The following is a 91480-nucleotide window of genomic DNA, read 5'->3' on the forward strand; positions in this document are numbered from 1 at the left end:
ATAGTAACGTGCCTCCTAAGATGAAAATAATCATCTTTATCTATTATTTATATTAAGTATAATAAATATACTCCATAAACAACAAACGTGCAAGATAATTGTTTTAATCCAAAGAAAAAAGGCTAAGACATTTATTTGTCCCAGCCTCAAATGAATTTCTAAATATTTAATTATCCGAAGTACACATCTTGATAATCTTCATTTTTTTCTAATACGTCTTTCGCAAATGGGCAAGATGCGATGATTTTTAAATTGTTTTCACGCGCATGTTGAACCACCGCATCTACTAATTTAGTGCCTAAACCTTGGCCGCCTAACTCATCAGACACGCCAGTGTGGTCAATGTCGATTTCATTATTATCAACTTGTTTGTAAGTAATTACTGCTTGAGGATTGTTTTCATCGTCACCAACGTAAAACTTGTTATTACCTTGTTTAATTTCTTCAGCCATGTTACGTCACTCCTTTAATAAAGTCATAGTAATATGTATCACTTTTCCAGAAAAACAAAACATTCGATAAATAAATTTTAGAATATAAAGATTATACAAATTGTTATAAACAGAGATATTGCTTTTTTTAAACAGAACCGATATAGTTGAGAACGAAATTATTACGTTTTGGAGGGGTTTAGTTGTTTTTGAAAAGGGCGTCCGTACTGATCCTCATTATGAGCTTAAGTATCGCTTTATCAGCTTGTAGCACGACACACAGTACGCATACAAAAGAGAAAGTTACAACCAAAAATAAAATCAACATCTATACGACTGTATTCGCATTCAAAAGCTTTACGCAACAAATTGGCGGTAAATACGTCAACGTGGATACGATTTATCCTCCAGGCGCGGACACGCATACGTATGAACCAAGTCAACGCGACATGATTAATATCGCTAAAAGTGATTTATTTATCTATTCAAGTGATGATTTAGATCCAGTTGCAGCAAAGATTACGAAATCAATGAACAATGATGACATGAAATTAGCGGTGGCAGATGGGCTTAGTCATAAAGACTTATTAACAGAAGACGATGACCATGATGAACATGAACATCACCATGCTGAAGCGGGGCATGATCCTCACGTATGGTTAGATCCAGTATTAGATAAAAAATTTGCTAAGAAGATTAAAGATGATTTAGTGAAACGAGATCCATCACATAAAGCGTATTATGAACATAATTTTCAAAAGTTAAACCAAGATTTAACACAGTTGGATAAAGAATTAACACAAATAACGACGCATCCTAAACGTGATAAAGTAGTGATTTCTCATGATTCATTAGGCTATTTAGCACATCGCTATCACTTTGAACAAGAAGGCGTTAGTGGCATGAATAACGAAGAGCCAAGTCAGAAAGATATTCTTGCGATGATTAAACAAATTGATCAAACACATCAACCTTACATCTTATATGAGCAAAATATTACGTCTAAAATCACAGATGTCATTCGCGATGAAACTAAAGCCAAACCAGTAAGTTTCAACAACTTATCCGTCTTAACAAAAGAACAAGCCAACGACGACACATTAACCTTCCAATCCATCATGAAGAAAAACATCAAAGCCCTAGACAAAGCATTGAATGAATAACTCATTATTAAATAACCCCCTTATCCCAGGTTATGGAATAAGGGGGTTATCTTATAATATTAAGACCATCTAATATAACTTACTGTTGTATTATAGTATTCCTCAAAGCCATGAATACCATCGGCACCACCTAAACCAGATTCTCTCCAGCCAGCATGATAACCATTGATAACTTCTTCCGCTTCACAATTCGCATACACTTCACCGAATTTAAGGCGTTCTGTCGCTTCCATCACTTCTTTTAAATTCTCAGAGAAGATATATGAAGATAAACCAGCATTTGTATCGTTCGCCGCGTCAATCACTTCGTCAAAGTCATTATAAGTTGTCACCGCAAGCACAGGACCAAAGATTTCTTCTTTAAACGCACTATCGCTAGTTTTCACATTATCGATAATCGTAGGTTCATAGAAGAAACCAGCACGGTCCATTTTATGGCCACCTAACACAAGGTTAGCACCATTCTTAACCGCTTCTTGTACTTTCTCATCAATGCTATCTAATTGTTTCTGATTAATAATCGCACCGTAATCTGTATTGTCATCAAATGGATCGCCCACTTGAAGTTGACTCATGCGTTCTTTAGCTTTAGTGATAAAGTCATCATGCACATCTTCATGCACGAAGATACGTTCAGGGCATGTGCATACTTGGCCCGCATTATTAATACGCGCTGTCACGATATATTCCACTGCTTTATCTAAGTCAGCATACGGTGTCACTAAGACTGGCGCATTACCGCCTAACTCAAGATTAACTTTCTTCACAGTATCCGCAGCATTTTTATAAACGGCTTTACCAGCAGCCATACTACCTGTTAATGACACTAATTGAATATCCTTATGCGTCGCAAGTTGCGTACCTACAGTGTCACCAGTACCAGGTACGATTTGAATTAAACCAGCTGGGATTGTTGATGCACGGAATAATTCCGCTAATTTCAATGTTAATAATGTTGTTTCCTCACTTGGTTTAATGACTACAGAACAACCAGTCACCACTGCCGGAATGACTTTACGCATTAATACCATGATTGGCGCATTCCATGGCACAATGCCGGCTGTAACCCCAATTGGTTTCTTCGTTAATTGAATATTTTCATTCGCCACACTGTTTTGTAGCACTTCGCCTTTATTGCTCATACTTAAGCTCGCCATATAGTCGATATATTGCACCGCTTTATCAATTTCTCCCTCAGCTTGCGCAAGCGTCTTACCTTGCTCCTCGACATATAACTTCGCTAACTCATCCTTATTTTGTTCCAATAAAGGAATCAATAATTTTACATGTTCCGCACGAGTTGGCGCAGGCACACGTTCCCATTCACGTTGCGCATGTTTCGATTTCTCAATCGCCTCATTTACTTCTTCTTCCGTCGCAAACGTAATTGTATCAATTTTTTCGCCCGTTGCAGGATTAATTACATCCATCGTCTCATTTGACTTACTCTCTACAAATTCATTATTAATAAATAGTTGATTGGTCATTTAAGACACCTCCAACCATAGTATTCCCCGAAATTCTTTTTTTATTCTTTTTTGAAAAGTCAGAGAAACATACGAGCTATCTGAAACTTCATTTTCAAGAACAAAAAACGCCACAAAAAAGCAAGAATAGAAAGTGAGAAACGGCACATAATTATGCACCAATAATGGACAAAAACATTCAAATTGACGATGAACAACAGAAAGTGTATAATTTATCTCCAAATCGAAATGAAATTCTAGAATGTGAGGTGAGGAAATGGACCGCACAAATGCTTCATTAAAAGCATTTATAGGACTACATAGGGCATTGGATGCGTTAGAGAAAGTAGTTAAACAAGATGTTCAAAATTACGGACTAAACGTCACAGAATTTGCCGTCTTGGAATTACTTTACAATAAAGGCCCACAACCAATTCAACGCATCAGAGATAGAGTACTTATCGCTAGTAGTAGTATTTCTTATGTGGTGAGTCAACTTGAAGTGAAAGGTTGGATTACGCGTGATAAAGACCCTAATGATCAACGTGTTTATCATGCAACTTTGACTGACAAAGGACAACAATTCATGGCGAAAATCTTCCCTCAACATGCTACAACACTGACACATGCTTTCTCAGAATTAACAGAAGAGGAACTGATTACGCTTCAACACGCATGTAGGAAATTAAGTAATCAAATAGCAGAAGTTTAGACATAACATAAAAGGTTCTCATTGGTACGCAAATTGTACCCGTGAGAACCTTTCGTATTATTGATGTCTTGAAGATGTAAATTGAATAAAGCCTCGATACATAATTGGGATGAGGAGTATGAAACCGAACAAGCCCATGATTGGGAAGACTTTTCCGATTAAAGAAATGAAACCGATAAACGTACATATAAACGTAACGATGGCCATTGCGATAATCAGCACGAAATAGCCTTTGGAAAAGGGCTCCGTAAAACGAGAAGCGAAGGCATACATTAACCCAACGACCGTATTATAAATTACCAAAATCATAATAATCGACATTATTGTTCCTAATAATGGAGAAATTTGACGTGCCAATAATAGGGTAGGGAGCGCGACGGATTGAATGTGCTCAAACTCAGTGATTAAGCCTAAATTAATCATCAATAGTAAGAACGTAATGATGATGCCACCTAATAAACCGCCCCAAAGCGCCGATTGACGATGTTTCAAACGACCACCCATGACACTTAAGAAACTAAACGCAGCCGCAATTTGGAGACTGGCATAATTTAAACCATCAAACCACCAACCAAGCGATAACCCGTGACGATGTTCAGCGTAATCATTGGCAGCAGTGAAGTTTAAATGTCCCGTCATAAAGTAATAAATTGCGATAATTGTCACTACAATAACTAAGAAAGGCGTCACTCCACCTAACACAGCGATTAAACGGTCGAAATTTAAAAATAACGTCACTAGAATAAGAAGCACTAACAGTAGGGAACTTATCCAGAAAGGTAAGCCGAAGCTTTCATGTATAGTCGATGCACCACCAGCCGTCATAATAATCGCCAATGAAAATAAAAATATAGTAAGAATAATATCAAATAAACGTGCCATCCAAGAAGGTAAATAAAACCGTATCGACTCAGAATGGTTATGCGACTTTATGCGATAACCTGTTTGTAAAACAAAAATCCCGCCTAACGTCACGACGATACCCGTAATAAGGATTCCTGGAATACTATAGCTACCATTACTTGTGAAAAATTGAAAAACCTCTTGTCCTGTCGCGAAACCAGCACCTACAACAACACCAACAAACGCAAACGCGACCATAATCGTCTCTTTAAAATACTGCACTTTCTAAAAAATCCTTTCAAACTTTAAAAATATTAATAAAAAACAATTATATATTTTAACGAAATTTCACAGAAAAATAAATACTAAAGTTTACATGAAACGTACACTGTCTTCACAGAAAAGTCATGTAAAAAAGTGAAATACAATAGTAATGCAGTCTTAAAGAAAGTTTGATAGTATAACACAGTATTAAGTAAAAACTAGGAAATGAATTTTTTAATCGAGGAAGGTGTAGGTATGTCTTTAGATTTACCTGTCATGCTCATCATTGTGCTATTTTTAGCGCTAGGTATCTTTAGCCAATGGTTAGCGACACGTATCAAATGGCCTTCAATCGTCGTCATGTCGATTGTAGGATTATTAGTAGGGCCAATACTAGGACTAGCAAATCCTCAACACACGTTGGGATCGGATGTATTTAGTCCTATTGTTTCATTAGCCGTAGCAATTATTTTATTTGAAGGAAGTAGTAACTTAGATTTCCGTGAATTAAAAGGAATTTCTAAAGCAATTATTCGTATTATTACGATAGGCGCTGCAATTTCATGGATTTTAGGTGCAATTGCCTTAAACAGAATTTTAGATTTCCCATTATCTGTATCAGTCGTAATGGGTGGACTATTCTTAATTACCGGACCAACAGTGATTCAGCCACTGCTCAAACAAGCGAAAGTGCGCAAGAGCGTGGATTCCATCCTACGTTGGGAAAGTATTATTTTAGACCCGATTGGTCCAATTTTAGCTTTAACCGCATTCTATATTTACCAAATCATTGAACAAGGTTTCGGTTTACAAGTTATTTTTCTATTTATCTTGAAAATTGTCATCACAGCCGCAATCGGATTTGGCGCATCATTCATATTCAATTGGTTTATCCAACGCGATATGATTCCACAAAACTTAATGCCATCTATTCAACTCGTCTTCATCTTGTTGGTATTTAGTATATGTGACCAAATCTTACAAGAATCAGGCTTATTAGCCGTAACCATCTTTGGTTTAATGATGGCACGTTACAAACGTCATGACTTAATTTTCAAAGAGTCAGATCATTTCGTTGAAAATGCTTCATCCATATTAGTTTCAACCGTGTTTATTCTGATTACATCATCATTAACATCAACGGTATTAATGGATGTCTTATCATGGCAATTACTTGTCTTTGCGATAGTGATGATTATTATCGTGCGTCCAGTTTCAGTACTACTATCAACGATTGGTACTGAAATCACGAAAAAAGAACGCTTACTTGTGGGAATGATGGCACCACGAGGCATCGTCGTTCTAACAGTAGCTCAATTCTTTGGCGGCTTATTTATGAATGACCATGTCAAAATGGCAAGTTATATTACACCAGTAACATTCGGTTTAGTATTTATTACCGTAGTGATTTACGGCTTTAGTTTCACACCAATCAGTAAATTACTCGGTTTAGCAAGTACAGAACCACCAGGTGTCATTATTGTAGGTGAGAGTGAATTCTCTTTCCATTTAGGTAGCAAACTTCGTGAACATGACATTCCAGTAATGGTCTTTAACTTATTTGAGAACACATCAACGAAAGCAGAAGAATACGGCTTTGAAATATTCAAAGGCAACTTACTTTCAAGTAGTGACCGTATCTATGCAGATCTAATTCGTTACAATAAATGTTTACTCATGACGAAATCATTTATCTTCAATAGTTTAGCCTTTAACGAATTAGTACCAGAGTTCGGTTTGAATAATGTCAGCATGATGCCTGTATCATTTACCGACGAACAGGCTAGAAATAATCTCAATGGTCCATTACGTAACCATATTTTATTTGATGAAAATCATAGCCCAAGATGGTTCGACAATACCATTGTGAATAAAAATATTGTGGAAGTACATGCAGAAGAATATGACAACATTACAGATAACGACATGATTATTTATCATATTGATGATAATAAAGTAGTTTCGTTTAATAAGAGTAGTAAGCCACTACCTCAATATGACCACGGTACCTACGGCATATTGAGAGACGTGTATTAAGAAAAATAGGCTCTAAGATAGATTGACACTCACTTAAGTTGCTACGCGTTCCTGGGATGCCGTCTCAGCCTGTAGTCTTCGACTGGCACTGCTCCCCTAGGAGTCTTCGCAACTACGTTTCGTTATCTATCTTAGAACACCTTATACAAGTACACTCGTAGCTCATTTTAGAATTTCTTACATATTTATTAATATCAAAAAGTATACTTTGTAAAGTATTCATAAATATGTATTATGTATTGAACTATATATTTAATTAATATTGATAATATAAAACTAAACCAAACAAATAAGACTGGCGAAGATATTATTCTTTGCCAGTCTTTTTCGCTATCGATAATAATGATATTTAAAGTTATTTATTTAGTCGGTAAAGTATATACTAATAAAATTGAATAGATGTACTTATATGTGTAAGTAATACTAAATATAAATAACGAATGGCGTTGTGTGACGCCCGAGGGAACAGTACAAGTTGAAGACCTTAGAAATCCCCACAGATTTATCTGTGAGGAATTTCTGGCTGAAACTGTACCCTGGGCAAGCATCACAACAGAATGAGTGAAAGTTTATTTGGATATTACTTCAAATATCTATCGTGCATTAATAATTTTAGAATGCGGATTTGTTCTAACATTTCTTTACCTTCGTTAGTATCCTTAATCTTCTTACGTTGTAATTCTTCATCCACTACACGACGCACTGATAATTCATCTGCACCATCTGAAAGTACTTTATCTCTCGCATCAAAATGTTGATGTGCCACCAATTGCATACCAAATGAATTATAAAGCAACGTATATCCCGCAATACCTGTCGTCTTCTGATACGCTTTAGAGAAACCACCATCAATAACAATCATCTTGCCATCAGCTTTGATAGGATCCTCACCATCAATCTCTTTAACAGGCGTATGTCCATTAATAATACGTCCCTCATCTGGATTTAAGCCAAAGTCTTTCAACATCTTACGAATCATATCTACATCTTCACGTAAATAATAATATGGGTTTTTAGGCTCTTTGTGAGACGCTTTATCTTCAATAAAGTAACGTTCGAATGTTGTCATCGCTCTTTTTCCGAAAAGTGAACTATATTTACCTGTCCATAAATACCATACTAAATCAGTTGAAAGGTCATCCGTCATGTCTTTGTTGTCATACGCTAAACGTACATGTTTTTCAAAGACATCAAGTAAGTCACGACCTTTATGTAATTCGCCTTCAATTTCAAACGATTCCATTTCTCCATTTTCATCGACAGGAATACATCCATGAATAAGAAGGTTGCCATTGTAAGGTAGGTAAAGTTTACCTTTTTGCATTAAGAATGCCATATGGCGTTTTAATTTCTCAGATTGTTGGAAAGAAAGTAACAATTTATTGATGACTTCTTCTTCTTCAGGTAATAATTTGCCTGGGTCTTTTGGATCAACTGTACTAAAGCACGTGTCTTTTAAAGGATATGTTTTGCCGTAAATTGTAATTTCGTTCGTATCATAGTTGACCTTTTCAAGAACTAAACGATCGTCCATTTCAAAGCTTGGACGGCGTTTAATAATAGGCATTTCCAATTTGAATTGAATCATCGCGATGGCTTGATGAATCTTAGTGATTTGGTCCTCTTCAAGTTTAGATAAGCCAGCAGGATTGTCGGGACGTTTCTTCGGTTTGAAGGCAGGGTTGTCGCCGTTATAATGTTCTTCAGCTAGTGTGAGTAGAGGTCGTAAATTAATACCATAAGCGTCTTCAATAATATCTAAATTGTCGTAGCGCGCACAGATACGTAGGAGGTTAGCGAGACACACTTTAGAGCCCGCATAGGCACCAATCCATAATACGTCGTGGTTACCCCATTGAATATCGACAGAATGATAATCGATTAAAGTGTCCATAATTTTATCTGGTTGTGGGCCACGATCGTAGATATCACCAACAACGTGAAGGTGGTTTACGACAAGGCGTTGTACTGTGTAAGACAATCCAATGATTAAATCGTCTGATTGTTCAAGCTCAATAATTTGATTAACGAGTGTTTCGTAGTAAGATTTCTTATTATTAAATTCGTTACTTTTATAAAGGAGTTCTTCCACGATATATGTAAATTCTTCAGGTAAGGCTTTACGTAACTTAGAACGTGTATATTTTGAAGAACAGTAAGTAATAAGTTCGATTAAACGTTCGATTGTCGTGATATACCAAATGTTTAATTTACCTTTAGAATCGAAGTTGTTTTTCACAAGTTTTAATTTTTCTTCTGGATAGTAAACGAGGGCAGCTAGGTCATCAATTTCTCTTTGAGATAATTTATCTGTGAAGATGTCATTGATTTTAGCGCGCACGTTACCTGAACCATTGCGTAGCACGTGTTGGAATGATTCATATTCACCATGTAAGTCGCTCACAAAGTGTTCTGTGCCTTTAGGTAATTCTAGAATAGACTCTAAATTGATGATTTCTGTAGCAAGTTTTTCTGGACTATCGTATTGTTGAGACAATAAATCTAAGTATTTCTTTCTTAATTCACTTTCAGTCGTTTGCGTCATTTATTTTTTCACTCCTGTGTGGGATTGTCGTTTGTTTTTTAAAAGGATAACAAATATAAAACCGCTTACATAAATTATCTTTAAAAAGCTTCACTTTTTCAATGGTGATGCTTAAATTGTCGAAATTAAAATACGAAAAACCCCTCCATGCTAGATGAAGGGGTAAAAAACTTAACGCGTACGTTTTCTGTTTTTAATGAAGATAACATATAGTAAGTACAAGATGGCTAAGAAGATAATGACATACATGATGTAAGAATAAGTGTGTAATCCAGCCATTAATGCGTCAAAGCTGTCACTTAGTAAACGGCCTAATAAAATAAGCGCAAAGTTCCAAATCGTTGTACCTAATAATGATAAGACTGTAAATGTAACTACATTCATTTTATTGATACCGGCAGGAATGGTAATCAATACACGTAAAACTGGGATGAAGCGGCATAATAACACAGCCCAAGCACCATAGCGTTTAAACCAATCGTTGGCGCGCTTGACGTCTTTACCTTTCAACTTGAACCATTTCCCGTGCTTATCAACAAAGCGATAAATGCTTTCTTCTCTGATTAAACGACAAATATAATACAAAATTAATAAGCCAATTAATGAGGCTATCGTTGAAATAAGGAATAGAAGCGGGATAGATAAGCCAGATTTAACTGACATTAATCCAGCAAACGTTAAAATAATTTCAGAAGGGACAACAGGCAACACATTCTCTAACAAGATAAGAATAAATATGGCTGCGTAGCCCCATTTACTTATAAAGTCGGTAATTAATTGTTCCATTTATAATAAAGAACTCCTTTGATTTTAAGCATTAAACTATAATAAAAAATTCATAGTAAATTCATTATAATAAAATTTACTATGAATTGCTTGTATAAACCTAAAAGGTCATTATTTTAGAGCTTTTAAGTAGCGATGATACAGTTGATTTGCTTCTTCATCATCTTCGATACCATAGACATTCATGCGTCCATCTCTAAACAAGGTAATTTCATAATCTTTATCTTGAATGAGTTTCGCAAATGAAGTCGATTTCACCATATCACCTGGGAAATGTTCCGCATGTTCGAAGACAGCGGGTTGGTATCTAAAGAGATACGTTTTACCACACAGACTTTCAATGTGTTGTTGTTGCTTCGTTTCTAATAATTCGTAATGTTGTTGTTCACAAACCTCACAGGCGCTGTCTTTCAAGATATCGACATTCATGGCTTTGAAGTTAATGTCGAACGCTTCAATCGTAAGTAATTTTTTGGAAAAGCCTTTTCCAGATAAATAACGAATGGCTTCGGATACTTCATAACTTGCCACTTGGGTAATGACAGGAGGTAAGACGCCATTAATGGCACAACTTTCGCCAGTAGAAGGCATACGTTTTAATAAACATTTTAAGCAAGGGCCCTCATAGTCGATGCCATAGACAGAACCTTTACTACCAACTGCAGCGCCATACACCCATGGAATATGGTGTTTATGACATACTTCATTAATAAGGTAGCGAATTTTAAAATGGTCCATACCGTCAATGACAATGTCAGGATCCACATTATTCAGAATATCCTCTATATTAGTAGAATCAATTTCTTGATAAAATGCTTGAACCTCAACATTGGAATTAATATGCGCCAATTTTTCTTTAACGGCGTGTACTTTAGGCACCATGTTTGAGGCGTCATCTTCTGTGTACAATGCTTGGCGATGTAGATTGGATTCTTCCACAATATCCATATCAACAATGGCCAAGTGATGGGCACCCATGCGGGCTAATAGCTCTGCCACATGGCTGCCTAATGCACCGGCACCAAGTATTAAAATCTTTGCATTCGATAGGGCGTGTTGCCCATTTTTACCAAAAGCATGAAAACGCATTTGACGATTGTAGCGTTGCATTATAAGAATCCTAATCCTTCAGTTGGGCTTGATGCTTGTGCAGTATATTTCACTGGAATTCGGCCAGCTTCATAAGATAAACGACCAGCTTCAATACCTAATTTCATCGCTTCTGCCATCTTAACAGGGTCTTTCGCACCTGAAACTGCTGTGTTTAATAAGATTCCGTCAGCACCTAATTCCATTGCGTGACAAGCATCTTTAGCTGAGCCAATACCAGCATCCACGATAACTGGAACGTTAGCATTTTTAATGATATAGCTAAGGTTTAATTGGTTGTTAATACCGCGGCCTGTACCGATTGGAGAAGCAAGTGGCATAACGGCATGTACACCTAATTCTTCTAAACGTTTTGCTAAAACTACGTCATTAGAAATGTAAGGACATACGATATAGCCTCTCTCTAACAACACTTTACAAGCTTCGTATGTTTCAAAAGGATCAGGTAATAATGTTTCGTCATCACCGATAACTTCTACTTTAATCATGTCACATACGCCGGCATGTTTCGCGATTTCTGCGATACGAATAGCTTCTTCAGCTGTTTTAGCACCAGCAGTATTTGGGAATGTGATGAAATCTTTTAAATTAATATTCGCAAGTGGGTTAGGTAAGTTTTTATCATATAAGTTCATACGTCTTACTGCGAATGTAAGCACATTTGTTTCTGACGCTTTAATCGCTTGCGTTTGGATGTCCTCATTTTCAAATTTACCAGTACCTAATAATAAACGAGATTGTAATTCTAATGATCCGATTTTAAACATTTTATCCGCCTCCAACAAATTCTAATAATTCTAATTGATCATCTTCACGTACAGTGTGATTATCATATTCTTCTTGTTTAATTAATGTTTTATTATGCTCGACAATGACACGTTCAGGGTCTAATTCAAGTGAGTGAAGCACTTGAGTAATCGACTGTTCTGCGTCGAATGTGAACGCATCACCATTAATGATACACTTCATTATTTGACCTCCTTGAAACATTAAATGACTCGTAATTGCGTGGTTTAACGCCAGTGAATAGCCAGTTTGCGATATCTCGGCCTATGACAGGTGAAAGTAAAATACCGTTACGGTAATGACCAGAAATGACGTATAAACCATCGTCTATGCGGTCCATGATAGGCAATTCGCCATCCGTATAAGGACGCACGCCAGACCATTGTTTAATAACCTTACCTTGGGCTAATTCGGGAATACGTTCATTCGCATATTGATGCAACCATGAAACGCCTTGGTCGGTATTGCCGACAGAGTAATTGTCGAACTCACTTGTTGCACCGATAAGGAAACGATTTGGCTGTTTCGGCACGATATAGCAACCATTCGTCATAAAGACCGTTTCTTTTAAATCTAAGTCGTCATGTTCAACTAACAATACTTCACCTTTAACACCAACTACCTCGCGTGGAAGTTGGTAGTGTTCTAATAATTTAGAACTCCAAGCACCGCAAGCCACAATCACTTTCTTAGCATGTAATTGACCATTTGATGTAGATACCTCGTAATAGCCGTTTTGGTGTTCAATACTGAGCACTTCAGTTTGGTAATAACGATGTATATTGCGTTGTTGTAGTGATTTAAAGAGTGCTTTCGTATAATGATTGGCATTGATTTGCCCATCATTTGGAATATAGATGGCCATTTCACTTGATGTAACATGACCATGTGTTAAATCAATTAAATCCTCATCAGATAATTCCACTACACTTGGGTCCATGGAACTTAAGAATTCGTATTGTTGTCTTAAACTTTCAATATCCTTAGGGCGATTTGCCACTTTAATTAATCCCGATGATTGATATTGAATATCGATTCCTGTTTCATTTTCCAATGCTTCGCACAGTTCTGGGAAAAGTGAGCGCGATTCGAGCGCGAGTCTAAATAAATCCGTATCTTCAGTAAATTCATTTTGTGCACCTAGCATACCGCCTGCTTTATAAGAAGCATGTTTACCAGGAACATCTCTGTCGACAATAGCGACATCCATTTGTGATTGACTTAAATGTCGTGCAATAGACATACCAATCACACCTGAGCCAATAATAAGAACATCATGCATCTTTCAACCACTCCTTTCGTAACTGTTCGATTTGTTGTAAAGATGCGTTCATAAAGAAAGAAATTGCACATATACCAGCAAACCCTTTAGGTAATTGGTGAATCGTTTCTTTCGTGATGCCACCAATAGCATAAATAGGTATTGGCAAACGCAAAACGTCATTGACCTCGTCTTGTGAACGTGGTTGTTGATTGGGTTTAGACGGCGTTTTGAAAATGTGGCCATAAAACACATAATCAAGACCATGTTCATAAGCTTGTTCCACAGATTGCTTGGAATGGGTCGACATACTGACTTCGACATTTGGATGTAGTTGTTTATAGTCGAAAGCAGCTGTATCCATCTCACGACAATGTAAGCGCGAAAGACTTAATGATTCCAGTAACTCTGTGTCACTGTGAATGATTACTTTCTCTTTTGGAAAGCCGGCATCTAAAAGTCGAGTGATGAAGTGAAATAACGCTTCACGTGACATAGGGGTACGAAAGAGTAGCCCGTCTATGCCTTTAGCTATAGCTAAGAAATGCTTTGAATCTTCGTCTGTTAAATCTTTGTAAGTCGTTATTGCAATAAATATATGCCTCACCCCTTGAACAATAAAAAAACGCTATCACCCTCGTAGGGAAATAGCGTTTAGCTCAACTTTATGATATCCTTTGCGCCACTTTCCTACGCCAGTACAAACTGGATCAGGTTCCAGGAATTATAAAGTCCGTTCTTTACTCTCAGCCTTAAACAAAGGCACTTCCAGTGGATGATGAATCATTATTCATTTATAAAATATTTAATAGCGTTTCAGTTCAATTTCATTTTACAGCTTTTCCGAATAGAGTTCAAATCTTAATCCAAACTAAATATCGCACGACCTTTTTCAGAGAATAAAAGAATAATACAAACAAGCACAATTTAATAAAAAAGTATTAAAAATATATTGTAAACGTTTACACAAAGTGATATTATATTTAAAAATAAGTAATCAATATTGAAATGACAGGGATGAAAGGCGGTCGAAAAACCGAAGAAAACTGCGTAATCATTTAGTACGGCAACACTTATTTAGAATCAACAAATATAAATGAAAGTAGGACAGGAACATGGGTCAAGGACAAAGAAAGAGTAATGTGCGTTGGATGTTCGCACTATTGTTTTTTATTATAGGAGTTATCGCATATATGGATAGATCGAATATCTCATATATTGCACCACAAATGATGAAAGATTTACATATGGACAAGCAACAGTTTGGTCTGTTAGCTTCATTCTTCTCACTAGGTTATGCGTTAATGCAAGTACCTTCAGGGATGTTAGCAGAGAAGTTTGGTCCACGTAAGATGATCACAGTCGCATTAGTATGGTGGAGTGCTTTTACAATCTTTACAGGAATGATTAAACATCACGGTTTATTATTCTTAGTACGTTTCTTATTTGGTATTGGGGAAGCGCCAATGTATCCATCTAATGCTGTATTTAACTCAACTTGGTTCTCTAAAGATGAGAAGGGAAGGGCATCAAGTGCATTACTTGCAGGTTCATATTTCGGACCAGTATTAGCGCCAATTATTACTATCGCCATTGTAAATGCGTTTAACTGGCAAGCAGTATTCTATATCTTCGGGGCAGTAGGTATCTTAATCGCGATTCTATGGGGAATTATCGCGAAAGACTTACCAGAACATCATCGTATGGTCAACGAAGCGGAAAAAAGATATATTGTGGAGAACCGTGATTTAGTTCAAACAAGTAAATCACTGCCACCTTGGAATCAATTCTTCCGTCGCTTTAGTTTCTATGCGATTGCAGGACAATACTTTGTAGTTCAATTTATCATTGCTTTATTCTTAATTTGGTTACCAACATATTTAACTGAACAATATCACGTAGAATTTAAACACATGACAATCAGTTCATTACCATGGTTTATCATGTTTATCTTAATTCTATCTGCAGGTGCCATTTCAGATAAAATCTTACATAGTGGTCAATCACGCTTTGTCGCTAGAGGTGTTATCGCCATTGTTGGCTTTATCGTATTTGCGGTATCTATCTTCTTCGCAGTACACACTGAGAGCTTATACATCACTATCTTCTGGTTATCACTTGGTTTAGGTGGTATGGGTATCTCAATGGGTATGAGCTGGGCAGCAGCGAATGACATCGGACGTAACTTCGCCGGTACCGTTTCAGGTTGGATGAACTTATGGGGTAACCTTGGTGCCTTAGTTAGTCCATTCTTAGCAGGTGCATTAGTAACTTCATTAGGTTGGTCAATGACATTCCAACTACTAATCGTACCAGCAGTCATTGCAGTGATTTTATGGTTCTTTGTTTCACCAGACAAACCGCTTATTCAAGATGAACGCAAAGAATTAAAATAATCATGTTCATTTTCAAAAGCAAATAATTATTTAATACTGAAGTAGATGTGATACAACTAAAGCAACAACAATATTGAAGGTGATTAAATGATTATTATCAATGCCAAACTTAAAGTAAAGGAAGAAAACCGTGATGAATACTTAGAACTAATGCGTAAACTCGTTGAAAGTTCTAGTCAAGAACCGGGTAATACGTTCTATCATCACTATGAAGATGTGAAAGAACGCAACACGTTCGTCGTGGTTGAGAATTATAAAGATGAAGAAGCAGTACAAGCGCACAACCATTCAGACCACTTCAGAGCATTCAGTGAAAATGTTGGCAAATACATTTCAGAAGAACCTGTTATCGACGTAGCAGAAACAAAATAATATAACTTTAGACCTTGGCTAGTGATCTTCACTAGCCAAGGTCTTTCTTTTTATAATCATGCTACCGATGAGCAAACTTAAAAAGTGTTATCATAGATATGTATGCTTTATAGAAAGGAAAGATAATATTGGGAAATGTATTTCAGTCTCTTATACAATTCGATAAAGCCAAAATTGACTTTATGAAAGGGATTCGCCAAGGCTTATTAATGATTATCCCAGCATTAATTGGTTATTTTCTTGGCAATTTTAGTTTCGGCTTACTTGTATCAACAGGGGCATTAGCACATATATACGTCTTTCAAGGACCACCCCGTTCTCAACTTAGAATGGTTATTTTATGTTCTATTTCATTTGCGATTTGTATGATGCTCGGTACCTTAACCGTAGCACAACCACTTCTTTATGGTTTCTTATTACTTGTTGTCACAGTGGTACCATTTTATATCTTTAGTGCCTTGAAGATTGCTGGACCATCTTCTACATTCTTCTTAGTCACATTTTGTTTACCTAGTAACTTACCTGTAGCGCCTGAACAAGCGTTATATCGTGGGTTTGCTATTTTAATCGGTGGTGCATTAGCGACACTTGTTGTGATTATTATGATCTTCTTCCGTAAACAACGCGTTGAAGACCGCGCAATTACAGCTGACTTCACAATGATTAACAAACTAATGCAAAATTATAATGATCCAGAGAAATTCAAAGAAATCTCACAATCAGCCGTGACACAATTCAAAACATCAGATGAACTATTAATCACAGCTACTGCTGGCGCTAAAACGAAACTTAACCAACGTTTCCAACGCTTACTGTTACTACATACGTCAGCACAAGGGATTTACTCTGAATTACTAGAACTGCATGAGAAAGATATCCGTCCACTTCCAAAAGAACTTATTGAAATGATGGAAGTGACTACGCGTAATGCATATCGTCGTAGTAACCAACGAGAAAGTTGGACGAAAGAAGTTCATGTTAACGAAGATTTTGATAATCTCATGCAACATATTTTAAAAATTGATGAAATCGCAAACTTAGATTCTCATCGTATAGAACACGAAGCTCAAGTGAGAAAGCCACTTTACAGCCAACGTATTCTACACAACTTAACATTAGATTCTATCGTCTTCCGTAACACACTGATTTATATCATTATTATGGCCGTTGCGATATTTATTTCATTAGCCTTTGATATTCAAAAATCATATTGGATTCCATTAACGGCTCATACCGTGATGTTAGGAATGACGACACGACGCATGCTAGACAGAGCTATGGCACGTGGGCTAGGTACAATTATCGGCACATTAGTCTTATCAGTAATCTTATATTTCCATCCACACCTCGTAGTAGCCGTTATTATAATGGGACTTGCTGCTATGATGACAGAAGCTTTCGTTGGTTCAAACTACGCATTTGCCGTTATTTTCATCACAATACAAGTTATCTTGCTTAACGGTTTGGCATCACAGAATCTATCAATTTCGATTGCATACACACGTATCTTTGACGTATTAATTGGTATTGCGATTGCAGTGGTCGGTATCTTAATCCTTAACCGCCAAACGTCTTCAGCTATCCTACCACGTACAATTGCTGAAGTAGTACGTAAAGAAGCGGCTATCTTCCATTATTTATTCTCTGAAAATGGATACCAAGATACGGAACGCGAAAAACACGAAAGTCTAACATTATCAGTAAAAATGAGCAACATGACTCAAATTTATAATTCAGCAAATGGAGAACTCTTCTCTAATAAAGAAGCATTACGCTACTACTATCCAACCATCTTCGCATTAGAAGAAATTAACTTCATGTTAATGAGAGCGATGCAAGATAAACATCGTCAACGCATTTCTGATGCACAAATGGGAGAATTCCTAACAACATTTGAAAACGTAGCTAAACACTTTGAACTACAAGGTAGTTTAGACATTAAACATCTGAATGACTTACCTCAATATAACTACATCAAATCAGCCATGATGAAATTACAAGCGAACTGTGTCGCTGCACGTAAAAACGTTGATGAACTACAAGAACATGCACCAGCTTAAAAGATGATTTGAAGTTTCTCTCCAGACTTAAGGGTTTCATTTTCAAAAAGAGTGGTAAAGCTTACTAAATGAACGAATAACAATTATAGGAGCGTGACACTATGCCTTGGACAATGGACGATTACCCAAATACTTGGAAGAACATGGACGAATTAGAACGTAAAAAAGCGATTGATATTGGTAACGCAATGTTAAAAGACGGTTATAAAGAAGGCGACTTAATTCCGATTGCGACAAAACAAGCTGAAGAGTGGTACAAAAATGCTAGTAAAGATGAACTTGATGAGTTGAAAAACAAGCATATTACACAACATCAAAAAGATGACTCAGCCAATCCGGAATTAAACGAAGAAAACGTGCATGTGTATTATGAGGATGACGAATGGAAAGTGAAAACAGAAGGCGCAAAACAAGCGTCTGACTCATTCGATAATAAAGAAGATGCGAAAAAACGTGCACAAGAAATCGCCGACAACCGCAACACTAAAGTCATCGAACACAAAAAAGATGAATAATATTTAACTCACAAATCCCAAACAAGCCAAACCACTTGTTTGGGATTTTTTGGGAGTGGGACAGAAATTAAAATAATTTCGTCGTCCCACCCCGGCAAGGATGACTAGGTTTGAAAAAGCTGAGTTAAGCACATTTTCAAATCAGTCAGCTACTGCCAAATGGTTCTAAAATGGATTTTGCATTCCGCTTAAGTTGAGACGCTTGCCTAGGGGGCTGGGTCGAGCCTTGGTCTCGACACTCATCCTGCTCCCTCAGGCGTCGCTCAACTACGCTCCATTGTCCATTTTAGTACTATTTATATAAGGGCGTGAGGGTATAAGTGCATTAAATTATTGTTCCTTCAAGCGTCACACAACTACATTTTGATATGCTTCTTCAGAATTTTTTACATATGTAAGTAAGGGTGTGTTAGATAGATAACGAAGCGTAGTTGCGAGACTCCTAGTGGAAAAGAAAGTGTCGAGTGACTACAGGCACGAGCCTTTCCCACAGGAAAGGGAGCAACTTAAGCAAGTGAATATCTATTTGTAGACAGTTAGTTTCTCGGTCTAATTACCTAGGTTAAATGAGGTGGTTATTGGTTTTAGTTCATTTTGTAATTCGATATAATGGAAGGTAAGGGAACAAGGGGGCAACCGCTATGTACGTAGAAAGAAAACCGTCATTATATATCGAAGAATTACGAAGTGAATTCAAAGATAGTTTAAATCATTTCAAAGATGGCGACGAAGCATTTGATCGATTAATTGGTTTTGTTGAACTAGACCATTTATATTCATCTGCTTTAAAAGAAATAAGTACAAAATTAGATATTCTAGACGATAACTTTAACCACATGTATAAACATAATCCAATTCATCACATGGAACGCCGTGTTAAAGAAATGAATAGCTTAGTTAAAAAGTTACAACGCAAAAACTTACCTGTAAGTGCAGAAAGCGCAAAAGAGAATATTTTAGATATTGCTGGTATTCGTGTCGTATGTAATTACTTAGAAGATATTTATGTCATTGAAAAGATGTTATTAAAACAAGAAGACGTTAAACTTATAAAACGTAAAGACTATATTAAACAACCAAAAGAAAATGGTTATCGCAGTTTACATCTTGTCGTTTCCATCCCAGTCTTTTTAGCTGATCGTGTAGAAGTCACACCAGTTGAAATACAAATTCGTACGATTGGAATGGATATGTGGGCAAGTTTAGAACATAAAATTCGCTATAAAAATAATACAAATACAGAAGATTATAAAGATAGATTGAAAGAATGTGCGCTTGAACTTACAGATATCGAAGCAAAAATGCAAGCTATTCATTCAGAAATATCGGATAGAGAAATGAAGTAAGGGGTTCAAATTGAACCCCTTTTAATTATGTCCTAGAATAGATAAATTTGTGATAGAATAATTTATTAGTACTATTTTAAATTTTGAGGTTGATTATGGATAAACGAAATTTTAAGACACAAATTTATCAATTAAAAAATTATGAAAATGAACAGAGCGAAGTGGCATATGCAGGGAATATGGATACAGATAAGACAATTGTATTTCTACATGGCGCATTAATGACATATCGCATTATGACTTTATTTGAGCCTTATTTTAGAGATTATAAAATGGTATTTATCAATTGTCCTAGTCGTGGTAAAAGTTCAAAAATTGAACGTGACCATCATAATTTAGATGATTATACTGAACGCATAGAAGATGTGCTAGAACAAATTGTAGAAGAACATAACATAGAGAAAATGATGATTATTGGCTACTCTATGGGTGGTATGATTGGTACGCGTTTATTAAAATTTAACAAACTTCCAATTTCGCACCTCGTCTATTTAAGTAGCGCAGCGAAGATTTCACCTAATGCGAGTATGGTGTTACGTTTATTTACAAAGAATAGGAAACGTGAACATTTGAAAGATGAACTTGTTGCTATTAAAAACTTGCCACAATTCATTTTAAAGAAAACAGTGTATGCGCGAAAAGAAAATGGTGTGAGTATCTTGTCATTTGTAGCACCATTCAAGACAATTATCACCGATCTTATTTATACAGTGAAAGCCGATTATATGCCTGATATTGAAGCGATTAAACAGTTTCCTAAATTACTGTTTATCGCAGGTGAGGATGATGACGTCATACCTTACACAGATTCACAAGCGACGATGGAAGAATTTAAGAAATTTGGTGGCGAAACAGTAGGTATACTTTATCCTGGCATTGGTCACATTGACTTTCCAGCCGTTCTAGAGAAGCTACCTAATGGTACAGAAGGGATTATCGACCACATTAAAGACTGGATTGAATCTTAATAAGACAGAGGGCAGACTGCTTGTTATAATTTTTTTGAAAATGTCTTGCTCATGACGTAGCGTCATTAGCTATGTTAGAGCTAGGAGGTGAAGGCTATGTCACATTATTCAATTGGAGAACTTGCCAAACAAAGTGGCATCACAATCAGAACATTACAATACTATGATCGCAAAGGATTATTAACAGCTGAACGTCATCACGATTCTAATCGACGTTATTATACAGAAACACAACTACATCAACTCCAACTGATATTAATCTTGAAAAAATTCGGCTGTACATTAGACGAAATTAAAACATTGCTTTATGAAGATAATGACTTACAAACGTTGAAAATGATCCTTCAACTTCATAAAGAAACTATTCAACAAGATATGCAACAACAATCTGAGACGCTTAAGCACATCAATTCAGTACAACAATATATTTCAGAACAATCAAGTTCTTCAATCAATCACTTAACTGACATAGACAATGTTATGAAAAAATCAGAAAAACTTAACTCAGTAAAAGGTAAAATTTGGCTTAGCGCAGGGGTAATAGGTATCGTTCAATATTCAGGATTGGTATTTAGCTTATTAAGAAGCTCAGCGAAACCATTTGTAGCAGTTTTACCAATTCTTGTAACTTATGCAGTAGGACTAATAGCGTTCTATTTCAAAAATATTTCATTCCTTTGTCCAAACTGCCAACATGTCTTTAAACCATCATTAAAATCATTCATCTTAGCAAGACACACAGCCAAAACACGTAAACTCCAATGCCCAAAATGTCATGAAACTCATTATTGCATTGAAGTAGCAAATGACGATAAATAAGGTTTTTACCGCATCCTAGCTTTAAATAAGCTAGGGTATTTTATTTTTGAATGAAAAAGAAAGCGCTTGCAAAAACTAGAACAGTATATTAACATACTTGTATACAAGTTGAAGTAAAGTAGTAATTAGAGGTGAATGTTGTGAACCAAGGATATCCAGAACAATGGCTTGGAGGTATGACGAAAGGGGAAGGCGTGGCTGCTGAAATTCGCTTACAAATTGTAAACGGCGAAATTGAAAGTGACACGTTACTTACTGAGAATCAAATCGCAAAACAATTTGATGTCAGTCGTTCTCCTGTACGCGATGCCTTCAAATTATTACAGACTGATCAATTAATACATCTCGAACGCATGGGTGCGAAAGTACTTCCATTTGGCGAACAAGAAAAGAAAGAATTATATGATTTAAGACTTATGCTCGAGTCGTTCGCATTTTCAAAGATGAGGTATATTGATCGTACGTCTGTAGTAAAAGAAATGCGCAAGCACCTTGAAATGATGAAAGTCTCAGTACAATTTGAAGATGCCGAAGCCTTTACGCAACATGACTTGCAATTTCATGAAGCAACGATTAAAGCTTCAAATCATCAATATTTACAAACGTTCTGGAATCATTTGAAACCGGTCATCGAATCTTTAGTCTTACTGTCAATGAGAGAACGCATGGCACATAACAAAGAGGACTTTGAACGTATTCACAGCAATCACGAAGTATTTATTGAAGCAATCGAGCACCACGACTCAGATAAATTAAGAGAAGCGTTTCACTTAAACTTCGATGACGTGGGGAAAGATATCGAAAGTTTCTGGTTACGCTAAATAGAAGGAAAGAAGGAATACTATGAAATACATGATTGGCGTTGATATTGGTACCACAAGTACGAAATCAGTGTTATATGACGAGAATGGACAATTTATTATGAAACATAATATCGGCTACCCATTACATACGCCAAACGTAGATGTTTCAGAAGAGAACCCAGACGAGCTATTTGACGCAGTCTTAATGACAGTGAAATATGTTGTGCGAGAAGCGGGTGTTAAGAAAGAAGACATTAAACTGATTTCTTTCAGTGCACAAATGCATAGCTTAGTCGCTCTAGATGCGCAACATTCAAGATTAACAGAAAGTATCACTTGGGCAGATAATCGCGCTAGTAAATATGCTGAACGCATCACTCAAGAACATAACGGTCATGAAATTTATCAACGCACAGGCACGCCAATTCATCCTATGTCACCCTTATCTAAAATCTTCTGGATGAAACATGAACAACCTGAGGTTTATAACCAAACGGCTATGTTCGCTGACATTAAAACATATATCTTCTATCAACTCTTTGAACAATATGTCATCGATTATTCAATGGCCTCAGCGACAGGCATGTTTAATTTGGAAAAGTTAGATTGGGATGAAGAAGCCCTTAACTTATTAGGAATTTCACGAGATCAATTACCTAAACTTGTACCAACTACGCATATCTTAACAGGTATGAAAAAACGTTATGCCACATTAATGGGCATTGATGAAAATACCCCAATCGTAGTAGGCGCAAGCGATGGCGTACTCTCAAATCTTGGCGTTAACAGCTATAAAAAAGGGGAAGTTGCCGTCACGATCGGTACATCAGGTGCCATTCGCACAGTCATTAATAAACCACGTACCGACTATAAAGGTCGTATCTTCTGTTACGTGTTAGACGAAGACCACTATGTTATTGGTGGACCAGTTAATAACGGAGGCGTGATCCTCAGATGGTTACGAGATGAACTCTTAGCAAGCGAAGTTGAAACAGCCAAACGCTTAGGCGTAGATCCATACGACGTTCTTACAAAAATCGCAAGTCGTGTTAAACCAGGCGCAGAAGGTTTAATCTTCCATCCTTATTTAGCCGGCGAACGCGCACCGCTTTGGAACGCAGATGCACGCGGTTCATTCTTTGGCTTAACACTATCGCACCAGAAAGAACATATGATTCGTGCCGCGCTAGAAGGTGTGCTTTACAACCTTTACACGGTATACCTTGCACTAGTTGAAGTGATGAACGAAACACCTAGCACGATTAAAGCGACAGGCGGTTTCGCGAAGAGTGAAGTATGGCGCCAAATGATGGCAGACATCTTTGATACTGATCTTATCGTGCCAGAAAGCTATGAAAGTTCTTGCCTTGGTGCATGTGTCTTAGGTCTCAAAGCATTAGGAGAAATTGAAGACTTTTCTATTATTGAAAAGATGGTAGGAACAACTAACGCACATAAACCGAACCAAGAAACCGTTAAAGTATATCAACAATTAGTATCAATCTTTATTAACCTTAGTCGATCATTAGAAGAACGCTACGCAGAAATTGCAGATTTCCAACGCAAGCATATGGACTAAACATTACATCATAATATAGACACACAAAGGGAGGACTTACAATGTTTGGAGAGATTTGGCCACTTATTAGCGTGGTTATTGGGATTCTACTACTCTTATCATTAATCATTTTCTTAAAATTAAATACATTTATTTCATTAATCATTACATCAGTCGTTACAGCTATTCTTTTAGGAATGCCATTAAATAAAGTCATGAGTACGATTGAAACCGGTATGGGAAGTACGCTCGGTCATATCGCACTTATCTTTGGACTTGGTGCCATTCTAGGTAAATTACTAGCAGATGGCGGAGGCGCAAACCGCATTGCAGACACATTAATCGCTAAATTCGGACAAAAACACGTTCAATGGGCAATGCTAGTCGCAGCCTTTATCGTCGGTATCGCACTATTCTTCGAAGTGGGCTTAGTACTATTAATTCCATTAGTATTCACTATCGCCAAACGTGCGAAAGTATCACCACTGAAACTTGGATTACCAATGGTGACAGCCTTATCAGTAACACACGGCTTCTTACCACCACATCCAGGACCAGTAGTCATCGCTAAAGAATTAAAAGCCAACATAGGACAAGTATTATTATTCGGTATCATTATCGCTATTCCAGTCACTATCATTGCTGGACCAATCTTCAATAAAGTAGCACAAAAAATTATCCCTTCAGCTTATACACGTGAAGGCGATATTTCAGCTTTAGGCACACAAAAAGAATTCAAAGACTCTGAAATGCCAGGATTCGGCTTAAGTATCTTTACAGCCATCTTACCGGTCATCTTAATGTTAATTTCAACCATCGTTCAATTAATCACTGGCCATCAAGAAGCTAAAAACGTATTTGAACAGATCATTTACTTCATTGGTACAGCTGGCACAGCAATGTTGATTTCAGTTATCTTTGCCATCTTCTCAATGGGCTTACATCGCGGTAGAAAAATGGACGACATCATGAAATCAGTCACAGATGCTATTTACCCAATCGGCATGATGATCCTCATCATCGGCGGTGGCGGTACATTCAAACAAGTACTTATCGACGGTGGCGTAGGCGATACAATTGCGAAAATGTTCGAAGGTTCAACAATGTCACCAATCTTACTTGCATGGATAGTTGCAGCTGTATTACGTATCGCATTAGGCTCAGCAACCGTGGCAGCCATCTCAACAACAGGTATCGTCTTACCATTATTACAACACTCAGACGTCAACGTCGCACTCGTCGTACTCGCAATTGGCGCAGGAAGCGTTATCCTATCACACGTAAACGACGCAGGCTTCTGGATGTTCAGAGAATACTTCGGCCTAACAATCAAAGAAACATTCCTAACATGGTCACTACTCGAAACCATCATCTCAGTATCAGGAATTATCTTCATCCTATTCATAAGCTTATTTGTATAAGAAACATTCATAAAAACACTCACCACACAAAGTGAGTGTTTTTTATAGTGAAGTTTATAATCAAAACATACAAACATAAATGGCACTACTGGAGTAGCTCCTGTACCACCCATACTCAAATTAATAGGCTATTGCTAGGAAAGAATTACAAAGAATGATAAACTAACAAATGATATAAAAGACAGAATGTGCAAAGGAGTTACTTGAGTTTGAAACAGATTAAAAAAGCTATCATACCTGCCGCTGGTTTAGGAACGAGATTTTTACCAGCAACTAAAGCGATGCCTAAGGAAATGCTTCCTATCTTAGACAAACCAACAATTCAATACATAGTGGAAGAAGCCTCTCGCGCAGGAATTGAAGATATTATTATAGTAACTGGTAAACATAAACGTGCGATTGAAGACCACTTCGATAATCAAAAAGAATTAGAAATGGTACTTGAAGAAAAAGGAAAAACAGACCTACTTGAAAAAGTTCAATATTCAACAGATTTAGCTAACATTTTTTATGTGCGCCAAAAGGAACAAAAAGGATTAGGACATGCTATTTATACTGCACGTCAATTTATCGGCGACGAGCCATTTGCGGTACTTCTAGGCGATGACATTGTAGAATCAGACGAACCCGCTATTAAACAACTAATGAACGTATATGAAGAAACAGGGCACTCAGTGATTGGTGTTCAAGAAGTGCCAGAGAACGTTACGCATCGTTATGGTATTATTGATCCTTTAGAAAAAGAAGGCCGTCGCTACGAAGTTAAACAATTTGTTGAGAAACCAGCTCAAGGCACAGCACCATCAAACCTAGCAATCATGGGACGTTATATCTTAACACCAGAAATCTTTGAGTACCTTAAAACACAAAAAGAAGGCGCCGGCAACGAAATTCAATTAACCGATGCTATTGAGCGTATGAACAACGATATCCAAGTCTACGCTTACGACTTTGATGGCGATCGCTTCGACGTAGGAGAAAAACTCGGCTTCGTCAAAACAACTATCGAATACGCCCTAAAAGACCCAAAAATGAAAGACGAACTCATCCACTTCATTAAAGAACTAGGACTATAAATAACAATTTAATACATCAAGAAAGCCTAAGACTTTTAAAATAACATTAAAGGTCTTAGGCTTTTTTGCTAAAAAGGTGCATAAAAATAGCTCATCTTATAGCGGATTAAGATGAGCACTTAATAAAATAAGCTGTTTGTAGAAAACATATGTTTTGAGTTGACCCTCAAAATATGTTGCTTAGTTTTTCCACCTAGTGAACTTTCCAAAAACTATAGGTGTATTTTTATACTTTTATTTTACTATGATAATATTATTAATGCAAATTCAAATAAAATAAAAGACCCATCTCATTTTCCGCTAAGATGAGCCTTTAGGGAGTTAATACCTATGCATCTATCCCACTAAAATATAAATCCTTCACTTCATATTAGATCGAAATCTAATATACATAAATTATAATATATAAAAATTAATTAAAATACCCCACACAATAGCAATTCCTTGACCAAAAATATCACTTTTTAAACTTTTTCAATAATTAACGTATTATTGATGAAAAAAATGAATTTGATAAAATTAAAGTATTAACTAGTAAAGGGTGCTTATAATGAAAAAAATTATAAATGTTGTGGGTGCAATTATTTTTAATGAAGATAAAGTATTATGTGCTCAACGTAGTGAAAATATGAGTCTTCCATTAATGTGGGAATTCCCTGGAGGTAAAATTGAAAAAGGAGAAACAGAAAAAGAAGCCTTAATTAGAGAAATCAAAGAAGAAATGAAATGTAATTTAAGTGTGGAAGATAAAGTAACTACTACCGAACACGAATATGAATTTGGAATTGTTAGATTAACAACCTATAAATGTAAACTAAATAATGAACTTCCTACTTTGACTGAACATAAAGCAATTAAATGGTTGCCATTAGATGAATTAAAAACATTGGAATGGGCCCCAGCTGATGTACCAGCAGTAGATATAATTATAGGAGAAGCAAAATAATGGAAGAAAAAGTACTTTCAAACCTTCAACAATCTTTAAATAAAGGATTTATAGATAAAAATATCACACATGAAGGAAATATGAATCCTAAATTACTTAATAATAGTAAAAATCAAAATATACTTTCATCAATAATTAGTGAATTAGATAAATGTATTAGTTTTTATATATCTGTAGCTTTTATTACAGAAAGTGGTTTAGCTAGTTTAAAAGCTGTATTGAGTGACTTAAACGATCGAGGAGTAAAAGGCAGAATTATTACTTCTAATTATTTAGGATTTAACACGCCTAAAATGTATAAAGAATTACTGAAACTTGAAAATGTAGAGGTACGTTTAACTGATATATCAGGGTTCCACGCTAAGGGATATATTTTTGAGCATGAAAACTACTCTTCAATGATTATCGGAAGTTCAAATTTAACTTCAACAGCATTAAAAATTAATTATGAACATAATGTTATGTTATCTACTCATAAAAATGGTGATTTGATTTATAATGTAAAAAATCAATTTGAGGATCTTTGGGAAAATAGCGTTCCATTGAATGTTGATTGGATAAAGGAATATGAAGAGAGTTTTGAATCAAAAATATATAGAGACTTTTTAGAATTAAATAAAGAACATAATAAAAGACTTGAAAAGTTTACTAATTCAAATGAAATAAAACCAAATTTAATGCAAGAAGAAGCCTTAATGGGTTTAAAAAAACTTAGGGAAGCTGATGAACATAAAGGGTTAGTTATTTCAGCTACAGGAACAGGGAAAACGATATTATGTGCTTTAGATGTCAGAAACTATGCTCCCAAAAAGTTTTTATTTATAGTTCATAATGAAGGTATTTTGAAAAAAGCAAAGGAAGAATTTAAAAAGGTTTTACCACACGAAAATGAAGAAGATTTCGGCCTTTATACAGGAAATGAAAAAAATTCTAATGCAAAATACATTTTCGCAACTATTCAAACATTATCGAAAGAAGATAATTATAATTCATTCCGTAAAGATGAATTTGATTACATAGTATTTGATGAAGCACATAGAACAGCTGCAAGAACTTATCAAACCATATTTAATTATTTCACACCTGATTTTATGTTAGGAATGACAGCTACACCAGAAAGAACAGATGAAGGCAATATTTTTGAACTATTTGATAATAATGTAGCATATGAAATTAGGTTACCTAAGGCTCTAGAAAGTGATATATTATGTCCTTTCCATTATTTTGGAGTAACAGATTATGTACATAATGGTGTTGAAAAAAATGAGTTATCAGATTTAAAAGAATTAGTCGCGGAGGAAAGAATAGATCATATTATCAATAAAACAAATTATTATGGTTATTCAGGCGAGGAGTTAAAAGGCTTAATTTTTGTGAGTAGAAAAGAAGAAGCCATAGAAATAGCTCAAAAATTAACTTTAAGAGGTCTTCCAAGTAAATCTTTAATAGGCACAGATAGCCAAAATAAAAGATTAAAAATCATTGGAGAATTAGTGGACGGTTCCATTAATTATATAGTAGTTGTTGATTTATTTAATGAAGGTATTGATATTCCAGAAGTTAATCAAATTGTTATGTTAAGAAGCACCCAATCTAGCATAATATTTATCCAACAATTGGGTAGAGGACTTAGAAAAAGCTCTAATAAAGAATTTGTTACGATTATTGATTTTATAGGAAATTACAAAAATAACTATCTTATTCCAATTGCTCTTTCAGATAATCAATCGCAAAATAAAGATGATTATCGTAGATTTATGACTAATCCTAATCAATTAGAAGGAGTATCGACTATAAATTTTGAAGAAATTGCTAAAAAGAAAATCTATGAAGCGATTGATAAAGCAACACTAAATAGTATGCAGATCATTAAAGAAGCATTTAAAAAGGTAAAAGAAAGAATTGGTAAAACACCAATGCTTATAGATTTTATTGAACAAAATTCTATAGATCCAAAAGTTATACTATCAAAAAATGAATTTGGAAATTATTATTTATTTTTAAGAAAATATGATTATACTAATCAACAATTTAGTGAAGATGCAATTAAAAATTTAACATTCTTATCACGTGAAATTTTGCCAGGGCTAAAAAGATCAGATTACTTAGTATTAGAAAAAATAATTGAGGGAGATAAAACTTTTGACCAATTATGTGCTCAATTAGAATTTATTAATAAAGAAGATATCAATACTTCTTTAAAAATTTTGTCACTAAGTTACTTTGGTAAAAATGAACAAGCAAGATATGGAAATCCAATAATAGAGTATAATAATATTATTTCTTTAAGTAAGACATTTAAAAGTTATCTTGGAAATAAAGATTATCAAGATTATGTCGATGATATTATTGCAGTCGCAAAATATTATAATAATAAGTTTCAAGAAAGTGGAAATAATTTAATTTTATATAATCAATATTCCAGATTAGATTTTCTCAAATTAGTAAATTGGTGAAATGATGAAAAAAATATGAGTAATAATATTTACGGATATAGAGTATTAGACAATTTTATTCCTGTATTTATAACTTATAAAAAGTCTGAAGATATTGATGATAATATTAAATATGAGGATCATTTTTTAAGTCAAGATGAATTAGCTTGGGTTTCAAGAGCTAATGCTTCATTAAAAAGTAATGAAATTCAAGATATAATACATCATAAAGAAAAGAATAAAAATATTTATATCTTTGTGAAGAAAAGCGACGCTGAAGGAACATTACACTATTATCTAGGAGAAGCAGAGTATATTGAAGGCACTGCTAAAGAAGAAAGTAGAAATATTGGCGATAGAGTAGTAACTATGAATTTGGCTATGAAATCTTCAATAAGAGACGATATATATAGATATATTGTAGAAGAATAGTTTTTTAACTAAAGATTAGCACTTTGATTTATTTAAAAGACATCAAAGTGCTTTTTTTATTTTTTAAAATGGATGAGTGAAGCGTTGTTGGGCGACTCCTAGGGAAACAGTGACGTCAGAAGACCTTAGAATGACCCATAGATTTATCTATGAGGTCATTCTGGCTGAGACGGCATCCCTGGAAAGTGCCACAACAAAAGTGAAGCGATAAATCCATTTAAAAAATATATAAATTTCTCTCTTTAACTAAATACTATAAACATAAAAAAGTTTAGAAGGTTTTATTTTCAAAAAAATGAACTATTTGTGAAAAGTATCACAAAATGCTTTAAAAATTTTTAAAAGGGTGTATTATTAAGAATGTAAGGAATGAGTAATAATTAATGGGAGTGATACTAATGAGAAAAGTAATTGAAGAAGTTATCTTTTCTGATGAAGGCAGTTATGAAATTTATTTAAAAACTGGCGTTAATCAAGGAATGATCGGTGATATTAAAGATGGCTACTTAACAATCGATTCTATTCCATACATTGATGCCGAACGCCTTTATTACTACGGACTCGAACGTAAATCATTAGTCACAAACTAACACCAAAATTGAATGACCTCCTATACATTCATACAGACTATGCCCTCGGGTGAGCAAACGGGGGCATAAACATAAATATACCCCTAATCATTCTGGAATAATGTGTTGAAAGCCCGTGTCTTACCAAGTGAGACACGGGCTTCTATTTTAAAACGATTTAAAATTGTTCTTTGAAATTCTTCTTAACTTCATTATAATCGTACACTTGATTGTATAACTTGGCTTTAATGCCATCTTCACTTGCAAATGGCATTCTCACATTTGGAATACGATCAAGTCGTAAATTAAATTCTCTTTCTTGACGTGTACGTTGCTTCACTGACATGTCTAACCATTCTTCTTCTGTAAATAATTCTTCAAAGCGGAATGAAAAACTTGTTCTACTTTTTTCAGCACGTAACGATTGAATACGTTCTTCAAAATTCATGGAATTTCCTCCTATCTATATGCCCAATACTTTGCCACATATTAACTTTATTACGTTTTTATGTTTTTTACAATTACTCGCGTGATTTTCTCTGAGAATTTTCAAAAATAATGGTATAAGTGGGTTTAGGATTTAAAAATTTAGGAAAGGTAATCAATGAAACTAGAAAAAAGGGTGACGTAAACATGACAGAATTAAAAGAACGTGTGGCAATTGTGACAGGTGCGAGCAGTGGGATTGGCGCAACTATCGCTAAAACACTTGCGAAAGAAGGCGTAAAAGTCGTATTAGCTGGACGTAGTGATGAGAAACTACAAGAAGTGGCTAAAGATATGAACGAAGGCGACTTCCTAATCACACCAACGAATGTGAAATTTAAAGATGAAGTAGACGCTTTAGTGGAAAATGCGATCGCAAAATTCGGCAAAGTAGATTTCTACGTGAACTGTGCCGGCATCAATACTTCAGCGCGTATTACGAAATATGATTTAGACGAATGGGAAGCGATGATTGATACAAATATCAAAGGTTTATTATATGGCGTGCATGCCGTATTACCTAAATTCGAAGAACAAGGTTCAGGACATCTTGTGAACTTAGCTTCAGTTTCAGCCACTGAAGTGTCTAAAGAAAGCACATTATATAGTGCGACTAAGTCAGCTGCATTAATGATATTTAATGGTTTAGAGAAAGAGCTTGCACGTACAGGTATCAAAACGACAAGTATTCATCCTGGCATGGTAGCAACGCCTATGACAGAGAATACGGACTTTGGTGGACGTAAGAAACTTGATCCTGAAAACATTGCAGACGCTGTGGTTTATGCTTTAACACAGCCTGACCATGTGAACGTGAACGAAATTACCGTACGACCTGTTTAATATAATACGATGTGAAGAGGGGAGCGGAATAGAAATTAGAATAATTTCGTCTTTTCACCCTGACAAGGATGACTAGATTTGAAAAAAGCTTAATTTAAATGCAATTTCAAATCAGTCAACTACTGCCATCGTGTAAATTTGACTGAGACATTTGATAGTTGTCTTAGTCTTTTTTTATGTACTGAAGGTAATGTGTTGAAATGATACACTCAAAGTTAAGAAGAGTAATACAAATGTATGCAAATTCATTTTAATATATAATTATTTTATATTACTTAAATAAGGATGGGGTATTATGTCTAAGAAAGCTTTTGTTTCTTATGCAAGAACAAATGATGAACATATGCGAAGAATAGTAGAAATAAGCACATTATTAATGAAAGATCATGGCATAGAAGTTCTATTAGATGTGTGGGATTGTAAAGAGGGCGATGATTTACATTACTATATGGAACGGATGGTTAATGATGATTCTGTTGATTATGTATTAATTTTTAGTGATTCAAATTATTGTAATAAAGCTAATGGTAGAGAAGGAGGAGTAGGAACTGAAAGTACTATAATTACCTCACAAATATATGATAAACAAAATGATAGTAAATTTATACCAATCTTTTTTGAATTACTTGAGGAGGGTAAGCCTTCTTTACCCACTTTTTGTACCACGAGATATGCGATAGATATGACAAACGAAGATTTAGATATTGAAAAGGCTGAAGAAATTGGCAGAAGAATAAATGATAAACCAAAATTTGCAAAACCTAAATTAGGTAAAGTTCCAGATTATGATAATGAAGATTTCGATTTAAAAAAAGTATTTAAAAAACTCGAAAACTCAAAAGACTATAACGAAAGAAAAAATTTTGAAGAAGCTCTAAATACTATATATGACTTTTTAATTGACTTTGAAAAAGATGGAAATGAATATAACCAAGAAGAATTGCTTAAAATGAAAACGATATTAGAATATTGGAAACAAATTATTGAATATGCAATAAGCAAGGAGAAATTTTATTTCAGGGAGTTGATTATTGAACATTATAATAAATGTTTAAAAGATGTAGAAAATGATTATAAAAATCCAATGATAAAAATATTTAATTATTTTTCATTTTTACTGTTAGTAAAGGAATTATTAACTTATGATGATAGTGAATTTTTAAAGGACATTTTATTTCAAAAATATACATATTTAAGGAAAGAATATCATTTTAATATTTTGAGCTCATATCCTCATAATTTAGTTATAAGTTCCAATTATAATATAGAAAATTTGAAAAAACATTTATTAACACTTTATTTTGATGAAAAAGAGATTCCAAAAATTGAAGAAACTGATGTTATTCTGTATACTGCAAGCTTATTTATTATTCCTGGAAGTAATATGTATAATGTTTGGCATGGTAGTTTATTATATGAAAAGTGGCCTATTAAATTAATGGATAGAAACAATACTCTTGTAAATAGATTTAAAAATAAAGAAATTTTTGAAAGATATTCTTTTCTATTTGATGGTTCAAAAGATAGTTTAATAGATAAAATTGAACATAATAATTCTTTGGATAATCTTCCTACAATACTTAATTTAGTAAATAAAAATGAACTTTGTAGCTATTAATTCAAAATAAGAAAGTTGAAGTTCATTTTTAAAGAAGGAGTGGCTGAGATGGAACAACGTCTTTATGAGTTATTGGATTTATTGGTGCGATTTAATACGGAGAGTCCGCCGGGGCGTAATACGGATCCGTTGCAGGATGAGATTGAGCAGTTGTTTCGTGATTTAGGTTTCGAGATTCAGCGTGAGCGTCTGTATGATAATGATAGTGTGATTGTGGCGACGTTGAAGGGTGAGGATCCTGAGGCGCCGAAATTAATCTTGAATGGTCATGTGGATGTGGCGTCTGTGGAGGATGACTCGAATTGGGAGTATCCGCCGTTTCAACTTACTGAGCACCAAGGTTGGTTATATGGCCGTGGTGTGAGTGATATGAAGGGCGGTATGGCATCGTTATTCTATGTTCTTGAAAAGTTGCATCAAGAAGGTCGCCAGCCTAAAGGTGATATTATTGTGCAATCGGTTGTAGGTGAAGAGGTCGGTGAAGCGGGTACGAAATTGGCATGTGAAATAGGACCTAAAGCCGATTTAGCGTTGGTGTTAGATACGAGCGAGAATATGGCGCTAGGACAAGGTGGTGTGATTACCGGTTGGATTACGGTTAAAAGTAAGAATACCATTCACGATGGTGCACGTAGTCAAACGATTCATGCAGGCGGTGGATTATTTGGTGCGAGTGCGATTGAAAAGATGACGAAGATTATTCAAGCGTTAAATGAATTAGAACAGCATTGGGCGGTCATGAAACACAGTCCCGGTATGCCACCAGGTGCAAATACGATTAACCCTGCCGTCATTGAAGGGGGACGTCATCCAGCGTTTATAGCGGACGAATGTCGTTTATGGATTACGGTGCATTACTTACCGAATGAAAGCTATGAAGAGGTTGTCGCTGAAATTGAAGATTACTTAAACCGTGTAGCAGAAGCGGATATTTGGCTTCGCGAGAACCCATTACAATTTGAATGGGGCGGTGAATCTATGATTGAAGATAAAGGCGAAATCTTCCCAAGCTTTACAATTCCTTTAGACCATCCTGGATTTAAACAATTACAAGAGGCGCATCGTGATGTTCATAGCAGTGACATGCAACATGGTATGAGCACAACAGTAACAGATGGTGGCTGGACAGCCCATTTTGGTATACCGACGATACTGTATGGCCCAGGAAGTCTAGAAGAAGCCCATAGCATAGATGAAAAAATAGAAGCTGATGAATTAAGCACCTATAGCAACGTACTCTACACATTCCTCAACCATTGGTACGACCATCCAGAAAAATAAGTAACAAGTCGCGGTTGGGAGTATATTAAGAAGATATAGTTATCGATGAAAGTATGTATTCGTACACATATAAGTAGTTCTAAGATGAACTACGAATGATATTGAATGGTTCTTGATAATTTTATAAATATATTGCTTAGTACTTTTTTAAAAAGTTCTAAGATAGATTACGAAGTGTAGTTGTGGAGACTCCTATGTTGATTATTAATGAACATAAGTGTTAAGCATTTATGTAAAAAACTCTAAAGATGAACTACGAATGACGTTGTGTGACGCCTGAGGGAGCAGGATGAGTGTCGAGACCGTGGCTCGACCCAGCCCCCTAGGCAAGCATCACAACAGAATGAGTAGTAGCTAATGGTAGAAGAACTATAAAGATAAATGAAAAAGGCAATGGCCCGATTAAGGACCATTGCCTTTAATAGTGCGAAGACTATTTCTTAAATGAGTGACGAATACGGTTCATCCAGCCAGCACGACGTTTAGAAACGACGGGCATGCCTGAAGGTTGCGCAGCTCGCTTCTTTAACTCTTGACCGTACTTCATCGCTTCTTGCATTAAGTAAACTTGAGAGTTTAATGGAGATAAATTGTTTTGAACATAATGATACTCACCATTTTGATCTTGATAACGACCTTTTTGGTTATCAGACAATTGTAAATCCATAAAGTCTACTAAACGTTTACCAATCTCTTTATCTTCCACAGGGAATAGAATTTCCACACGTTTAATCATGTTACGTGTCATAACGTCTGCAGATGATAAGTAAATGCGTTCGTCACCATTATTATGGAAGTAATAAATACGTGAGTGTTCTAATAAACGACCTACGATACTTACCACTTCGATATTTTCACTAATGCCAGGAATACCTGGTTTTAAGCAACAAATACCACGAATGATTAATTGAATTTTCACACCAGCTTGTGATGCTTCGAATAACTTTTCAATAATCGCTTTATCTGTTAATGAGTTCATCTTCATCATGATTTTACCGTTACCATGTTGAAGGTGGCTATTAATTTCTTTATCGATACGATCAATAAAGACATCACGAATATCGAATGGTGCTACGATTAATTTATTGTATTCTGGTTTAACAGAGTAGCCACTTAAATAGTTGAAGAAGTTAATCGCATCTTCTGCAATTTCTTTATTTGTTGTGATGATACCCATGTCAGTATAAAGTTTAGCCGTTTTATCGTTATAGTTACCTGTACCTAAATGGACAAATGATGTTAATTCGTTACCAATACGTTTAACAACTAAAGCAATTTTACTGTGTGTTTTTAAGTGTGTCATACCGTAAATAACGTGACAGCCGGCATCTTCTAACATACGTGCCCAATGTACGTTGTTTTCTTCGTCGAAACGTGCTTTTAATTCTACAAGTACTGTTACTTGTTTACCTTTTTCAGCAGCTTCTTTCAAGCTGTTAATAATAGGCGAATCCTTACTTACACGGTATAATGTTTGTTTAATCGCTACTGTGTTTGGATCATCAGCGGCTTCACGAATAAAGTCAACGATAGGTTCGAATGATTCGTATGGATGATGGAAGAAGATGTCACGTTTTAATGCAAGGTCATACACGTTGTTATTGCCTAAAGAACGTGGAATTTGTGGTGTATATTTCTCATAAGTTAAGTAATTTAATTTATGTGATAAATGATCAACTAGACCAAAGATAAATGTTAAATCTAATGGACCATTTAAGAAATACACGTCTTGTTTATCAACTTCAAGTGTTTCAATTAACCAGTCTAAATCATCTGGATTAGCTGTACGGCCATCTACTTCTAAACGTACGGCTGAACCACTTTTACGTTCTTTTAAGAAACGTTCGATTTCGATTAATAAATCTTCTGCGCCATCTTCATGGATAGTTAAATCTGCGTTTCTTGTAATTCTGAAAGTAAATGTATTTAAAACTTCATATCCAGTAAATAAATAGTTAATGAAATATGTAATTACGTCTTCAACCATAACTACATATTGTTTAGCTCCCTCATTGTAAGTTAAGAATCTTGGAATGAGTGAAGGAATTTGGACAATAGCTGAATTAATTGCATCCTCAGTATCAATATCAACAAAGATATTTAAACTTTTATTATTCAATTTTGGGAAAGGATGGTACGCATCAATGCCAAGTGGCGTTAAAGTTGGTAAGATTGTTAATTTGAAATCTCTTTCTAACTTAGTTAATAATGTGTCAGATAGTTCATCCGGTTTGCACATCACGATGTCGTAATCTTTTAATTGCTCAATTAATTCATTGTAGCGTTCGTATTGTTTATCAACGTATCTTTTTGCTTTCTCTTGGATAGCATCAACTTGTTCTTGTGGTGTCATTTGCGCTTTGTTCTCTGGTTTGTCATAGCCCATTTTTACTTGGTCTTTTAAACCAGCGACACGAACCATAAAGAATTCATCTAAGTTCGAACTAAAAATTGACACGAAATTTAATTTTTCGAGTAGTGGATTGTTATTATCGTATGATTCTTGTAGTACGCGATAGTTGAAATCCAACCAACTTAATTCGCGGTTATTATAGTATTGTGGTAAACTGATATCATTTTCTCCCAATTGAGTTTGCATATTCCAAATACACCTCGTCATTTCCTCAAATATACTTTATTAATAGTGTTTAAATAGTCAATGGCAGAATGACCTAATGCTAAGATAGCATATTAATTTTAAGATTTTGTAAAGATGATGGAAACTTTCCCTTTAAGTATCTTTTCGATATGTTTTTTCTGTCTATTCGCTTGATACTCTTCAGCAATAGGTTCACCATCTGTGTAATATACAGTCAATTCATAGTCATCTTCGCCTTTTTTCTTTTTCTTCAATTCCACATCATCAACGAAACTTGTGTGTGAAATATTTAGCGCATTGATAAACTTAATGATGCCACCCAATGCTTGGATTGTATCGATTTCTTTACTACTAAACCATCCTGTTTCTTTGCAATAAAACTTAAGTAGCGATTTATTTTTAAAACTAGCGAGTAATGCAAGTTTTACGCGGTCTTTATGCGTATAGCCGTTAATCATTGAGTTCGCAATAATGTAGTAAGTATGTGGCGAACTTGAATCTGAATCGATAAAGCTACCTAAGTAATAAATGTAAGCGCCTTCTTCAAAAAGACGTTGATCGTTCTCACTAACGTCTAAATCACGCATTTTAATTAGTTGCGCTAATAAAGATTTAGCTAATTTTAAGCGGGCTTGCGAACTCACATCCTCAATATGATATTCACGTGCTAAAAAATGGATTGCCTCTTTACGCACATTATTTTTATCAAACACATCTGGATAACTTTCACGAATTTGTTTAATCACATAGCCTTCGCGTAATCCGTTTCTTGAAAATGTAAATTGTGTGGCGTCTACTTTTTTATAAAGTGTTTTAAAGACTGATACAGCTGGTAGAATAATGTCTACACGGTCACGACTTAATCCATCTAGGTTAGTTAAATCATCACGTGAACTTTTACGGATAATATCATACACTTCATCAATGTCTTTATTCGTCATTGTATAGTTATGAACGCCACCAATAGGGTATGAGTGTTCAGCTTGATGGATACGTGCGACGTTTCGTGCAGAACCACCAACACCAACTAATGCCACTTCTTGATCCTTTAACCAATCTAACGTATCAAATTGTTGAGATAAGAATTTCTCCATATCTTTAATCGCATTTTTATCGTTATGATCTTTGCCTTCAAAGAATTTACGTTTTAATGTGACAACACCAAATGGGAAACTATGAGATTCAAATAGTTCTTTGTCTTTGAACAGGGTTACTTCTGTAGAACCACCGCCGATATCTACAGAGATACCATTTTCAATTTCAGTCGTATGTGTAATCGCATAGTAACCGTAATACGCTTCATCTTTTTCAGGGACGATCTGAACATCAAGGCCGACTTCCTTTTTAACTTCTTTCACAATTTCATCGTTATTCTTTGATTGACGAATGGCAGCTGTCGCAATAGGATGTAATTCTGTAACCTCAAATTTGTCTGAAACAGATTTGAAACTATGTAATGCATCGATTAAGACATGTATGCCTTCTTTACTCATTTTGTTATCTTTAGTGAGATATTGGCTCAAGCGAGCAGGGGTTTTAATATTGAGCAATTCACTAAGACCTGTATTTTTATCGAATTTAAATATTACTAATCTGATGGTATTTGATCCAATATCGATTAAACCTATACGTTCTTCCATCATGTCCTCCTCAATGACTAGAATATGTGTTGAATTTTATTACTTATTTATACTTTTATTTTACCGTAATATTGTGGATTGAAAAAGGGAACAAAAGGAAATCTTAGTTTATTAATAAGAAAAAAGTAGAAAAGAAATCAATTAATTTGAAAACGATTTCTTTTCTACTCTTTTGTTTAATTATTTAGGTATTTTAACAGGGCCACCTGGTCCTAGTGGTATACCAAGTAAGTACCAGATAATCACGAAAATAGTCCAGGCGATACTTAAAGCAATGGTGTATGGCATGAGACTTGAAAGTAGTGAACCAAGTTTCATATTTTTATCATACTTTTGCGCATAAGAAAGCAGTAATGGCATATAAGGCATCATTGGAGTAATAGGATTGGTAACTGAGTCACCTACACGATAAATCATTTGTGTGAACGCGGGGTGGAAGCCAACTAAAATCATCATTGGGACGAATATTGGAGCGAGAATACCCCATTTAGCTGACGCACTGCCAATCAACATATTCACTAAACTACTTAGGAAGATGATACCAATAATAAGGATGATACCATTCTGATGTTGTAACAATTTAGCACCATACACAGCGACGATAATGCCTAGGTTACTCCATTGTAAAAAGGCAAGTAACTGGGCTGCGAAAAATACAATTAAGATGAATGAGCCCATTGAACCTAATGAATCTGCAATCATACTGCCTAAATCTTTGGTGCTTTTAATTTGTTTACTCATAACCCCATAAATCACGCCAGGAATTAAGAAGAGAACTAAGATAACTAAACCGACACCATTAATTAATGGTGAATCGTCTATTAAGCTACCTGTCTTTGCATTACGAAGCCAACTTGACTCAGGAATACAACAAATAATAAGCGCGATAATTAAGATAAGAAATGAAATATTTGCCCATAAAAGTGCTTTTTTCTCAGTTGGTGTTACTTTAGATGATGTTTCATCTTCTTCATCTAGGTCAGATTGACTTTCATCATACTTGCCTAAATGGGGTAGCACAATTTTAGTTGTCACGAAGTAAATAACGGGTAGTACCAAGAATACACTGGCAGCGATAAAGTACCAGTTCATTGCGACATTAATTTTAACGTGATCTGAAACAATCTTTGTAGCTGGCTCAGTAAAGGCATAGACGAGCGCATCTTGCATACCGATTAATAGATTGGCACCGAAGCCACCAACTGCAGCAGCGTATGCCATTGTTAAACCTGCGATAGGATGGTAACCAATCTTAATGAAAAGCATCGCAGCAAGTGGTGGTAAAATCACTGTTGCTGCATCTCCCGCTAAACTACCTAAGATACCAATTAAAATAATCGTAGGTAAGATAAGTTTGTTAGAGGCTTTATTCACGACTGAAATCATTAACTTGTCAAAGTAGCCTGTCTTTTCGGCGGCACCGACACCAATCATTACAGCAAGCACTAAACCGAGTGCTGGGAATTCAGAGAAATTCTTAATTGCATCATTCATAATCATCGCAATGCCGTCTGTACTGATAATACTTTTAGCATGGATAAGTTTTCCTGTTCCAGGATGTTTAACTGAGATATTAAATAAAGAAACAATCCACGTGATGACGGCTAAACCGACACACATGAGAAAGAAGAGTACTGCTGGATCGGGTAATTTATTACCCACTTTTTCAACGCCATTTAAAAACTTTGTAAGTAAAGATGGTTTATCTTTTGTATTTGTTGTCATGAAATGGCCCCCTTTGTTAGATAACGTAAAGTATAACAAACTATTTTTTAAAATATAGCAATATTCAGAAATTTAAATATAATAATTAATTATTACTTGAATAAGTTATTTAAAATTATAAATTTTGGATATTAGGTTTAAAATCTTTTTTGTTAAGCGCTATCATTCGTTCGCTCGCGTTTGAGGTGCTTCATTTTGTGGAAAAAGAAGGAAGAATAAAACAATAAGTTGAGTAGAAATCAATTTGGGAGCGTGAACAATTATGAAACGTTTAGAAAATAAAATCGCAGTGATTACTGGGGCTAGCACTGGTATTGGGCAAGCATCTGCGAAAGCATTAGCTGAAGAAGGTGCGCATGTCTTAGCATTAGATATTTCGGATGAATTAGAAAAAACTGTCGAAGAAATTAAACAAAATGGCGGACAAGCGACTGCTTATAAAGTAGATATTTCGGATGATCAACAAGTTCAAGATTTCGCGAAGAAAGCGAAAGATGAATATGGACGTATTGATGTCATCTTTAATAACGCAGGTGTGGACCACAGTGCAGGTCGTATTCATGAATATCCAGTGGAAGTGTTCGATAATATCATGAATGTGGATATGAGAGGAACATTCTTAGTAACGAAATTCTTACTTCCATTAATGATGGATAATGGCGGTTCTATTATTAATACGTCTTCATTCTCAGGACAAGCGGCGGACTTATATCGTTCAGGATATAACGCTGCGAAAGGTGCAGTAATTAACTTTACGAAATCTATCGCGATTGAATATGGTCGTGAGAATATCCGTGCCAACGCGATTGCACCAGGTACAATTGAAACACCATTAGTTGATAACTTAGCAGGTACGTCTGAAGATGAAGCGGGTAAAACATTCCGTGAAAATCAAAAATGGGTAACACCACTAGGTCGTTTAGGTAAACCAGAAGAAGTAGGCAAACTTGTAGCCTTCTTAGCATCAGACGATAGTTCATTCATTACTGGTGAAACAATTCGTATTGATGGTGGTGTGATGGCATACACTTGGCCTGGCGAAATGTTAAGTGATGACAGTTGGAAAAATACAGTAGAATAGAAATGGATTGTAGTATTAATGAAAAGGCTGAGACAAAATGTCTCAGCCTTTATTAACGCTTTGGCAGTAGGGTTTGGTTTGAACAATATAAGAAACATAAAGACGACTAATGCCAATACACCATTTAAAACCCCAGTCTACTGCTATAAGTTAATTTTTGTTTCGTCAAATGACGTTAATCTTCGTTCAAATAATTATATCATATCAAAATATAAAAATACACTTTTAAAATAATATATCACCATTTAATTTTGTTATAAGCATCATCGTTGAGTGAGCGGACGATTTCAGTTACAAGTCGTACTGAATTTTCATAGTCATCTGTATGCAACACTGAAACATTTGAATGCATGTAACGTAATGCCACGCCAATAGAGATAGTAGGGATACCTTCATTTGCGACGTGAATACTACCAGCGTCTGTACCACCGCCTGGCGTTGTGTCCCATTGAACTGTAATATAATGTTTCTTCGCCACTTCTTTAATGTGTTGACGTAAACCTTGATGCGCCACATTAGATGCGTCCATTAATATTACAACAGGTCCATTACCGATAGCCGTTTCACTACCTAAATTAGTCATCCCAGGAGTATCAAATGCTACAGCTACATCTACTGCGATGGCTAAGTCTGGTTTAATTTTATTAGCAGCCACTTTAGCACCACGTAAACCGACTTCTTCTTGCACAGTTGCGCCAGAATATAGATCGATACCAATTTGTTCATCTTTTAAATTTTTAAGAACATCGATAGCAAGCGCACAACCATAGCGGTTATCGAAGGCTTTAGCAGTTAAATATTTACCATTCGCAAGTTGCTCGAACTCACTATATGGTGTAATCATATTGCCAACTTCTACACCGTGTTGTTCTGCATCTTCTTTACTGCGCACGCCGATATCGATGAACATCTCTTTAATATCGATTGGCTTTTTACGTGCTTCAGGTGTAAGGACATGAGGCGGTTTAGAACCAATGATACCGCGAATCTCTTTGCCCTCATCTGTCGTGATCGTTACTTTTTGTGACAACATTACTTGATTCCACCAGCCACCAATTGGTTGGAATTTGATGAACCCATTATTATCAATGCTTGTCACGATGAAGCCGATTTCGTCTAAGTGTCCTGACACCATTAACGATTTAGTACCTGTTTTACTTTCTTTTTTTCCGAAAATGCCACCCAAACCGTCTTCGATAATTTCATCACTCACGGGTTCTAAATAATGACGCATTGTTTCTTTAACTTTGCGTTCGTAACCTGCAATACCATTTACGTCAGTCAATGACTTAAGTAATTCAATTGACTCTTTCATAAGTATGAGACCCCCTAATATATGTAATTACAATCATTGTAGCATGATTAAACTTAATTTTCTGAAAAAATAATGGTTTAAAATATAAAAAGAATTGAAAAATCTCACATCAACAATAAGTAAGTGCTATAATTTATTGTGAAAATGAATAAAAGGGAAGTAGAGGCATATCATGAAGAAATTCTTAATATTAGTGGGCATTATTGTATTAAGTGTAAGCATGCTAAGTGCTTGTAGTAAAGAACGTTCGAAGACATATGAAGGTGACGTTGACGGTAAACACGTCATCACAACTTTAACTTATAAGAAAAATAAAGTGTTAAAACAAAACACAATTAGCACGTTAAAATATAATGATTTAGGTATGTCGAAAGAAGAAGGTAAAAAAACATTTGATGATAATCGTTCGTTGAAAGATTATAAAGGCGTATCTTATAAATTAGAAGACAAGCATGAAAAATGGGTTGAAAACGTTGAGATTGACTACAAAAAAGCAGATCTTAAAAAAATAGGAAAACAACTTCCGTACGCTACATTATCTAAAAATGGTAAGAAAGTGAATATGGAAGGGTCAGTACGTTATTTAAAACATTTAGGATTTAAACAAAAATCGAATATGACAGAAGACTAGAAAGAAAAAAGGAGTGGGCGAAGTTGCCCACTCCTAAACTGTAGATAAACCCTTTCACTCGTCGTCACCTTATGCGTTCCTAGGTCATTTACGTATAGTAAACTCCCGTCGTCACACATTTCGTTTCCTCGATTGGTAAGGGTTTTCTGACAGTCTTTCTGCTATTAATTACTGTAACAATAAAAAAAGAGTGGACAATTTTGTCCGCTCTTTTTTACTAGTTAAATACTGTTTAGTGCAGTGTCTAGGTCGTTGATAATATCTTCAGCATTTTCAGTACCGATAGATAGACGCACCATTTCTGGTAATACGCCAGATTGACGTTGTTCTTCTTCAGTTAATTGTTGATGTGTAGTACTTGCTGGATGGATGACTAATGATTTTGAATCACCGACGTTTGCAAGTAATGAGAATAATTGTAATTCGTCAACAAAGTGAGCGATATCGTCAATTGAACCATCCACACCAAATGTAAGAATAGCACCTTGTCCTTTAGGTAAATATTTATTTGCGAGTTGATGATATTTACTGTTTTCAAGTCCTGGATAATTAACCCATGTCACTTTAGGGTGTTGATCAAGGAAGCGTGCTACTTTTAAGGCATTTTCAGAGTGACGTTCCATACGTAAATGAAGTGTTTCAAGACCGATTAGGAATTCATGAACATTGTAAGGTGAAACGGCTGAACCTAAGTCACGTAATAATTGAACACGAGCTTTCGTGATATAAGCAGCTTCGCCAACATCTTTCGTATAAGAAATACCGTGATAGCTAGGGTCAGGCTCAACTAAACCAGGGAATTTGCCGTTATCCCAATTGAATTTACCGCTATCCACGATGATACCGCCGATAGAAGTACCGTGACCGCCAATAAATTTAGTAGCAGAGTGAATGACAACGTCAGCACCATGTTCGAATGGACGACATAAGTAAGGAGAGGCAAATGTATTATCAATCACTAATGGCACTCCGTGGTGGTGAGCAATATTTGCGACTGCTTCGATATCTAACACATCGATGGCAGGGTTACCAATTGTTTCTGCGTAAATCGCGCGTGTTTTATCATTAATTGCTTCTTTAAAATTTTCAGGATGACTTGGATCGACAAAATGGACTTTGATGCCTAATTTTCTAAAAGTAATATTTAATAAGTTGAATGAACCTCCGTAAAGGTTTGAAGAGGCAACGATTTCTGAACCAGTTTCAACAATGTTGAGTAAGGCAAGGGTGATAGCTGCTTGACCAGATGAAGTTGCGAGCGCACCTACGCCACCTTCTAACTGAGCCACACGTTCTTCGAAGACATTTTGCGTAGGGTTCATAATACGTGTGTAGATATTTCCTGGTTGGGCAAGAGAGAATAAATCTTGAGCGTGTTGCGTGTTATCAAAGACATAGCTTGATGTTTGATAAATCGGCACTGCACGTGATTTAGAGAATTCATCGATGACTTGACCGGCGTGAATCGTTTGAGTTTCAATTTTCCAATTTGGGCGTTGTTCTGACATAGTGAGGACCTCCAATAAATTGAATTTTCAGATAATTATATTTATATATATTATACAGAAGTTGGAGGGTAAATCAAACCAAATTACTCGGGATTGGAAAATAAATATAAATTAAGAGGCTAGACAAGAAAGCTAATGCTCTGGGAAACTAATTAACGGCTTCCCAAAAGCAGGATTCTCGGCAGAGACCGTCACGACTCGACAAAATTTGGGAAGCAATTTTGCTTATCGTTCGGTTCTGCTCAAATCCTAAACGCTTTTGTCCAGACCTCTGTGCTTTAACTTATTAATTTTAATTTATAATTTGCGATTTCTTGGAGTGTGCCATCGTCTCGTTTAATAACGATATGATCTTTTGTAATTTCGTTTGGACTTTTTACACCGACTGCAGCTGCGATATTGAATAAGCCTTCATGTAAACTTGTTACATAGTTCGTTACACGATATTGTTTTTCATCAATAATTAATGCTTTTTCTTTTTTAGGGTCAGTCGTTGCTACACCAACAGGACATGTATTTAAGTGACATTGTTGACTCATAATACATCCTACGCTAATCATCATACCGCGTGCCACATTAACTAAGTCAGCACCTAAACCTAAAGCGATAGCAATTTTATCTGGTGTGATTAATTTACCTGAAGCAAAGATTTTCATCTTATCACGCACATGATAACGTTCTAACATTCCAGAAACGATAGGTAAAGCTGTGAATAAAGGTAAACCTACACCATCTTGAAGTTCTTGGAAAGTGGCCCCTGTACCACCTTCACCACCATCGATAGTAATAAAGCTTGGGTAAATATCCAGTTTCACCATAGTTTGTACTAATTTTTCAACTTCATCCACCTTGCTGACTACAATTTTAAAGCCAACTGGTTTTTGACTAATCCCGCGAATTTTATCTACAAATTTTAATAATTCCTCTGGTGAATTAATGAAATCGAAGCGGTTAGGTGAGTTAATTGTTTTATGTGGCTCTACGTTACGAATTTTAGCGATTTCTTCTGTCACTTTATTACCTTCCATGTGACCGCCACGTGTTTTAGCACCTTGAGCAAGTTTAAGTTCATAAGCTTTAATTTCTTTGTGTTGATTTAACTCTTTGAATAAATCTTCACTGAAGTTGCCGGCTTTATCACGTACGCCGAATAATCCAGGCCCTATTTGGAAGATGATATCGCCGCCACCTTTAAGATGGAAATCTGATAAACCACCTTCGCCTGTATTCATCCAAGTCCCTGCACGTGCTAACCCTTTTGATAAGGCTGTAATCGCATGTGAACCTAACGCACCGTAACTCATTGCCGATTGACCTACAAGACGTTTGATTCTAAATGGATGAGCAAGCTCTTCACCTAAGACAATTGCATTTTCATCAGATAAATAGAATGGATCGATTTCTTCTTTCTCACGATGTTCATCACGTTTAAATAATTTTTGGTTATCTACTTTATATAAAAACGTAGAAATCATTTGGCTATTATCTACTTGTAATTCTGTAGCTTGTAATGGGAACATCGTATTGCGTATGTAAAACCCTTCTTTATATTCTCTTAATGTCCCGAAACTTGCCATTCGTGAATTATATTTCCCTGATAATACGATGTCTGTATATTCTTGTCTTGAAAATGGCTTTCCTTCTGTATCGTTCGCAAATAAATACTGACGTAATTCTGGGCCGATTTTCTCAGCGAAATAACGTACTCGTCCTAAAACTGGGTAATTACGTAATACGCTGTGTTGAGTTTGTTTACGGTCTTTAAACAAGAAAATTAATGCAAGTACGAGTAAGCCAATGATAATGATAAAAATCATGACATTAACTATAAACTGCATCGTAGTAAGTAATTCATTCATTTATATTCATCCCCTTTAACCCTTTATACCCTCCATGATATAACAATTAATGTTTTTTACAATTAAAGATTTTAAATTTTTATAAAAAATCGAAAAATCAAATTTAATAAAAATCAATTGGTCTTGTGATAAGGTTATTTTAAAATAGTAAAGAATAAGTGTTGTAAGTTTGAGGTGACACATGGAGAAAGAAGTTATTAAATATGTAGTACCTAGAAATCGGTGGGGGAGTAATGAAATAGTTAAGAAGGATTTCCTACTTATTCCTATTTTTTTATTTTTTCAAATATTGATGCCAATTATTATCGTGTTCGGTGTGTTAGGGGTAATGGCAATGATTACCCAAGATCCACCGCCATTATATTTTTATAATTTAACATTGAGCATTAGTTTCGTGGTTGCGCAATTTATAGTAATTGTAGCGTTTTTTGCCTTACATAAATTTTATATTGCCGATGTTGCACGACGCCAATTCCATTTCGCTAAGCAACATTTAAGTATGATTATTATCACAGGCATTATTGCTTTAATCGCTTATTATGGTGTTAATTGGGTTTCTTCGATGCTCCCAACACCTTTAGGCTACGACAAGACGCAAGCACAAATTCGCTTGGAAGGATTGTTTAATCATCCTAGTTCCATCTTCTTTACTTTTATCACAATGGTTATTTTCCGACCATTAATAGAGGAACTCATCTTTAGACATTTAATCATCCATGAATTAGGTAAACGTTTTAGTTTAACATTAATGATAGGGCTTAGCTTAGTTGTAGAAGTGTTGGCACATGTCTATGACTTGATTTCTTGGCTAGAAATCTTCCCGTACATGATACTCTCACTCGGCGCTATTACCGTTTATATGAGAAGCGGTAAGAACTTAGCAGCGTCTTTCTTGTATCATAGCTCTGTACAATTAGTCATATTTATTATTACAATGATTGAGAGGTTTTTTTAATTTTTGAAAAGTAATATCACTTACTTTTCCAAGAATCAGAAGATAAGGAGAGACATATGACTTCGGAATATAATGATTCGCAACAGACAAATGAACAACCACCATTGAGGAATGAATTTGCTTCTAAGCGTGTAGTGAAAAGAGATTTCTGGCTTATTCCTGCTTATGTAGGATTTAATATGGTGTTAATTGTTATGTTGTTATCAATTACTATGAGAACGCTCACTTATTTTTTTGGGCCCATGCCTGAAAATGAATTTAAGCGTAGTTTATTGTCTTGGGGGCAAATTTACACCCTTATGGGCCAATGTTTAATACTGTTATTATTTTATTTAATGCATAAAAAAACGATTATCCCCTTAGCTATTCAACGTTTTAAAGATTTAAAGAAACACATAGTCTTAATTATTGTAGTATTAGTAGCAATGTATGTATTACAGGGCATTTATGGCTGGTTTATTGAATTATTACCTGAGAAATATCAATTCGATGATACAGCTAATAATAAAGCCATTGAACAATTATTTACAGTTAAATGGATATGGCCAATCTTATTTTTAGATATCGTAATTGTGACACCTATTGTCGAAGAATTACTATTTAGACATCTTATTATTCACGAATTAGGTAAGAAATTAACATATATCGCAATGTATATCGTTTCTGTATTGATTTTTGCTGGCTTACACGTACTCGGCGTTGGCGCCTCATCACCATTTGAAATAGGACCATATTTAATTATGGCTACTGGTTTTGTGGTTGCCTATCATTTTAGTGGACGAAATTTAGCAACAACTATAACGCTACATATGATAAATAATTTTGTATCATTTATAGCTATTATTGTTCCTATTATCGCAGGTAAATAATAGGGTATAAAGAAGTAAGACGTGATTCAGACGTTAATGTACTGAAATAAAACGTCTTACTTTTTTGTTTTATAATTATGGTTTTCAATTAAGAAATAAATTTATTTCTATAAAAAATTAAATTTAAATACTCAATAAATAGTAGTAGGATAGGAATAAGGAGGTCAGAAACCGATGTTATTAGAAATTAAAAATCTGAGTTATAAAGCGTCTCACCGTACAATTTTAAATAATATTAATTTTCAAGTTGATAAAGGTGAAACGATTGCTATAGTAGGCCCCTCAGGTAGTGGTAAAAGTACGTTTTTAAAACAAATCAACAATTTAATTAGCCCTACAAAAGGAGAGCTTTATTTTAAAGGGAAACCGTATAGTGATTACAAGCCAGAAACATTACGTTCCCAAATTAGTTACCTAATGCAACAAAGTGAATTGTTTGGAGAAACGATTGAAGATAATATGGCATTCCCAGCAATGGCACATAACGATAAATTTGATAAAGAAAAAGCTAAAAAATTATTAGAAATGGTAAATTTAGGTGACTATTCATTAGATTCAAAAATTGAACATTTGTCAGGTGGGGAACGTCAAAGAATTACGATTGCACGTCAATTGATGTATAAACCTGAAATGTTGTTACTTGATGAATCTACAAGTGCCTTAGACACCCATAATAAATCAAAAATTGAAAAAATGATTTTCCAACTAGCTGATGAAGGTGTAGCTATTTTATGGATTACGCATAGTGATGATCAAAGTATGCGTCATTTTCAAAAGAGAATTACCATTACTGATGGTGAAATAACTAAAGAGGAGGACTTACAACATAATGAGTAATACAGCCCTCTGTTTAACAGCCTTACTGTTATTAATTCCAATTATTATTTCTTACAAAGAAGGCTTACATATTATTAAAGATTTGGTAATTGCTTCTCTTCGTGCAGTTATCCAATTACTGATTTTAGGATTTGTACTGAATTATATCTTCAAAATTGATGAAGCATGGATATTAATATTAGCGGTATTAATTATTATTATTAATGCCTCTTGGAATACGATTAACCGTGCGTCACCAGTCATGCACCATGTATTTATTATTTCGTTCATAGCGATTTTTATAGGGACAGCGTTACCTTTAGCTGCCACAGTCTTAGCCGGAGCAATTGATTTCAAAGCGAATGAAGTCATTCCAATTGGTGGTATGTTAGCAAACAATGGTTTAATTGCGATTAACTTGGCATATCAAAATTTAGATCGTGCATTCGTAAAAGATATTGCAGATATTGAATCGAAACTGACACTTGCCGCTTCACCTAAGTTAGCTTCTAAGGATGCTATTAGAGAAAGTATCCGTATGGCGATTGTCCCAACGATTGATTCAGTAAAAACATATGGTTTAGTTTCCATTCCAGGTATGATGACCGGATTAATCATCGGTGGTGTGCCACCTTTACAAGCGATTAAATTCCAACTATTAGTCGTGTTCATTCATACTACCGCAACGATTATGTCTGCCTTAATTGCTACATATCTAAGCTATAATCAATTCTTTAATGCACGTCATCAACTTATCGCACGTAATAACGATATCCAAGAAGATGACGAAGACGATAAATAATTTTCTTGAAAATGAAAAGTCAGTTTCCGTTTGAAAATTTGAGCGGAAACTGACTTTTTGTATATATGATTAAGATTTATCGACAAGTGAGATATGAAAGTGAACGCCTGTATCAGTAGGCAACACTTCAATACTTCCATCATGAAAGTGAACAGCATCTTGAATAATAGACAATCCCATACTATGATGAGCATTATCTTTTTTAGAAGTATAAGACTGCTTAATAAGGTCATCAATATTTGATTGAGGCAAGCCTTGTCCATCATCAATATAGTCGATAATTAATATATTATTTTCTCTAGTAAAATGAATTGTGATATTTGGATGTTTATCATTATGTTCAATACTGTTATTGATTAAATTAATGAGTAAACGTTCAAAATATAACTTATTACCGTAAAACTGTGACTCTTCTCCCAGATTAAATGATAAGGACAGCTGTTGATACCCAATAATAGACGCGATGCGTTCCACCGTTGCTTTTATAGGGGAGTTCTCTTTGTCCTGTTTCATTTGTTGTGTTTCTAAATCAAACGATTGATTCAAGCTATCGATTAAGTCACTCATAAAAGTAGCTTTTTCAGAAATAAGTTGAACATAAGGCTGTGATGCTTCATCAGTTTGAATTAATTTCGAATAGCCATAAATTGTTGTGAGAGGCGATTTCAAATCATGAGAAATTTGATTTATCCATTTCGTCTTATAGTAATTAATCTGATTATGATAAAACTTATCTGATAACATTTGTTGATTTAATTGAGTCAATGAGTGATCCAATTCTGGATACGTTTTACGTTTCTTTCTTTTTCGCTTGCGCTTCCGTTTTTGTTTTGACGTAGGCTGATACAACTTACCTTCAGATAAATTACCAATCCAATCAATGTAATAAGCCAAAGGTTTTGTTAAACGCTTCGATATAAGGAAAGCAGTGATAGACACAAAGAAAATATTAATGACTAAGAAAATAATTAAAATTTTAAAAAACGCTTTGTTCATATCGTGTCCAGACGTACTTAAATCTTTTGAAGCATCATATTCTCTGTAATTCAAATTTTTAGAAAAAGTTAAGGTATTATTTGAAATATTATAATTATATTTATTGTAATCTTGAGTTGTAATACTTTCTAAAAGCTGAGAAGTACTAATGTTATTTGAATTTTTTATATTATCGTTATTATTGTGTTTATAAATATAGACTAGATAATTTTGACCATTGCTAGTTTTAATAGAATTAGCAGAGCGTATATCTGAGAGAATAAAAGGCTTTATACTATGCCCTTTAAGCGACTCAGGGTAGGTAATTTCACCTTGTTTATTTGTGAAATATAAATCAACATGATCTTGTTTGGCTAAGTTTTTTATTTTCTCATTTGGTTGATTGGTAATATTAAACATATCTAAATAATCCGTATCTAGTTCATTCATACTACCACTAAAATTAAATACAATATTTAAAAATATTGAAACTACAAAGACCATTGAAAAAATAAAGTTAATAATTAAAAAAATACTAATGTATTTTAAAAATTTTAAAGTGAATCGTTTATTCATGATGATCTTCCTTAAACATATAGCCTTTGCCACGTACGGTTTTAATCATTTTAGGTTCATTAGGGCATGCTTCGATTTTCTTGCGTAATGTACGTATGTGGACCATTAATGTATTATCATCAACGCCTGTATCATAACCCCATACTTTTGTGTAAAGTTGATTCTTAGTCAGTACCTGATTTTTATTGTTGATGAGATAAGTTAATAATTGGTACTCACGATTAGTTAAATTAACTATTTCATTATTTACATACACTTCCATACTGTTGAAGTTAATTTTCAAATTTTGATATGTATAAATAGGGTTAGACTTCTTATTTAAATGAAGTGACACTCTGTAATAAAGTTCCATTGGATCAAATGGCTTTTTAATATAATCAACGGCCCCATTTTCAAAGCCTTTATAAACATCAATATGAGTGGTTTTCGCTGTGACAACGATTACCGCAGTTTTAGATAAATCGATATATTTTAATAACTGATATCCATCTTCTGATTTTAAATTTAAGTCTAGAAGAATCACTTGATAATGTTTATTCAGTAATTCATTTTTAGCTTCCTCAATATTAAATACAGATTGTACTGTATCAATACCTTTAGTTGTTAATGATAATTTCATTAGTTCATTAATATCTTTATCGTCTTCGATAATAAGCACATTCTCATTCATTGCGAACACCTCATTATTCATCTTATAAAACTTTTTAATATTTAACTATTGTTGCATTCATGATTTAAGGGAAATTTAAGATAACGATAAGAAGTAGTTAAGTACCATGATTTAGCATGAAGTTAAATCGATGTAAAAGGGGTTTGTACAAATGAAACGATTATCTTATATTATCGGATTTCTTATTACTGTACTTGGACTGTATAACATTTTACGTTTAGGCTTTAGCTTAGTAGAAAATCATTTTAATTTAAACTTTGGAATCGACATCTTACTCCATAACAATTATGTGATTTATGGCACTATGATTGTATTAATTGTATTGATGATTGCTGAAGCGGTTGTTGAGCAATATTTAGAAGATAGAAACGACTTATCTTAATTTTTTGTACAAAAATAAAAATGAATATTATAATAAAACAGTTACTAAGCTTAAAAAATAGCGAGTAGCTGTTTTTTTATGAAAAAATTTAATAGTTAGGAAAGGAGATTTCTGCATGTCTATCATGCGTATAGCAACCTTTATCATTAGCGTCTTTATCGTCGGGATGGTTGAAATGATGGTCGCTGGGATTATGAATTTAATGAGCGATGATTTAGGCGTTTCAGAAGCTGTTGTTGGGCAACTCGTTACGCTTTACGCGCTGACATTTGCGATTTGTGGACCTATATTGGTTAAACTGACTAACCGTTTTGCGGCTCGCCCGGTGCTACTTTGGACTTTAGTGGTTTTTATTGCAGGGAATGTCATTATCGCAATTGCCCCGAATTTTACTATTTTAGTTATTGGACGAATTATTTCTTCTGCAGCTGCTTCATTAATTATCGTGAAAGTGCTTGCTTTAACTGCTATGCTAACCGCACCAAAGAACCGTGGGAAGATGATTGGTGTCGTTTATACAGGTTTTAGTGGCGCGAATGTCTTCGGTGTGCCGATTGGTACAATGATAGGTGACTGGATTGGTTGGCGCTTCACATTTGTCTTCATTATTTTAGTGAGCCTGATTGCTGGGTTACTGATGATTAAATATTTACCTACTACTTCAGAACTCAATTATGCGAATCAACAATATAGTCATATCGACGAAAGTGGCCAGCAAACGTCTCATATTTTGAGACCTGCCGAAATCGTGAAATATCTAGCGATTACATTATTAATTTTAATCGCTAATTCCGTGACATTTGTCTATATTAATCCGCTTATTTTGGAAAATGGACACAACATGGGCTTCGTTTCATTAGCATTATTAGTTAACGGTGTCGCAGGTGTTGTAGGTACTTCAATGGGAGGCGTACTAGCAGATAAACTGACAAGTAAACGTTGGTTAATTATTGCTTTCTCAGTCTTTATCGTCATGATGATTATTATTAACTTAATATTATCAACTACGCTTCTATTATTAGTAGGATTATTTATATGGAATATTGTTCAATGGAGTACGAACCCTGCAATTCAAAGTGGGATTATCGAACACGTAGAAGGTGACACAAGCCAAGTGATGAGTTGGAACATGTCATGCCTTAATGCCGGTATCGGTTTAGGTGGTATTATTGGTGGCTTAGTTGTTTCTAATATGTCAGTTGAAGCGGTCACACTCGTTAGTGCATTTATAGGACTAGTTGGTTTAATCATAGTTCTTACTCTTAAAAATATTCATTACGCGAAAAATTAAAAACAAAGGCGTATCGCAACATTTGCGGTACGCCTTATTTGTATATGTGTGGCTCTTTATTATTTGAATGATAAGGTTGCCATGGCATTGTATCTGACTTTGCAAAAGTTACTAAATCACTTATCATTTGTTCACTTAATTCAGTTTCTGAAGTTAAGTTTTTAATGCCGTGTGCTTTAAGGATATCCATTTTCCCAAACCAAAAGACAAGATCTAGAATGTGATAAGCACTGTTAAATTCAGAAGAGGTTGGTAAGTGCCAGTCGAAACGTAAAAACCAACGCGTTGAGTGGGACAAGGTTTCTAATAATTGAAGGGCGGGCGCTTTAAAATACAAGTCAGTGACGAGTTTCGCTTGTTGTTTGCCTGTTTGTGCCTCTATTTCCTTTACATTAATATCATTTAATGCCATGACCTCTACAAAGCGTGAAGGCTCTAATTTACGAGATTCGTTACGAATATAACAATCACCTTCATCATTAGTCACATCTATGACGACAAGTTTCTTAAACTTTGATAGTGGACGTGTCATACAGTCATCTTCGATAGGCGTATAAATCAATTCCAAACCTTTGGATTTGCCACGCGAAGCCTCATCTAACGCTTGTAATTCCAATATGTCTGAAACTGTTAAATCTTCTAGCTTTTTATTTGGAAAATGAGTATCTATCAATTTATGAAAATGTTGCGCTTTTAAGTAGCCAGTTTCTTCTTTATCAAGTCTCAAAGTACCACTGAGTAACATCACTTTATGATAGAGTGCATCTAATTCAGGCATCTGCATTAAAGCCATAATACTCATACTGCCGGCAGATTGACCCATTAATGTGACATTCTGAGAATCGCCACCAAAGCTTTCAATATAATGATGAACCCATTTCAATACATTAATTTGATCCGATAGACCATTATTTTTATCAAACATTTCATTAAAATAGGACCAGTCTAAAAAGCCTAAAGCGCCTAAGCGATAGTTAAATGTGACGACAATCACATCATGTTGTTGAACAATAGCTTCTGGTGTATATAACTCTGCAGAACCATGTCCATTTACAAATCCGCCTCCATAAAAATAGATAATGACAGGTTTATTAGTATTATCATTATTTTGCATCCAGATATTTAAATATAAACAATCCTCGTTTTGTGAAAAAGTTACATTTTCAGAAGAAAAGAAAGTTTCTAATTTATTATAAGGCTGAGGAGGAATAGTTCTAAAATGAGTAGCTTGAATTTCACCATCCCAAGACGTGTATAACTCGGAATGTTTAAAACGGCAATGATGCGTAGGCGGATAAGCATAGGGGATTCCAAGAAATTTAGCAACTCCGTCTTCACTTATACCATGTATCTTTCCGCTAGTCGTAGTGATTGTAACCATATTAAAACGCCTCCCTCTCTCTTCATTCAACCTAACTATAGCACTAAAAGTAGGCATAAAAAATACCAAGCGCGAAGTAACTTTCACGCTTGGCATCGATTAAATTTATTTCTCAGCTTGCTCTTGAGCAGCTTCTCTTTTAGCTTCTTCAAGTGTATCTTTCTTCATTTGCTTATTGATTTTCTTAGCACGTTTGAAGTAAATACTTTCGAAATAGCTTGTAGTACCGATTTTATAGAAGATTAATGCTAATACAATAATCACAATAAAATCATAAGGGTAGTGAATTAAGTTGATACCTTTAAATTCTTTACTACCGATAAATGACATAACAGCTAATAGGATTAAGTAAACAATAATCCATAAACTACCGCCGATTTGTTTTTTAGTGTTCTTCCAATTCATTTTATATTCATAGAAGAAATAAATTGGTAAACCTAAAATAATAATGAAAATAACTTCGGCAGTTGTTGGCCACATTGCCCAGTAAATCGCTAATGAAGCTAAAACGAATGATAATGGTGCCATAACTTTTAACAACGTACCACGGAATGGACGGTGTAATTTAGATCCCATTTCACGTAGGGCAATTACTGTTGTTGGACCAGTTAAGTAAGCTACTAATGTAGCTGTTGAGATAACCGCCGCAAGTACACCCCAGTCACGGAATAACGTAACCATGACCATACTGATAATGGCATTGAATGCAATCGCAACACGTGGAATGTTGTAAGTTGTATTAATTTTTCCTAAGAATTTAGGAATATGACCATTTTGTTCCATCGCATTTAAGACACGACCTGTAATCGCTACGAATGAAACACCTGTACCAAATGGTGAAACTACCGCTTCAATATATAAAAGAATCGCTAACCAGTTGATACCTAATAAAATCGCCATGTCTGCGAATGGTGAATTAAAGTTAATACCATGCCAACCATGTTCATGAATCATTGATTGTGGCATAGAAGTAATGAAAGTACTTTGTAATACAACGTATAATGCAGCACTTAATGTTAATGAGATTGCGATACCGCGCGCAATATTCTTCTCAGGATTTTTAATTTCAGATCCCATATTAATAATTGTTTGGAATGCGTTAAATGAGAAAATGATACCTGATGTCGTTGTAGCCGCAAAGATTGGGGCACTACCATAAGGCATAAATTCACTCATTGTTGAACCATAGTTACTAGTATCGAAACCAGAAAGCATTAACATAATAATTGTTAAAATAGGCACACCCAATTTAAAGACTGAAATTAAACTTGTAAATGATGTTAATAATTTTACTGACCAGTAGTTCAGTAAAGAAAAGATAATGATGATAATATATACGGCAAATAAGCCAATCGTACTAATCGTTCCATTATGCATCAACGCGCCAGTAGGTTTTGCCCAATCCCATGGCCAAGAGCTAATGTACTGAACAGCAGATACTGCTTCAATTGGGATAATCGTTACGAGTGAGACCCAGTTAGCCCATGCAGCGATGAATCCTAATAAAGACCCATGTGTATATTGCGCATAGTTACTCATACCACCAGATTGTGGGAACATAGTCCCGATTTCAATGTAGTTGTAAGAAATTGTTCCAATGACAATAAATCCGATAATCCACGAAATCACCGCGGCTGGACCAGCTATAGAGGACGCTTCCCATGCACCAAAGAGCCAACCAGAACCAATTAAACTACCTAGTCCAAGTAGCACTAATTGAGTCAGACTGATTTTATTACTATTATTATTGTTCTGTCCCATAAATACTCCTTTTTAAATTGTTTTAGTATTCATATAAAATGACACTTTTTAATTATACGCTTATCGTATAATTAGTCAATTTACGTTTTAGTAAATTTGCAAAATATTGTGTTAATGATAGTTAATTTTAAAGTTAAATAATATAATAACTGTATTGCTTTCAAATTAATAAGTTAGAAGGTGTTAGAGATGACGCATAAACAAGCTAATGATAAAGTTTTAGCTTTTTTGGAAAAGGATAGTCAATGGAAGGAAGCCTATCAATATCTTAGAGATTTAATATTTGAAGAAACTAAATTAGAAGAGACCTATAAATGGATGCATCCGTGTTATACATTAAACGGAGCAAATGTGGTATTAATCCATGGCTTTAAACATTATGTAGCGCTTCTCTTTCATAAAGGTGCCATCTTGGAAGATCAATATCATACGTTAATTCAACAAACGGAGAAGGTTCAAGCAGCGAGACAATTAAGATTTGAAACGTTAGATGAAATTAAAGAGCGTCGTGATGAGATTCTTTATTATGTGAATGAAGCGATTAAAGTTGAAAAAGCTGGCAAGAAAGTGGAAATGAAGAAAACGGAGGATTACGACATACCTGAAGAATTACAAAGTAAACTTGACGAAGTGCCAGAGTTTAAAGAAGCCTTTTATAATTTAACGCCTGGACGTCAACATCAATATATTTATCACATTTCACAAGCCAAACGTAGTCAGACAAGACAAAGCAGAGTGGAGAAATATTATAATCATATCTTAGAAGGCAAAGGCATGCATGATAAATAAAATGTAGTTCTTCAATAGATGGTCATTTCACTTAAGTTGTAAAGAAATTCTAAGATGAACATTCACTCATTTTTGTTGCGACGCTTTCTTGCGGGAAAGGCTCTAAAGTAGTTCTTTGATTTTAATCATTAGAACTACTTACTTAAGTGTGTAAACACTTAAGTTCCTTCCCCAGCTTGCTTTGTTTGTAGACTTTCTATGCGAAAGTCTTTGTGCTGGGGCCCCGCGCGCAACAACACTTGTAGTTCATCTCTAGAATTTCTTACATAAGTGCAAAGCACTTATGTTCATTAACATAACTAACTTTTTTACTACGTTCCATTCTTTATAAAGAACTACTTATATAAGCCTAGACAATTACATTTAATAATATCTAAATACTTAGTTAATTTTTCTAGACTAAGTATTTTTCTTTGGAAATAATTAGGCATCTAAATTTTTCCTAAACATAATTAAATATAAATATTCAGTATCATAACACGTCTTCTAAAAATAATAATTTAATGAAGTTAAGTATTATGTCAATTTTGAAAGTTGTTCTAAGATAGGTAGCGAAACGTAGTTGAGTGACGCCTGAGGGAGCAGGATGAGTGTCGAGACCAAGGCTCGACCCAGCCCCCTAGGCAAGCACCTCAACTAAAGTGAGTGAACATCTATCTTAGAACGTCTACACAACTTAAGTGGAATGAAAACCATTTTAGAACTGTATTAGGAATACAAACTAGCAATACGAAGTATTGAATACATAACGAGCCCCTCCATAATGTGGATTATGGAGGGGCTTTTAGGGAATGCTATTATAATTTAATCAATAGATTAGCCGTTTAATTTAACTAGGATTTTAGCTTGTGATTTATCGTTTACTAATTGTTCGAAACCAGATTCAACAATGTTTTCTAATTCGATTTCATCTGTTACTACGCTCTTAACATCTAAGCTTCCGTTCGCAATTAAGTCAATTGTTTGTTGGAATGTAGTAGGTGAGTAAGCGATAGTTGAAGCTAAATGAACACCAGAGTTAGTTAATAACATTGGGTCAAAGTTAACTTCATGCGCAAAGATAGAAACGATAACTACTGTACCTCTAGGACGTGTTACTTTAACTGATTGTGCTAATGTTACACCTACACCAGCTACTTCGAAAGTAACGTCTACACCGTTTTCAGTGTGTTCATTAATGTATTCAACAGGTTCTACGTCACCAGAATTAATAACGTGAGTAGCGCCCACTTCTTTAGCTTTAGCTAAACGTTCTTCTGATAAATCGAAAACGAAGATTTTACTTGCGCCAGCAGCTTTAGCTGCAACGACTGTTAATAAACCGATTGGTCCTGCACCAAAGATAGCTACAGTGTCACCAAATAATAAATTACCTTCTTTAACAGCTTGAACTGCTACAGCTGTTGGTTCTACTAATGCACCTTCTTTAGCAGATACATTTTCAGGTAAAGCGTAAACATTTTCTTCAGGAGCGTTAGTGAATTCTGCGAAACCACCATCTGAACCTAATCCGATGAATGAGTAACCATCATATAAATCTACGCTTTCGTCTTTTTCACGTTTAGAAACAGTTGGGTTAACAACAACGCGGTCGCCTTTTTTATATTTAGTTACATCTTTACCAACTTCTTCAACCACACCAGCAAATTCATGACCTAAAGTTACAGGTGCTTTTTGACCTAAGAATGGGTCAGGTTTATCTGTAGAGATAAAGACAGGTCCTTCTAAATATTCGTGTAAGTCAGTACCACAAATTCCAGCCCAAGATACTTTAACTTTCACTTCATTATCTTTTAATTGTTTAGGTTCGCGATCCTCAACACGAACATCTTTTTGACCATACCATACTGCTGCTTTCATAAAGTAAAACTTCCCTTCGTTAAATACTTATTACATCTTTAGATTAATACTAACTATGTCGGAATTCAATTCTTCCTAGTAAAATTTCCCTATTGATTTTGAAGATTTTGACAATTCTATGAACTTTGTTGATGACAATACTATTTCTTATTATTTAATTTCTTTTACTTTAAAAGTATTATTGTAGCTTTCTTAATTGTTATATTGCTTTAACGTTTAAAAGCATAAAAATTGAATTGTGAAACTTTTTTAATAGTTTCAAATATGTAACGTTTCAAAAAATTATATAGGGTATATAGTAATAAATGACGAAAAATTAACGAATTACATAGAAATTGAATTTACTAAAATTTTATGAAGCAAAGGTCATGAGACCCTTGTTTAACTTATAACACATTTGTTTAACAATGGGACTAATGGCCTTTTTATGTTCGTTTCTTTTTCATCAGGGTTGAATTAGGAAGGAGAAAGCTAATGACGCTAAGTATTAAAAACTTAACCAAGATTTATTCAGGGAATAAAAAGGCAGTAGATAATATTTCATTAGATATTGAATCTGGAGAGTTTATTGCTTTTATTGGGACAAGTGGTAGTGGTAAAACGACAGCTTTACGAATGATTAACCGTATGATTGAAGCTACTGAAGGAACTATTGAAATGAATGGGAAGAATGTACGAAGCATGAATCCAGTAGAATTACGACGCAGTATTGGTTACGTGATTCAACAAATTGGGCTTATGCCACACATGACTATTCGTGAAAACATTGTGTTAGTACCGAAACTTTTAAAATGGTCTAAAGAAAAGAAAGATGCGAAAGCGAAGGAATTAATTAAGTTAGTAGACTTACCTGAAGAGTATTTGGATCGATATCCATCTGAATTATCAGGCGGTCAACAACAACGTATAGGGGTTGTACGTGCATTAGCAGCTGAACAAGATATTATCTTAATGGATGAACCCTTTGGTGCATTAGACCCTATTACGAGAGACACTCTACAAGATTTAGTAAAAGAATTACAACAAAAGTTAGGAAAAACATTCATATTTGTAACGCATGATATGGATGAAGCGATTAAATTGGCAGACCGCATTTGTATTATGTCACAAGGTAAAGTTGTGCAATACGATACGCCAGATAATATCTTAAGAAATCCAGCGAATGATTTCGTTAAAGAGTTTATTGGACAAAACAGACTGATTCAAGACCGTCCTAATATGAGAACTGTTGAAGATGCGATGATTACACCTGTTACTGTTAAAGCAGATGATTCTTTAAATGACGCAGTTAATATTATGAGACAAAAACGTGTCGATACTATCTTTGTGGTAAATAATCATAATCGCTTATTAGGTTTCTTAGATATTGAGGATATTAACCAAGGTTTACGCCAAAGAAAAGAACTTATCGATACAATGCAACGTGATGTTTATAAAGTACATATAGATTCAAAATTACAAGACTCAGTTCGTACCATTCTTAAACGAAATGTGAGAAACGTTCCAGTTGTTGATAACGATAATACGTTAATTGGTTTAATTACACGTGCTAATTTAGTGGATATCGTATACGACTCAATTTGGGGCGAAGGCGATGAAGAAATGGAATTGTCAGATACACATATGAATGATGTAGAACGTGAGAATGAAATCGGTAATCAAGAGAAAAAAGAAATAGCACAACATCAACATGAAGATGCGACACATAAACAAAAAGACGTAACTGATCGTTTTGATACAGAGAATTTAGATGATACGCATGATTCAGGAGTTGATCGTTAATGAGAGAATTTTTCCAAGAATATGGAAGCCAACTCGTATCAAAAACAATCGAACATTTTTACATATCAGTCATCGCGCTATTGCTTGCGATTGTTGTAGCGGTACCATTAGGTATTTTATTATCTAAAACTAAACGTACTGCGAATGTCGTGTTAACGATTGCGGGTGTGCTTCAAACGATACCGACGTTAGCCGTTTTAGCACTTATGATTCCAATCTTTGGTGTAGGTAAGACGCCAGCGATTGTCGCACTATTTATTTATGTATTATTACCAATTTTAAATAATACCGTACTTGGTGTACAAAATATTGATAAAAATATTATTCAAGCCGGAACCAGTATGGGTATGACAAAATTTCAATTAATGAAGGATGTAGAGTTGCCACTTGCTTTACCATTAATCATTAGTGGCATTCGTTTATCAAGTGTGTACGTTATTGCTTGGGCGACATTAGCAAGTTATGTCGGCGCAGGTGGTTTAGGTGACCTTGTATTTAACGGTCTAAACTTATATCAACCGCCAATGATTATTAGTGCTGCTATTCTTGTTACTTGTTTAGCTTTAATTGTAGACTTCTTGCTTTCTTTAGTTGAAAAGTGGGCTGTGCCTAAAGGACTTAAAGTATCTAGATAATTGACAAGGGAGGATTTCTAAATTTATGAAAAAGTTTAAAATAACTTTCATACTTCTGGCATTGTCCCTCGTAGTATTATCTGGATGTGGATTACCAGGTCTAGGCGATGGCAATGCGAAAGACAGTGTTAAAATCACTGCAACAGAAACTAGTGAAACAAAAATCATGGCAAATATTGAGAAATTAATGATTGAGCATTACACACATGGAAAGGTTAAACCTACAATTATAGGTAACTTAGGGTCTAGTATCATTCAACATAACGCGTTACAACGTGGCGATGTGAATATGTCGGCGGTACGTTATACAGGAACTGAATTGACAAGTGTGTTAGACGCGCCACCTACAAAAGATCCGAAAAAGGCGATGGCAGAGTCGCAAAAACTTTTCAAAAAGAAATATGATCAAAAGTTCTATAATTCATTTGGGTTTGCCAACACTTATGCATTTATGGTGACCAAAGAAGTTGCTGATAAATATCATTTGGAAAAGGTCTCAGATTTGAAAAAACACAAAGACGAATTACGCTTGGGTATGGATACGCAATGGATGAACCGTGCGGGTGATGGTTACCCAGCGTTCCAAAAAGATTATGGCTTTAAGTTTGCGAGTGCACGTCCAATGCAAATTGGTTTAGTGTATGATGCATTAAAGAATAAGAAATTAGACGTGGCTGTAGGTTATTCAACGGATGGTCGTATTGCAGCGTATAATTTAAAGGTTCTTAAAGATGATCGTAAGTTCTTCCCACCGTATGATGGTAGTCCGTTAGCAACAGAGAAATTGGTTAAAGATAATCCAGAAATTGATAAAGCATTAAAGAAATTAGAAGGTAAAATTAGTACAAAAGATATGCAGAAATTAAACTATGAAGCGGATGGTAAAGGTAAAGAGCCTGCTGTTATTGCTGAAGAGTATGTGAAAAAACATAACTATTTCGAAGATGATAAGAAGGGTGGTCAAAAATAATGAAAGGTAACTTATTAAGCTCACTTTATGAATATTATACCTTGAACTTTGGCTATCTTATGGAGTTATTTTTTAAACATTTATTAATGTCGATTTATGGTGTGCTATTCGCGTGTATTATTGGAATTCCATTAGGGATACTTATTGCACGTTATTCTAAGTTAGCGTGGCCAGTCATTACGATAGCGAATATTATTCAAACGGTACCTGCTATCGCTATGTTAGCTATCTTGATGTTAGCGTTAGGCTTAGGACCAACGACAGTAGTTGTGGCTGTATTCTTGTATGCGTTACTTCCGATTATAAAGAATACTTACACTGGGATTACAGAAGTGGATCATAACATTAAAGATGCGGGTAAAGGTATGGGTATGACAAGTAATCAAATTATGCGCATGATTGAATTACCTTTATCATTATCTGTTATTATCGGAGGTATTCGTATCGCACTTGTTGTTGCCATTGGTATTGTAGCTATTGGCTCATTTATTGGTGCACCAACACTTGGTGATATCATCATTCGTGGTACGAACTCAACAGACGGTACGGTCTTCATTTTAGCGGGGGCTATTCCTATTGCTTTAATTGCGATTATTATTGATTTAGGTTTACGCGGTTTAGAAAGAAAATTAGACCCAACACATAAGAGTAAAAAGAATAAACAAGTTCAAAGTGTGAACTAATATATTAAAAAGCGTTGATTAGCAAGTGAGGTAGAGAAGTCTACTACTTGTTAATCAACGCTTTTCTTTATTAAATCAAGTCTTCAATTAAAGTATTGTCACATTAGAATAAGAATGATGCTAATGGTGGTACAATCGCTACGATAATGACACCTACGATAACCACGGCGATACTACCCATTGATTCTTCAGTTTCGCCAAATGATTTCGCAGCAGCTACGCCTAGTGTGTGGCCACTTGTACCTAATGCTAAACCGCGAGCGATTGGATTTGAAATTTTGAACCATTTTACAATCTTAGGTCCAAGTGCTGAGATAACTACGGCGTTTAGAATAACCGCAAGAGATGTTAATTCTTTTACACCGCCGATACCGTCAGAAACTGGTAAGGCAATAGCTGTTGTAGCCGCTTGTGGTAACATTGACGCACCAATTTTATCTCCTAATTGGAAGATAATATTAACAAGGTAAATTAAAATTAATGCGATAAGTGTACCGATGGCGATACCGCCAAAGATTTGTAACCAATATTTTTTAAGAACGTCACGCTTTTTGTATAGTGGGATGGCGAAACTAATAGTTGCTGGTTCTAAGAAGAAATTGATGATGTCGCCACCGATTTTATAGTTTTCATAGCTAATGCCTGTAATTTTTAAGAAAGCAATTCCTGCCACCATTGCTACGAAAAGAGGGGCAAGTAAGAAAAAGCCATTTGTTTTTTTATAAAAATATTGTGCGATGACAAACGGAATAAGTGATACAAGTATTCCAAAGTAAGGTGTTGTAATTCCTAAATGTTCAGCCATTAGTTACCCTCCCCAAGTTTTGTTTTTTCGTTTTGTTCTTTAGTTGGAAATAGTGTTTTAGTTACGAATAATTGTGAAACAAATCCAACACAGACTAATAATAATAATGTTGAAATAATAATTAATAATAAAATTAAAATTGGATGCTGGCTTAAAAGTGGAAGTGAATTAATAACTGAAATACCAGCTGGAACGAATAGGAAACTAATGTTGTCGGTTAAAGCTGTTCCCACTTTTTCCACTTGGCCTAATTTAACTATGCCTGTACATAATAAGATGAATAATAGTACGAGCCCGATAACTGAAGCGGGCATTGGAAATGGAATGAAACTTTCGATAATTTTAGAGATAAATAATACAACAGAAATCGTTAATGCTTGTTGGAAGAAGTTGTAAGTTTTTGAAACTTTATTACTTCCCTTAGCATTTGCAGGTTGTGATGGTTGTTGAGCCATATGCTACGCTCCCTCTCTTTATTTCTTTGTCTATAGTTTAGTATGAAAACGTTTACTCGTGACCGTTTTCAAAGTGAGTTACAAATATAAAGTGGTGAGTTGCATTATTTTAAAGGTGAAAATCATGAGGAAATAAAAAATGAGCAGGGGACAGTTGATCTGTCTCCTTACTCATCTTTTTAAAGTATTTATAGTAATCCTATTTCTTGTTTGAAATTTTTCATAAATGAACGGCTAACTTGGAACTTATCGCCCGTCGCCATAGTGACTTGATATGTATAGTTAAACCAATGTTCAACGCTGTCAATGTATTTCTTATTAATAATAGTAGCTCGATGAATCTTGATAAATTTGTGCTCAGATATTTTCTTTTCAAAATGCGTTAGAGGTTCGGCAGTTTGATATGTACGTTTCACTGTAGTAATAGTTGTAATCCCATTATTAACTGAAAGAGCTACAATTTCGTCGATATTAATAACATAAATACGTTCGTCAACTTCGATAGGAATAACGGATTTATTAGCAATATTAGCTTCGGATAAAGAGGTATTGGCTGAGTGTTCTTGGTTATCTTCTTCACTGTTACCTGTATTTAAATGACGTGCTTTATCGACTTTTTGCACAGCTTGCGCAACTCTTTCTAGCTCGAATGGTTTTAAAATATAGTCGATGGCATTGAGCTCGAATGCTTTCACCGCAAAGGTATCATGTGCAGTAGCGAAAACGATATACGGTGGCTGTTTCATTTTTTGAATTTTATGCGCTAAGTCGATGCCATTTTCATCCATTAAATTAATATCTAGAAAGACTAAATCATATGTTTCATATAATAGTTTTTCTAACGTTTCTTCCACAGTTTCAGCTTCTTCAATTAATTCAAATTTCGATAATTCATTCAGTAGATAATGTAATTCGTTACGAGCTAGAGGCTCATCATCTACGATTAACGTCTTCACTTCCATTTCCTCCTTTGTATTATGACTTATATGGAATCTGACAACTTACAGTGGTCCCTTGAGAAGTTGAATCAAAAAGTAATCTCGCTTCATCGCCATAAAGTCCAATTAAGCGACGATTAAGATTCTCTAATGCGCTACCTGTGCCTGTCTCTGAATTGACGCTCATTTGTCCAAGCATTGGTAATTTATCTTCCGCAATTCCGCTACCATTATCACTCACTACTATGCGAAGATGATGTTCCTCATCATTGACTTCTACACGTACGACGTTGTCTTTTCGGCGATGTTTAAATGCATGTTTGATCGCATTTTCCACTAGAATTTGAATAATAAATGGTGGAATTAATGCGTTTTTGCAGGCTTCATCAATATGATAGTGAATGATAAAGCGATTCGGGAAACGTGCCTGTTCTAGTGAAAGATAGGCTTCTACTTGTTGTAATTCTTTATCTAGCGTAATGGTGTTGTTGCGTGCGCCTTGCAAATTGGATCTAAAGAATTGGCTTAATTGTAATAGTAATTTACGCGCTTTTTCACTATCAATGCGGACTAATGCTGAGATGGTATTAATCGCATTAAAGAAGAAGTGTGGATTAACCTGTGCTTGCAGAGATTTAATTTCTGCATCTCTTAAGAGTTTACTTTGTGTCTCAGCTTGGCCTAATTCTAATTGACTTGAAAAGATGTCCGCTAACCCTCGCGCCAGCTGTTTTGTAGAGTGTGTAATATTGTTTTCTTCAGTGAAATAGAATTTTAATGTCCCAGCTACTTCATTCTGTATCATTAACGGAATCACGATGGCTGCCGTTAAAGGACAATGTGGGTTATTGCATCCGATTTCTTCTTTAGAATGTGCTTCTTTTAAATGCTCTGTTCGAATAACCTCTTTTGAAAGGTGAGTGATGATAGCTTTCTTAGCCACGTGGTGGTCACTTCCGGCACCCACATGGGTTAAAATATCTGTTTTATTAGTGATAGCCACGGCCGATACTTTCATTAATTTTAAAATAATTTCAGCAACCGGACGTGCAGAAGCTTCATTGAGACCCGAACGAAAATAGGGCAACGTCTTATTGGCAAGTTCTAGTACATCATGAGTCTGAACTGCACGCGTTTGTTCTTCTTGTTGTAAGGTAGACAAAATAATAGATAAGAAAATAGCAGTTCCTAAGCTGTTAATAAGAATCATCGGTAAACCAATAAATTTGACTAACGACCAAGCCGATGCCATATCATCTGAGAAAAGAATGATACATGCCATTTGAATAGCTTCATTTACGACGCCGATAATCGCGCCTGTTAACACTTTAGGATAGGTGTAGCGACGCATTGTTCGATAGCCGTAAAAACCAGAAATTAAGGCAATAATGACGGAAGAAATTAAATATGTATACGCATTTGCACCACCAATATAAATACGAGACACGCCTGAAATAATTCCTACAATGATTGCCACAAAAGGTCCGCCTATAAGCCCCGACATACCAATCGTCAGTACGCGTGTATTTGCGAGGGACGCATTTTCGTTTAAATGATAGTAAATATTGCTAGAAATAATTTTGCCGTTTTCAATTTCTATCCCTGTAAAATTAGAAAGAATTGCGAATAATGAAAAGAGAATCGTTAATTGCCATTGGGAACGGAGCTTTTCACGTTCACCCATCATCGTTTTAAAATGATTAATATTCATCAACATATAGGCAATGATAATAATTAAACCTACACGTTCTAGTAACAATATAAATAAGTTAAACATTGACTCGCACCTATTGTTAAAATTTTGAAAATAAATTTATTATAACTTTATTTATTATAATATGAGGAAAATAAAGTTGATAGACATAAAGCATTACTTATATTTACGAAAATATGAAATTTATTAATATAGATGAGTTTATATATTCAAATTAATCATAATTTGAAAAAATAAAGTATTTTGTGAAGTCATTTAAGCGTAATTGTGATAAGGTTTTTAATATAAACTAATTAGTTTTAGTTTTTAGGGTATATTAGGAGGAGTTTTTCAAATGGAGTCTTCAAAAGAATTTAGGGGAGATAATAGACTACTCATAGGAATTATTATTGGGGTACTTACGTTTTGGTTGTTTGCTCAATCTCTTTTAAATCTATTACCAACGCTACAATCGTCATTTAATACAGATATGGGCACAATCAATATTGCGGTGAGTTTATCCGCATTATTCTCAGGTTTATTTATTGTAGGTGCTGGGGATATTGCCGATAAATTTGGGCGCGTTAAGATGACCTATTTAGGTTTAGCTTTGAGTATTATTGGATCATTATTATTAATTATTGCTCCAGTTGCTTGGTTATTATTAATAGGACGTGCGTTACAGGGACTATCAGGCGCGTTCATTATGCCATCAACACTTGCGATTATTAATGAATATTACATTGGAAAAGAAAGACAACGTGCAGTGAGTTACTGGTCAATCGGTTCATGGGGTGGTAGTGGTGTATGTTCACTATTTGGTGGATTTGTGGCTTCTAAAATTGGTTGGCAATGGATATTTATTGTATCAATTGTATTATCTATCTTAGCCATATTCTTAATTAAACACACGCCTGAAACGAAATATGAACCGGAAACTAAAGGAAACGATAATAAATCAAAATTTGATGTAATGGGGCTTATTTTACTTGTGATTACATTATTAAGTGTCAATGTTATGGTGACACAAGCCGCTGATCGTGGATTATTCTCACCAATGATTTTATCTCTAGGCGCAGTTTTCTTAGTGGCTGGAATTTTATTTATCATTCGTGAGCTTAAAGCTGAAAATCCATTAGTTGATTTTCATTTATTTATGAATAAAGGCTACAGTGGTGCGACACTTTCTAACTTCATGTTAAATGGTGTAGCTGGTGGTACTTTAATTGTTGTTAACACATATTATCAAAGTCAATTAGGATTTAGCTCATTACAAGCAGGTCTCATTTCTATTACGTATCTTGTAGCTGTACTTATCATGATACGTGTAGGTGAAAAGTTATTACAAAAACAAGGAGCAAGAAGACCATTATTAATGGGTAGTGGCTTTACTTTTGTTGGTTTATTGTTACTCTCATTAACATTTTTACCAAATGTAGCTTATATTATTTCTAGTATTATAGGTTATTTATTATTTGGTATTGGTTTAGGTACATACGCGACACCTTCAACAGATACAGCAGTTGCTGAAGCACCTGACGATAAAGTTGGGGTAGCATCTGGTGTGTATAAAATGGCATCTTCATTAGGAAATGCCTTTGGTGTAGCGATGTCTAGTACAATTTACGGATTTTGCGCTTCTCAAATGAATTTACAACTTGGTGGCGCAGCTGGGGTAATATTCAACGCAGGTATTGCTTTAACTGCTTTCATTACAATCTTATTCTTAGTTCCTAAAAAAGTAGGTAAAATTTAATATTATATCCTTAAATGGGAATGATATAGAAATCCTTCATTAAACCGATTTCTGTATCGTTCCCATTTTTCAATAAATAGATAGAATAAGTCTGTATAAAGTAAATTTATTTAAAAATCAAGAATATTTCGTAAACAATATTGACTGACAATAGGTGAAGTAGTATTTTAAAATCATCATTAACAAAAAGGAGTTATGACATATGAAAATAGCGATTGCTGGTTCAGGGGCGTTAGGTAGTGGATTTGGAGCAATGTTATATCGACAAGGTTATGACGTAACCTTAATTGATGGTTGGGAACCTCAAGCTACAGCCGTTAAAAAAGATGGGTTACATATTGATATTAATGGGGAACAACATCATTTAAATATTCCAATGTATCAAGATACAGAAATTCCAAAAGATGCTAAGTATGATGTGATCTTTTTATTCACTAAAGCCATGCAACTTCATGACATGTTACAACATATTCAATCGCACATTCATGACAACACGATTATGGTTTGTACGATGAATGGTTTAAAACATGAGCGTAAAATTGCAAACTATGTTGATGAAGCACGTATTGTCAGAGGGGTAACAACTTGGACGGCTGGTTTAGAGTCTCCAGGGCATACGCATTTAATGGGCGCGGGTCCTGTTGAGATTGGTGCACTTGTAGAAGAAGGACAACCCAATGTGGATACAGTATTTGATATTTTAGAAAAAGCAAAACTTAATCCTCATAAAAGCGAAGATTTACAACAATCGATTTGGAAGAAAATTTGCGTAAATGGTACGGCAAATGCATTATGTACTATTTTAGAATGTCGTTTATCTAATCTAAATGAAAGTGATTATGCGAGAAAACTCGTTTATAAAATTACTCAAGAAATTGTTCAAGTTGCGACAGTGGATGGCGTACATTTAAATGCAGACGAAGTTTACAATTATCTTATTGATTTAAATGATAAAGTGGGACCTCACTTCCCATCAATGTATCAAGATTTAATTAATAATAATCGTTTAACTGAGATTGATTATATTAATGGTGCTGTGGCTAAATTAGGTGCTGAACATCATATCGAAGCGCCAGTTAACCAATTTGTAGCTAATATGGTTCACGCTAAAGAAGAACAACGTCACGCGAAATAAGTTAACTATTCTCAGCCTTTGAAGTTGCATGTAAATGTGATATTCAAGGGCTTCAATTATGTTTACTTTTAAAAATTTTAATTTTGGGGTAAAACTATAAATAATTGAAAAGATTATCGACAAAATAGGAGTTGTGATAATAATGAATCAAACAACGAAACGTATCCTTATAACTGGTGTTGTAGGTGGTCTGTTAAGTGGTGCTGTAAAGATGGGCTGGGAAGGTCTTGTGCCTCCTAGAACACCTGAACGCGATGAAGAGCCACCGCCAATGACATTACTTAATAAATTAGGTCTACCTGAGAATATTAAGAATGCAACATATCACTACAATGGAAATGATATTCCTGTGACAGTAATGGGCATTCATTATGGTTTCTCAGTAGCTAATGCATTTGCTTATGGTTTATTAGCTGAAAAATGTTCAAAGGTTACGGCTTTAAAAGGTTCATTATTCGGTATAGCCGTGCATATCGCATTCCATGAATATATTTTACCGAAACTAGAATTGACGCCTCCAGTTAAAGATTTACCAATTGAAGAGCGTATTTCAGAATTGCTAGGTCATGTTGTATGGATGAATACTATTGATCTAGTTCGAACTTCTGGAAAATAAGTAAGAGTTTGGATATTCATTTTCAAAAAAGAGAAATGGAAAGGTGAGTATAAAGTATGGCTAAAATATTTGTAACAGGCGCGACAGGATTAATCGGTACAAGATTAGTGCAACGTTTGAATGAGGAAGGTCACGAAGTAGCAGGCTTCACGACATCTGAAAAAGGTAAAGAGAAATTAGAAAATCTTAACGTGAAAGCGTATATTGGCGACATCTTAAAAGCAGATACGATTGACGCAGCAATTGGAGATTTCCGCCCAGAAATCATTATTAATCAAATTACTGATTTGAAAAATGTGGATATGGCAGCGAATACGAAAGTACGTGTTGAAGGCGGTAAAAACTTAACGGATGCAGCTTTAAAATATGATGTGAAGAAAGTTGTAGCGCAAAGTATTGGCTTCATGTATGAACCTGGCGAAGGTTTAGCAACTGAAGAAACACCGCTTGATTACAATTCTGAAGGGGATCGTAAAATTACCGTTGATGGTGTTGTTGGCCTTGAAAAAGAAACAGCACGCATGGACAAATATGTCATCTTACGCTTCGGTTGGTTATATGGTCCAGGTACTTGGTACGGTAAAGACGGCATGATTTATAACCAATTTAAAGATGGTGAAGTGACAATGTCAGATGGCGTAACTTCATTTGTGCACTTAGATGATGCAGTTGAAGTTTCAATTCAAGCGATGGACTTCGATAATGGTATTTATAATGTGGCAGATGACGAACCAGTGAAAGGTTCAGACTTTGCGTCATGGTACGCTAAAGAAGTTGGCGTCGATCCTAAAATAACAATTCAACCTGCACAACCATTTGAAAGAGGTATTACGAACGATAAATTTAAAGCCCAAGGCGGTAAATTAATTTATAATACTTGGAAAGATGGCATGCATCCATTGAAATAAGAATAATAATGAAAAAGGGCTGAGACAAAATAAAATGTCTCAGCCTTCATTAGCATTATGGCAGTAGCTGACTGATTTGAAAATACGCTTAAATTAAGCTTTTTTCAAACCTAGTCATCCTTGCCGGGGCGGGACGACGAAATTATTTTAATTTCTGTCCCGCTCCCTTTATATTTGGATTTATTGTTCTTGCTCTTGTGTATGTTCTGTTTGCGATGGTGTATTTGATTCACGACGTTGGCGTTCAATACGTTGTTTTAACTTTTCACCTTCAGCTTTACCAATCTTAGCATAATGACTATGTGCAAAATGCATTTGAATAATTAAGAATGTTGCACTTACTGCCCAATATAGACTCAGTGCAGAAGCGGATTGTAGGGAAGCGTAGATGATGAATAATGGAGATAAAATCATCATAACGTAATACGATCTGCGTTCATTCTTAGGATAGTGAATGGAGTTCACTAATGGTTGAATAAAGTAAAGGAAGGCAGCGATACAAGTCATAGCGATATCCGTATGCATTAAGTTGAACCATAAGAAGTGGGGATGTTGAATAATACCACCACTTGTTGGATATTTAATGCAAGTATACAACCCTAATAGGATAGGGATTTGAATTAAAATAGGTAATGTTCCAATTAAATTCTTAAATGGATTAATACCGTAATCGTTGTATTTCTTCATTAATAATTTATTCGCTGCACTTTTTTCTTCGGGTGTCTTAGCTTCTTTAATCTTTTCTTGAATTTTATCAATTTCAGGTTTAACAACTTTTGTTTTGCCACGTACGACGTGAATATTTTTAACTTGAACAAACATTAAAGGCATCAACACAAGACGGATAATCAGCACAATAACGATAATTGCCAACCCGTAATTATCATGGAATGAGCGTCCTAAGAAATGTAGTAGCGCATCCATTGGTCTGACAAATATTGTGTAAAAGAATCCGTGTTGATCTTCTTTGTGAGAATAATCGCACCCAGTTAATAAGACAATTAGACTCATAAAGAATAAGGACCATTTCTTTTTCATGTCTCTACTCCTATGCATTGAGGTCTTTAATAATCTTAGTCTTTAGTATGTTTAGCTTAACACATTTCATACTTATTTATACTAACTATTTCTTATCTTTTGAGTGAGATGTGGTTGTTATAATTTTCAAGAATAAAAATGCGAATACACTTGTTAAAAGTATGAGTACGCTCATTAACGCTACTTTGGCAGATGTAGGTAGCCACGACATGATGAAATGCCAATCTGTATTAGCTAAGATAATCGATGGTAATAAATGAATAATACCAATAGTCAGTGCAAAGGCCACTACCAACATCAAAATTCTTAGCTTGTTGTTACGTGATTTAAAATTGAACTGTACAGGTTTATGTTTAGTGATGAAACGATAAATGAACACTAAAATACTAATAATAGCTAGTCCTATGATAACTGTGAGCGCAATGATAAGACCTTGCCATTGATTAATTAAATTCTGAAGTGTCGTAACATGTTGGTTCGCACTCATCTGAGTATTTAAATGCTGTGCAAGTTCTGGAACATTTTTAGAATAGGCATTCGCGAGCACGACAATGCCGTAATCTTTTTTAGGATTCAAAATAATGTATGACGAATAATTCTCTAATGTGCCAGGGTGATAAACCAATGCATCTTTCGCACTCTCGTCTACGAACCAACCAGTAGCGTAACTTGTTGGCGCAGATTTTTGTTCGGTTTCAACTTTAGGTTGATGTGTTTCTTTAATTAATGCACTTTGCTTAGAATGTGTGTTGAGTTGGAAACGAATCCAAGGCTCTAAATCTTTAGTGCCTGTCATCATATAAGCAGCAGGGTTGTCACCAAGATTGAAATCTGGATTATAGGCATAAGCCTTACCATATTTCACTTTATATCCTTGAGCATCGTATGCTTTTTTCTCATTGCTTTCTTTAGTAGTTGAGTGACGCATATTTAATGGTTTGAAAATATGATTCTTCATATAGTTTGAATAAGATTCATGAGAGACGTTTTGTACAATAAGGCCTAACATATCGTAGTTCATATTGGAATATTGGAACTCTTTGCCAGGCTTCGAATCAAGTGCACGTCCTTTAATACTGTCGACTATACCAGCTAAATTATTATTCTTTTTAGTAATTTTATCGTTATCAGTGATACCGCCAGGAATACCACTTGTTTGGGCGATTAACTGATCAACAGTAATGTCTTCTTTCTTACCTTTATACTTCATATAAAATCCAGGTATGTACTTACTTACGTTATCATTTAATTTAATTTTGCCATCTTGTACTAATTGCATAATGGCATAGCCAGTAAATGCTTTTGTGTTAGATGCAATTTCAAAACGTGTCTTTGGAGAGACTTTAATCTTCTTATCAATGTTAGCGTAGCCATAACCTTTATTAAGAAACACTTTGTTATGTTTAATAATTAATACCGACATACCAGGAATGTGGTCATCCTTCATTTCATTTGTAACCATTTTATCAATGTAAATCTGAGAGGATGGGCTAAACATAGAATAACTAGGTTTCTTTTTGATACCTATTGAAATGATAGCCACAATAATGAGCAAAATAATACCACTTATCAATAATTTCTTTTTCATTCTTTCTATTTCCTTTAAATAACTTTCTATATAGTGAGCAACCTAAATGTATATCTGTGATAAGTATAGCAACATTTTTTTGAAATAGCTCAATAAAGGGATTTATACATTGCTAGCAACATTTTTGAGATAACTATATTATAAAAATATGCCTGAAAATATAATGGTAAAAAGTAACTTTAAGAGTATAAATATCTAATAAATCTTATGTTAGTGGCTATACATTTATCAGAAATGGGAGTATATTTTATCCATTGAAATTGAATATAAAAGAGGTAAGGGTTAAATGTTCACTCAATTTAAAAGACTTTTAATTGGTAAGCCTAAACGAAATAGAGATTTGAAAAATGAAAAAATCAGTAATTTCAAAGCGCTAGCCATTTTATCATCCGATGCCTTGTCATCCGTTGCGTATGGTCCTGAACAAATTTTAATTACATTATCTGTTGTAGGAGCAATTGCATCTTGGTATACGTTACCTATTGCTTGTGCGGTATTAATTCTATTGGCTGCGTTAATTTTATCGTATCGCCAAATTATTTATGCCTATCCTAAAGGTGGCGGCGCCTACATGGTGTCTAAGACAAACTTAGGAGAGAAATGGGGCTTACTTGCAGGTGGTTCTTTACTTGTCGATTATATATTGACGGTAGCTGTTAGTATTGCGTCAGGTGCTGATGCATTTGTAGCAGCTTTCCCATCTTTATATCATCACAAAGTATTAATCGCATGTTTATTAGTGTTATTTATTTTGATTATGAATTTACGTGGTTTAACTGAATCAGCCACTGTATTATCATATCCAGTTTATTTATTTATTATCGGGTTAATTATTATGATTATTATCGGTGTTTGGAAAGTTGCGACAGGCCAAGCAACACCTCATATGCATGCAAGTGTAGGTACAGCTGTACCAGGTGTGACGTTATTCCTGTTATTAAAAGCTTTTTCATCAGGGGCGTCATCACTTACAGGTGTAGAAGCAATTTCCAATGCTGTTACGAACTTTAAAGATCCAGGTCCTAAAAATGCTGTTAAGACATTAGTTACTATGGGCGGTATCTTAGCCTTCTTATTAGTAGGTATTGTAGGTTTAGCTTATTGGTATGGTATTATGCCACAAACTGAAACAACGGTATTATCTCAATTAGCAGCGAACATTTTAGGACATAATGTCGGCTATTATTTTGTACAAGCTACTACAGTAATGATTCTTGTATTAGCTGCCAATACTGGTTTTACAGCTTTCCCAATGTTAGCGGCAAGCATGGCGAAAGATAAATATATGCCTCGTATGTTCAGAGTACGTGGTGACCGTTTGGGTTATTCTAACTCAATTATTACTTTAGGCGTTTGTGCGATTTTATTAATTATTATTTTCAATGGTAAAACTGAGAACTTAATTCCGTTATATGCGGTAGGTGTGTTCATTCCATTTACTTTAGCGCAATACGGCATGGTGCTTAAATGGATTAGAGGACGCGAAAAAGGTTGGGCTACGAAACTCATCGCGAATGCAGTGGGTGGCACAATCACTTTCATCGTATTTATGATTTTCTTGATTACTAAATTTTCACATGTATGGCCAACCTTAATCTTTTTACCAATTGTGGTTTACGTATTCTTACGTATCAATTGTCACTACAAAGATATTGCGAAACAATTGAAATCAACTGCAATGATACAAGATATGCCAATTGTTGATAAAAACTTAGCAGTGGTACCTGTAAGTACAATTACATCTGCGATTGATAAATCTGTTTATTATGCACAGATGATCGCGGATGATGTTATCGCCGTGCATGTCTCATTTGGCGATGAAGCGGATAAAGCTTTTGCTGAAAAGTGGAAAAAACATTTCCCAGATGTGCGTTTAGTTATTGTACATTCAGAATACCGTAGTGTGATTCGTCCGATTTCACGCTTTATTGATAAAATTAATAAAAAAGCGAATGATAAAAATTATGTGATTACTGTAGTAGTACCGCAGTTTATTACTAAAAAATCATGGCACAATTTCTTGCATAACCAAACTAGTATTCGTTTGAAAATGCACTTGTTCTATCAAAAAAATGTTATTTTAGCGACAGTACCATTTAAATTACAGAAATAGTAAAAAGCAGGAACTTGAAATATTATTTTTCAAGTTCCTGCTTTTATAATTATTTAATGTTGTGCTTCATGTGATAGAACGATTTCGTTATAGTTTATATTTTCACGTAACTGTGTTGCAATTTCATTCGTTATTTTATTACGAGCAATCAATTCATCGAGTAATTGACGTTGAATGTATAAGGCTTCAAGTTTAACTTCATGTTGTTGTTGCGTTGTTAAAGCATAAATTTCTTTGTTTTCTTCTTTTTGTTGTTTTCTGTTTTGATTTTGACGAATTGTACGTGACAACGCGTGATATTGGTTAATAATTAAACTTACTTCAAGAACATTTGAACTGTTTTGTTCCTCACGCATTTTCATAATGATGTTGTGATTCACGACACGCATAATTTGTTGTACTTTGTTGAAGCTATTTCTATACGCTTTTCGTTGTGCTTTACGTTCTTCTTTCACTTTATAACGTTCTTGTTTATATTCTTCGCGTTTTTCTTTGATGGATGCATGATCCTCTTTAGACGTTGCTCTATGTTCTTCACGCATAAGTGCACGATCTTCCTTATGAATTTTGTGTGCTTCCTTACGTGAATCTTTTCTAGCTTTAAAGCGTAGGAAGATCATTTTGAAAAGACGACTTACTTTACGTACAAATGACATTTCACGATAAGATTGACTGAATTCCATCACGTTACGATAGTCTGTTAAATCTTTTTTAGAAATACGACCTTTGTCAATTAAACGTTCAAGTGTTTCAGTTTCTTCTTTTTCAGCAATCTCTTGTAGTCGACGCAATTCTTTCGTATTTTGATTATCCGGTTCCATATTAATTAAGAATGATAATTCATTAAAATATTGGTTGAGAATTGGGCGATAATCTACGTTTTTATTGTCTTTGGCTTTTTTCTTAAAGGCATCAAGCACGTTTTGAACCATAAAGATTTTAGCTGATTGATAAGTCATGCCTTTAAAATCTGAGACCTTTTCAGAAGGGGTAATGATAGGTAAAACAATTTGCGCCATAATTAAACTAATCAATACCATTAGAGATGCAATAAATAATAAATCGTTGCGATAAGTAAATTCATGATTACCATTCATCATATAAGGTAAGGTTAAGGCCATAGAAAGCGAGATGGTACCATGAATACCACACATCGTCATAATAAACGCATAATGGCTACGCTTAGGCGGTCCCGCGTCTTCTTCTTCATCAAGGTAGGACTGCACATTTTTAGGATAATAAAAATCTTTAAACCATAAATATACCCATATGTATCTGAAGACATAAATCGCAAGTGCAATCAGTAATGTAACCATAATAAGGAAAGTGATATTTTGAGGTTCTTTATGGATAATTTCCATAAATACTTCAGGCACGATGAAACCTAACACAACAAAGACGAAGCCATTTAATGCGTAACTTAGTGTGTTCCAAATTTGGTTGTAGTTCATTTGTAATTCGGTTTGGGCACGAATTAAACGATCGCGTTCTAAGCCGTGAATTAATCCAGCAACCACGACAGCGATGATACCTGAGGCATGTACTTCTTCTGCAATGAAGTAGACGACAAAAGGTGTGAGTAATTGGATAAATGTTAAGGTATTACTGTCTTTTAAACCTTTATTTGCAGTTAAATAAATTCTTAAACGAACGACTAATGCGCCACCAATGATACCAACTAAAATACCTAGGATAGTTGAAATAATAAATTGGCTAATAGCGTCAAAAGCTGAAAAACTGCCAGTAACTAATGCTGTCACTGCAATTTTAAATGAAATGATACCAGCAGCATCGTTAAGTAATGATTCGCCTTCTAAGATGGACATTGAACCTTTAGGTAAGACTTTACCTTTTGTAATAGCTGAAACGGCTACGGCATCGGTAGGGCAGAGAATGGCTGCGATAGCAAACGCTGCAGGCATAGGTAGACTTGGCCAAATCCAATGGATGAAGAAACCTACACCAATAACGGTCGTAAATACCAGTCCCATTGCCATTAAAATAACGGGTTTGCGATATTCCATTAATTTCGTGCGAGAAACGTGGGTTCCTTCGACAAATAATAATGGGGCGATGACTGCCATCATAAATACTTCTGATTCAAATTCAAAATGAATTGGAATAGGGAGGATAAAAAGGCAGACACCTAACGCAATTTGAATAAAAGCAGTAGGAATTTTAGGGAACCTATTATAAATAATAGAACTAATAATTACTGCACAGATAAATAAGAGAAAAGCTTCTAATAGTTCCATATATAACTCCTTTATTAAATTTTGATAATAGTACTATTTTACATGAAGTTAAATAAGCTATCAAAAAAGTATAACTACGATTCAAAAGAATTTTTAATTTAACTTATTTTGTTCTATATATTCTACCTTTAAAAATCTTAACTTAAACTAAAAAATAGCGAAGTACAATCGCATTTGAATGTACTTCGCTAAGATAGATAATAAAGACGCAAACTTAGTAGTTAATAGAGTTACGGCCTTGTTTACGTGTGCGTTCTGCCAATGCTTCTGCGTTCTTTTTATATTTTTTATATAAGAAGAATAAGAATATAAACCAGAATGGTGAAATGAAAACTGCCATTCTTGTATCTGCACTAAAGAACAATAAGATAAAGACAAAGAAGAAGAATGCTAGGACAACATATGCCATTGCTTTTCCGCCAAATAATTTGAATTTATTTTTACGATGTTCTTCTGGATTTTTACGTACATAGATAATATAAGAAATAATAATCATCGCCCATACAACTAAAAAGAGGACGGTTGATAATGTTGTAACGTAAATAAATAATTGCATTGCATCAGGGAAGATAAAGTTAAGTAAAGCAGCTGCAAGTAATACGCCAGATGAAACCAACATAGATAAGTATGGCACACTATTATGATTAGTTTTACTTAATACTTTAGGTCCTAATCCTTGTTTAGCTAAGCCGAATAAAATACGGCTATTTGAATAAATACCACTGTTTGTAGCTGAAGCAGCTGCAGTTAAGACTACAAAGTTAACTAATCCTGCTGCAAAAGGTAAACCAATTAAACTGAACATTGTTACGAATGGACTGCTATTTGAATTGATTTTATTCCATGGAATAACTGACATGATGACTAATAAGCCACCCACATAGAATAATAAAATACGTACAGGTACGTTGTTAATGGCTTTAGGAATCACATTTCTTGGATCTTTTGTTTCTCCGGCAGTAACACCGATTAACTCAATTCCAATAAATGAATATACGGCGATTTGGAATGCCATTAAGAAACCAAACGGGCCATTAGGGAAAATACCGCCATGATTGATTAAGTTACCAAATGAGGCGTGACCATATGATGTTCTGAATGAGAAGAAGACCATCACGAGACCTACAATAATCATCGCAATGATAGTTACGATTTTAATAATTGAGAACCAAAACTCTAATTCACCGAATAATTTAGCACCAAGCATATTAAATGAAATAAGCATGAGTACTATAAATAGAACTGTAATCCAGTGAGGGACTTGCGGGAACCAGAAACTAAAATATTGTCCCATGGCTGTTAAATCAGACATGCTTGAAGCAATCCAAGAAAGCCAATACGTCCATCCAATAACAAACCCTCCAAAAGGTCCGATATATTCATTCGCAATATCTACAAATGAATTAAAGCGTGTATTACTTAATAATAATTCTCCTAAGGCTCTCATAAAGGCAAAGAGTACCGCACCAATAATCATGTAAGTAATTAGTAATGAAGGTCCTGTTAAGGAAATTGTTTGCCCTGAACCTAAGAATAAACCTGTGCCAATAGCGCCACCAATTGCAATTAACTGAATGTGTCTGTTACTTAATTCTCTCTCTAACTGTCTTGCCATATACTTCCTCCTCAGAAAGCATGGTGTTCATAATCTTTTGTGAAAACGCTTTCTTGTTTTTGTGTTTAAAGTTCCACTTTTAACAGATGAACGTAAAATTAGATAAACGGTAGTATGTAATAGTTTGAATATTCTGTTATTTGAGTAGTGTTAATTTTTAATTTTATTAAATTATGTGCCATTGCTAAAAGTTATTTTTATTATACTCTTAATTTTTAGAAATACAAATATATTTATTAAAATGCAATAATCAGAATAATTTAAATTTAGAGGTTAATGTGACATAATAATTGAAACTTAATAAATTATCGAGTAAGAGGGACAAGTATATGAAAATTGGAGCCATATCAGACTTGCATATTGATCGAAATCCGAAATTGGATGCGCAAGCTTATTTAGAATCGCTCACACGTGTGGTTAAAAAAAGAGATATAGACCTATTATTAATCGCTGGCGATATTTCAAATCATTTTCAAGAAGGCTATCAGTTTATTCGTGAGTTAAAATATAATATATCCATTCCAGTATTATTTGTACCTGGAAATCACGATTATTGGGCGCCGGATGATACGATTACTTCTAAAGAAATTTATGAATTCTATGCTGAAAAACCAGAATGTTTAATTGGAAAGCCTTATGAGATTAACGATGAATGGGCGATAGTCGGTCATACGGCTTGGTACGATTATAGTTATGCTGATGATAAGTTTGACCTTGAGCGTATTGAACGAGGTAAATATTATGGGGCAACATGGCAAGATAAGGTGAAGATAGATTGGCAAACAGATGATAGAGCGCTCTCTCAATTGGCAGCAACACAAACTGAAAAGGATTTAACAAGCGTGAGTGATAAGAACATTATTTTAATGACGCATATTGTGACGCATCCACAATTTGTCGTGCCAACACCTCATAGAATATTCGATTTCTTCAATGCGTTTATTGGCACGCGTGATTTTGATAGTTTATATCAAAAATATCCTATTCAATATAGTATTATGGGTCACGTTCATTTCCGTAAGACTATTGTTGATAAAGGCATTACTTATATGTGTCCTTGTCTAGGCTATCGACGTGAATGGCGCACTGATGATATAGACACAGAAATGAATCATACATTAGTGGATTTCGAGATTTAAAATATGGAAAAAACCTCGCTAAGTAGGCATTAAACAAGATGACTTAGCGAGGTTTTATTATGGTTGAAGATAAATACACTTCTTACCAGGCTCATTAAAACTGCGTTCCATTGTTTTTTTACCAATCTTAATCACTTGAAAGCGATTTGGAACAATAGCAGGGAAGATAAATTTACGAAATATGTGACTCCATAACGGATCAATATAATAGTAATAATCTTCATCATAACCAATTAACAATGTTACGTGAATATTAGAAACTAACTCGGTAGTTGTATTATCAAATTTAAACTTTTTGCGACTAGGTGCATCTCCAAGACTAGTATGATACATAATAATAGGTTGGCCTTGGTCGATAATATCTTCTAATTCAGTCAAGTCTGTACCTGTACCGTCAACGAAGCGGTCGTCAAACGTTTGTAAGTAGGGGACATAGGCATCTGGAAAGATAGTTTGATGATGTCCAAATTTAATCAATAGTTGATGACCGACATAACCTTTATGTGGATTATTCGGATGCGTAGGCCAATGCTTCATAATGTCTGTTGCCTTAATATCATAATGATTATATTGAAGTAACATAGCTGCTGAAACGCCTTCACATCCCATAACCATTGGAATTGGAAATAATTGGCTAATCGGTTTTACAGGCAAGATGGTCTTCTTCATAATAAGTTCTCCTTCATTCACTCGTAACATGTTGCGCGCGTTCTATTTAAAGTAAATTCATTATATACCCTCATAGGTCTTTCGTATATCAATTTGAACTGGGTATATAATAGTTATTAAAGAGATTTGTATTTTTGATTTTCTGAAAAGGAGGACAAAATGGACTACCGAATTAAAGATTTAGAAAAATTAAAGTTTGTAGGAATAAAGCGAAGATTCAGTAATGGCAGAGAAATGCAACAAGGCATTCCTGATTTTTGGCAAGAAGTAAACGATAAACAATTAACCGAACAAATAATCGAAAAAAGTAATCATAAATTATCTGGAATATTAGGAATTTGTTATATGTTGGACAACGGAACAATGGAGTATATGATTGGCGTACCTACAGATAAAGAAGTTGATAATGAAGAAAATTATGACATGCTAGATTTAGAAGCACAAACATATATTATATTTGATGCTGTGGGTAAAGTTCCTCAAGCTGTTAAAGAGACCATCGCACAAATCCATCAAAACGTATTACCACAGCTTGATGTCACAATTAAACAGGCACCGTTTTTTGAACATTATTTACCAGGAAATACTCAAAGCGACGATTATATTACAGAAATTTGGGTGCCTATTTCTCGCTAATCTTTGCACAAGAAAATGATTCCATTGTAAGTGGCTTAAGAAAAGTTAAATCACAGTGGAATCATTATTGGATCAATTATTTTCGAACAGCATGAACGATATAGTTCATGTTGTTTTTATGTTTACGCATTGTTTTAAACATTCTAAAGAACATCGTGCGGTTAGCAGGTTTTAAGGCATTTTTAATAATCTTAAGTGTGCCGACAAAACCTTCATCTCTAATCATGCCTGGAGGCGACATTAATGATAATGTGCCTGTATGAGATTCAATCGTGCTAAATCCGGCTGATTGATAAAGTTGATACCAATGTTCTGTAGTTAAAGGCGTTACCTTTACATTAATGGCATCACTAAGCTCAGTGATTACTTGTTCTTTAAGTGGACGATTAACAATCGCAATATCGTGTGTAAGTAGAATACCATTTGGTTTAAGGACACGGTAATATTCTTGAAGCACTTTTTCCTTCATTGCTATAGGCAACATTGTAAGCATCGCCTCGTTCAAGATAATGTCAAAGCTATTATCTTCAAACGGCAATTTCGCAGCGTTAGCTTGTGTTAAATGAATATATTTTTCTAAATGATGTTTGGCGACATTTTTTCGGCCTTGTTCTAAGGCTTTGTTATTTAAATCCACGCCTTCTATATGGCAATGATATGTTTTTGCCAATTCAATTGATGTCGTACACATGTTACATGCCACTTCTAGAACTTTCTTTTCTTTTGAAAAATGTCCCTTTTTAATAAGCCAATCCGTAGCTACTTTACCACCTGGGCGTAACCTCTTTTTACCTAGTGTAGCTAAGAATGTGTGGCCTGCTAGCTTTTTGTTTCCCATTCATTAACACCTCGCATTGATTAACTTGTAAATTTATTAAATAAAACGTGATTTTCAAGATGTACGTGTTCATGTGTTTCACGCTCTAAATTCTCTAGGCGGTTATACACTAAACGCCATGTTGTACAAGCTTCTTGTGGAGGTTGATAATCATTAGTTAATTCACGCATAGATTGGAGTAATTGACCTGTTTCTGTATGGTCATCCACTAAGCTTTGAATAATTTGATCAGCATTTTCTACCTCATGTCCTTTTGAGATTTCAATTAATTTTGGAAAAGCTTGTTCATCTTCTTCAGCCATATGTTCTAACATACCGTCTCTAAATTGACGATATAAATCTTGTAATTCTAATAGATATGGAAATCTTTCGCCATGTACTTTCGCCACTTTTGTAACGTAAGGGGAAAGGTTCTTAAACTCTTCACGTATAGTTTGATGGAAACGTGATTGAATATATTGAATTAATGAAGGCGCATCGAGATATTCAACGCTAATACCTCCAGGTTGTGAGACTGGTAATGCATTAAGTTTATTTAGAAGTGTGTCAGCATCCACTTTTTTGTTTTGAACTGCTTCTTCAATTGAAATGTTGCCACCACAACAGAAATCGATACCATATTGTCTAAAGACATCTGCTGCCAAAGGTTGTTGAGTGACAATATTTGCTACTATTGAATCTTTATTAATCATTTCAATTCCTCCTTTATACATTGGCTATTATATAAAATAATTATTTTTTTAAAGAGAGGGGAATGTTAGGTGTCATGTATTTGTCGAAAAGTTATAACAAAATGGTGAATATATAGGAAATGAGGCTAAAACAAAATAAAATGTTTCAGCCTACTTTAACATTTTGGCAGTAGCTGACTGATTTGAAAATGCGCTTAAATCAAGCTTTTTTCAAACCTAGTCATCCTTGCCGGGGCGGGACAACGAAATTATTTTAATTTCTGTCCCGCTCCCTTTCTGACTTTAAATATTTTTTCGGTTGTGATGTCTAAAATAAATCACTTGTAGGGCGATTAATAATATAGCTGAGATTGTAATAACTAACACATACGGCATAACATTATATTCCCCTTTTAAACCAACTAAAGGAGAAATAATGCCGCCAAGGATAAATTGAAACAGCCCTAATAAACTTGAAGCATTACCGCTTCCGCCTGTACGTTCTTCCATAGCCATAGAGAATCCAAGAGGACCGACAGAAGCTACTGGACAAACATTTAAGAAGAAAGCAATAAGTAATATCCATAAAGGACCGTGTAAAAGAAGCGTCATTGTAATCAATACAACGCCGATAATTTGAATTAAAGTTAAATAAATAAACAAACGATAACGATCAATATATGTAACTAATATAGCGACACTTTGGCTGACAACGATAAGACCTATGCCATTAATTGCAATCATGACACTAAATTGCAAAGGTGTCATATTATAAATCTTCTGTGTGATAAAGGGTGAAGCTGATGAAAAGCTAAACAACATGACATAAGTTAAACCTTGTAAGAACATAGGAATAACGAAACCTGGCTTTCTTAACAACTGCCCAAAATCTAAGAAGATTGCTTTAAAATTTAATGTGCGATGTTCTTCATTAACCTCGGAAGGCATATTCAACGCAAATCCACTTAAGATTAAGAGGCTAATAATAGTTAGAATAACGAAAATGATTCTCCATGAACCTAGCGTTAATGACAATCCACCTAATAGGGGCGCAATAATCGTTATAATACCATTAACCACCATGAGTGAAGCTAGAAATTTAGCAAGTAAGTCACCTGTATATCTTTCGCCTGCAAATGCTTTAGCAATGACAATAATGCCTCCTGCCGTTAATCCTTGAACCAAACGTATAACGATAAATAACGAGAGGTGAGTCACAAAGATGGAACATACAGAAGTTAAAAGAAAGATACATAAAGTGATGATGCCCGTTTTTTTATATCCAAACGCATCTGCTAAAGGTCCTAACAAAAATTGTCCTAACGCTAACCCAATCATCGCGAATGATAAAGTCAGTTGCACTTCAGAAGTAGAAGAGCCGAAGTGATGTTGCACTGTAGGTAACGCAAGTGAATACATATCAATGATCATTGGACCAAAGGCAGTCATGCTACCTAAAATTATAACTAAAAACAAGGGGAGTTTAGTGCTTGTTGTATTCTGCATATAGAATCTCCTTGAAAAGATTTGTAAATTATATTATATCGGTTTTTCAAACATTTGTAAGTTATAAAAATAGGTTTATTAAATTAAGGGATAAAAAATTGGAGTTTGCATTGGTAGGGTAAATAGGGGCATCGTAAATTCGGAGATGGTATAATATATAAGTCGTCGTTTTACTTCTGTGCTGTAATTAGCATGGAAGGAGGTGACATCATGTTCAGCATCATATTTGTATCTGTAATAGCTCCTATAGTAGTAGGAGTTGTACTCACGTCATATTCTTATTGGCTGAATAAGCGTGATAAATAATTAAACGACGACATAGTCAATACACCAAAAGAGCCCGATAACTATTCGCAGTAGTTATCGGGCTCGGTGTTTATCATGCTTAGCATCATATTTGTTACTTATATTATAACATCATAGTAGATTTGAATGCAAAAAATAGTATCTTGTAAGATTAAATAAGGTTTTAGTCTAACTAATTACTGTTGATTGTTTGCGTCTTTAGAACCATTAATAAGATTGTCTAGCTTACTTTTAATGTCATCCACTTTCGTATTCACATCATTTAATAAGCTATCTACTTTACCTTGATTTTCATTATTTTGTTGCGCATTATTAGCTTCTTTTAATTTATTAACTTGATCTTGATAAAACTGAGTGAATTTTGAATCATTATTATTTTCTTCATTATTTTTCAGTTTATTAATCTCATCTTGAATTTGTGAAATACGTGAATCACTATCAATCTTATCTTTAATATCATTTTTAGCTTTTTCAACTTGGCTTTGAATACTATCTTTTTGATCATTTACTTGATTCTCATAGTTTTTAGAAACTTTATTAGGATCATTGCTAACTTTCTCATCTTCACCACTCATATGATTAACGATTGCTTTTGTAGCAAATATAGCCACAATCACTAATAGAATAGCTATAATCGCAATTAACCATTTTTTAGATTTTCTGTTTTTCTCATTTTCTTCTTCTAATTGTTGTTCGCGACGGAAATCACGTTCATTGTAATAACGTTCGCCATGTTCATCATAGAAGTCATCACGACGATAATCCTCGCGTGAGGCATAGTCGTCACGATATCTTGGGTCTTCTGATTCGGGACGACGTTGACCATTTCGCTGACGGTAGTCATCATCATTTTGTCTGCGCTCTTGGCGATAACGTGGGTCCCTATTCTGTTTAGAAGGTTGACGATATTGATCATCGTATTTATAAGATTCTTTGTATTTGTCTGTACGTTTCATGTTGGTCACCTCATTTATATTTATTTGTTTATTACTTGTTGGAGTAATCGTGCCACATTTTCAGCGGTACGTTGAATATTATCTTTCCCTTTAGTTAATAACTCATCTATCTCCATAGGTTGCTCGATGATGCTAAAGGCACTATCAATGCCATGCTCATAAACCGCTTCATAGCCATCGCCTAAGCTACCACAAATTGCTATGACAGGGATATCAAACTGTTTCGCAGCTTGTGCTACACCAATGGGCGTCTTGCCATAAATCGTTTGCGCATCCATTTTTCCTTCTCCAGTGATGACTAAATCTGCATCTTTTACTCTCTTTGGAAATTGGGTTTCCTGAAGAACGATATCGATACCTTTGGATAGGGAAGCATTTGGGAAAAATGCTAGAATACCTGCACCTAAGCCACCAGCCGCACCGGCGCCAGGCACATCTTTAACATTTTTATTAATGTCTCTTTCAATCATATCATGATAGGTAGCTAAGGCGGAATCCAACTTTGGTATCATCTTATCTGTAACACCTTTTTGTGGCCCGTAAACGGCGGTTGCGCCATTATCACCTAGTAAAGGATTATTCACGTCACAAGCGACTTCAAACTGCACATGCTTTAGACGCGAATCTAATTGAGACATATCAATACGTGCTAGTTGTGAAAGATAACCACCACCTAAAGGTAAGGATTCCTCATTTTCATCTAGAAATTTAACGCCAAGTGCAGCAAGCATGCCACTTCCCCCGTCATTCGTCGCACTTCCACCAAGACCTAGGATAATCTTAGAAACACCATGATCAAACGCATCTTTGATCAATTCTCCTACACCAAAGGTAGAAGCCTTTAATGGATCGCGTTCATGAGATTTCAACAAGTCTAAACCGGAAGCAGCAGCCATTTCAATAATTGCCACATCATTATCTTGTGAACGTGCGTAACTCGCTTCAATGTCGCGATGGAGGGGGTCATGAACCTTCACTTTATATGTTTCAGCATTTAATGCTTCCTTTAACGCGTCAGTCGTGCCTTCACCACCATCTGCCATTGGAATAATGTCATAGTTGATAGTTTCATTAAATATTTTTTGAAAGCCACGCTGAATGGCTAAACCAGCTTCTTTAGCTGACATGCTCTCTTTAAATGAATCAGTTGCAATTACAATTTTATTAATTGGCATAGTCTCACCCTTTAAATAATGGTTAATTTATAAAAATAGTATATAATAATATTTAAATTTAAAATTCTGTTAGATAAGTCTTTCTAAGTAATAAGAGGGAGAGAGAAATGTTTAGATTAAAGCAACACGAATTATACATCTGGTTATTAGGTTTATTCATCTTTTACTGTTACTTCGCATTTATGATGCCTTTACATAGTTCAGATTGGTTTTGGGGCAGTCGTCAAGGGAGGCAAGCCGTGACCAATCATTTCGAACAAATTGACGGAGATTATATTAGTAATCTCTTAGCATTTGCTATTACGCAATCTGCGACATTGCGCGTCGTTTCATATAGCATCATTTCTATACTTTTCGTCTTAATGATGCTCAAATTCGTGACATATACATTCTCAACCAATACATTCATTTTAATAATACTCTTCATATTTATTATACCCAATTCAATTTTTGCGCAAAGCTATGGCAATTTTGAATTATTTTATAGTTATGTATTTGGGACTTGTATTGCACTCTATATTTTACATTTTGTGGTTTCAACTTTTATTTTGGAAAATGAGTTCAAGTTTTGGAATATCTGTATATTTTGGATTGCCTGTGTCATAAGCCAATGGTTTGCGGAAACACTCACTTTCTATAATGTCATGATGCTGTTGAGCGCATTAATCATTTACTTCATTTGGAAGCGGAAGATCAACTTTAACTTATTAATAGGCTTTATGTTAACGTTATGTGGTACATTTATAATGTTGTTTAATGAAACCTACATATACTATTTTATCAATATCAAGAATTTACGTGCTCAAGTAGATGAATTAGGTTTCCTCCATAAAATAAAACTGACTTTATTTGAACAGTTACCACAATACATATTTTTCGATAATATCCTTTTAATAAGTTTAATTGCTATTGTTTTAATTATGTTATTGGTAAATAATGTAGCTTTTAAAGAGTGGGCTAGATATAAACGGTTCTTTTTAATATTTGGAATTAGCGCACTGCCAATATATAGAATATTGATTTATGTGCCTTTCAATTTGAAACAATTAGCCATCTTATATAGTTATGGCATCATTAATATTGCAATTTGTCTTATATTTTATATCAGTGTATTTATAGCGAGTTTCTATATAGTGAAGAATCGTTATATGCGCGTTGTTATTGGAGGCATAGGCATTTCAATTATTCTCAATGCTCTTCCTATATTTTTAATTGGAAAAGTAGTGCCACAATATTTCTTTATGATATATACTTTATGGTGTCTACTTGCTGTCATTCTCTTAACTACGCTAGGTAGACTAACGCAAACCATGTTCAACATATTTAAATTATTAATTATATTATTAATGATTGTATATATTGTTGTTTGTACTACACTGCATTTTGAAAATGAAAAACGATTAGACGCTATACATACACAAATGGATAATCATAAAAATGAATTGGTCATCCATCATTTACCATTTGAAACATACTTTAGTGGCATGACGCCGACTAATGAAATTGATAAAGAAAACTTCAAAGAATATCATCACATTCCTAATAATAAAAAAATAAAAGTATTGCCGTTTGAAATTACAGAAACAAACGACTAAGGAGAATTATTATGAAGTTAACAAAAACGCACTATGAAATTATAAAATTTGTGATAGTCGGTGGGATTAATACGCTTGATTATTACCTCGTGTACTTAATTTTATTAAAGTTATTTAATGTATATTATATGCTCAGTCATATTATAGGTTTTGTAGTGAGTTTTATTATTT

Annotated in this window: 78 protein-coding genes, 1 pseudogene and 1 riboswitch; of the genes and pseudogenes, 43 read left to right on the forward strand and 36 right to left on the reverse strand. The window is 34.8% G+C overall.

The annotated features are described in order from the left end of the window. Window positions 1-170 precede the first annotated feature (170 nt). Complete coding sequence (locus CD127_RS02915; RefSeq protein WP_103298039.1) at window positions 171-452, reverse strand: GNAT family N-acetyltransferase; 282 nt, start codon at window positions 450-452, stop codon at window positions 171-173. 218 nt (window positions 453-670) lie between these two features. On the opposite strand from CD127_RS02915, the gene CD127_RS02920 reads away from it, so the two are divergent. Then, the gene (locus CD127_RS02920; protein ID WP_380493176.1) at window positions 671-1594 is read left to right on the forward strand and encodes a metal ABC transporter solute-binding protein, Zn/Mn family; all 924 of its coding nucleotides are present in this window, start codon (window positions 671-673) and stop codon (window positions 1592-1594) included. Between the two features lie 59 nt (window positions 1595-1653). On the opposite strand, the gene aldA is transcribed toward CD127_RS02920, so the two are convergent. Then, on the reverse strand, window positions 1654-3081 hold the full coding sequence (gene aldA, locus CD127_RS02925) for an aldehyde dehydrogenase (protein WP_103365705.1): 1428 nt from the start codon (window positions 3079-3081) through the stop codon (window positions 1654-1656). 256 nt (window positions 3082-3337) lie between these two features. Between aldA and CD127_RS02930 the strand changes: the two genes are divergently transcribed. Further along, a complete protein-coding gene (locus CD127_RS02930; protein ID WP_103365706.1) occupies window positions 3338-3772 on the forward strand; it encodes a MarR family winged helix-turn-helix transcriptional regulator in 435 nt (144 codons plus the stop codon). Between the two features lie 57 nt (window positions 3773-3829). Here the strand turns inward: CD127_RS02930 and CD127_RS02935 are convergent, their stop codons facing one another. Continuing rightward, window positions 3830-4873, reverse strand: a complete 1044-nt coding sequence (locus CD127_RS02935; RefSeq protein WP_221270283.1) for a YkvI family membrane protein — start codon at window positions 4871-4873, stop codon at window positions 3830-3832. A gap of 261 nt (window positions 4874-5134) precedes the next feature. Between CD127_RS02935 and CD127_RS02940 the strand changes: the two genes are divergently transcribed. Next, on the forward strand, window positions 5135-6916 hold the full coding sequence (locus CD127_RS02940) for a cation:proton antiporter (protein WP_103365708.1): 1782 nt from the start codon (window positions 5135-5137) through the stop codon (window positions 6914-6916). Between the two features lie 580 nt (window positions 6917-7496). Here CD127_RS02940 and CD127_RS02945 read toward each other — a convergent pair. From CD127_RS02945 to CD127_RS02975, 7 genes are all read right to left on the reverse strand, one after another. After that, a complete protein-coding gene (locus CD127_RS02945) occupies window positions 7497-9461 on the reverse strand; it encodes a fructose-1,6-bisphosphatase (protein WP_103365709.1) in 1965 nt (654 codons plus the stop codon). 171 nt (window positions 9462-9632) lie between these two features. Then, window positions 9633-10247 carry an undecaprenyl phosphate transporter UptA gene (gene uptA / locus CD127_RS02950; RefSeq protein ID WP_103297370.1) on the reverse strand — a complete coding sequence of 205 codons (615 nt, stop codon included), beginning with the start codon at window positions 10245-10247 and terminating at the stop codon, window positions 9633-9635. 111 nt (window positions 10248-10358) lie between these two features. Then, window positions 10359-11357, reverse strand: coding sequence for a ThiF family adenylyltransferase (locus CD127_RS02955; RefSeq protein WP_103365710.1), 999 nt, complete (start codon window positions 11355-11357; stop codon window positions 10359-10361). Beyond that, window positions 11357-12124, reverse strand: a complete 768-nt coding sequence (locus CD127_RS02960) for a thiazole synthase (protein ID WP_103297372.1) — start codon at window positions 12122-12124, stop codon at window positions 11357-11359. The genes CD127_RS02955 and CD127_RS02960 overlap by 1 nt, the downstream gene beginning before the upstream one ends. 1 nt (window position 12125) lies before the next feature. After that, on the reverse strand, window positions 12126-12326 hold the full coding sequence (gene thiS / locus CD127_RS02965) for a sulfur carrier protein ThiS (protein WP_103297373.1): 201 nt from the start codon (window positions 12324-12326) through the stop codon (window positions 12126-12128). Beyond that, a complete protein-coding gene (gene thiO / locus CD127_RS02970) occupies window positions 12310-13425 on the reverse strand; it encodes a glycine oxidase ThiO (RefSeq protein WP_103365711.1) in 1116 nt (371 codons plus the stop codon). The genes thiS and thiO overlap by 17 nt, the downstream gene beginning before the upstream one ends. Then, on the reverse strand, window positions 13418-14011 hold the full coding sequence (locus tag CD127_RS02975; RefSeq protein ID WP_103365712.1) for a thiamine phosphate synthase: 594 nt from the start codon (window positions 14009-14011) through the stop codon (window positions 13418-13420). The genes thiO and CD127_RS02975 overlap by 8 nt, the downstream gene beginning before the upstream one ends. 63 nt (window positions 14012-14074) lie before the next feature. Further along, window positions 14075-14184: riboswitch (TPP riboswitch) on the reverse strand. A 335-nt stretch (window positions 14185-14519) separates the two neighbouring features. On the opposite strand from CD127_RS02975, the gene CD127_RS02980 reads away from it, so the two are divergent. From CD127_RS02980 to CD127_RS03045, 14 genes and pseudogenes are all read left to right on the forward strand, one after another. Next, a complete protein-coding gene (locus CD127_RS02980; protein WP_103365713.1) occupies window positions 14520-15800 on the forward strand; it encodes a pyruvate MFS transporter in 1281 nt (426 codons plus the stop codon). Window positions 15801-15887: 87 nt separating this feature from the next. Continuing rightward, complete coding sequence (locus tag CD127_RS02985; protein ID WP_103297377.1) at window positions 15888-16172, forward strand: putative quinol monooxygenase; 285 nt, start codon at window positions 15888-15890, stop codon at window positions 16170-16172. Window positions 16173-16354: 182 nt separating this feature from the next. Further along, window positions 16355-18232: an FUSC family protein gene (locus CD127_RS02990; RefSeq protein ID WP_174694749.1), complete on the forward strand. Its 1878-nt coding sequence runs from the start codon at window positions 16355-16357 to the stop codon at window positions 18230-18232. 101 nt (window positions 18233-18333) lie between these two features. Continuing rightward, window positions 18334-18747: a DUF2188 domain-containing protein gene (locus tag CD127_RS02995; RefSeq protein WP_103365715.1), complete on the forward strand. Its 414-nt coding sequence runs from the start codon at window positions 18334-18336 to the stop codon at window positions 18745-18747. Window positions 18748-19388: 641 nt separating this feature from the next. Continuing rightward, window positions 19389-20093: a GTP pyrophosphokinase gene (locus CD127_RS03000; protein ID WP_103365716.1), complete on the forward strand. Its 705-nt coding sequence runs from the start codon at window positions 19389-19391 to the stop codon at window positions 20091-20093. 95 nt (window positions 20094-20188) lie between these two features. Further along, on the forward strand, window positions 20189-21061 hold the full coding sequence (locus tag CD127_RS03005; RefSeq protein ID WP_103365717.1) for an alpha/beta fold hydrolase: 873 nt from the start codon (window positions 20189-20191) through the stop codon (window positions 21059-21061). Window positions 21062-21157: 96 nt separating this feature from the next. Further along, on the forward strand, window positions 21158-21880 hold the full coding sequence (locus tag CD127_RS03010; RefSeq protein WP_103365718.1) for a MerR family transcriptional regulator: 723 nt from the start codon (window positions 21158-21160) through the stop codon (window positions 21878-21880). Between the two features lie 140 nt (window positions 21881-22020). Continuing rightward, window positions 22021-22701 carry a GntR family transcriptional regulator gene (locus CD127_RS03015; RefSeq protein WP_103365719.1) on the forward strand — a complete coding sequence of 227 codons (681 nt, stop codon included), beginning with the start codon at window positions 22021-22023 and terminating at the stop codon, window positions 22699-22701. Between the two features lie 22 nt (window positions 22702-22723). Next, a complete protein-coding gene (gntK, locus tag CD127_RS03020) occupies window positions 22724-24262 on the forward strand; it encodes a gluconokinase (protein ID WP_103365720.1) in 1539 nt (512 codons plus the stop codon). Between the two features lie 41 nt (window positions 24263-24303). Beyond that, on the forward strand, window positions 24304-25662 hold the full coding sequence (locus tag CD127_RS03025; RefSeq protein ID WP_103297385.1) for a gluconate:H+ symporter: 1359 nt from the start codon (window positions 24304-24306) through the stop codon (window positions 25660-25662). Window positions 25663-25871: 209 nt separating this feature from the next. Further along, window positions 25872-26738, forward strand: coding sequence for a UTP--glucose-1-phosphate uridylyltransferase GalU (gene galU / locus CD127_RS03030; protein WP_103365721.1), 867 nt, complete (start codon window positions 25872-25874; stop codon window positions 26736-26738). A gap of 550 nt (window positions 26739-27288) precedes the next feature. After that, window positions 27289-27684, forward strand: coding sequence for a (deoxy)nucleoside triphosphate pyrophosphohydrolase (locus tag CD127_RS03035; RefSeq protein WP_103365722.1), 396 nt, complete (start codon window positions 27289-27291; stop codon window positions 27682-27684). Further along, a pseudogene (locus CD127_RS03040) lies at window positions 27684-30551 on the forward strand (DEAD/DEAH box helicase). The gene CD127_RS03035 and the pseudogene CD127_RS03040 overlap by 1 nt, the downstream one beginning before the upstream one ends. Before the next feature lie 398 nt (window positions 30552-30949). Next, on the forward strand, window positions 30950-31141 hold the full coding sequence (locus CD127_RS03045) for a hypothetical protein (RefSeq protein WP_103298412.1): 192 nt from the start codon (window positions 30950-30952) through the stop codon (window positions 31139-31141). Window positions 31142-31298: 157 nt separating this feature from the next. Here CD127_RS03045 and CD127_RS03050 read toward each other — a convergent pair whose 3' ends face one another. Continuing rightward, entirely contained in the window at window positions 31299-31568 is a 270-nt protein-coding gene (locus tag CD127_RS03050) for a DUF1413 domain-containing protein (RefSeq protein ID WP_103365723.1), read from the reverse strand. A gap of 185 nt (window positions 31569-31753) precedes the next feature. On the opposite strand from CD127_RS03050, the gene CD127_RS03055 reads away from it, so the two are divergent. The 3 genes from CD127_RS03055 (at window position 31754) to CD127_RS03065 (ending at window position 35348) form a co-directional block, all read left to right on the forward strand. Further along, the gene (locus tag CD127_RS03055; RefSeq protein WP_103365724.1) at window positions 31754-32449 is read left to right on the forward strand and encodes an SDR family oxidoreductase; all 696 of its coding nucleotides are present in this window, start codon (window positions 31754-31756) and stop codon (window positions 32447-32449) included. Window positions 32450-32744: 295 nt separating this feature from the next. Further along, entirely contained in the window at window positions 32745-34067 is a 1323-nt protein-coding gene (locus CD127_RS03060; protein ID WP_103365725.1) for a toll/interleukin-1 receptor domain-containing protein, read from the forward strand. A gap of 39 nt (window positions 34068-34106) precedes the next feature. Beyond that, window positions 34107-35348, forward strand: a complete 1242-nt coding sequence (locus CD127_RS03065; RefSeq protein ID WP_268927669.1) for an acetylornithine deacetylase — start codon at window positions 34107-34109, stop codon at window positions 35346-35348. A 433-nt stretch (window positions 35349-35781) separates the two neighbouring features. On the opposite strand, the gene CD127_RS03070 is transcribed toward CD127_RS03065, so the two are convergent. The 3 genes from CD127_RS03070 to CD127_RS03080 form a co-directional block, all read right to left on the reverse strand. Further along, on the reverse strand, window positions 35782-37947 hold the full coding sequence (locus tag CD127_RS03070; protein ID WP_103298416.1) for an RNA degradosome polyphosphate kinase: 2166 nt from the start codon (window positions 37945-37947) through the stop codon (window positions 35782-35784). A 98-nt stretch (window positions 37948-38045) separates the two neighbouring features. Next, window positions 38046-39587 carry an exopolyphosphatase gene (gene ppx, locus CD127_RS03075; RefSeq protein ID WP_103365727.1) on the reverse strand — a complete coding sequence of 514 codons (1542 nt, stop codon included), beginning with the start codon at window positions 39585-39587 and terminating at the stop codon, window positions 38046-38048. 180 nt (window positions 39588-39767) lie between these two features. Next, on the reverse strand, window positions 39768-41312 hold the full coding sequence (locus tag CD127_RS03080; RefSeq protein ID WP_103365728.1) for an AbgT family transporter: 1545 nt from the start codon (window positions 41310-41312) through the stop codon (window positions 39768-39770). Between the two features lie 262 nt (window positions 41313-41574). Here CD127_RS03080 and CD127_RS03085 point away from each other — a divergent pair, with 262 nt between their 5' ends. Further along, window positions 41575-42393, forward strand: a complete 819-nt coding sequence (locus CD127_RS03085; protein WP_103365729.1) for an SDR family oxidoreductase — start codon at window positions 41575-41577, stop codon at window positions 42391-42393. 238 nt (window positions 42394-42631) lie between these two features. Here the strand turns inward: CD127_RS03085 and CD127_RS03090 are convergent, their stop codons facing one another. Further along, the gene (locus CD127_RS03090; RefSeq protein ID WP_103365730.1) at window positions 42632-43708 is read right to left on the reverse strand and encodes a M42 family metallopeptidase; all 1077 of its coding nucleotides are present in this window, start codon (window positions 43706-43708) and stop codon (window positions 42632-42634) included. 172 nt (window positions 43709-43880) lie between these two features. On the opposite strand from CD127_RS03090, the gene CD127_RS03095 reads away from it, so the two are divergent. After that, the gene (locus CD127_RS03095; protein ID WP_167409898.1) at window positions 43881-44339 is read left to right on the forward strand and encodes a DUF1307 domain-containing protein; all 459 of its coding nucleotides are present in this window, start codon (window positions 43881-43883) and stop codon (window positions 44337-44339) included. A 221-nt stretch (window positions 44340-44560) separates the two neighbouring features. Here the strand turns inward: CD127_RS03095 and CD127_RS03100 are convergent, their stop codons facing one another. Together CD127_RS03100 and CD127_RS03105 are read right to left on the reverse strand one after the other, a co-directional pair. Further along, window positions 44561-45847 (reverse strand): O-acetylhomoserine aminocarboxypropyltransferase/cysteine synthase family protein, encoded by a 1287-nt coding sequence (locus CD127_RS03100; RefSeq protein WP_103365732.1) that lies wholly within the window; start codon window positions 45845-45847, stop codon window positions 44561-44563. Window positions 45848-46125: 278 nt separating this feature from the next. Continuing rightward, on the reverse strand, window positions 46126-47706 hold the full coding sequence (locus CD127_RS03105) for an FMN-binding glutamate synthase family protein (RefSeq protein WP_103365733.1): 1581 nt from the start codon (window positions 47704-47706) through the stop codon (window positions 46126-46128). Window positions 47707-47887: 181 nt separating this feature from the next. Between CD127_RS03105 and lnsB the strand changes: the two genes are divergently transcribed. The 4 genes from lnsB (at window position 47888) to CD127_RS03125 (ending at window position 51148) form a co-directional block, all read left to right on the forward strand. Then, entirely contained in the window at window positions 47888-48661 is a 774-nt protein-coding gene (gene lnsB, locus CD127_RS03110) for a CPBP family lipoprotein N-acylation protein LnsB (RefSeq protein WP_103365734.1), read from the forward strand. A 56-nt stretch (window positions 48662-48717) separates the two neighbouring features. Next, window positions 48718-49530 (forward strand): CPBP family intramembrane glutamic endopeptidase, encoded by an 813-nt coding sequence (locus CD127_RS03115; protein ID WP_103365735.1) that lies wholly within the window; start codon window positions 48718-48720, stop codon window positions 49528-49530. 174 nt (window positions 49531-49704) lie between these two features. Continuing rightward, window positions 49705-50367: an ABC transporter ATP-binding protein gene (locus tag CD127_RS03120; protein ID WP_103365736.1), complete on the forward strand. Its 663-nt coding sequence runs from the start codon at window positions 49705-49707 to the stop codon at window positions 50365-50367. Beyond that, the gene (locus CD127_RS03125) at window positions 50360-51148 is read left to right on the forward strand and encodes an ABC transporter permease (protein ID WP_103365737.1); all 789 of its coding nucleotides are present in this window, start codon (window positions 50360-50362) and stop codon (window positions 51146-51148) included. Before CD127_RS03120 ends, CD127_RS03125 begins: the two co-directional genes overlap by 8 nt. A gap of 69 nt (window positions 51149-51217) precedes the next feature. Here CD127_RS03125 and CD127_RS03130 read toward each other — a convergent pair whose 3' ends face one another. Next, window positions 51218-52699, reverse strand: a complete 1482-nt coding sequence (locus CD127_RS03130; protein ID WP_103365738.1) for a HAMP domain-containing sensor histidine kinase — start codon at window positions 52697-52699, stop codon at window positions 51218-51220. Next, a complete protein-coding gene (locus CD127_RS03135) occupies window positions 52692-53369 on the reverse strand; it encodes a response regulator transcription factor (RefSeq protein ID WP_103298429.1) in 678 nt (225 codons plus the stop codon). Before CD127_RS03135 ends, CD127_RS03130 begins: the two co-directional genes overlap by 8 nt. 151 nt (window positions 53370-53520) lie before the next feature. On the opposite strand from CD127_RS03135, the gene CD127_RS03140 reads away from it, so the two are divergent. Both CD127_RS03140 and CD127_RS03145 read left to right on the forward strand, forming a co-directional pair. Beyond that, window positions 53521-53751, forward strand: coding sequence for a hypothetical protein (locus CD127_RS03140; RefSeq protein WP_103365739.1), 231 nt, complete (start codon window positions 53521-53523; stop codon window positions 53749-53751). A gap of 115 nt (window positions 53752-53866) precedes the next feature. Continuing rightward, window positions 53867-55042 carry an MFS transporter gene (locus tag CD127_RS03145; RefSeq protein WP_103365740.1) on the forward strand — a complete coding sequence of 392 codons (1176 nt, stop codon included), beginning with the start codon at window positions 53867-53869 and terminating at the stop codon, window positions 55040-55042. A 34-nt stretch (window positions 55043-55076) separates the two neighbouring features. Here the strand turns inward: CD127_RS03145 and CD127_RS03150 are convergent, their stop codons facing one another. Next, the gene (locus tag CD127_RS03150) at window positions 55077-56423 is read right to left on the reverse strand and encodes a carboxylesterase family protein (protein ID WP_103365741.1); all 1347 of its coding nucleotides are present in this window, start codon (window positions 56421-56423) and stop codon (window positions 55077-55079) included. A gap of 105 nt (window positions 56424-56528) precedes the next feature. Continuing rightward, window positions 56529-58184, reverse strand: coding sequence for an APC family permease (locus tag CD127_RS03155; protein ID WP_103365742.1), 1656 nt, complete (start codon window positions 58182-58184; stop codon window positions 56529-56531). Between the two features lie 189 nt (window positions 58185-58373). Between CD127_RS03155 and CD127_RS03160 the strand changes: the two genes are divergently transcribed. Continuing rightward, window positions 58374-58973 (forward strand): YdeI/OmpD-associated family protein, encoded by a 600-nt coding sequence (locus CD127_RS03160; RefSeq protein ID WP_103298434.1) that lies wholly within the window; start codon window positions 58374-58376, stop codon window positions 58971-58973. 816 nt (window positions 58974-59789) lie between these two features. On the opposite strand, the gene CD127_RS03165 is transcribed toward CD127_RS03160, so the two are convergent. Beyond that, window positions 59790-60833: a 2,3-butanediol dehydrogenase gene (locus CD127_RS03165; RefSeq protein ID WP_103298435.1), complete on the reverse strand. Its 1044-nt coding sequence runs from the start codon at window positions 60831-60833 to the stop codon at window positions 59790-59792. A gap of 474 nt (window positions 60834-61307) precedes the next feature. Here CD127_RS03165 and CD127_RS03170 point away from each other — a divergent pair, with 474 nt between their 5' ends. From CD127_RS03170 to CD127_RS03185, 4 genes are read left to right on the forward strand one after another with little or no spacing between them, the layout of a single operon-like run. Continuing rightward, complete coding sequence (locus CD127_RS03170) at window positions 61308-62615, forward strand: betaine/proline/choline family ABC transporter ATP-binding protein (protein ID WP_103365743.1); 1308 nt, start codon at window positions 61308-61310, stop codon at window positions 62613-62615. Beyond that, entirely contained in the window at window positions 62615-63250 is a 636-nt protein-coding gene (locus CD127_RS03175) for an ABC transporter permease (RefSeq protein ID WP_103365744.1), read from the forward strand. The genes CD127_RS03170 and CD127_RS03175 overlap by 1 nt, the downstream gene beginning before the upstream one ends. A 25-nt stretch (window positions 63251-63275) precedes the next feature. After that, entirely contained in the window at window positions 63276-64220 is a 945-nt protein-coding gene (locus CD127_RS03180) for an osmoprotectant ABC transporter substrate-binding protein (RefSeq protein WP_103365745.1), read from the forward strand. After that, complete coding sequence (locus CD127_RS03185; RefSeq protein WP_103298439.1) at window positions 64220-64903, forward strand: ABC transporter permease; 684 nt, start codon at window positions 64220-64222, stop codon at window positions 64901-64903. The genes CD127_RS03180 and CD127_RS03185 overlap by 1 nt, the downstream gene beginning before the upstream one ends. A gap of 103 nt (window positions 64904-65006) precedes the next feature. Here CD127_RS03185 and lrgB read toward each other — a convergent pair whose 3' ends face one another. The 4 genes from lrgB to CD127_RS03205 all read right to left on the reverse strand — a co-directional run bounded on the left by lrgB (window position 65007) and on the right by CD127_RS03205 (window position 68878). Then, a complete protein-coding gene (gene lrgB, locus CD127_RS03190; protein WP_103298440.1) occupies window positions 65007-65708 on the reverse strand; it encodes an antiholin-like protein LrgB in 702 nt (233 codons plus the stop codon). Next, on the reverse strand, window positions 65708-66163 hold the full coding sequence (gene lrgA, locus CD127_RS03195) for an antiholin-like murein hydrolase modulator LrgA (protein ID WP_103365746.1): 456 nt from the start codon (window positions 66161-66163) through the stop codon (window positions 65708-65710). Before lrgA ends, lrgB begins: the two co-directional genes overlap by 1 nt. Window positions 66164-66351: 188 nt before the next feature. Next, complete coding sequence (locus CD127_RS03200) at window positions 66352-67119, reverse strand: response regulator transcription factor LytR (protein WP_103365747.1); 768 nt, start codon at window positions 67117-67119, stop codon at window positions 66352-66354. Window positions 67120-67138: 19 nt separating this feature from the next. After that, window positions 67139-68878, reverse strand: coding sequence for a sensor histidine kinase (locus CD127_RS03205; RefSeq protein ID WP_103365748.1), 1740 nt, complete (start codon window positions 68876-68878; stop codon window positions 67139-67141). Between the two features lie 271 nt (window positions 68879-69149). Here CD127_RS03205 and CD127_RS03210 point away from each other — a divergent pair, with 271 nt between their 5' ends. The 4 genes from CD127_RS03210 to CD127_RS03225 all read left to right on the forward strand — a co-directional run bounded on the left by CD127_RS03210 (window position 69150) and on the right by CD127_RS03225 (window position 73209). Next, window positions 69150-70550 (forward strand): MFS transporter, encoded by a 1401-nt coding sequence (locus CD127_RS03210; RefSeq protein WP_103365749.1) that lies wholly within the window; start codon window positions 69150-69152, stop codon window positions 70548-70550. Window positions 70551-70752: 202 nt separating this feature from the next. Then, entirely contained in the window at window positions 70753-71685 is a 933-nt protein-coding gene (locus CD127_RS03215) for a 2-dehydropantoate 2-reductase (protein ID WP_103298445.1), read from the forward strand. A 142-nt stretch (window positions 71686-71827) separates the two neighbouring features. Continuing rightward, window positions 71828-72301: a DUF1440 domain-containing protein gene (locus CD127_RS03220; RefSeq protein ID WP_103365750.1), complete on the forward strand. Its 474-nt coding sequence runs from the start codon at window positions 71828-71830 to the stop codon at window positions 72299-72301. A gap of 56 nt (window positions 72302-72357) precedes the next feature. Further along, window positions 72358-73209 (forward strand): NAD-dependent epimerase/dehydratase family protein, encoded by an 852-nt coding sequence (locus CD127_RS03225; RefSeq protein ID WP_103298447.1) that lies wholly within the window; start codon window positions 72358-72360, stop codon window positions 73207-73209. Window positions 73210-73389: 180 nt separating this feature from the next. Here CD127_RS03225 and yidC read toward each other — a convergent pair whose 3' ends face one another. Both yidC and CD127_RS03235 read right to left on the reverse strand, forming a co-directional pair. Continuing rightward, window positions 73390-74247 (reverse strand): membrane protein insertase YidC, encoded by an 858-nt coding sequence (yidC, locus tag CD127_RS03230; RefSeq protein WP_103365751.1) that lies wholly within the window; start codon window positions 74245-74247, stop codon window positions 73390-73392. An 85-nt stretch (window positions 74248-74332) separates the two neighbouring features. Next, window positions 74333-75835: a serine hydrolase gene (locus CD127_RS03235; protein ID WP_103365752.1), complete on the reverse strand. Its 1503-nt coding sequence runs from the start codon at window positions 75833-75835 to the stop codon at window positions 74333-74335. Between the two features lie 286 nt (window positions 75836-76121). On the opposite strand from CD127_RS03235, the gene CD127_RS03240 reads away from it, so the two are divergent. Beyond that, window positions 76122-77948: an APC family permease gene (locus tag CD127_RS03240; RefSeq protein WP_103365753.1), complete on the forward strand. Its 1827-nt coding sequence runs from the start codon at window positions 76122-76124 to the stop codon at window positions 77946-77948. 53 nt (window positions 77949-78001) lie between these two features. On the opposite strand, the gene CD127_RS03245 is transcribed toward CD127_RS03240, so the two are convergent. Beyond that, entirely contained in the window at window positions 78002-80203 is a 2202-nt protein-coding gene (locus CD127_RS03245) for a cation:proton antiporter (protein ID WP_103365754.1), read from the reverse strand. 214 nt (window positions 80204-80417) lie between these two features. Beyond that, entirely contained in the window at window positions 80418-81818 is a 1401-nt protein-coding gene (locus CD127_RS03250) for an amino acid permease (protein ID WP_103298452.1), read from the reverse strand. Between the two features lie 329 nt (window positions 81819-82147). Between CD127_RS03250 and CD127_RS03255 the strand changes: the two genes are divergently transcribed. Beyond that, complete coding sequence (locus CD127_RS03255) at window positions 82148-82957, forward strand: metallophosphoesterase (RefSeq protein ID WP_103365755.1); 810 nt, start codon at window positions 82148-82150, stop codon at window positions 82955-82957. Window positions 82958-83014: 57 nt separating this feature from the next. On the opposite strand, the gene CD127_RS03260 is transcribed toward CD127_RS03255, so the two are convergent. Continuing rightward, window positions 83015-83626, reverse strand: a complete 612-nt coding sequence (locus CD127_RS03260) for a C39 family peptidase (RefSeq protein ID WP_103365756.1) — start codon at window positions 83624-83626, stop codon at window positions 83015-83017. A 159-nt stretch (window positions 83627-83785) separates the two neighbouring features. On the opposite strand from CD127_RS03260, the gene CD127_RS03265 reads away from it, so the two are divergent. After that, complete coding sequence (locus CD127_RS03265; RefSeq protein WP_103365757.1) at window positions 83786-84262, forward strand: GyrI-like domain-containing protein; 477 nt, start codon at window positions 83786-83788, stop codon at window positions 84260-84262. Window positions 84263-84338: 76 nt separating this feature from the next. Here the strand turns inward: CD127_RS03265 and CD127_RS03270 are convergent, their stop codons facing one another. The 3 genes from CD127_RS03270 to CD127_RS03280 form a co-directional block, all read right to left on the reverse strand. After that, window positions 84339-85100 (reverse strand): class I SAM-dependent methyltransferase, encoded by a 762-nt coding sequence (locus tag CD127_RS03270; protein ID WP_103365758.1) that lies wholly within the window; start codon window positions 85098-85100, stop codon window positions 84339-84341. Between the two features lie 20 nt (window positions 85101-85120). Further along, window positions 85121-85792: an iron-sulfur cluster repair di-iron protein ScdA gene (gene scdA / locus CD127_RS03275; RefSeq protein ID WP_103365759.1), complete on the reverse strand. Its 672-nt coding sequence runs from the start codon at window positions 85790-85792 to the stop codon at window positions 85121-85123. Between the two features lie 282 nt (window positions 85793-86074). Continuing rightward, a complete protein-coding gene (locus CD127_RS03280) occupies window positions 86075-87277 on the reverse strand; it encodes a putative multidrug effflux MFS transporter TcaB (protein ID WP_103365760.1) in 1203 nt (400 codons plus the stop codon). Window positions 87278-87487: 210 nt separating this feature from the next. Here CD127_RS03280 and CD127_RS12545 point away from each other — a divergent pair, with 210 nt between their 5' ends. Continuing rightward, a complete protein-coding gene (locus tag CD127_RS12545; RefSeq protein WP_115345419.1) occupies window positions 87488-87583 on the forward strand; it encodes a type I toxin-antitoxin system Fst family toxin in 96 nt (31 codons plus the stop codon). 176 nt (window positions 87584-87759) lie between these two features. Here the strand turns inward: CD127_RS12545 and CD127_RS03285 are convergent, their stop codons facing one another. Then, window positions 87760-88539 (reverse strand): hypothetical protein, encoded by a 780-nt coding sequence (locus tag CD127_RS03285; protein WP_103365761.1) that lies wholly within the window; start codon window positions 88537-88539, stop codon window positions 87760-87762. 20 nt (window positions 88540-88559) lie between these two features. Further along, on the reverse strand, window positions 88560-89714 hold the full coding sequence (locus CD127_RS03290; protein WP_103365762.1) for a glycerate kinase: 1155 nt from the start codon (window positions 89712-89714) through the stop codon (window positions 88560-88562). A gap of 107 nt (window positions 89715-89821) precedes the next feature. On the opposite strand from CD127_RS03290, the gene CD127_RS03295 reads away from it, so the two are divergent. After that, on the forward strand, window positions 89822-91309 hold the full coding sequence (locus tag CD127_RS03295; RefSeq protein ID WP_103365763.1) for a hypothetical protein: 1488 nt from the start codon (window positions 89822-89824) through the stop codon (window positions 91307-91309). 11 nt (window positions 91310-91320) lie between these two features. Further along, on the forward strand, window positions 91321-91480 hold a 160-nt coding region (locus CD127_RS03300; protein WP_206168808.1), incomplete at its 3' end, for a GtrA family protein.

It is taken from the genome of Staphylococcus petrasii (genome assembly GCF_002902565.1).
Classification (GTDB): Bacteria; Bacillota; Bacilli; order Staphylococcales; family Staphylococcaceae; genus Staphylococcus; species Staphylococcus petrasii.

Coding starts and splice junctions, on each gene's coding strand:
- CD127_RS02990 (WP_174694749.1), top strand. CDS start 16,355: ATGAAAGGGATTCGCCAAGGCTTATTAATGATTATCCCAGCATTAATT.
- CD127_RS03125 (WP_103365737.1), top strand. CDS start 50,360: ATGAGTAATACAGCCCTCTGTTTAACAGCCTTACTGTTATTAATTCCA.
- CD127_RS03260 (WP_103365756.1), bottom strand. CDS start 83,626: ATGAAGAAGACCATCTTGCCTGTAAAACCGATTAGCCAATTATTTCCA.
- CD127_RS02985 (WP_103297377.1), top strand. CDS start 15,888: ATGATTATTATCAATGCCAAACTTAAAGTAAAGGAAGAAAACCGTGAT.
- aldA (WP_103365705.1), bottom strand. CDS start 3,081: ATGACCAATCAACTATTTATTAATAATGAATTTGTAGAGAGTAAGTCA.
- CD127_RS03290 (WP_103365762.1), bottom strand. CDS start 89,714: ATGCCAATTAATAAAATTGTAATTGCAACTGATTCATTTAAAGAGAGC.
- CD127_RS03010 (WP_103365718.1), top strand. CDS start 21,158: ATGTCACATTATTCAATTGGAGAACTTGCCAAACAAAGTGGCATCACA.
- CD127_RS03005 (WP_103365717.1), top strand. CDS start 20,189: ATGGATAAACGAAATTTTAAGACACAAATTTATCAATTAAAAAATTAT.
- CD127_RS03050 (WP_103365723.1), bottom strand. CDS start 31,568: ATGAATTTTGAAGAACGTATTCAATCGTTACGTGCTGAAAAAAGTAGA.
- lnsB (WP_103365734.1), top strand. CDS start 47,888: ATGGAGAAAGAAGTTATTAAATATGTAGTACCTAGAAATCGGTGGGGG.
- thiS (WP_103297373.1), bottom strand. CDS start 12,326: ATGAAGTGTATCATTAATGGTGATGCGTTCACATTCGACGCAGAACAG.
- CD127_RS03155 (WP_103365742.1), bottom strand. CDS start 58,184: ATGGGACAGAACAATAATAATAGTAATAAAATCAGTCTGACTCAATTA.
- CD127_RS02980 (WP_103365713.1), top strand. CDS start 14,520: ATGGGTCAAGGACAAAGAAAGAGTAATGTGCGTTGGATGTTCGCACTA.
- CD127_RS03060 (WP_103365725.1), top strand. CDS start 32,745: ATGTCTAAGAAAGCTTTTGTTTCTTATGCAAGAACAAATGATGAACAT.
- CD127_RS02960 (WP_103297372.1), bottom strand. CDS start 12,124: ATGTTTAAAATCGGATCATTAGAATTACAATCTCGTTTATTATTAGGT.
- thiO (WP_103365711.1), bottom strand. CDS start 13,425: ATGCATGATGTTCTTATTATTGGCTCAGGTGTGATTGGTATGTCTATT.
- lrgA (WP_103365746.1), bottom strand. CDS start 66,163: ATGGCTCAACAACCATCACAACCTGCAAATGCTAAGGGAAGTAATAAA.
- CD127_RS02920 (WP_380493176.1), top strand. CDS start 671: ATGAGCTTAAGTATCGCTTTATCAGCTTGTAGCACGACACACAGTACG.
- CD127_RS03090 (WP_103365730.1), bottom strand. CDS start 43,708: ATGAAAGAGTCAATTGAATTACTTAAGTCATTGACTGACGTAAATGGT.
- gntK (WP_103365720.1), top strand. CDS start 22,724: ATGAAATACATGATTGGCGTTGATATTGGTACCACAAGTACGAAATCA.
- CD127_RS03035 (WP_103365722.1), top strand. CDS start 27,289: ATGAAAAAAATTATAAATGTTGTGGGTGCAATTATTTTTAATGAAGAT.
- CD127_RS03205 (WP_103365748.1), bottom strand. CDS start 68,878: ATGTTTAACTTATTTATATTGTTACTAGAACGTGTAGGTTTAATTATT.
- CD127_RS03265 (WP_103365757.1), top strand. CDS start 83,786: ATGGACTACCGAATTAAAGATTTAGAAAAATTAAAGTTTGTAGGAATA.
- CD127_RS12545 (WP_115345419.1), top strand. CDS start 87,488: ATGTTCAGCATCATATTTGTATCTGTAATAGCTCCTATAGTAGTAGGA.
- CD127_RS03175 (WP_103365744.1), top strand. CDS start 62,615: ATGAGAGAATTTTTCCAAGAATATGGAAGCCAACTCGTATCAAAAACA.
- CD127_RS03170 (WP_103365743.1), top strand. CDS start 61,308: ATGACGCTAAGTATTAAAAACTTAACCAAGATTTATTCAGGGAATAAA.
- CD127_RS03135 (WP_103298429.1), bottom strand. CDS start 53,369: ATGAATGAGAATGTGCTTATTATCGAAGACGATAAAGATATTAATGAA.
- CD127_RS03285 (WP_103365761.1), bottom strand. CDS start 88,539: ATGAAACGTACAGACAAATACAAAGAATCTTATAAATACGATGATCAA.
- CD127_RS03280 (WP_103365760.1), bottom strand. CDS start 87,277: ATGCAGAATACAACAAGCACTAAACTCCCCTTGTTTTTAGTTATAATT.
- CD127_RS03145 (WP_103365740.1), top strand. CDS start 53,867: ATGTCTATCATGCGTATAGCAACCTTTATCATTAGCGTCTTTATCGTC.
- CD127_RS03095 (WP_167409898.1), top strand. CDS start 43,881: ATGAAGAAATTCTTAATATTAGTGGGCATTATTGTATTAAGTGTAAGC.
- CD127_RS03225 (WP_103298447.1), top strand. CDS start 72,358: ATGGCTAAAATATTTGTAACAGGCGCGACAGGATTAATCGGTACAAGA.
- CD127_RS02955 (WP_103365710.1), bottom strand. CDS start 11,357: ATGCAACGCTACAATCGTCAAATGCGTTTTCATGCTTTTGGTAAAAAT.
- CD127_RS03235 (WP_103365752.1), bottom strand. CDS start 75,835: ATGAAAAAGAAATTATTGATAAGTGGTATTATTTTGCTCATTATTGTG.
- scdA (WP_103365759.1), bottom strand. CDS start 85,792: ATGATTAATAAAGATTCAATAGTAGCAAATATTGTCACTCAACAACCT.
- CD127_RS03210 (WP_103365749.1), top strand. CDS start 69,150: ATGGAGTCTTCAAAAGAATTTAGGGGAGATAATAGACTACTCATAGGA.
- CD127_RS02945 (WP_103365709.1), bottom strand. CDS start 9,461: ATGACGCAAACGACTGAAAGTGAATTAAGAAAGAAATACTTAGATTTA.
- CD127_RS02930 (WP_103365706.1), top strand. CDS start 3,338: ATGGACCGCACAAATGCTTCATTAAAAGCATTTATAGGACTACATAGG.
- CD127_RS03150 (WP_103365741.1), bottom strand. CDS start 56,423: ATGGTTACAATCACTACGACTAGCGGAAAGATACATGGTATAAGTGAA.
- CD127_RS03105 (WP_103365733.1), bottom strand. CDS start 47,706: ATGAATGAATTACTTACTACGATGCAGTTTATAGTTAATGTCATGATT.
- CD127_RS03160 (WP_103298434.1), top strand. CDS start 58,374: ATGACGCATAAACAAGCTAATGATAAAGTTTTAGCTTTTTTGGAAAAG.
- yidC (WP_103365751.1), bottom strand. CDS start 74,247: ATGAAAAAGAAATGGTCCTTATTCTTTATGAGTCTAATTGTCTTATTA.
- lrgB (WP_103298440.1), bottom strand. CDS start 65,708: ATGGCTGAACATTTAGGAATTACAACACCTTACTTTGGAATACTTGTA.
- CD127_RS03080 (WP_103365728.1), bottom strand. CDS start 41,312: ATGACAACAAATACAAAAGATAAACCATCTTTACTTACAAAGTTTTTA.
- CD127_RS03070 (WP_103298416.1), bottom strand. CDS start 37,947: ATGCAAACTCAATTGGGAGAAAATGATATCAGTTTACCACAATACTAT.
- CD127_RS03165 (WP_103298435.1), bottom strand. CDS start 60,833: ATGAAAGCAGCAGTATGGTATGGTCAAAAAGATGTTCGTGTTGAGGAT.
- CD127_RS03100 (WP_103365732.1), bottom strand. CDS start 45,847: ATGTCAGAACAACGCCCAAATTGGAAAATTGAAACTCAAACGATTCAC.
- CD127_RS03115 (WP_103365735.1), top strand. CDS start 48,718: ATGACTTCGGAATATAATGATTCGCAACAGACAAATGAACAACCACCA.
- ppx (WP_103365727.1), bottom strand. CDS start 39,587: ATGGAAGAACGTATAGGTTTAATCGATATTGGATCAAATACCATCAGA.
- uptA (WP_103297370.1), bottom strand. CDS start 10,247: ATGGAACAATTAATTACCGACTTTATAAGTAAATGGGGCTACGCAGCC.
- CD127_RS03295 (WP_103365763.1), top strand. CDS start 89,822: ATGTTTAGATTAAAGCAACACGAATTATACATCTGGTTATTAGGTTTA.
- CD127_RS03000 (WP_103365716.1), top strand. CDS start 19,389: ATGTACGTAGAAAGAAAACCGTCATTATATATCGAAGAATTACGAAGT.
- CD127_RS03180 (WP_103365745.1), top strand. CDS start 63,276: ATGAAAAAGTTTAAAATAACTTTCATACTTCTGGCATTGTCCCTCGTA.
- CD127_RS03185 (WP_103298439.1), top strand. CDS start 64,220: ATGAAAGGTAACTTATTAAGCTCACTTTATGAATATTATACCTTGAAC.
- CD127_RS03055 (WP_103365724.1), top strand. CDS start 31,754: ATGACAGAATTAAAAGAACGTGTGGCAATTGTGACAGGTGCGAGCAGT.
- CD127_RS03245 (WP_103365754.1), bottom strand. CDS start 80,203: ATGGAACTATTAGAAGCTTTTCTCTTATTTATCTGTGCAGTAATTATT.
- CD127_RS03025 (WP_103297385.1), top strand. CDS start 24,304: ATGTTTGGAGAGATTTGGCCACTTATTAGCGTGGTTATTGGGATTCTA.
- CD127_RS03255 (WP_103365755.1), top strand. CDS start 82,148: ATGAAAATTGGAGCCATATCAGACTTGCATATTGATCGAAATCCGAAA.
- CD127_RS03130 (WP_103365738.1), bottom strand. CDS start 52,699: ATGAATAAACGATTCACTTTAAAATTTTTAAAATACATTAGTATTTTT.
- CD127_RS03250 (WP_103298452.1), bottom strand. CDS start 81,818: ATGGCAAGACAGTTAGAGAGAGAATTAAGTAACAGACACATTCAGTTA.
- CD127_RS03215 (WP_103298445.1), top strand. CDS start 70,753: ATGAAAATAGCGATTGCTGGTTCAGGGGCGTTAGGTAGTGGATTTGGA.
- CD127_RS03045 (WP_103298412.1), top strand. CDS start 30,950: ATGAGAAAAGTAATTGAAGAAGTTATCTTTTCTGATGAAGGCAGTTAT.
- CD127_RS03085 (WP_103365729.1), top strand. CDS start 41,575: ATGAAACGTTTAGAAAATAAAATCGCAGTGATTACTGGGGCTAGCACT.
- CD127_RS03140 (WP_103365739.1), top strand. CDS start 53,521: ATGAAACGATTATCTTATATTATCGGATTTCTTATTACTGTACTTGGA.
- CD127_RS03220 (WP_103365750.1), top strand. CDS start 71,828: ATGAATCAAACAACGAAACGTATCCTTATAACTGGTGTTGTAGGTGGT.
- CD127_RS02935 (WP_221270283.1), bottom strand. CDS start 4,873: ATGGTCGCGTTTGCGTTTGTTGGTGTTGTTGTAGGTGCTGGTTTCGCG.
- CD127_RS03270 (WP_103365758.1), bottom strand. CDS start 85,100: ATGGGAAACAAAAAGCTAGCAGGCCACACATTCTTAGCTACACTAGGT.
- CD127_RS02915 (WP_103298039.1), bottom strand. CDS start 452: ATGGCTGAAGAAATTAAACAAGGTAATAACAAGTTTTACGTTGGTGAC.
- CD127_RS02940 (WP_103365708.1), top strand. CDS start 5,135: ATGTCTTTAGATTTACCTGTCATGCTCATCATTGTGCTATTTTTAGCG.
- CD127_RS02995 (WP_103365715.1), top strand. CDS start 18,334: ATGCCTTGGACAATGGACGATTACCCAAATACTTGGAAGAACATGGAC.
- CD127_RS03240 (WP_103365753.1), top strand. CDS start 76,122: ATGTTCACTCAATTTAAAAGACTTTTAATTGGTAAGCCTAAACGAAAT.
- CD127_RS03120 (WP_103365736.1), top strand. CDS start 49,705: ATGTTATTAGAAATTAAAAATCTGAGTTATAAAGCGTCTCACCGTACA.